At 61.5% G+C, this 113,462-nt stretch carries 111 protein-coding genes and 2 tRNA genes (2 of these 113 cut by a window edge); 48 read left to right on the forward strand and 65 right to left on the reverse strand.

Annotated features, from left to right (window positions below):
* Positions 1 to 384, forward strand: partial view of a ferredoxin reductase family protein gene (locus IEX85_RS08515; RefSeq protein WP_188860163.1) — the 3' portion only. The gene continues 954 nt to the left of window position 1, outside the view; the window shows 384 of its 1,338 coding nt (coding positions 955-1,338); its start codon lies off the left edge, out of view; it ends in the stop codon at positions 382 to 384.
* Between the two features lie 12 nt (positions 385 to 396).
* Here IEX85_RS08515 and IEX85_RS08520 read toward each other — a convergent pair whose 3' ends face one another.
* Complete coding sequence (locus IEX85_RS08520; protein ID WP_188860164.1) at positions 397 to 720, reverse strand: c-type cytochrome; 324 nt, start codon at positions 718 to 720, stop codon at positions 397 to 399.
* 515 nt (positions 721 to 1,235) lie between these two features.
* Here IEX85_RS08520 and IEX85_RS08525 point away from each other — a divergent pair.
* The 10 genes from IEX85_RS08525 (at position 1,236) to IEX85_RS08570 (ending at position 9,809) form a co-directional block, all read left to right on the forward strand.
* A complete protein-coding gene (locus IEX85_RS08525) occupies positions 1,236 to 1,793 on the forward strand; it encodes a potassium channel family protein (RefSeq protein WP_188860165.1) in 558 nt (185 codons plus the stop codon).
* Positions 1,794 to 1,817: 24 nt separating this feature from the next.
* Positions 1,818 to 2,741: a hypothetical protein gene (locus IEX85_RS08530; RefSeq protein ID WP_188860166.1), complete on the forward strand. Its 924-nt coding sequence runs from the start codon at positions 1,818 to 1,820 to the stop codon at positions 2,739 to 2,741.
* A 19-nt stretch (positions 2,742 to 2,760) separates the two neighbouring features.
* The gene (locus IEX85_RS08535; protein WP_188860167.1) at positions 2,761 to 3,138 is read left to right on the forward strand and encodes a hypothetical protein; all 378 of its coding nucleotides are present in this window, start codon (positions 2,761 to 2,763) and stop codon (positions 3,136 to 3,138) included.
* A 100-nt stretch (positions 3,139 to 3,238) separates the two neighbouring features.
* Positions 3,239 to 3,661 (forward strand): cysteine peptidase family C39 domain-containing protein, encoded by a 423-nt coding sequence (locus IEX85_RS08540; RefSeq protein WP_188860168.1) that lies wholly within the window; start codon positions 3,239 to 3,241, stop codon positions 3,659 to 3,661.
* Positions 3,662 to 3,758: 97 nt separating this feature from the next.
* Positions 3,759 to 5,072, forward strand: a complete 1,314-nt coding sequence (locus IEX85_RS08545; protein ID WP_188860169.1) for a transglutaminase-like cysteine peptidase — start codon at positions 3,759 to 3,761, stop codon at positions 5,070 to 5,072.
* A gap of 85 nt (positions 5,073 to 5,157) precedes the next feature.
* Positions 5,158 to 5,454, forward strand: coding sequence for a hypothetical protein (locus IEX85_RS08550; protein WP_188860170.1), 297 nt, complete (start codon positions 5,158 to 5,160; stop codon positions 5,452 to 5,454).
* A gap of 104 nt (positions 5,455 to 5,558) precedes the next feature.
* On the forward strand, positions 5,559 to 6,104 hold the full coding sequence (locus tag IEX85_RS08555; RefSeq protein ID WP_188860171.1) for a PIN domain-containing protein: 546 nt from the start codon (positions 5,559 to 5,561) through the stop codon (positions 6,102 to 6,104).
* A 347-nt stretch (positions 6,105 to 6,451) separates the two neighbouring features.
* Positions 6,452 to 7,297 carry a transposase gene (locus IEX85_RS08560; RefSeq protein WP_188860172.1) on the forward strand — a complete coding sequence of 282 codons (846 nt, stop codon included), beginning with the start codon at positions 6,452 to 6,454 and terminating at the stop codon, positions 7,295 to 7,297.
* A 95-nt stretch (positions 7,298 to 7,392) separates the two neighbouring features.
* Positions 7,393 to 8,376 (forward strand): hypothetical protein, encoded by a 984-nt coding sequence (locus IEX85_RS08565; RefSeq protein ID WP_188860173.1) that lies wholly within the window; start codon positions 7,393 to 7,395, stop codon positions 8,374 to 8,376.
* A 356-nt stretch (positions 8,377 to 8,732) separates the two neighbouring features.
* Positions 8,733 to 9,809, forward strand: coding sequence for a phosphatidylinositol-specific phospholipase C domain-containing protein (locus IEX85_RS08570; RefSeq protein ID WP_188860174.1), 1,077 nt, complete (start codon positions 8,733 to 8,735; stop codon positions 9,807 to 9,809).
* A 339-nt stretch (positions 9,810 to 10,148) separates the two neighbouring features.
* Here the strand turns inward: IEX85_RS08570 and IEX85_RS08575 are convergent, their stop codons facing one another.
* Positions 10,149 to 10,628, reverse strand: coding sequence for an Lrp/AsnC family transcriptional regulator (locus IEX85_RS08575; RefSeq protein WP_188860175.1), 480 nt, complete (start codon positions 10,626 to 10,628; stop codon positions 10,149 to 10,151).
* A 140-nt stretch (positions 10,629 to 10,768) separates the two neighbouring features.
* On the opposite strand from IEX85_RS08575, the gene IEX85_RS08580 reads away from it, so the two are divergent.
* Both IEX85_RS08580 and IEX85_RS08585 read left to right on the forward strand, forming a co-directional pair.
* Positions 10,769 to 11,704, forward strand: a complete 936-nt coding sequence (locus IEX85_RS08580) for a DMT family transporter (RefSeq protein ID WP_188860176.1) — start codon at positions 10,769 to 10,771, stop codon at positions 11,702 to 11,704.
* A gap of 315 nt (positions 11,705 to 12,019) precedes the next feature.
* Entirely contained in the window at positions 12,020 to 14,032 is a 2,013-nt protein-coding gene (locus IEX85_RS08585; RefSeq protein WP_188860177.1) for a multicopper oxidase family protein, read from the forward strand.
* A 184-nt stretch (positions 14,033 to 14,216) separates the two neighbouring features.
* Here IEX85_RS08585 and groL read toward each other — a convergent pair whose 3' ends face one another.
* Complete coding sequence (gene groL, locus IEX85_RS08590) at positions 14,217 to 15,845, reverse strand: chaperonin GroEL (RefSeq protein WP_188860178.1); 1,629 nt, start codon at positions 15,843 to 15,845, stop codon at positions 14,217 to 14,219.
* Positions 15,842 to 16,156: a co-chaperone GroES gene (locus IEX85_RS08595; protein ID WP_188860179.1), complete on the reverse strand. Its 315-nt coding sequence runs from the start codon at positions 16,154 to 16,156 to the stop codon at positions 15,842 to 15,844. The genes groL and IEX85_RS08595 overlap by 4 nt, the downstream gene beginning before the upstream one ends.
* A 218-nt stretch (positions 16,157 to 16,374) precedes the next feature.
* Between IEX85_RS08595 and IEX85_RS08600 the strand changes: the two genes are divergently transcribed.
* The 13 genes from IEX85_RS08600 to IEX85_RS08660 all read left to right on the forward strand — a co-directional run bounded on the left by IEX85_RS08600 (position 16,375) and on the right by IEX85_RS08660 (position 24,904).
* Positions 16,375 to 16,965 carry a hypothetical protein gene (locus IEX85_RS08600; protein ID WP_188860180.1) on the forward strand — a complete coding sequence of 197 codons (591 nt, stop codon included), beginning with the start codon at positions 16,375 to 16,377 and terminating at the stop codon, positions 16,963 to 16,965.
* Between the two features lie 127 nt (positions 16,966 to 17,092).
* A complete protein-coding gene (locus IEX85_RS08605) occupies positions 17,093 to 17,266 on the forward strand; it encodes a periplasmic nitrate reductase, NapE protein (RefSeq protein ID WP_373290901.1) in 174 nt (57 codons plus the stop codon).
* 48 nt (positions 17,267 to 17,314) lie between these two features.
* Complete coding sequence (napF, locus tag IEX85_RS08610; RefSeq protein ID WP_188860182.1) at positions 17,315 to 17,785, forward strand: ferredoxin-type protein NapF; 471 nt, start codon at positions 17,315 to 17,317, stop codon at positions 17,783 to 17,785.
* On the forward strand, positions 17,778 to 18,092 hold the full coding sequence (locus tag IEX85_RS08615; RefSeq protein WP_188860183.1) for a chaperone NapD: 315 nt from the start codon (positions 17,778 to 17,780) through the stop codon (positions 18,090 to 18,092). The genes napF and IEX85_RS08615 overlap by 8 nt, the downstream gene beginning before the upstream one ends.
* 2 nt (positions 18,093 to 18,094) lie before the next feature.
* A complete protein-coding gene (gene napA, locus IEX85_RS08620; protein WP_188860184.1) occupies positions 18,095 to 20,599 on the forward strand; it encodes a nitrate reductase catalytic subunit NapA in 2,505 nt (834 codons plus the stop codon).
* Between the two features lie 10 nt (positions 20,600 to 20,609).
* Positions 20,610 to 21,107 carry a nitrate reductase cytochrome c-type subunit gene (locus IEX85_RS08625; RefSeq protein WP_188860185.1) on the forward strand — a complete coding sequence of 166 codons (498 nt, stop codon included), beginning with the start codon at positions 20,610 to 20,612 and terminating at the stop codon, positions 21,105 to 21,107.
* On the forward strand, positions 21,104 to 21,775 hold the full coding sequence (locus tag IEX85_RS08630) for a cytochrome c3 family protein (RefSeq protein WP_188860186.1): 672 nt from the start codon (positions 21,104 to 21,106) through the stop codon (positions 21,773 to 21,775). Before IEX85_RS08625 ends, IEX85_RS08630 begins: the two co-directional genes overlap by 4 nt.
* A gap of 6 nt (positions 21,776 to 21,781) precedes the next feature.
* The gene (locus IEX85_RS08635) at positions 21,782 to 22,096 is read left to right on the forward strand and encodes a zinc-ribbon domain containing protein (protein ID WP_188860187.1); all 315 of its coding nucleotides are present in this window, start codon (positions 21,782 to 21,784) and stop codon (positions 22,094 to 22,096) included.
* A complete protein-coding gene (locus tag IEX85_RS08640; RefSeq protein WP_188860188.1) occupies positions 22,093 to 22,455 on the forward strand; it encodes a VOC family protein in 363 nt (120 codons plus the stop codon). The genes IEX85_RS08635 and IEX85_RS08640 overlap by 4 nt, the downstream gene beginning before the upstream one ends.
* 177 nt (positions 22,456 to 22,632) lie before the next feature.
* A complete protein-coding gene (locus IEX85_RS08645) occupies positions 22,633 to 22,950 on the forward strand; it encodes an antibiotic biosynthesis monooxygenase family protein (RefSeq protein WP_188860189.1) in 318 nt (105 codons plus the stop codon).
* Between the two features lie 355 nt (positions 22,951 to 23,305).
* The gene (locus IEX85_RS08650; protein ID WP_188860190.1) at positions 23,306 to 23,764 is read left to right on the forward strand and encodes an SRPBCC family protein; all 459 of its coding nucleotides are present in this window, start codon (positions 23,306 to 23,308) and stop codon (positions 23,762 to 23,764) included.
* A 62-nt stretch (positions 23,765 to 23,826) separates the two neighbouring features.
* A complete protein-coding gene (locus IEX85_RS08655; RefSeq protein WP_188860191.1) occupies positions 23,827 to 24,447 on the forward strand; it encodes a class I SAM-dependent methyltransferase in 621 nt (206 codons plus the stop codon).
* A gap of 4 nt (positions 24,448 to 24,451) precedes the next feature.
* Positions 24,452 to 24,904 (forward strand): methyltransferase family protein, encoded by a 453-nt coding sequence (locus tag IEX85_RS08660; RefSeq protein WP_188860192.1) that lies wholly within the window; start codon positions 24,452 to 24,454, stop codon positions 24,902 to 24,904.
* A 209-nt stretch (positions 24,905 to 25,113) separates the two neighbouring features.
* On the opposite strand, the gene sthA is transcribed toward IEX85_RS08660, so the two are convergent.
* The 10 genes from sthA to IEX85_RS08710 form a co-directional block, all read right to left on the reverse strand.
* On the reverse strand, positions 25,114 to 26,514 hold the full coding sequence (sthA, locus tag IEX85_RS08665; protein ID WP_188860193.1) for a Si-specific NAD(P)(+) transhydrogenase: 1,401 nt from the start codon (positions 26,512 to 26,514) through the stop codon (positions 25,114 to 25,116).
* Positions 26,515 to 26,906: 392 nt separating this feature from the next.
* Positions 26,907 to 27,149 (reverse strand): (Na+)-NQR maturation NqrM, encoded by a 243-nt coding sequence (gene nqrM, locus IEX85_RS08670; RefSeq protein WP_188860194.1) that lies wholly within the window; start codon positions 27,147 to 27,149, stop codon positions 26,907 to 26,909.
* 11 nt (positions 27,150 to 27,160) lie between these two features.
* Complete coding sequence (locus tag IEX85_RS08675; protein ID WP_308425644.1) at positions 27,161 to 28,075, reverse strand: FAD:protein FMN transferase; 915 nt, start codon at positions 28,073 to 28,075, stop codon at positions 27,161 to 27,163.
* Between the two features lie 135 nt (positions 28,076 to 28,210).
* Positions 28,211 to 29,437, reverse strand: a complete 1,227-nt coding sequence (gene nqrF / locus IEX85_RS08680) for an NADH:ubiquinone reductase (Na(+)-transporting) subunit F (protein WP_188860195.1) — start codon at positions 29,435 to 29,437, stop codon at positions 28,211 to 28,213.
* A gap of 33 nt (positions 29,438 to 29,470) precedes the next feature.
* On the reverse strand, positions 29,471 to 30,079 hold the full coding sequence (nqrE, locus tag IEX85_RS08685; RefSeq protein WP_188860196.1) for an NADH:ubiquinone reductase (Na(+)-transporting) subunit E: 609 nt from the start codon (positions 30,077 to 30,079) through the stop codon (positions 29,471 to 29,473).
* A complete protein-coding gene (locus IEX85_RS08690; protein ID WP_188860197.1) occupies positions 30,080 to 30,739 on the reverse strand; it encodes an NADH:ubiquinone reductase (Na(+)-transporting) subunit D in 660 nt (219 codons plus the stop codon).
* 3 nt (positions 30,740 to 30,742) lie between these two features.
* Positions 30,743 to 31,522: a Na(+)-translocating NADH-quinone reductase subunit C gene (locus IEX85_RS08695; protein WP_188860198.1), complete on the reverse strand. Its 780-nt coding sequence runs from the start codon at positions 31,520 to 31,522 to the stop codon at positions 30,743 to 30,745.
* Positions 31,512 to 32,720: an NADH:ubiquinone reductase (Na(+)-transporting) subunit B gene (locus tag IEX85_RS08700; protein ID WP_188860199.1), complete on the reverse strand. Its 1,209-nt coding sequence runs from the start codon at positions 32,718 to 32,720 to the stop codon at positions 31,512 to 31,514. Before IEX85_RS08700 ends, IEX85_RS08695 begins: the two co-directional genes overlap by 11 nt.
* A 3-nt stretch (positions 32,721 to 32,723) precedes the next feature.
* Positions 32,724 to 34,070, reverse strand: coding sequence for a Na(+)-translocating NADH-quinone reductase subunit A (locus IEX85_RS08705; RefSeq protein ID WP_188860200.1), 1,347 nt, complete (start codon positions 34,068 to 34,070; stop codon positions 32,724 to 32,726).
* 571 nt (positions 34,071 to 34,641) lie between these two features.
* On the reverse strand, positions 34,642 to 36,081 hold the full coding sequence (locus tag IEX85_RS08710) for a glyceraldehyde-3-phosphate dehydrogenase (RefSeq protein WP_229721850.1): 1,440 nt from the start codon (positions 36,079 to 36,081) through the stop codon (positions 34,642 to 34,644).
* A gap of 267 nt (positions 36,082 to 36,348) precedes the next feature.
* On the opposite strand from IEX85_RS08710, the gene mfd reads away from it, so the two are divergent.
* Together mfd and IEX85_RS08720 are read left to right on the forward strand one after the other, a co-directional pair.
* The gene (gene mfd / locus IEX85_RS08715) at positions 36,349 to 39,786 is read left to right on the forward strand and encodes a transcription-repair coupling factor (protein ID WP_373290902.1); all 3,438 of its coding nucleotides are present in this window, start codon (positions 36,349 to 36,351) and stop codon (positions 39,784 to 39,786) included.
* On the forward strand, positions 39,783 to 40,391 hold the full coding sequence (locus IEX85_RS08720; protein WP_188860202.1) for a CsiV family protein: 609 nt from the start codon (positions 39,783 to 39,785) through the stop codon (positions 40,389 to 40,391). Before mfd ends, IEX85_RS08720 begins: the two co-directional genes overlap by 4 nt.
* Before the next feature lie 249 nt (positions 40,392 to 40,640).
* Here IEX85_RS08720 and IEX85_RS08725 read toward each other — a convergent pair whose 3' ends face one another.
* The 6 genes from IEX85_RS08725 to sohB form a co-directional block, all read right to left on the reverse strand.
* Positions 40,641 to 41,129: a hypothetical protein gene (locus IEX85_RS08725; protein WP_188860203.1), complete on the reverse strand. Its 489-nt coding sequence runs from the start codon at positions 41,127 to 41,129 to the stop codon at positions 40,641 to 40,643.
* Positions 41,130 to 41,402: 273 nt separating this feature from the next.
* Positions 41,403 to 42,536 carry a mechanosensitive ion channel family protein gene (locus IEX85_RS08730; protein WP_188860204.1) on the reverse strand — a complete coding sequence of 378 codons (1,134 nt, stop codon included), beginning with the start codon at positions 42,534 to 42,536 and terminating at the stop codon, positions 41,403 to 41,405.
* Positions 42,537 to 42,539: 3 nt separating this feature from the next.
* Complete coding sequence (nagZ, locus tag IEX85_RS08735; protein ID WP_188860205.1) at positions 42,540 to 43,547, reverse strand: beta-N-acetylhexosaminidase; 1,008 nt, start codon at positions 43,545 to 43,547, stop codon at positions 42,540 to 42,542.
* Positions 43,548 to 43,603: 56 nt separating this feature from the next.
* Positions 43,604 to 44,083, reverse strand: a complete 480-nt coding sequence (locus IEX85_RS08740; protein ID WP_188860206.1) for a L,D-transpeptidase — start codon at positions 44,081 to 44,083, stop codon at positions 43,604 to 43,606.
* Positions 44,080 to 44,736, reverse strand: coding sequence for a TetR/AcrR family transcriptional regulator (locus tag IEX85_RS08745; RefSeq protein WP_188860207.1), 657 nt, complete (start codon positions 44,734 to 44,736; stop codon positions 44,080 to 44,082). The genes IEX85_RS08740 and IEX85_RS08745 overlap by 4 nt, the downstream gene beginning before the upstream one ends.
* 52 nt (positions 44,737 to 44,788) lie before the next feature.
* Complete coding sequence (gene sohB, locus IEX85_RS08750; protein WP_188860208.1) at positions 44,789 to 45,877, reverse strand: protease SohB; 1,089 nt, start codon at positions 45,875 to 45,877, stop codon at positions 44,789 to 44,791.
* Between the two features lie 88 nt (positions 45,878 to 45,965).
* Here sohB and IEX85_RS08755 point away from each other — a divergent pair, with 88 nt between their 5' ends.
* The gene (locus tag IEX85_RS08755; protein WP_188860209.1) at positions 45,966 to 46,292 is read left to right on the forward strand and encodes an SCP2 sterol-binding domain-containing protein; all 327 of its coding nucleotides are present in this window, start codon (positions 45,966 to 45,968) and stop codon (positions 46,290 to 46,292) included.
* Between the two features lie 113 nt (positions 46,293 to 46,405).
* Here IEX85_RS08755 and nudC read toward each other — a convergent pair whose 3' ends face one another.
* The gene (gene nudC, locus IEX85_RS08760; RefSeq protein WP_188860210.1) at positions 46,406 to 47,188 is read right to left on the reverse strand and encodes an NAD(+) diphosphatase; all 783 of its coding nucleotides are present in this window, start codon (positions 47,186 to 47,188) and stop codon (positions 46,406 to 46,408) included.
* A gap of 252 nt (positions 47,189 to 47,440) precedes the next feature.
* Between nudC and nhaB the strand changes: the two genes are divergently transcribed.
* Entirely contained in the window at positions 47,441 to 48,943 is a 1,503-nt protein-coding gene (nhaB, locus tag IEX85_RS08765) for a sodium/proton antiporter NhaB (RefSeq protein WP_188860211.1), read from the forward strand.
* A gap of 172 nt (positions 48,944 to 49,115) precedes the next feature.
* Here the strand turns inward: nhaB and dnaQ are convergent, their stop codons facing one another.
* The 3 genes from dnaQ to IEX85_RS08780 are packed head-to-tail and all read right to left on the reverse strand — an operon-like array spanning position 49,116 to position 51,048.
* Complete coding sequence (gene dnaQ / locus IEX85_RS08770) at positions 49,116 to 49,838, reverse strand: DNA polymerase III subunit epsilon (RefSeq protein WP_188860212.1); 723 nt, start codon at positions 49,836 to 49,838, stop codon at positions 49,116 to 49,118.
* Positions 49,839 to 50,285, reverse strand: a complete 447-nt coding sequence (rnhA, locus tag IEX85_RS08775) for a ribonuclease HI (RefSeq protein ID WP_188860213.1) — start codon at positions 50,283 to 50,285, stop codon at positions 49,839 to 49,841. It lies immediately after the preceding gene.
* A complete protein-coding gene (locus IEX85_RS08780; protein ID WP_188860214.1) occupies positions 50,272 to 51,048 on the reverse strand; it encodes a class I SAM-dependent methyltransferase in 777 nt (258 codons plus the stop codon). The genes rnhA and IEX85_RS08780 overlap by 14 nt, the downstream gene beginning before the upstream one ends.
* A 153-nt stretch (positions 51,049 to 51,201) precedes the next feature.
* Here IEX85_RS08780 and gloB point away from each other — a divergent pair, with 153 nt between their 5' ends.
* The 7 genes from gloB to IEX85_RS08815 all read left to right on the forward strand — a co-directional run bounded on the left by gloB (position 51,202) and on the right by IEX85_RS08815 (position 59,344).
* Positions 51,202 to 51,975: a hydroxyacylglutathione hydrolase gene (gloB, locus tag IEX85_RS08785; RefSeq protein WP_188860215.1), complete on the forward strand. Its 774-nt coding sequence runs from the start codon at positions 51,202 to 51,204 to the stop codon at positions 51,973 to 51,975.
* A gap of 72 nt (positions 51,976 to 52,047) precedes the next feature.
* A complete protein-coding gene (locus tag IEX85_RS08790; RefSeq protein ID WP_188860216.1) occupies positions 52,048 to 53,424 on the forward strand; it encodes a LysM peptidoglycan-binding domain-containing protein in 1,377 nt (458 codons plus the stop codon).
* A gap of 5 nt (positions 53,425 to 53,429) precedes the next feature.
* Positions 53,430 to 53,678: a hypothetical protein gene (locus IEX85_RS08795; protein WP_188860217.1), complete on the forward strand. Its 249-nt coding sequence runs from the start codon at positions 53,430 to 53,432 to the stop codon at positions 53,676 to 53,678.
* Between the two features lie 101 nt (positions 53,679 to 53,779).
* Positions 53,780 to 55,621: an extracellular solute-binding protein gene (locus tag IEX85_RS08800; RefSeq protein ID WP_188860218.1), complete on the forward strand. Its 1,842-nt coding sequence runs from the start codon at positions 53,780 to 53,782 to the stop codon at positions 55,619 to 55,621.
* Positions 55,621 to 56,706, forward strand: a complete 1,086-nt coding sequence (locus IEX85_RS08805) for a microcin C ABC transporter permease YejB (protein ID WP_188860219.1) — start codon at positions 55,621 to 55,623, stop codon at positions 56,704 to 56,706. Before IEX85_RS08800 ends, IEX85_RS08805 begins: the two co-directional genes overlap by 1 nt.
* A complete protein-coding gene (locus IEX85_RS08810) occupies positions 56,706 to 57,737 on the forward strand; it encodes an ABC transporter permease (RefSeq protein ID WP_188860220.1) in 1,032 nt (343 codons plus the stop codon). Before IEX85_RS08805 ends, IEX85_RS08810 begins: the two co-directional genes overlap by 1 nt.
* Positions 57,734 to 59,344 (forward strand): ABC transporter ATP-binding protein, encoded by a 1,611-nt coding sequence (locus IEX85_RS08815; RefSeq protein WP_188860221.1) that lies wholly within the window; start codon positions 57,734 to 57,736, stop codon positions 59,342 to 59,344. Before IEX85_RS08810 ends, IEX85_RS08815 begins: the two co-directional genes overlap by 4 nt.
* A 275-nt stretch (positions 59,345 to 59,619) precedes the next feature.
* On the opposite strand, the gene IEX85_RS08820 is transcribed toward IEX85_RS08815, so the two are convergent.
* The 5 genes from IEX85_RS08820 to nfuA form a co-directional block, all read right to left on the reverse strand.
* Positions 59,620 to 61,512 (reverse strand): SurA N-terminal domain-containing protein, encoded by a 1,893-nt coding sequence (locus IEX85_RS08820; protein ID WP_188860222.1) that lies wholly within the window; start codon positions 61,510 to 61,512, stop codon positions 59,620 to 59,622.
* 373 nt (positions 61,513 to 61,885) lie between these two features.
* Positions 61,886 to 61,962: transfer RNA gene (locus IEX85_RS08825), tRNA-Asp, on the reverse strand.
* Positions 61,963 to 61,985: 23 nt separating this feature from the next.
* The gene (locus IEX85_RS08830) at positions 61,986 to 62,261 is read right to left on the reverse strand and encodes an HU family DNA-binding protein (protein ID WP_188860223.1); all 276 of its coding nucleotides are present in this window, start codon (positions 62,259 to 62,261) and stop codon (positions 61,986 to 61,988) included.
* Positions 62,262 to 62,395: 134 nt separating this feature from the next.
* Complete coding sequence (gene lon, locus IEX85_RS08835) at positions 62,396 to 64,825, reverse strand: endopeptidase La (RefSeq protein WP_188860224.1); 2,430 nt, start codon at positions 64,823 to 64,825, stop codon at positions 62,396 to 62,398.
* A 362-nt stretch (positions 64,826 to 65,187) separates the two neighbouring features.
* On the reverse strand, positions 65,188 to 65,781 hold the full coding sequence (gene nfuA / locus IEX85_RS08840; protein WP_188860225.1) for a Fe-S biogenesis protein NfuA: 594 nt from the start codon (positions 65,779 to 65,781) through the stop codon (positions 65,188 to 65,190).
* Positions 65,782 to 65,981: 200 nt separating this feature from the next.
* Here nfuA and IEX85_RS08845 point away from each other — a divergent pair, with 200 nt between their 5' ends.
* Positions 65,982 to 67,310, forward strand: a complete 1,329-nt coding sequence (locus IEX85_RS08845; RefSeq protein WP_188860226.1) for an MATE family efflux transporter — start codon at positions 65,982 to 65,984, stop codon at positions 67,308 to 67,310.
* A 58-nt stretch (positions 67,311 to 67,368) separates the two neighbouring features.
* Positions 67,369 to 68,538 carry a cation:proton antiporter domain-containing protein gene (locus IEX85_RS08850; RefSeq protein WP_188860227.1) on the forward strand — a complete coding sequence of 390 codons (1,170 nt, stop codon included), beginning with the start codon at positions 67,369 to 67,371 and terminating at the stop codon, positions 68,536 to 68,538.
* Between the two features lie 373 nt (positions 68,539 to 68,911).
* On the opposite strand, the gene mepK is transcribed toward IEX85_RS08850, so the two are convergent.
* Together mepK and IEX85_RS08860 are read right to left on the reverse strand one after the other, a co-directional pair.
* On the reverse strand, positions 68,912 to 69,472 hold the full coding sequence (gene mepK / locus IEX85_RS08855) for a peptidoglycan L,D-endopeptidase MepK (RefSeq protein WP_188860228.1): 561 nt from the start codon (positions 69,470 to 69,472) through the stop codon (positions 68,912 to 68,914).
* Positions 69,473 to 69,570: 98 nt separating this feature from the next.
* Positions 69,571 to 70,563 (reverse strand): glycosyl transferase family protein, encoded by a 993-nt coding sequence (locus IEX85_RS08860; protein WP_188860229.1) that lies wholly within the window; start codon positions 70,561 to 70,563, stop codon positions 69,571 to 69,573.
* A 105-nt stretch (positions 70,564 to 70,668) separates the two neighbouring features.
* Here IEX85_RS08860 and IEX85_RS08865 point away from each other — a divergent pair, with 105 nt between their 5' ends.
* From IEX85_RS08865 to IEX85_RS08875, 3 genes are all read left to right on the forward strand, one after another.
* Entirely contained in the window at positions 70,669 to 71,448 is a 780-nt protein-coding gene (locus IEX85_RS08865; protein WP_188860230.1) for an adenosylcobinamide-GDP ribazoletransferase, read from the forward strand.
* Positions 71,449 to 71,574: 126 nt separating this feature from the next.
* Positions 71,575 to 72,936 carry a 23S rRNA (uracil(1939)-C(5))-methyltransferase RlmD gene (rlmD, locus tag IEX85_RS08870; protein WP_188860231.1) on the forward strand — a complete coding sequence of 454 codons (1,362 nt, stop codon included), beginning with the start codon at positions 71,575 to 71,577 and terminating at the stop codon, positions 72,934 to 72,936.
* Complete coding sequence (locus IEX85_RS08875) at positions 72,933 to 73,556, forward strand: pseudouridine synthase (RefSeq protein ID WP_188860232.1); 624 nt, start codon at positions 72,933 to 72,935, stop codon at positions 73,554 to 73,556. Before rlmD ends, IEX85_RS08875 begins: the two co-directional genes overlap by 4 nt.
* A 1,005-nt stretch (positions 73,557 to 74,561) precedes the next feature.
* Here IEX85_RS08875 and IEX85_RS08880 read toward each other — a convergent pair.
* From IEX85_RS08880 to dapA, 4 genes are all read right to left on the reverse strand, one after another.
* Positions 74,562 to 75,512: a 2-hydroxyacid dehydrogenase gene (locus IEX85_RS08880; protein WP_229721852.1), complete on the reverse strand. Its 951-nt coding sequence runs from the start codon at positions 75,510 to 75,512 to the stop codon at positions 74,562 to 74,564.
* A 63-nt stretch (positions 75,513 to 75,575) separates the two neighbouring features.
* A complete protein-coding gene (purC, locus tag IEX85_RS08885; RefSeq protein WP_188860234.1) occupies positions 75,576 to 76,286 on the reverse strand; it encodes a phosphoribosylaminoimidazolesuccinocarboxamide synthase in 711 nt (236 codons plus the stop codon).
* Positions 76,287 to 76,399: 113 nt separating this feature from the next.
* Entirely contained in the window at positions 76,400 to 77,785 is a 1,386-nt protein-coding gene (gene bamC / locus IEX85_RS08890; RefSeq protein ID WP_188860235.1) for an NlpB/DapX family lipoprotein, read from the reverse strand.
* A 7-nt stretch (positions 77,786 to 77,792) separates the two neighbouring features.
* Positions 77,793 to 78,674 (reverse strand): 4-hydroxy-tetrahydrodipicolinate synthase, encoded by an 882-nt coding sequence (gene dapA / locus IEX85_RS08895; RefSeq protein WP_188860236.1) that lies wholly within the window; start codon positions 78,672 to 78,674, stop codon positions 77,793 to 77,795.
* Positions 78,675 to 78,923: 249 nt separating this feature from the next.
* Here dapA and IEX85_RS08900 point away from each other — a divergent pair, with 249 nt between their 5' ends.
* Positions 78,924 to 79,391: a peroxiredoxin gene (locus IEX85_RS08900; RefSeq protein ID WP_188860237.1), complete on the forward strand. Its 468-nt coding sequence runs from the start codon at positions 78,924 to 78,926 to the stop codon at positions 79,389 to 79,391.
* A 327-nt stretch (positions 79,392 to 79,718) separates the two neighbouring features.
* Here IEX85_RS08900 and IEX85_RS08905 read toward each other — a convergent pair whose 3' ends face one another.
* Entirely contained in the window at positions 79,719 to 80,792 is a 1,074-nt protein-coding gene (locus IEX85_RS08905; RefSeq protein WP_188860238.1) for an AI-2E family transporter, read from the reverse strand.
* Positions 80,793 to 80,830: 38 nt separating this feature from the next.
* Entirely contained in the window at positions 80,831 to 81,067 is a 237-nt protein-coding gene (locus IEX85_RS08910) for a sulfurtransferase TusA family protein (RefSeq protein ID WP_188860239.1), read from the reverse strand.
* 276 nt (positions 81,068 to 81,343) lie between these two features.
* On the opposite strand from IEX85_RS08910, the gene IEX85_RS08915 reads away from it, so the two are divergent.
* Positions 81,344 to 82,789: a M48 family metalloprotease gene (locus IEX85_RS08915; RefSeq protein WP_188860240.1), complete on the forward strand. Its 1,446-nt coding sequence runs from the start codon at positions 81,344 to 81,346 to the stop codon at positions 82,787 to 82,789.
* 246 nt (positions 82,790 to 83,035) lie between these two features.
* Here the strand turns inward: IEX85_RS08915 and nadA are convergent, their stop codons facing one another.
* The 17 genes from nadA to IEX85_RS09000 all read right to left on the reverse strand — a co-directional run bounded on the left by nadA (position 83,036) and on the right by IEX85_RS09000 (position 97,698).
* Positions 83,036 to 84,088, reverse strand: coding sequence for a quinolinate synthase NadA (gene nadA / locus IEX85_RS08920; protein ID WP_188860241.1), 1,053 nt, complete (start codon positions 84,086 to 84,088; stop codon positions 83,036 to 83,038).
* A gap of 245 nt (positions 84,089 to 84,333) precedes the next feature.
* Positions 84,334 to 84,409: transfer RNA gene (locus IEX85_RS08925), tRNA-Lys, on the reverse strand.
* Positions 84,410 to 84,614: 205 nt separating this feature from the next.
* Entirely contained in the window at positions 84,615 to 85,307 is a 693-nt protein-coding gene (gene queC, locus IEX85_RS08930; protein WP_188860242.1) for a 7-cyano-7-deazaguanine synthase QueC, read from the reverse strand.
* 44 nt (positions 85,308 to 85,351) lie between these two features.
* Entirely contained in the window at positions 85,352 to 86,167 is an 816-nt protein-coding gene (gene ybgF, locus IEX85_RS08935) for a tol-pal system protein YbgF (RefSeq protein ID WP_188860243.1), read from the reverse strand.
* A 13-nt stretch (positions 86,168 to 86,180) separates the two neighbouring features.
* Positions 86,181 to 86,708, reverse strand: a complete 528-nt coding sequence (pal, locus tag IEX85_RS08940; RefSeq protein ID WP_188860244.1) for a peptidoglycan-associated lipoprotein Pal — start codon at positions 86,706 to 86,708, stop codon at positions 86,181 to 86,183.
* Positions 86,709 to 86,776: 68 nt separating this feature from the next.
* On the reverse strand, positions 86,777 to 88,084 hold the full coding sequence (tolB, locus tag IEX85_RS08945; RefSeq protein ID WP_188860245.1) for a Tol-Pal system beta propeller repeat protein TolB: 1,308 nt from the start codon (positions 88,082 to 88,084) through the stop codon (positions 86,777 to 86,779).
* Between the two features lie 4 nt (positions 88,085 to 88,088).
* Positions 88,089 to 89,096 carry a cell envelope integrity protein TolA gene (gene tolA, locus IEX85_RS08950; protein WP_188860246.1) on the reverse strand — a complete coding sequence of 336 codons (1,008 nt, stop codon included), beginning with the start codon at positions 89,094 to 89,096 and terminating at the stop codon, positions 88,089 to 88,091.
* Positions 89,097 to 89,112: 16 nt separating this feature from the next.
* On the reverse strand, positions 89,113 to 89,529 hold the full coding sequence (gene tolR / locus IEX85_RS08955) for a protein TolR (protein WP_188860247.1): 417 nt from the start codon (positions 89,527 to 89,529) through the stop codon (positions 89,113 to 89,115).
* 12 nt (positions 89,530 to 89,541) lie between these two features.
* Positions 89,542 to 90,210, reverse strand: coding sequence for a protein TolQ (gene tolQ / locus IEX85_RS08960; protein WP_188860528.1), 669 nt, complete (start codon positions 90,208 to 90,210; stop codon positions 89,542 to 89,544).
* 749 nt (positions 90,211 to 90,959) lie between these two features.
* Positions 90,960 to 91,217, reverse strand: a complete 258-nt coding sequence (locus IEX85_RS08965) for a TraR/DksA family transcriptional regulator (RefSeq protein ID WP_188860248.1) — start codon at positions 91,215 to 91,217, stop codon at positions 90,960 to 90,962.
* A gap of 114 nt (positions 91,218 to 91,331) precedes the next feature.
* The gene (ruvB, locus tag IEX85_RS08970) at positions 91,332 to 92,342 is read right to left on the reverse strand and encodes a Holliday junction branch migration DNA helicase RuvB (RefSeq protein ID WP_188860249.1); all 1,011 of its coding nucleotides are present in this window, start codon (positions 92,340 to 92,342) and stop codon (positions 91,332 to 91,334) included.
* A 162-nt stretch (positions 92,343 to 92,504) separates the two neighbouring features.
* A complete protein-coding gene (gene ruvA, locus IEX85_RS08975; RefSeq protein ID WP_188860250.1) occupies positions 92,505 to 93,134 on the reverse strand; it encodes a Holliday junction branch migration protein RuvA in 630 nt (209 codons plus the stop codon).
* Entirely contained in the window at positions 93,131 to 93,811 is a 681-nt protein-coding gene (locus IEX85_RS08980) for a trimeric intracellular cation channel family protein (RefSeq protein ID WP_188860251.1), read from the reverse strand. The genes ruvA and IEX85_RS08980 overlap by 4 nt, the downstream gene beginning before the upstream one ends.
* Positions 93,808 to 94,326, reverse strand: coding sequence for a crossover junction endodeoxyribonuclease RuvC (ruvC, locus tag IEX85_RS08985; protein WP_188860252.1), 519 nt, complete (start codon positions 94,324 to 94,326; stop codon positions 93,808 to 93,810). The genes IEX85_RS08980 and ruvC overlap by 4 nt, the downstream gene beginning before the upstream one ends.
* 156 nt (positions 94,327 to 94,482) lie before the next feature.
* Positions 94,483 to 95,223 carry a YebC/PmpR family DNA-binding transcriptional regulator gene (locus IEX85_RS08990; protein ID WP_188860253.1) on the reverse strand — a complete coding sequence of 247 codons (741 nt, stop codon included), beginning with the start codon at positions 95,221 to 95,223 and terminating at the stop codon, positions 94,483 to 94,485.
* Positions 95,224 to 95,312: 89 nt separating this feature from the next.
* Positions 95,313 to 97,076 (reverse strand): aspartate--tRNA ligase, encoded by a 1,764-nt coding sequence (gene aspS / locus IEX85_RS08995; protein WP_188860254.1) that lies wholly within the window; start codon positions 97,074 to 97,076, stop codon positions 95,313 to 95,315.
* A gap of 178 nt (positions 97,077 to 97,254) precedes the next feature.
* Complete coding sequence (locus IEX85_RS09000) at positions 97,255 to 97,698, reverse strand: HIT domain-containing protein (protein WP_188860255.1); 444 nt, start codon at positions 97,696 to 97,698, stop codon at positions 97,255 to 97,257.
* Between the two features lie 68 nt (positions 97,699 to 97,766).
* Between IEX85_RS09000 and IEX85_RS09005 the strand changes: the two genes are divergently transcribed.
* Together IEX85_RS09005 and IEX85_RS09010 are read left to right on the forward strand one after the other, a co-directional pair.
* Positions 97,767 to 98,900, forward strand: a complete 1,134-nt coding sequence (locus tag IEX85_RS09005; RefSeq protein ID WP_188860256.1) for a GNAT family N-acetyltransferase — start codon at positions 97,767 to 97,769, stop codon at positions 98,898 to 98,900.
* Between the two features lie 265 nt (positions 98,901 to 99,165).
* Positions 99,166 to 99,441, forward strand: a complete 276-nt coding sequence (locus IEX85_RS09010) for a hypothetical protein (protein ID WP_188860257.1) — start codon at positions 99,166 to 99,168, stop codon at positions 99,439 to 99,441.
* Positions 99,442 to 99,588: 147 nt separating this feature from the next.
* Here the strand turns inward: IEX85_RS09010 and nhaD are convergent, their stop codons facing one another.
* Positions 99,589 to 100,833, reverse strand: coding sequence for a sodium:proton antiporter NhaD (nhaD, locus tag IEX85_RS09015; RefSeq protein ID WP_188860258.1), 1,245 nt, complete (start codon positions 100,831 to 100,833; stop codon positions 99,589 to 99,591).
* A gap of 339 nt (positions 100,834 to 101,172) precedes the next feature.
* A complete protein-coding gene (locus IEX85_RS09020) occupies positions 101,173 to 103,080 on the reverse strand; it encodes an alkaline phosphatase D family protein (RefSeq protein ID WP_188860259.1) in 1,908 nt (635 codons plus the stop codon).
* Between the two features lie 207 nt (positions 103,081 to 103,287).
* On the opposite strand from IEX85_RS09020, the gene IEX85_RS09025 reads away from it, so the two are divergent.
* Positions 103,288 to 104,157, forward strand: a complete 870-nt coding sequence (locus tag IEX85_RS09025) for an EamA family transporter (protein WP_188860260.1) — start codon at positions 103,288 to 103,290, stop codon at positions 104,155 to 104,157.
* Positions 104,158 to 104,954: 797 nt separating this feature from the next.
* On the opposite strand, the gene IEX85_RS09030 is transcribed toward IEX85_RS09025, so the two are convergent.
* Positions 104,955 to 105,140, reverse strand: a complete 186-nt coding sequence (locus IEX85_RS09030; RefSeq protein WP_188860261.1) for a hypothetical protein — start codon at positions 105,138 to 105,140, stop codon at positions 104,955 to 104,957.
* Positions 105,141 to 105,247: 107 nt separating this feature from the next.
* The gene (locus IEX85_RS09035) at positions 105,248 to 105,493 is read right to left on the reverse strand and encodes a TIGR02647 family protein (RefSeq protein ID WP_188860262.1); all 246 of its coding nucleotides are present in this window, start codon (positions 105,491 to 105,493) and stop codon (positions 105,248 to 105,250) included.
* Positions 105,494 to 105,688: 195 nt separating this feature from the next.
* Between IEX85_RS09035 and gcvA the strand changes: the two genes are divergently transcribed.
* Positions 105,689 to 106,591 carry a transcriptional regulator GcvA gene (gene gcvA / locus IEX85_RS09040; protein ID WP_268238071.1) on the forward strand — a complete coding sequence of 301 codons (903 nt, stop codon included), beginning with the start codon at positions 105,689 to 105,691 and terminating at the stop codon, positions 106,589 to 106,591.
* Between the two features lie 9 nt (positions 106,592 to 106,600).
* On the opposite strand, the gene IEX85_RS09045 is transcribed toward gcvA, so the two are convergent.
* From IEX85_RS09045 to IEX85_RS09075, 7 genes are all read right to left on the reverse strand, one after another.
* Positions 106,601 to 107,047 carry an META domain-containing protein gene (locus tag IEX85_RS09045; RefSeq protein WP_188860264.1) on the reverse strand — a complete coding sequence of 149 codons (447 nt, stop codon included), beginning with the start codon at positions 107,045 to 107,047 and terminating at the stop codon, positions 106,601 to 106,603.
* 148 nt (positions 107,048 to 107,195) lie between these two features.
* The gene (gene fabV, locus IEX85_RS09050; protein WP_188860265.1) at positions 107,196 to 108,389 is read right to left on the reverse strand and encodes an enoyl-ACP reductase FabV; all 1,194 of its coding nucleotides are present in this window, start codon (positions 108,387 to 108,389) and stop codon (positions 107,196 to 107,198) included.
* Between the two features lie 122 nt (positions 108,390 to 108,511).
* Positions 108,512 to 109,867, reverse strand: coding sequence for a glutathione-disulfide reductase (gene gorA / locus IEX85_RS09055; RefSeq protein ID WP_188860266.1), 1,356 nt, complete (start codon positions 109,865 to 109,867; stop codon positions 108,512 to 108,514).
* Positions 109,868 to 109,972: 105 nt separating this feature from the next.
* Positions 109,973 to 111,433: an ABC transporter ATP-binding protein gene (locus IEX85_RS09060; RefSeq protein WP_188860267.1), complete on the reverse strand. Its 1,461-nt coding sequence runs from the start codon at positions 111,431 to 111,433 to the stop codon at positions 109,973 to 109,975.
* A complete protein-coding gene (locus IEX85_RS09065) occupies positions 111,430 to 112,248 on the reverse strand; it encodes an ABC transporter permease (protein WP_188860268.1) in 819 nt (272 codons plus the stop codon). The genes IEX85_RS09060 and IEX85_RS09065 overlap by 4 nt, the downstream gene beginning before the upstream one ends.
* Positions 112,245 to 113,177 (reverse strand): ABC transporter permease, encoded by a 933-nt coding sequence (locus IEX85_RS09070; protein WP_188860269.1) that lies wholly within the window; start codon positions 113,175 to 113,177, stop codon positions 112,245 to 112,247. Before IEX85_RS09070 ends, IEX85_RS09065 begins: the two co-directional genes overlap by 4 nt.
* Positions 113,174 to 113,462 carry the end of an ABC transporter substrate-binding protein gene (locus IEX85_RS09075; protein WP_188860270.1) on the reverse strand. The gene runs 1,217 nt beyond the window's last position, so the window shows 289 of its 1,506 coding nt (coding positions 1,218-1,506); its start codon lies beyond the right edge, outside the window — the gene reads right to left on this strand; its stop codon occupies positions 113,174 to 113,176. The genes IEX85_RS09070 and IEX85_RS09075 overlap by 4 nt, the downstream gene beginning before the upstream one ends.

Below are 113,462 nucleotides of genomic sequence, written 5' to 3' on the forward strand. Positions count from 1 at the left end.
GACTTCGAGGATGACCGCCCGCATCAGATCTGGATCGGCGCCGGCATCGGCATCACCCCATTCATCGCCATGCTCAAACACCTCAAACGCCACCCGGACGGACGGCCGATCGACCTTTTCCACAGCACCGCCGATGTCGACCAGTCGGCGCTGGACAAGCTCACCGCCGATATCAGTGCCGCCGGCGTACGGCTGCACCTGACGATCACCCCGGAAGACGGTTACCTGACCGCCGAACAGATTCGCGCCGCCGTGCCCGAGTGGCGGCAGGCGAGCCTGTGGTTCTGCGGTCCGGCCGAGTTCGGTGCCGCACTGCGCAAGGACTTCATCAACGCGGGAATGCCCGCCGAGCACTTTCATCAGGAGCTGTTCGAGATGCGCTAGGGAACCCGCAATTCAGTCGCCAAAATCGAACGGCGACGGATCGCCGGGCTCTATACGGGAGAAGTAATCGGCCGCCGCGTCGATCTGGGCGTCATCCAGGTAAGCCGCGACCTTGTCCATGGTACTGTCCGGTATCAGGCGGTCTCGGTGCCCGCGCAGGATCTCGACAATCGCGGACCGCTCCATACCGGCCAGACGCGGCCACCCTGGCATACCCGGAAGCCCCTGCGCCTGGTGGCACTCGACGCAGCCCGCAACCGCCGCGGGCACCTCGTCCCGCCCCTGCGCCCACACCGGCAGCGCCAGGCACAGCACCGCGACTACAGCTCGCCTCATCCGTTTCGCTCCATACAACCACTCTCCGCCAACCAGGCGTTGCACGCCTGACGCCTCACCACCAGGCCCCAGTATAGCCGCCCGACCTTTCAACAACGTCGCTAGTTCGCGACTTAGCGGCTAGACTCTGGACTCGACAATTAAATCCTTTCTCACCGGCTCAAAGAGACCGGCCCCTGCGGTAGCCGGGACGTTTGGGATATTCGGTAATTTCGGAAATATTTTAAGATAGCAAACCTGCTTGTGGCGGCGGTGACGATAAGAAGGGACAGTTGATAGGTTAGCATCTTGTCCCTGGCTCGGGCCTGGCGCTATATACCATTTGGTAACCGGGAAATGGGGGCAAGATACCTTTTGAGTTTCGATCAAAGCTTGAGCAACAAAAAAGTTATTTAAATACAATGAGTTGTAATACGCGAAAACTTCACATGATCTATAAAAAGGTATACTTTCTAATAATTATTATGAGGCCGGAGGCCTCATTAACAGACTGTTAAATTTTAGAGGCATCCTGCGTGATTTATGAGGCATCAAAGAAAGGCGTAGCTTTATTAGCTGCGATTACTCCAAATACACTTATCCCTAAACTTGGTGAAAAAGTCACTTCTGAGAAGGTTGAGTTCTATATATGGGCTGAGATATACCTAACGTTACGTTTGATTTTTTCAGTTGTTGCGGTTTGCTTCCTGCCAAAATTGTTGGCCGTAGGAATAGTTATCGGAGTAATTCAAGCAGGGTCTTTAATATACCTACTTAAGATAGTCTTTCCTGAAGAAAAGCGAGGGTTAAGAGACCCTGCTAGATCCTTATTTTTTGCTCTTGGCCACTATTTAGAAATAGGCTTTTCTATGGCTTATATATATTGGTCCTGGGGTGAGTTTTCGAGAGATATTATTGGTCGGATAGATAGTGTTTATTATAGCTTTGTTACCATGACGACACTTGGATACGGAGATATTTACCCTAAGTCAGACCTAACCAAAATACTTGCCACGGGACAAACTTTGGTAGGTATGTTTATGTTTGCAATAGTAATCGGGCTATTTTTGTCAAGGTCTAGCCAAGAACATTAAAAATTTAACAAGCAAAGGCAGCGGATGCTACGCACCGCTGCTTTGAGCGCTATGTGTAAAAAGATGATGAGAAATTTTAGCAAATTAGAAAAACAAATTATCTTAAGAATGATTGAGCTTGATGGAATTTCAGGGCCACTCAATGTTCTTAGTAATATTTATCATTCATTTCCACAAGAGTTGAACATTCCTAATTATTGTTACATAGATGTAAAATCTGAATCCGACGTAACATTAAAGTTAAAGTCTGATCTATTTAATAGTGGATCGATAGATCTTAATTCAATTGATGAAAAAATTTCTAAAATGATGCTTTCAGCTGTTATGTTATTTGAGCATCTTGAAAGCGAAGGATTGGCATACTTTGTTGGTGACATTGGAATTAGTAGCATAGGTGAGATCTGTTCGGATGAGCAATATATAACTTTTGATTCCTTAGAAAAAGAAATTAAAATACTAATTTATAAATACACTAGGAAAAGAATATTTGTTACCGAGTCTCTTAAAGTTCTTTCGGAGAGTGGTTCTAAATCTGAAGAAGTAATAAGACATGAGATTGCCCAAGCGTCAACAAAAAAACAGTTAAAATATACGCAATTTGCTTTAGCTTTTACATTTTTAGGTTTACTTGTTTCTATATTTTTACCAATGTATTCAGTTTCAGATATTAATATTAAAAATACTCCGATTAAGATGAGCTTGGATGAATCACGCCTGAATATCATAAAAAACGATTTAGATGAACTGTTAACTCAAATAAAAGAAACTCGGGATCTCATTGATATAGAAAAAAATAAAAATAATACTATGGATGAAAAGATTATGGAAACATCTAAAATGACCGATTTTCTAGTAGAAAAAATTGATGCTTTAAATTATAGATTATCGAAGATTCAAAGTGCACATAACAAGTCAATACAACCGACCGCTAACGCGTCGGCTGATTGAGGCGTTATGGTTTATAAGCATGAACTTAGATAATTTACCAACCGATAATTTATATAAGTTTGTTTCACTTGGCGGCCTCGTGTTGGTGTTGTTCTCACTTGTATATCTTAGGCCGCTAGTATGGGAGCAAAAAATAGAAGTGGCTAAACTAGCTGCTGAGGTAAAATTTTATAGATCACAAGAAGCAAAAGAAGAAATGGATGTTGAAAAGCTAGTTGGGTTCGAGATTAAACTAGCCGAATTAAGAGAGAAGAATTTGCAGATAAAAGATCTTCTGTTAGATGCTAGAGTGCTTTTATATCTCGGTGGTTTCTTAACACTCTTTGGCTTTAATCTGTGGTACATCAGAGTACAAAGACCCAACGATAAGATATTGTCAAATGAAGCTAATAAATAACCATAACAATTTGCTGTTGTCGCCGCTTCGCGGCTGGGACCTCCGTTGCGCTGCGCTTCACTCCGGCCCCAAAGCAAGGCGTTAGCCAGATGAAGCATCGATGAAAAAATTTGATACTGTTGCACAACTAGACGAATGGGGTTGCGGTGTTGCGTGCGTTGCATCTCTTCTTGGAATTTCTTACAGGGAAGCCTATTGGTATCTTAGAGAAGAAAAAGGTGAAGCCATAAATCGCGGAACTCCTGGTTTAGAGCCGCACCACATAGCCTTGGCGCTACAAAAGTGGAAAGTTAAGGTTGTTATGGATTGGGAAGAGTCCAATGACTTTCCTAACGGAACTATAGTGTGCGTTGAAGGTTCTGAGCCGTATGATGGCTGCCATTACATACTCCGTACGCCTTATGGGTGGACGGACCCATGGGTTAACATGGATACCCCAAACGAAGCTAGACGTGCTGAACATATTGAATCATACCCGGAAGGTACTTGGTTTTTATTTGCTCTCATCCCAATAACGGGCTAACAGGAAAAATCAGGCGGACGCGTAAACGCGCCGCTTTTTTAAGCGTTAGCGCTTATACGAAACGCTACTGTTGATATCACGGGAACAACCTATCCGAATGGAAAAACCAGACGACATTCATAGCCTATCGCCTTTTGAGCGGCGCGCTGTTGCGGAAAGCTACAAACTGCTAGCTGAGGCACAAGAAATTGAAGATAGGCGTAACAGATCTTGGTATAAAGATCATGGCGTATTTAGGGCGGTTATCGCTGGCATCATTGCAGCAGGCTTATTGTCTGCATGGGCAGTAGAGTACTTTTCGCCAATTTTAGAAACAAGAACTAGAATCGCAGAGCTAAACGCAATTGACCTAAATAGTAAGTATACTCAATTAAAAAGTGATTTTATAAAAGTAAGTAGTGAGCGAGATAGCGCATTATCGCTACAGAAAAACGAGATAATGCAGCAGCTCACTATAAGGAGCAATGTCGAACTGCTTACAAAGAACTTGAATTCTGCCTTATTGGAAATGGATCAGCTTCGTAGGGAAATACCGCACAACTCGAACTCCGATCCGCTTTTTCTAGAGAAGTTAAATAACTTTTCAGTACGTCTAGAGGAAATTTCGCAATCCGTCCAGTCAAATAGAAAAGAGATTGCGAGGGTTTCCGTGTTTTCGGAAACCACTGAGTTAGCAAATCTAGATTCGAATCAAGAAACTAATGGTACAACATCAACCTATGTGCCGATTGATCAGAACACATATATAGAAGATGAAAAGTTATTTTTTAGTTTTTTCTGCGCTGAGTGTCTACTTAATTTCGAGACAGATTATTTTTCTCAAAACAAGCAGAAAATCTTAGCCTATGCTGAAAAAAGCATGAAGGGTGACACGGGGAAGCTAGTTGCTGAGATTGGAAATTTGCTTTCGAATGAAGAAAAGTACTCCATAGATGAAAAGTTAAATCACGTAAACGAATTGTGGAATACTTTGCGCATTGTGCCAGACGAAGATATTGATAAGTGGTACGATCCGATAGACATGATATACAGAGGTGGCGGGGATTGCGAGGATTTTGCCTTGGCGAAATATGTCACGTTAAGAGCTTTAGGAGTCGAAAATGATTATCTTCTAATAGCATACATGAAAGACACGAAAATAAATGAAGCTGTAATGGTTTTATTGTACTCAAAAAGCAAGTTCACGAATGGTGACTATGAAGTATTAGATGGAAGATCGAACAGCATTGAAGCATTGACGGACAGACAGGATTTAACTCCGGTATATATGTTTAATTCGGAATACTTGTATCTTGCCGCAGGGAAACAATCAATTAGAAAAGTCGGGTCTTCTGGTCAGATATCAAAATGGACTGAATACTTATCCGCTAGAGCGACGTATTATAAAAACGATACGCTAACAAAGCCGTAAACTCGGACGCATTTTTCGTTCGCTACACTCACTACAAATGCGCCGGTTACGGCAAGCGTTATGTATCTGGAAAAGGGAGAAAGGTATGACGGAATATCAAGTCAGAGCAACCGGGATTGCCTGGTACAGGCGAGAAGACTATGCGCGTCTAAAGAAGATGTTTAAAGACGGCAGGAAGCTGCCCGATACATTTGATAAATGGTTGAAAGATGCTCAGGGAATTTATGACAAGCTTCAGTCAGAAGGTGCTATTGTCGAAAAAGCATATATTGACCCGGAGACGTTCCCAGAGTGGTGCAAGAAAAATGGGCACCAATTGGATGCTGCGGCACGAATGGAATATGCCAATCGGTATGTAGCTGAGAAGTATCAAACCCATTGATACATAACAATAAATTAAAGTCGCCCGCAAGCGGGCTGGGACCTCAAAAGCTTCGCTTTTTCGGCCCCTTAATTGAGCGTTAGCATTACCAAGGAGGCCACACAGTGAAGTGGGCATTTATTGATTACGAAAACATCGGATGTCTCAGCAAGGTCGATCTTGGAGCGTATAGAAAAGTTGTTCTTTTTCTCGGAGCGAAGCAACCCAAAATAGATCTTGGCGATAAAAAATATGACTCTCCAGTTGACCTGGTGCTAGTTCAGCTGAAAGCAACTCAATCCAACAATTTAGACTTCCACCTTTCATATTACCTTGGGAAGTTTGATAGCGAAGCTCCAACAGACGTCTCCTTTGAAATTATTAGCAACGATAATGGGTTCTCTCCACTTATTGCTCACATCAAAGTAAACGGCAGACCTTGTAAGCAAGTGAAAGTGCAGCCTGCTACTGATATTAAAAATAAATTAATAACCTTCATAACATCTACGCCGAAAGAAAAGCGTCCGAAGAAAGTGAATGGCCTTCGAAATTGCATTGCTACACACTTAGGTATTAACGGGAATGAAGTGGCAATTCAAAACAATTTCAATCAGTTGGTAAACCAGAAAATCATCAAGATTTCTGGTGATGAGGTTGAATATAAATGCTAACAAGGTGCTGTTGTCGGACCGGTTTTCGCTGCGCTCAAACCAGTCGCAAAGCACGGCGTTATGTTTTACGGAGTACTAGATGTACACTGTCAGATGTAGCATCTTATGCAACGATAGGTGCATTTCTTGTTGCTGTTGGTTCACTTGCATTTTCAGCGAGACGCTACATTGCTATAACCGAAAAAACACAAGAGTCTGAACGTTTTGAGATTTACCATAAGCTAATCAAAGCTGGCAGAAGGTCTCGGGGTCAGGTCTTGCCTTTTGCCCTTGTCTATCAGCTTGGTACTCTTCTCCTTCGTATGAATTCTATAATCATATAATCACCACCCGGTAAGGAGCCAAGGATGGCCAGACCGTTACGATTGGAGTTTGCAGGTGCGCTGTATCATGTGACCTCGCGAGGCAACAGACGCGAGTCAATTTACGAAACGGATGATGACAGGCGCCTGTTCCTTGATGTGCTAGACGACGTCTGTGAGACGTTCAACTGGGTATGCCATGCGTACTGCTTGATGGAGAATCATTACCATCCGCTGATCGAAACGCCGGAAGGCAATCTGTGCCACGGTATGCGGCAGCTCAACGGTGTCTACACACAAAGGTTCAACCGGCAGCATGACCGGGTGGGTCATCTTTTGCAGGGGCGCTACAAGGCTATTTTGGTTGAGAAAGAAGCGTACCTGCTGGAGCTGGCCCGTTATATCGTGCTCAATCCCGTGCGAGCCGAGATGGTGCGCTCCGCCGTCGAATGGCCCTGGAGCAGTTATCGGGCAACGGTTGGCTACGAGCCTGACTCGAATGCGCTTTTCACAGATAGCATTCTTCTGGCGTTTGACAATCAGCGTGGCCGGGCCACCGAGTGCTATGAGCGATTTGTAGCCGAGGGCAAGCATCAACCCTCGCCATGGAACCGGCTACGCAATCAGATCTACCTTGGCAGCGAACAGTTTGTCGATGAGATGCAAAAGCGAATTGAAAATGCAGACCGATCGCTCGAAGTTCCACTGGCTCAGCGGCGGCCACTTGCCAAACCTCTGGACTACTACGTCAAGACGACTTCATCGCGCAACGAAGCGATTGTCAAAGCCTATGCCAGTGGCGGCTATAGTATGAAGGCATTAGGCGAGTTCTTCGGTCTACACTATTCGCGGGTAAGTCGTATTATCAGTGAAGCAAAAGGCAAGACCTGACCCCGTACAGTGCTTTCTCCCTACTTTCTCCCTATTACGAATTTCCAAAAAATTTAAGAGAACCCGCCGGTTAAAACTTACCTAGGGAGCACGAAATGGCGAAAGTGAACTCTGAAGAAAAGAACTGCAACGCGGCGGCTGATTTTCTGCGCCGCTTAACCAATGGCCAAATTCTCGCAATAGGCCTTATTTTCATGTTTTTAGGAATTGCATTTGCGGTAGGCGTAGAAAAGCCTTCCTTAACCGTCAAGCTATTAATTGCGGTCGTGACAGAGGTTGGATTTGCCTTCTTCATCGCTTGGGTAATTATAAGTACGGTCGACGAAAGAGAGAAGAGGAATCTTTCAGAAAAGATCGCCCGCAGTGAAGAGCGACTCAATTCAAAACTATATATATCGGCGATTCTAGATCTCGACCTCCCTTCCAAAGTATCCGACGAGCTTTTCAACTATGTTGTAAAGTCTCGGTTTCTTAAGGAGTATCAGAAATGTCGATTCAAGCTAGAACCTATCGGAAGCTACGTGAAGATGACTCAAGTTTTCGAAGCAGTATTTAGGAATGTAGATCATGTTTCAAACGTATTTTCGCCACCATTCGAGAGCTACGACAATCGTATTTCTGAAGTCGAAAGTGAGTATAAAGACAATTGGGGATTGAGAAAGATGACGGTTAGGTTTCAAGGTCCGGAGCAAGAAGAGTGGCACGATGAGTATGAAGTTTCAAGAGTTAACATTAATAATGAAACACTTGCAGACAGAAGATCTAAAGAGATACTGCCAGGTGGACGGGTTAAAGTTACCATCGAGAACCTTTGCTCGAAATATGCTTCTGATAATGAGATATTCACAAACAATTCGCTCACTGAAGTTTTATCTTTTGAGGTGCAATATGATAGCGATATTTTTGAAGTGTCATATAGGTCTATTCATCCAAGCGAAAGGATAGACGGTATTCTTGAGCATACAACTGATGGTGACTCGGTGCAGTTCACGCACCCATTTTTACCTAGTCATGGATTCATCATCTGGTGGCGCCGAAAAGACCTTTCAACACCCCAGGACGAGCCGGTAGATACCTAATGGAATTCCGGTGACAGTATACCTAATCCAATAAACCCGCTAACGCAATATTGGAGCATTATCGAGTTAGCCAAGCTTAAATCGATAATGCAATAGTATAATTAAGTATACTGTCCCCAGAACTCCCAGAACTCTTCCAGCGGATCAGTTAACCGGACTGAAAAAACTCCGTTTCACATCAGGTCTTGCCTTTTGTCTATTTAATAGGAGAAAAATACAATACCTAATCCCGTACTCGTAAAGATCAGGTATCACGAAACTCAAGGGCAAGAGACTTAATCAACTTGTATTTAAATAGATATACAAGGAAAATGTTTCCCTATCCAATCATAATCAATAAAATATCAGGAGACAGCATGACTAGAACTTATTTCAGTAAACTGGTCTTAGTTTTCTCTCTAACAATACTAGGTTTAGCGGGTACCTCAACGGTGCAGGCCGGTGAGTGCAAAACTGACCAGTACAAACACCCCAACAATATTTGTTATCGACCAGCAACCTGGATGAGAGACTTATCGCCTATAATCGGCGATCGTAGACTCACTGACATTCGTATCCCTGGTAGTCATGACGCAGGCACTTTTGATATGCCATGGGGTTCGATACCGAAGACACAGAGTCATAATTTCTTTGACCAACTGTCGGTTGGAGCGCGTTTTTTTGATATTCGACCATATTACAAAAATATTGATGAAGGATTTGTTATCCATCATGGTATCGCTGTTGCTTGGGCTACGCCCCTTAATTCGATCCTGGCAGATATCAAACGCTTCGTTTCAATGCCCGAACACCAGAGAGAGCTCGTCATACTTCAGGTCGATACTCCCCCCGATGCAAATGATCCCATGATCATTCGACTGCATCAGGACTTGGCGAAAGCCTTCGGAGAAAGGTTGTTAATAACTAACAAAGACATGGCTGAAGCGCTTATGCCCGATGGCTCCAGAAAGTTTTACGGATGCAACAAGTCCTATCCTGTCGAAACCCCTAGTGCCTGTTCCTATAATCAACTAATCGCTAAAGGCAATATCCTGATCTTCATTCCCGATTGGAAACAAAAGAACACCGCAATTAAGGGTGCATTAGTCCATACACCAGGAATTTGGAGTAAGGACAGAGCGTTTTCCCGACGTATATACACTGAGACCTCTAATCATAACGAACATTTCAAGAAGCTAGACGAGGCTGTTTCCGGACTGGTGCGTCAAGCTACGGATAAGTTGAGGGTCGTATACACACAGCGTATGCCGGCATTCGGCACGAAGAATCCTGAAGGCATGGCCAAAGATGACAACCAAATTATTGCCGATCGTATATACAGCGCCAAATGGAGATCTAGAGCAATCAATATTGTGGCTTCAGATTTTGTTAATGGCTTGCCTAATTACTCTTATAACGTAATGCAGCCCGTTATCGAAATGAACAGAAAATAAGTCGTGATGAGAAATGCGAAAAAATCAGGACTTACCTTTTTACTCTACCTCCGACCTGAAAAAATTCCCTTTTATTTCTATCAGCGCCCCGATTAGGGAACCTGCGAACAAGCCCCATTTAGTCTCTGCGGGTCCTGAAGCCTGCAGATGCAAGTGGTGCGGCATTCCGGCGCAGTGCTCAGGGAATACCAAACTCACGGGCACTTTGGCCGTAGTCCTTTTCAAGCGCTGCAACACAGCAGATGCATACTTCAGAGCCCGCCCTTCCGGGCTTATTCGCAGGCTCCTTAGCCACCATCCACTCACCACTTCCAACCAGTCTCAACGGGCCCTCGCCAATCAGCGCTCCCCCGCCAACGGCAGCGGCGCTCCGGTCTTGACCGCGCGCAGCGCGAAGTTGCTCTCGATTTCCCGCACCATCGCCAGGGCCTGCATGCCCCGGACCCAGTCGTCGTAGTCGGCGAGGTCCGCCACCACCACTTCCAGCAGGTAATCCGCCGAGCCCGACACGGTGCTGGCGTTGATCACCGCCGGCATCTGCAGCAGCGCCTGCTCGAAGCCGTCCACCGAGCGCGCGCTGTGATCCTGCAGCTTCACCTGCACGAACACCGTCATACCGAGCCCGATCGCGCAGCGGTCCAGCTGCGGCCGATAGCCCCTGATCACACCCTCGGCTTCCAGCCGGCGCAGACGCCGCAGGCAGGGCGACGGAGACAGCGCCACCGCCTCGGCGATATCGGCGTTGCTCAGGCGGCCATCGCGCTGCAGGGCACCAAGAATCTTGCGGTCGGTGGAATCGATACTGGGGACTTTTACCATCTTGATACATTCTGCCAATCGAAAATAACTTTGAGCAATTATCGACCCCAAGTAACGCCATTCACAAGCCACAAAGCAAGAATCGCCCTGCTGCCCTGGCGGATAATAGCGTCATCAAGCGGCTGACGAGGCACGGCGACATGGAAACCTACCGGGGCGAACCGGCTTTCAACCTCAAGGGACTGGCGGCGATGGCCGCGACCCTGCTGATCTGGACCGGCTTTCTGCTGTCGCTGCGCAGCGGCAGCCAGTCGGTACTGACCACAACCGACCTGGCACTGATGCGCTTCGGCCTGCCGGCGCTGCTGTTTATGCCGCTGTTGCTGCTGCGCTGGCCACGGATCAGGCGTATCCGGCTGCGCCACGCTCTGCTGCTGATGCTCGGCGGCCTGCCGTTTTTCTACCTCATCGCCCTCGGCAGCCACTATGCGCCGGCCGCCCATGCCGGCGCCCTGGTACCGGGAACCGCGCCGCTGTTCGTCACCGGCCTCGCCGTAGTGGTGTTCGGCGAGCCGCTGCCGCGGCAACGCTTGGTCGGGCTTGGGGTGATCGTCGCCGGTGTCGGGGTGCTGCTCGGCAGCGGTCTTGTGGATCTCGCCAGCGGTTACTGGCGTGGCCACCTGGCGTTTCTCGGCGCGAGCCTGCTTTGGGCCTGCTACACGGTCGCGCTGAGGATACTGGGCATCGGCGCGCTTGAGGCCACCGCCCTGCTCTGCGCCGGCTCGCTGGCCGGACTGCTGCTGTTGCTCGCCGGTGGCCAGGTCGATTCGAATCTCGCCACGGCGGGATGGCCGCTACTCTGGCCCTACCTGCTGACACAGGGGCTCGGCGCCGGCATCGTCGGCGGCTTCACCTACGGCGTCGCCATCGGCGCGCTCGGTGCCGAGAAGACCGCCGCCCTCGGCTCCATCACCCCGGCACTGGCGGCGGTCGCCGCGCTTTTCCTGCTCGGGGAGCCGCTGAGCGCCGGAGGCCTGGCGGGCGTGCTGACCATTACCCTGGGCGTGCTGCTGGCCAGCGGCCTGCGCTGGCCACGCCGCGAGGTACAACCTGCGCCGGCCCGGGAGCCCGACTGAAAAAGACCGTCGCAGCGTATGCCATCGCGTGCGCATCAGGCGCTACGGCTATAGGGAATAACGAAAATGCAGGCTGCGGGTGTTCAGACTGCATAACAATTTAGCCGCCAAATGTCGGAATCGTTTCGGGGACTTAACAAACTCAAACCTGGATGGTCGTGAAACCAGACCATAATGGTTTGTTTTAATTAACAAAAGTCATTCTGGAATCAATCATGCATTACATAAGACGATCATAATAAACCCACACAGGCGAAACCCGGCTGCAGGGAGAGTCGCCACGCTTTTCGCCCCGAAACCCGGAGGGCAAGCGCCATGAAACGTCGCGACTTTCTGACGCTAAGTATCCGGTCGGCCATGGCTGCCGGCCTGACCGCCAGCATCCCCGCCGCACTGTTGCGCGCGCATAGCAGTCACGCAGCCATCCTGGCTGCCGGCCTCTCGGACCCGGCGATGCAACCTCTGTTCAAGCAACAGGCACCCAATGCGCTCGCTCCCGGCTTCAAGTACATGCCGGAAGCCGGCCGGCTGCGCATCCGGGCGGCCCGGGCCGTACAAATGACAGGCTTGATCGGAGCTGATGGAAAAAAGCGAGAGACGCCAATCTGGGGCTACGGTGCCCACAACGGCCCCGTAACCTGGCCAGGACGCACCCTCGAGTTGACCGTTGGCCCCTTTAGTGAGTCGCTGGAGATCAGTTGGGAGAATGACCTCATCGAGGGCTCGACCCTCCTCAATCATCTGCTGCCGGTTGATACCAGCCTGCACTGGGCGTACTCACTGCCAGGCTACGAATCTTACAACATCGCAATCGACGGTGTACCGATCGTCACCCATGTCCATGGCGGGCTGAATGACAGCGCTTTCGATGGCAACCCCGAATACTTTTTCACGCCCCGCTTCAGGATCAAGGGCCCCCGCTGGGAGGCACGCTACTATCGCTACGGCGGTCCGGAGTGGAATGACGTCGCCGGCACCTGCTGGTACCACGACCATGCGCTGGGGATCACCCGGCTCAACGTCTATGCCGGACTGGCGGGATTCTTTATCCTGCGGGACGAGCACGATACCGGTACAGCGGATAACCCGCTGGGCCTTCCGGCTGCGCCCTACGAGTTGGGCTTTGCCGTACAGGACCGGATGTTCCGCGATACCGGCGAGCTGTTCTATCCTGCCTTCCCGGGCGACCCCTTCTACAGCGATTTTATCGACGACGAAGGAGCCGACCTGCCGGCGGAGATCTTCCCGAACGGTGGTCCGACCGCACTGGCGGAGTTCTTTGGTGACCATATGCTGGTCAACGGCGTGATCTGGCCGAACTACAGGGTCGAGCGACGCCAGTACCGGGTGCGGCTGCTGAACGGCTGCGACAGCCGCTTTATGCGCCTGCGCCTGAAAGCAGTGCCCGGCGGGGCTCCAGAAGACGACTACTGGGCCGACGGTGCGACCGACCCGGCACTCGGCGATCCGATCCCCTTCTATGTCATCGGCTCAGACCAGAGCCTGCGCGCAACGGCCGCAGAAGTCCATGAGGTCAACTTTGCGCCGGGTGAGCGCCTGGATCTGGTGATCGACTTTAAAGCCGTTGAAAACGGTGATCGCGTCATTATCGAAAACCTGCTGGGCGATGCGCCCTTTGGCGGCAACCTGCCGAAAAGAGGCGATCTCTTTCCGGACCGGCGCACCGATCGGATCATGGCGTTCGACGTTGTCCTCGAAACATCGTCCGTTCCGGATACCGCAATCAGCGAGTCGACTTACCTGAGTGACGGCGTCGCGATTCCGGGCCCCGTAGCGAAGACACGCAAACTGGCACTATTCGAAGGCACGGACCGGTTCGGCCGCCTGAAGCCCCTGCTGGGGACCGCGGAGCCGGTGTTAGATGTCGCCGGAAATTGGGTCAATGGCACCCTGGACTGGGACAGCCCCATTACCGAAAACCCGGCTCTCGGCGATATCGAAATCTGGGAAATCTACAACGCCACCGGCGACGCACATCCAATCCATGTGCATCTGGTGCATTTCGAAATTCTCGATCGCCAGCCCTTCAGCGCCCGGCTGATCGAGAAGTCGACAGAGCTTGGCGAGGGGGGCGAGGATGACCAGGGCGGTGAGGGCTACCGTCTGGAAAACCTCAGGGTTGTCGGTCAGGCACGCGGACCTGAGCCGCAGGAGCAGACGCGCCGCGATATGGTAATGGCGCTGCCCGGCGAGGTGACCCGGATCAAGATGCGCTTCGACAAGCCCGGGCGCTTCGTCTGGCACTGCCATATCCTTTCCCACGAGGATCACGAGATGATGCGCCCCTACCATGTCGGAGAGCCTTAAAAGCTCTTCACGGATCAGAGGGAATTAACGGTTACGTCGAAGATGGGTTACACGACGCCCTGGTTACTTGAGGGGCGAATACCCCCTGGCCATGCGTCCTTTCACCCATCCTGCGAATCTCGAAAGCTTGAATAGTCGAAAGACAGGGGCGCGGCGGATGCCGCGCCCTTTGGGGGGATGAGAATCAGCCCCAGTCGCCCATATCGGCCGCAGCGGACGCCTTGGCGTCTTCGGGCAGGTCGGCGACCATGGCTTCGGTGGTCAGCAACAGTCCCGCAATGGAGCCGGCGTTCTGCAGCGCAGAGCGGGTGACCTTGGCCGGGTCGATGATGCCCATTTCCAGCATGTCGCCGTAGGCGTCGGTCTGGGCATTGTAGCCGAAACTGCCTTCGCCCTGGCGCACCGCATCGGCCACCACACTGGGCTCGCCGCCGGCGTTGGCGACGATCTGGCGCAGCGGTTCTTCCATCGCGCGCAGAGCAATGCGCACGCCGACCTCCTGATCGCGGTTGGCAGCGGCGAGCGCAGAGCCGGCCAGCTTGGCGGCGGTGCGTACCAGCGCCACGCCACCGCCGGCGACGATCCCTTCTTCCACCGCCGCACGGGTGGCGTGCAGGGCGTCGTCGACCAGGTCCTTCTTCTCCTTCATCTCCACTTCGGTGGCGGCGCCAACCCTGATCACCGCAACACCGCCGGCCAGCTTGGCCACGCGCTCCTGCAGCTTCTCGCGATCGTAGTCGGACGAGGTGGTCTCGATCTGCGAACGGATCTGCTCGATGCGTCCCCGGATCGCTTCCTGGCTGCCGGCACCATTGACGATAATGGTGTTGTCCTTGGTGATGACCACGCGCTGGGCGGTACCGAGCTGATCCAGGTTCACCTTGTCCAGCGACAGACCGACCTCTTCCGAGATCAGGCTGGCGCCGGTCAGGATGGCGATATCTTCCAGCATCGCCTTGCGGCGGTCGCCGAAGCCCGGCGCCTTGACCGCCGCGGCCTTGAGAATGCCGCGCAGGTTGTTGACGACCAGCGTCGCCAGCGCCTCGCCCTCGATGTCCTCGGCCACGATCAGCAGCGGCTTGCCGGCCTTGGCCACCGCCTCGAGCGCCGGCAGCAGGTCGCGGATGCTGCCGATCTTCTTGTCGAACAGCAGGATGTAGGGGCTTTCCAGCTCGGCCTGCATCTTTTCCTGGTTGGTGACGAAGTACGGCGACAGGTAACCGCGGTCGAACTGCATACCCTCGACGATCTCGAGTTCGTTCTGCAGCGACTTGCCCTCCTCGACGGTAATGACGCCGTCACGCCCGACACGGTCCATGGCGCGGGCCAGGATTTCGCCGATATCCTCGTTCCAGTTCGCCGACACCGTGCCGACCTGCCCGATCGACTTGCTGTCTGCGCAGGGCGTCGCCAGCGCGCCCAGCTCTTCGATGGCCGCTTTCACCGCCAGGTCGATGCCGCGCTTGAGGTCCATCGGGTTCATGCCGGCGGCAATCGCCTTGTGACCTTCGCGGATCATGGCGTGCGCCAGCACGGTCGCGGTGGTGGTGCCGTCACCGGCAACGTCTGCGGTCTTGGAAGCCACTTCCTTGACCATCTGCGCGCCCATGTTCTCGAACTTGTCCTTGAGCGTGATCTCCTTGGCCACAGACACGCCGTCCTTGGTCACGCGGGGGGCGCCGAAGCTCTTGTCGAGCACCACGTTGCGTCCCTTGGGACCCAGGGTCACCTTGACGGCATCGGCCAGTACGGTCACGCCGCGCAGCATGCGAGCGCGGGCGCTATTCGAAAAAACCACTGATTTGGCGCTCATGCCACTTTCTCCTCGCTACCTGCATTCTCGATAACCGCCAGCACGTCGGACTCACGCATGATCAGCAGGGTCTCGCCGTCCAGCTTCACTTCGCTGCCCGAAAATTTGCCGAACAGCACCCGGTCGCCGGTCCTCAGGAGCAGCGGACGCAACTCGCCGTTGTCGAGCGTAACGCCGTCGCCGACGGCGATGACTTCGCCCTGACTCGGCTTTTCCTGGGCATTCCCGGGCAGCAGAATTCCGCCCTTGCTGGTGGTTTCGGCCTCGAGTCGGCGTACCACGAGACGGTCGTGGAGAGGTCGAATGCTCATACCAAAAAATTCTCCATAAGTTATTGATAGTCATGACATAAACAGACGACATAGAGCACTGCGAGCAGCACTCTCAAAACCGATATAGGAGCGGGCAGAAGGCTTTTCAAGTGGGCGTATGAATATTTTCTCAACCCCATATGCTGCAGCGCACAACTGGCGCAACTTATCCCCTCGGGCTAGATTGAAAAAAGCGTGTTTCAACGAAGGAGGCAGTCATGCAGACGGAATGCACCCGACCCCTGTCCCACGCCAGCCTGGCCGATTACTTCCGCGACCAGATCCGCCAGATCGATAACAGGTCGCTGCAGGAAGACACCTGCTGGTACCTCGGCAACCTGCTGGATCGCTTCAGCCGGGACGATGCCCTGTTCAGCTACCAGGACGGCCAGCGCAGCATCCGGCCACTGGCGTTGCTGTACGGCGACGCCCTGGAGGCTGCCGACGGCCGCGAGCGCTGTCTGATCCTGCGCCACCTCGGCGACATGGCGCTGTTTCTCGGCGCCCTGTTTCCGGAACACTACGCGCGTCGCGGCATACAGCGCGACTACTTCATCGGCATGGGCAGTGGCGCCTACGACTTTCTTGCCGACAACGCCGCACACCACCGCCACGTGTTCGCCGAACTGGCCGGCGGTTTCGGCCGCATGCTGGAACTGGTGGCCCGCACCTGCCGCCGCTATCGCCGTTACAGCGACAGCGAAATCATGGCGATCTATCAACGCTGGCAACAGAGCGGCAACCCGGCGGAAGCGGATGTGCTGAGGCGCCTCGGCTTCTCCCTCGACCCGTATCGAAGCCGCCATTGAGGAAGGGGGAAAGCCGGAAGCTTTGCCCAATCCGACCTGACATTCGCCGCTGATCATCTACACTGCCCGGTGACCGGCGTCATTAACGTCGCACGCGCCCACTACAAACCCGTCCGCCTGAATGAGGATGGAGATGCAATCTTCCACCCCGCCCGAAGCACAAAAAAGTCGGGAGACGCGGCTGCTGGTATTCCTGCTCGTGTTTCTGTTTCCGATGCTCGCGGTCGCCATCGTCGGCGGCTACGGTTTTATCGTCTGGATACTGCAAATGTTACTGGGGCCGCCCGGCCCGCCGGCCTGAGCCCGGTTGCCGCGCGCACCGCATTTACCCGTCAAAGGAGATCGAAGGGTGCTGTCCAGAAGAGCCTTTCTGCGGGGCCAGACGCAGAACCACAATCCCATGGCGCCGCCCTGGAGCGGTGACGACTTCACCGACCTCTGTACCCGCTGCGACGCCTGTATCGAGGCCTGCCCCGAGGGTGTGCTGCTGCGCGGCGATGGCGGCTTTCCCTGGCTCGACTTCTCGCATGCCGGCTGCAGCCTGTGCGGCGACTGCGCCCGCGTCTGCCCGCAACCGGTGTTCGATCTGAGCCGTCCGGCACTGGACCGGGTGGCGCGCATCGGTGATCAGTGTCTGGCGCAGGCCGAGATTCACTGCCGCAGCTGCGAGGATGGCTGCGAGGCCCGGGCCATTCGTTTTTCACTGCAACGCGGGGCACCGCCGCTGCCGGACATCGACGAAGACGCCTGTACCGGCTGCGGCGGTTGCCTGCCCGCCTGCGCCAACGGCGCCCTGACACTGGAGCCCAGGCATGGATGAACGCCTTCACATCGCCAGTCTTATCGTCTATCTGCGTACCCGCCACCTTGCCGGATTCCGCCGCTGGGTCACCGGCTTCGGTAACCTGGAAATAGCCATGGAAAGCCCCGAGGGCAAGCTGGTTCTGGTTGCCGAACTGCCCAGCCACGGCGCGATCAATGCGCTGCTCGAGCAGCTGCAGGAACGCCCCGGCGTGTTGAATGCCGTGCTGGTCTATCACGAGGAGCTGGACGCGTCCCGCTGCGAAGAGCCGCTGCCGCAGCCCGCCACGGCCACTGATGTCGTCAGAATCGCTGGAGAGAGCTGAACATGTCGATCACACGCCGAGATTTTGCCAAGGCCAGCGCCGTCGCCGCTGCGGCCTCCGCGGCCGGTCTGCCCATTCCGGCCAGCGCCCAGCGGCTGATTGCCGGGGGCGACGCCAACGAGCTGCAGTGGAGCAAGGCGCCCTGCCGCTTCTGTGGTACCGGCTGCAGCGTCATGGTGGCGACGCGAGACAACCGCGTGGTCGCCACCCACGGCGACATCAAGGCGGAGGTCAACCGCGGCATCAACTGCGTCAAGGGCTACTTCCTGTCCAAGATCATGTACGGCGCCGACCGCCTGACCCGACCGCTGCTGCGCATGAAGGACGGCCAGTACCACAAGGACGGCGAGTTCGCGCCGGTCTCCTGGGAGCAGGCTTTCGACATCATGGCGCAAAAGTACCGCGACGCCATCGCCAGCCACGGCCCCGAGTCGGTGGGCATGTTCGGCTCCGGCCAGTGGACCGTCTGGGAGGGTTACGCCGCCAGCAAGCTGATGAAGGCGGGTCTTCGCAGCAACAACATCGATCCCAATGCGCGCCACTGCATGGCATCGGCGGTGGCCGGCTTCATGCGCACCTTCGGCATCGACGAGCCGATGGGCTGCTACGACGATTTCGAGGCCGCCGACGCCTTCGTGCTCTGGGGCTCCAACATGGCGGAAATGCACCCGGTGCTCTGGTCCCGGGTGACCGACCGGCGGCTGTCCCATCCCGGCTGCCAGGTGGCGGTGCTGTCGACCTACCGGCACCGCAGCTTCGAGCTCGCCGACATCCCGATCGTATTCACGCCGCACAGCGACCTGGTGATCCTCAATTTCATCGCCAACTACATCATCGAGCAGGGCCGGGTAAACCGCGACTTCGTCGACAGCCATACCCGCTTCGCCCTGGGCCAGACCGATATCGGCTACGGCCTGCGGGACGAGGACCCGCGGGAAGCGTCCGCCGCCGGCCGCGACAAGGCCAACGACAGTACGCCGATCACCCTCGAGGAGTACGCCGAGTTCGTGAAGCCCTATACCCTTGAGCGAGCGGTGGAAGCCTCCGGCGCGTCCGAGGAACAGCTGCTGGCGCTGGCGGAACTCTACGCCGACCCCGAGCGCAGGGTGATGTCGCTCTGGACCATGGGTTTCAACCAGCATACCCGCGGCGTCTGGTGCAACAACCTGGTCTACAACTTGCACCTTCTCACCGGCAAGATATCGAGTCCCGGCAACAGTCCCTTTTCGCTGACCGGCCAGCCCTCGGCCTGCGGCACGGCGCGGGAAGTCGGCACCTTTTCGCATCGCCTTCCGGCGGACATGGTGGTCGCCAACCCGGAGCACCGTGCCACGGCCGAGAAGATCTGGAAGTTGCCGGCGGGCACCATTCCGGCGAAGCCCGGCTACCATGCGGTGGCGCAGAGCCGCGCGCTCAAGGACGGCAAGCTGCGGGTTTACTGGACCCAGGTCAGCAACAACGCCCAGGCCGGCCCCAACCTGATGCAGGAACTGCTGCCCGGGTGGCGCAACCCGGATGTCTTCGTCATCGTGTCGGATGCCTACCCGACCACCTCGGCCCAGGCGGCTGACCTGATCCTGCCGGCCGCGATGTGGGTCGAAAAGGAAGGCGCCTACGGCAACGCCGAGCGGCGAACCCAGTTCTGGCACCAGCTGGTGCAGGCGCCCGGCGAGGCGAAATCCGACCTGTGGCAATTGGTGGAGTTCTCCAAGCGCCTGACCACCGACGAGGTGTGGCCCGCTGAGCTGCTCGACGAAAACCCGGATTACCGCGACAGGACCCTGTACGAGGTGCTCTTTGCCAACGGCAACGTCGACGCTTTCGACAACAGCGAGCGCGACCCCGCCTATGCAAACCAGGAAGCCGACGCCTTCGGCTTCTATATCCAGAAAGGACTGTTCGAGGAATACGCCCGCTTCGGCCGCGGCCACGGCCACGACCTGGCGCCCTTCGAACGCTATCACCAGGAGCGTGGCCTGCGCTGGCCGGTGGTCGATGGCCGGGAAACCCGCTGGCGCTTCCGCGAAGGGGAAGACCCCTACGTCGAGGCCGGCAGCGGCGTACAGTTTTACGGTCACAAGGACAAACGCGCGGTGATCTACGCGCTGCCGTACGAGCCCCCTGCCGAGTCACCCGACGAGGAATACCCGTTCTGGCTCTGCACCGGCCGCGTTCTGGAACACTGGCATACCGGCTCGATGACGCAGCGGGTACCCGAGCTGCATCGGGCGGTTCCCTATGGCCTGCTGTACATGCACCCGGATGATGCCCGCGATCAGGGCATGCGACGCGGCAGCGAGGTCAAGGTGGTGAGCCGTCGCGGCGAGCTGCTGGTGCGGGTCGAAACCCGCGGCCGGGTGGAGGTACCCCGCGGGCTGGTGTACATCCCCTTCTTCGATGCCCAGCGACTGGTCAACAAGCTGACACTGGACGCCACCGACCCCATCTCCAAGCAGACCGATTTCAAGAAGTGCGCGGTCCGCCTTGAACTCCAGTCCCTGGCGTAAGGAGACGACCATGAACCGCAAGCCCTTCATCCCGGTCGTCAGCGCTGTGCTGGCGACGCTGATTCTGAGCCTGTCCGTGCATGCCGAGCCTTATCCCCCGACGCCGGGACCTGACGGCGTCCGCCCGGGCGGCACCCTGTTCGAATCGCTGCCCGCGCCCGAGATCAAGGACCCGGTCGACTCCGACACCCGGCGCGTTCGTGCCTACCCTGAGCAGCCGCCCACCATTCCGCACACCGTGCGCGACTATCAGGTCGATACCAACAGCAACCGCTGCCTCGACTGCCACACCCGTATCCAGACCGGCGTCAGCGGCGCCCCCATGATCAGCATCACGCACTTCATGGACCGCGACTTTCAGGTACTGGCCACCGTGGCGCCGCGCCGCTATTTCTGCATGCAATGCCATGTACCCCAGTCGGATGCGCCCCTCAGCGTTCAGAACACCTTCAAGGACGTGGATATCCTGCTGCGCGGTACGGACGATGCTGAGGGTGAGGCGCAATGAAAGACTGGTTGAAAGGCTACTGGGCGCTCCTGAGAAAGCCATCGGCCTGCTACAGCCTTGGCTTTCTGGTGCTGAGCGGTTTTGTCGGCGGCATCATTTTCTGGGGCGGCTTCAACACCGCGCTGGAAGCGACCAACACCGAAACCTTCTGCGTGGGCTGCCATGAAATGCGCGACAACGTCTTCGAGGAAATGAAGACCACCATCCACTACAGCAACCGCTCCGGCGTGCGCGCGACCTGTCCGGACTGCCACGTACCGCATGACTGGACCGACAAGATCGCCCGCAAGATGCAGGCCTCGAAGGAAGTCTGGGGCAAGATCTTCGGCACCATCAGCACCCGGGAGAAGTTCCTCGAGAAGCGCCTGGAGCTGGCCAAACACGAATGGGCCAGGCTGAAGTCCAACGACTCGCTGGAGTGCCGCAACTGCCACGATTTCGACTACATGGATTTTACCGAACAGGCGCCGCGGGCGCGGGAGATGCACTCCACTGCCCTGGCCAGGGGCGAAGCCACCTGTATCGACTGCCACCGCGGCATCGCGCACCAGCTGCCGGACATGAGCGACGAAGATCCCTGGGGGCCGGCCAACCCGCTGTTCGACCAGGCCGCGTTCAAGCCGTCCACAGGTCCCGGCCAGGGGAGTTCCCCGGAAAGGGCATATTAAGCAGCCATGGCGGACGAACCGACACTGTTGCCGCCGCATATGCCAGGCTCCCCGCCACCGCCCGGAGCCGTGCTCGCCGATCGCGACAAGCTGTCCCATATCAACACCTACGGCGACCTTCCGCGCTGGTATCGCGACTACGCTTTCAATTGCATCGACTGCGGCATTGCACAGCTTTGGACCGCCGAACAACAGAAGTGGTATTACGAGGAGGCGAAAGGTCATATCTGGGCGGTCGCGGTTCGTTGCCGGGCTTGTCGAAAGCGACGCAAGGCGGGTGGCACTTCAAGCTCAGCCGACCCTAAAGAGGCGTCACCATGAACGAACATGAAAAGCTCAATTACGTCGAGTACCCGGCTACTGACTTGCCCTCGACCAAGGCGTTCTTCGAAACGGCCTTCGGCTGGTCCTTCACGGACTACGGCCCCGACTACACGGCATTTGCCGGACAGGGCCTCGACGGCGGCTTCTTCAGCGCCGATATGCACTCCAGCACGGCCAATGGCGCCGCACTGCTGGTGTTCTACAGCAGCAATCTCGAGGCGACGCTCACGAAGGTCCGTGACGCAGGCGGCCTTATCGTCAAACCCATCTTCAGCTTCCCCGGGGGCCGGCGTTTTCATTTCACCGAACCGAGCGGCAACGAGTTTGCGGTCTGGTCCGACAGGGCGGGAGACTGAGTTTGAACTTCCGGCATAAAACGGATGTCGGCGCACGGGTCCGCTGCCATGGGAAAGCTGGCCGAGGCGTTCGCCCGTTCCCTGCGTCACGGCTCGATTCAACCTCCAAATAGATTTTCGATATCACCCTGGCGGATGCAATTGACGCACGGTCGAAGTGATCAGACAGGAGTGAAGATGTCATCGATTGCCAAAACACCCAAACCACCCTACTACGCCGTGATCTTCACCTCGCTTCGGACCGAGGTCGACGAGGGTTACGCGGAAATGGCGGAGCGGATGGAGGCGCTCGCCTCGGAGCAGCCCGGGTTCCTCGGGGTCGAATCGGCCAGGGAAGCGGTCGGCATCACCGTTTCGTACTGGTCGGATCTCGAGTCGATAAAAAGATGGAAGGCCGATCTCGACCACCGGGAAGCCCAAAGGCTCGGGCGCGAACAGTGGTACTCGTCCTTCAAGACACGGATTTCCAGGGTCGAGCGCGATTACGGATTTTGATCACCGATAATTTTTAAACAGTATCGATTAGCATCAGGCCTTACCTTGGCGGGAAGAAGGCATCATTCGTAGGATGGGTGGAGCCGCAATGGCACTCCGCTGTCGGTACGCAGCGCAGTGGCGGCGGCGCAACCCATCAATGGCTTCAGCGGTGCTGACTCCCGCCGCAAGATGGGTTACACGACGCCCTGGCTACATTGGGACGCGGATATCCAGATCCCCCGCGTCGTTTCACCCATCCTACGATAGTGTCGTCTGGTTTCCCTTCAAACGTCGAAGATTTTTTCCTGCCGTTGTCGATTGCCCCTCGCCACGTTCGACTACCCTTTGAAGCCACAAGATAAAGGAGAATGTCATGACAGATGCAACGGGTACCGTTCGGCTGCACCGGGTGCTGCGGGCGCCGGCCGAACGCGTCTACAAGGCGTTTATCGATAAAAGCGCGCTGGAGCGCTGGCTTCCGCCGTACGGCTATACCGGCACGGTGCACGAAATCGATGTCCGGGTCGGCGGCGGCTACCGGATGTCGTTCACCAATTTCGGAACCGGCCACAGCCATTCGTTCCGGGTGGAATATCTCGAGCTGGTGCCCAATCAGCGTATCCGGCATAGCGACCGCTTCGACGACGCGAACCTTCCGGGCGAAATGCTCGTGACGATCGAGCTGAAAGCGGTGCTCTGCGGAACCGAGATCAGTATCGTCCAGGCAGGCATTCCCGCGGTGATTCCGGTCGAGATGTGCTACCTGGGCTGGCAGGAGTCTCTCGCGCAGCTGACCCGGCTGGTCGAGCCGGAGATTCCCGACCAGGGATAGACAAGAGCCTTGCGAACGGCCACACCTTGCCCCCTTTAATTAAAGCTCAAGGAGCCAGAGGATTGAAAAGCCAGCAGGAGTTTTGGGACAAATCGGCGTCCCGTTACGCCAGGAGTCCAATCAGGGACGAGCAACGCTACCAACAGAAACTGGCAGTTACCCAGGGCTACTTCCGGCCGGACTGGTCCGTGCTGGAGTTCGGCTGCGGCACCGGCGGCACTGCGCTGATCCACGCCCCCTTCGTCCGACATATCCTCGCAACCGATATCTCGCCCCGGATGCTGGAGATCGCCGAATCCAAGGCACGGGAGGCCGGGGTCGACAACGTCAGCTTCCGCCAGGGCACCCTGGACAGCCTGCCGCTGGAACCGGAGAGCTTCGATGCCGTGCTGGGGCTCAATATCCTGCACCTGCTGGACGACGTGGAAGCGACGATCGCCAGGATCTACCGCCTGCTGAAGCCCGGCGGGATCTTCGTATCCAGCACCGCCCTGGTCGGCAGCCTGCCGATCTACTGGCGCGTGCTGATCCCGGTGATGCAGGTGCTGGGCCTGGCACCCCACGTGAGTCGTTTAGACAAAGAAATGCTGGTGTCGATGCTGACCGCCGCCGGCTTCGGCATCGACTACCAGTGGCAACCGGCGAAGGAATCGGTATTCATCGTGGCGAAGAAAGGTAACTGAAGGAATGAAACTGAAAATACCGCCGCTCGCGCTGGTCGTGCTGGTCGGGCTCGCCATGGTCCTGGCGTCCCGCCTGGTCCCGGGAATCGATATCGGCGCCATGCCGGGCGCCCTGCTGGCGCTGCTGCTGGCCGGCGCCGGATGCTACTTCTGCGTCTTCGGCGTGCTCGAGTTCCGCCGTCACCAGACGACGGTCGACCCGCGCTACCCCGACAAGTCGAGCGCCCTGGTCAGCAGCGGCGTCTACGCCCTGTCCCGCAACCCCATGTACGTCGGGTTCGCGCTCTGGCTCTGTGCCCTGGTCGCCTTCCTGCAGTCACCCTGGCTGCTGATCGGCGTCCTGTTCTTCGTCTGGTATATCGACAGGTTCCAGATCCGTCCCGAAGAAGCCGCGCTGTCGCAGCACTTTGGCGAGCAGTTCAGCGAATACAGGGCCCGGGTACGGCGGTGGATCTGACAGGAGCTCGGTGGAACCGCCCGGCTCTGGCACTACGGTGCCGCGGCAACCGTCATTCGCCCGGAGACCGGGCTCCTACGAAAAAGCCGCTTCCCGGGGGATGCGGCTTTTGGTTTTAGGCGGCGACGCTTCACTCTCTAAGGCCCTTACGCCTTAGACAGCTGCCGGTGCGCTTCACTTCGTTCAGCAGTACCCTACCCACTCACCACTTACAGATTTTCGATCCGGTTAAGGCCCGAGATCGCCGCGACACGGTAGGCTTCCGCCATGGTCGGGTAATTGAAGGTGGTGTTGATGAAGTATTTCAGGGTATTCGCCTCGCCCGGCTGGGTCATGATCGCCTGGCCGATGTGCACGATCTCGGAGGCCTGGTCGCCGAAGCAGTGAATACCCAGAATCTCCAGGGTTTCACGGTGGAACAGCAGCTTGAGCATGCCGACCGGCTGACCGGAAATCTGCGCGCGGGCCGTATCCTTGAAGAAGGCCTGCCCGACTTCATAGGGTATGCACTCGGCGGTGAGTTCCTCCTCGGTCTTGCCCAGCGAGCTGATCTCCGGAATGGTGTAGATGCCGGTCGGAACCTCGTTGATATAGCGGAAGTCGTCGCCGCTGAGCAGATCGGCCGCGGCCGCGCGGCCCTGGTCCAGCGCCGCCGACGCCAGGCTCGGCCAGCCGATGACATCGCCTGCCGCGTAAATGCCCTCACAGGCCGTGCGGTAATGCTCGTCGACTTCGAGCTGACCGCGGCCGTTGGCCGTCAGCCCGATGTTCTCTAGCCCTAAGTGATCGGTGTTGCCGGTACGGCCGTTGCACCAGAGGAAGGCATCGGCACGGATGCGTTTGCCGGATTTCAGCGTCAGCGTCACGCCGCCCTGATCGCCGGTCACCGACTCGTACTCCTCGTTGTGGCGAATCTTCACCGCGTGGTTGCGCAGGTGGTAGCTGAGCGCGTCGGAGATCTCCTTGTCGAGGAAAGACAGCAGACGGTCACGGTTGTCGATCAGGTCGACCTTGACCCCGAGGCCCGCAAAGATCGACGCGTATTCGCTGCCGATGACGCCGGCGCCGTAGATGATCAGCGTGCGCGGCGTATGCCCGAGCTTGAGGATGGTGTCGGAGTTGTAGATACGCGGGTGATTGAAGTCCACGTCTGCCGGGGTATAGGGGCGCGAGCCGGTAGCGATGACGATGTTCTTCGCACGCAGGGTCTCGTCGCCCTTGGCGGTACCGCGCACCAAGATGGTGTTCCTGTCGGTGAATTCGGCACGGCCGAAGAAGACATCGACGCGGTTACGGGCGTAGAAATTGGTACGCAGCATCACCTGGCTGGCGATGACCTTCTCGGCGCGATTCAGTACATGGGGAAAGGAGAACCAGCGTGGCTCACCGATATCGCGGAACATCGGGTTGGTGTTGAACTCGATGATCTGCTTGACCGAGTGACGCAGCGCCTTGGACGGGATGGTGCCCTTGTGGGTACAGTTGCCCCCGACCAGGTCCTGCTCCTCGATCACGGCGACACGGCGCCCCTTTTTGACCGAATTCATCGCCGCGCCTTCCCCGGCCGGACCCGAGCCGATCACGATGACATCGTAGTCATATACTGCCATTCATTTCCCCTTCACTCTGTCCAGTTCGCCCTGTTTCCGGGCGTTATAATCTTCCATTACCGCGGTTGCGCAAATATGTACGGGTACCCGTAGGATGGGTGAAGCCGCCATCAGCACGAAATTGTCGGCTGGCGCCAAGTCACAACGGCGGCGCAACCCATCATAGGCGCGAAGGCGCCTTCGTTTCGGCTGGCACAGAGCTGCAGATACCGGCGTCAAAACAGCCTGTAACAGTAAGTTCGCTGTGGCCGGAGAAAGCCTCCGTGGCTGCCGATGCCAATCGATCTGTACAGCGATCGATATGATGGGTTACACGATGCCCACACCGCCGGGTAAATATTGAAGCAAAGGTAATCGCATCGCTCCACCCATCCTACGGATCGGCCATTGCCTCAGGCGCCGCTCTTGACCTCGTAGGCGAGATCCTGCGACTCACCTTCACGACTGGTCGCTTTCTTGGTTTCTTCTTCGCACTTGTTGGGGTTGCCGCCGCAGATATCGCAGACGGTGTCCATGCCGAGGGCACTCATGCCGCCGCAGGACCCCTTGATCGGTTTGCCGCCGAGCAGCACGCCGATGGACATCGCCAGGATGACGACGCCGAGGACCACAAAGGTCAGAATCATTACGTCCACTTGGGTTCACCTCATTCGGTCAGGTAGGGCTCGAATGCCGGCGTCATGCGCTCGACGAAGCCCTCGTCCGATTTGACGATAAAAAATGCCGCCACTCCGTTGTCGACCGCATACTGAAAACCGCGTTCCGCTCCCATCACCGTGAACATCGTCGCCAGACCGTCGGCTTCGGCGCAGGTCGGGCTCAGCACAGTGACCGACGCCAGCTTGTGGCTGATCGGGCGCCCGGTCGCCGGGTCGATGGTATGGGAGAAACGGATGCCATTTTCCTCGAAATAGTTGCGATAGTCACCCGAGGTGGCCACGCCTATCTCGTGTACCTCGATAATGCGCTGCACGTCGCGCTCACCCGCCACCGGGCTTTCGATGGCGATACGCCAGGGACTGCCGTCGGGCTTGGTGCCGCGGGCACGCAGTTCGCCCCCGACCTCGACCAGATAGCTGTCGACGCCCTCACCCTCCAGTACCCGGGCCAGCTCGTCGACCCCATAACCCTTGGCGATTCCGGAAAGATCGACGTAAAGCGCGGCATCGCGGGTCACCTTGCGCCCGTTCGGGTCCAGGTGCAGCTTGCGATAGCCGGTATGCGCCCGAATGCGATCGATCTCTGCCTGCTCCGGCGCATGGGTAATGCGGCCGTCGGGTCCGAAGCCCCAGAGGTTGACCAGCGGGCCGACCGTCACGTCAAAGGCGCCGTCGCTGCTTTCGCTGATCCGCTGCGACAGGCTGAGCACCTGAAACAGCCCTTCGGATACCTCGGTGACGGAGCCGGCCGGCTCGCGGTTGAGAACGGAGAGCTCCGAGTCCTCCATATAGGTGGACATCGACTGGTTCACAGCCGCCAGGGACTGCTCCAGCTTCGGCGCGATCCGCTCGACACTGCCGGGATCGTTCGACACCCACTTGACGCTGAACGTCGTGCCCATGGTCGGGCCGCTAACGCTTACGACCTGGGGACTCGAGTCACAGCCGCTGAGTAGTGCAAGCGCTACAAACAAAGTGGCCAGCAGCGAAGCTGCTGGCCACCCGGATGTCAGCTTCGGCGAGGAAGCCTGCATCATTTAGCCACCGAAGTCGTCGAGGAAGATGTTTTCCCGCTCGACGCCAAGGTCAAGCAGCATCTGGATGACGGCGGCGTTCATCATGGGCGGTCCGCACATGTAGTACTCGCAGTCTTCCGGCGCCTCGTGGTCCTTCAGATAATGCTCGTACAGCACGTTGTGGATGAAGCCGGTGTAACCGGTCCAGTTGTCTTCCGGCAGCGGATCGGAGAGCGCCAGGTGCCACTGGAAGTTGTCGTTCTCCGCGGCCAGCTGATCGTACTCTTCGCCGTAGAAGGCCTCGCGCATCGAGCGCGCGCCGTACCAGAAGCTGATCTTGCGCTTGGAGTTCAGGCGCTTGAGCTGGTCGAAGATGTGCGAACGCATCGGTGCCATACCGGCGCCACCGCCGATGAAGACCATTTCGTTGTCGGTATCCTTGGCGAAGAACTCGCCGAAGGGTCCGTAAACGGTGATCTTGTCACCCGGCTTGAGGCTGAAGACGTACGAGGACATCTGGCCCGGCGGGTGGTTGGTGCCCGGAGGCGGCGACGCGATACGGATGTTGAACTTGACGATGCCCTTCTCTTCCGGGTAGTTCGCCATCGAGTAGGCACGGATCACGGTCTCGTCGACCTTGGACACGTACTGCCAGATGTTGAACTTGTCCCAGTCCGGATGGTATTCCTCTTCGATGTCGAAGTCCTTGTAATGCACTTCGTGCGGCGGCGCTTCGAGCTGGACGTAACCGCCGGCGCGGAAGTCGACGTTCTCGCCCTCCGGCAACCGCAGCGTCAGTTCCTTGATGAAGGTCGCGACGTTGGGGTTGGACTCGACGGTGCACTCCCACTTCTTGACGCCGAAGACGTCATCTTCGAGTTCGATCTTCATGTCCTGCTTGACCGCGACCTGGCAGGACAGACGCCAGCCATCTTTCGCTTCACGCAGGTTGAAGTGCGACTCCTCGGTCGGCAGCATGGAGCCGCCGCCTTCTTCGACGATGCACTTGCACTGGGCGCAGGTACCGCCGCCGCCGCAGGCGGAGGGCACGAAGATACCGGCGTTGGCCAGGGTGCTCAGCAGCTTGCCGCCGGCCGGCACGGTGATGCTCTTGTCAGGATCGCCGTTGATTTCGATATGAACGTTGCCGGAGCTAACCAGCCTGGAACGGGCTGCCAGGATAACCGCGACCAGTGCAAGCACCACCGCGGTAAACATGACAACGCCGAGAATGATTTCAGCATTCATGAGCTTGAACCTTCCTTCTGTTGATCATGTTCCTTACAGCTGTACGCCGGAGAAGGACATAAACCCTAAGGACATCAGACCTACGGTAATGAAGGTGATGCCCAGGCCACGCAGTCCAGCCGGCACGTCGCTGTACTTGAGCTTTTCGCGAATACCCGCCAGTGCGGTAATCGCCAGCGCCCAGCCGGTACCGGCTCCGACGCCATAGACCACACTTTCACCGAAGGTGTAGTCACGCTCGACCATGAACAGTGCGGCACCCATGATGGCGCAGTTCACGGTGATCAGCGGCAGGAACACGCCCAGCGCGTTGTAGAGCGCCGGAACGAACTTGTCGAGGAACATCTCGAGGATCTGCACGATCGCCGCGATAACGCCGATGTACGAGATATACCCGAGGAAGCTCAGGTCGACGTCGGGGTAACCGGCCCAGGCTAGCGCCCCTTCGCGCAACAGATGGTTGAAGATGAGGTTGTTGACCGGCGTGGTGATCGCCAGAACGACGATAACGGCAATACCGAGGCCAATCGCGGTCTGCACCTTCTTCGAGATGGCGAGGAAGGTACACATCCCCAGGAAGAAGGCCAGCGCCATGTTTTCGACGAAGACGGCCTTAACGAAAAGGCTGATCAGCTGTTCCATTTACACAGCCTCCTTCTTGCTGTTCGGGGCCAGCACGTACTCCGGTTCTTCGATCTGCTCCTTCTTCCAGGAACGGACGATCCAGATGAACATGCCGATGATGAAGAACGCGCTCGGCGGCAGCAGCAACAGGCCGTTGCCCTGATACCAGCCACCGTCGTTGATCAGCGGCAGGATCTCGATACCGAACAGGGAACCGGCGCCGAACAGTTCGCGCACGAAGCCGACGAACATCAGTACCGCGCCGTAGCCCAGGCCATTGCCGATACCGTCCAGGAAGGAGATTCCCGGCGGATTCTTCATGGCGAAGGCTTCGGCACGACCCATCACGATACAGTTGGTGATGATCAGGCCGACGAAGACCGACAGCTGCTTGGAGATCTCGTAGGCGTAGGCCTTGAGAATCTGGTCAACCACGATTACCAGCGACGCGATAATGGTCATCTGGCAGATAATGCGGATGTTGCCCGGAATATGGTTGCGGATCAGCGAGACGAACAGGTTCGAAAACGCCGTTACCGCGATAACCGCCAGGGTCATCACCAGCGCGGTGTTGAGGTTCGTCGTAACCGCCAGCGCCGAGCAGATGCCGAGGATCTGCAGCGCGATCGGGTTGTTCGCGAAGATCGGTTTTACCAGGACGTCCTTGGATGCAGACATGCTTTATACCTCCCCTGCTTTCAGGTTGGCCAGGAACGGCGCGTAACCGTTCTCGCCGAGCCAGAACTGGACCAGGTTGGTCACGCCATTGCTGGTCAGGGTCGCGCCGGACAGGCCGTCGACCTGGTGCTGCGCGGTCGGCGAAGCGGGATCGACGTTGCCCTTGATCAGGTGCAGCTTCGGATCCATGGAGCCTTCGTCATAGACCTTCTTGCCAGGCCACAGCGCTTTCCACGCGGGGTTGTCGACTTCGCCGCCAAGACCCGGAGTCTCGGCGTGGGAGTAGAAGCCCAGACCGATCACGGTGTTCAGGTCGCCCTCCAGCGCCAGAAAACCATAAAGGGTAGACCAGAGGCCGTAACCGTGCACCGGCAGGATGACCTTCTCGATCTGGTCGCCGTCCTGCACCAGGTAAACCGGCATGTACTTGGCCTGACGCTTGATCGAGGCGATGTCCTCGCCACGGTCCAGCTTGACCGACAGCGCCGGGTCCTTGGCCGCCTTGGTGGCATCGTAGGTCGCCGGGTCCACCTCGTCGGTGAACTTGCCGGTCTCGAGGTCGACCATCCTGGTGGTGATCTGGGCGAACAGCTCGTCGACCGACTTGGACGGGTCGCTGATGCCGGCAGCCGCCAGAATGTTGGACTTGCGGTCCAGCTCCTTGTTGGAGACCTGCTGCGGTTTCAGCAGGACGGCTGCAGCGGACACCACGACGGAGCAGATGACACACAGCAGAATGGTGACGGTAAGCGTCTTACCGATGGTATCGTTGTTAGCCGCCATTGCGCTTCATCCTCCGCTTGATGTTCGCCTGCACCACGAAGTTGTCGATCAGCGGTGCAAAGAGGTTGCCGAACAGAATCGCCAGCATCATGCCTTCCGGGAACGCCGGGTTGACGACACGGATCAGCACGACCATGACGCCGATCAGCGCGCCAAACCACCACTTGCCGATGTTGGTCATCGACGCCGATACCGGGTCCGTGGCCATGAAGAACAGACCGAAGGCGTAACCGCCGAGTACCAGGTGCCAGTAGAACGGCATGCTGAACATCGGATTGGTCTCGGAGCCGATCAGGTTCAGCAGCACGGTGGTGGCGATGGTGCCCACCAGGACGCCGGCGACGATGCGCCAGGCCGCGACCTTGGCGAACAGCAGCACCAGGCCGCCGACCATGATGGCGAAGGCGGAGGTTTCACCGACCGAGCCCTGGATGTTGCCGATGAAGGCATCGAACCAGGTGATGTTCTGCGCCAGGATGGCGTCGACACCGCCGAGAGCCGCCAGGCCCAGCGGGGTAGCGCCGGAGAAGCCGTCGACCGCGGTCCAGATGGCGTCACCGGACATCTGCGCCGGATAGGCGAAGAACAGGAAGGCACGGCCGGTCAGCGCCGGGTTGAGGAAGTTCTTGCCGGTACCGCCGAACACTTCCTTGCCGATCACCACGCCGAAGCTGATACCCAGCGCGACCTGCCACAGCGGGACGGTCGGCGGCAGAATCAGCGAGAACAGGATGGAGGTGACGAAGAAGCCTTCGTTGACTTCGTGGCCACGCTTCATCGCGAACAGCACTTCCCAGAAACCACCGACCACGAAGGTCACGGCGTAGATCGGGAGCCAGTAGGCGGCACCGTGAATGATGTTGTCCCAGAGGCTGTCCGGGTTGAACGAGGTCAGCGCACCGGCGATCGAACCCTGCCAGGTGTTGGACTCGGTCAGTCCGAGCGACGCCATGGCGGTGTTGGCCTGAAAGCCGACGTTGTACAGGCCGAACAGCACGGCCGGGAAGGTGCACATCCACACCAGGATCATCATGCGCTTGAGGTCGACGCCGTCACGAACGTGCGCCGCACTCTTGGTCACCTGACCCGGGGTATAGAAGATGGTATCGACCGCTTCGTAAAGCGCGTACCAGTTTTCATACTTGCCGCCCTTGTGGAAGTGCGGCTCCATTTTGTCCAGAACGTTTCTCAGGCTCATGGATCAGGCCTCCTTCTCGATACGCAGCAGGTTGTCGCGCAGGATGGGACCGTACTCGTACTTGCCGGTACAGGCGAAAGTACAGAGCGCGAGGTCTTCCTCATCCAGCTCGAGGCAGCCCAGCTGCATCGCGGTCACGATATCGCCGGTGACCAGCGCGCGCAGCAGCTGGGTCGGCAGGATATCCAGGGGCATCAGCTCTTCGAACTGCCCCACCGGCACCATGGCACGCTCGGAACCGTTGGTGGTGGTGGTGAAGTTGAACTTTTTGCCCGCCGACAGTACCGAGGTGAACATGTTCAGCACCGAGAATTTATTGGAACCGGGGGTGACCCAGCCCATGAATTCCCGCTTGCTGCCCTCTTCCAGCACGCTCACCTGGGTGGCGTAGCGGCCCAGGTAGGCCAGCGGACCGGAGGCGGTGCGGCCGTTCCAGACCGAGCCGCTGATCATGCGGTTTTCACCGGCCTTCAGACGTCCCTTGCACAGATCCTCGAGGCTGGCGCCGACACGCGTGCGCAGCAGCGTCGGCTTCTCCACCTGGGGACCGGCCAGCGCCACGACGCGCTCGGTCGGCAGGCGCCCTTCGGTGAACAGCTTGCCGAAGGCGATGACGTCCTGGTAGCCGATGGTCCAGACGAACTTGTTGCGGCTGACCGGATCCAGGAAGTGGATATGGGTACCGGCGTTGCCGGCCGGGTGTCGGCCGTCGAACTCGGCGATCTGCACGCCGTCGACGGCGGGCAGCTTGGAACCAGCACCGGCAGCCTGGCACAGATAGACCTTGGTCTTGGAAAGACGGGTCAGCAACTTGAGGCCATTGACGAAGGCTTCAGGCTGTTCGGCAATGATGACCTGGGGGTCGGCCGCCAGCGGGTTGGTGTCGATAGCGGTGACGAAAATTGAATTCGGTTCGGTGCCCGGCTGGGGTACACGGCTGAAGGGCCGGGTACGGAACGCGGTCCAGAGACCGGAGTCGACCAGGTTCTGCTCGACCTGTTCGCGACTCAGACCGGCGAGCTGGCCGGCATTGTACTTGGCGAACTCGACCGCTTCCTCGTTGTCATCCAGTTCGATGACGACGGTTTGCAGCACTCGGCGCTCACCACGGTTGATGTCCTTGACGACGCCTGCACCCGGGGCCGTAAAGACTACACCTTCTGTTTTCTTGTCTGAAAAGATCACTTGACCGAGTTTCACCCGGTCACCCACCTTGACGGCCATCGTGGGCTTCATGCCCACATAGTCAGGACCCGTCACGGCGACGGTACGCACCTTGGGAGCATCGCTGATAGCCTGCTCCGGCGCGCCCGCAATCGGTAGATCCAGACCCTTATTGATCTTGATCATACGCCTCACCCATCACGTTGAAATTTGTTTCGGGTCTTTGCCTCGAAACCACCATCGCCGCTGTCACCTGTCCACGGCGACGGCAGGAATGTCGTTATTGTCGCTCCAAGGAAAAGAGAAACCCCACCCAAAAAACCGCGACATTATAACTGAGCGCCGCTGTCTTTATCTACAAAGCCGGGCGCTAATGGCCCTCATTCCCGTATACAAATTTTGTGAATTTTCAACGACCTTTGCATATCTGTACGAAAAACAGACAGAAAAGGATCGGTGAGTGGACAGGGATGAGACGCAGGGTGCCCTGAGTGTAACGAAGCGCACCACCGGGCGGCATGACGGGTGTCGGGTGTCGGGTGTCGGGTGTCGGGTGTCGGGTGTCGGGTGTCGGGTGTCGGGTGTCGGGGAATTGTAGGAGCCCACTCCGTGGGCGAACAACCTCCCTGCCGGAATAATTTGCCCGCGGAGCGGGCTCCTACGGACGAATAGCCCCCGCGGCGAAAAGCTTCGCCGCGGGGCGCGGCTCCCACGATGGGTGCAGGTCACGCGTAATGCGCAACCCGCCACCCAACTATCAGATATCTTTCGGCGGGAAGGCCGGCAGGGTGCAGTGCGCCATGGCCTGCATCATGCGGAACACCTGGCAGCTGTAACCGAACTCGTTATCGTACCAGACGTACAGCACGCAACGGTTGCCGTCGACGATGGTCGCCAGACCATCGACAACGCCGGCCGCACGCGAGCCAACGAAGTCGGTCGAAACCGCTTCCGGCGAGCTGCTGTAGTCGATCTGCTTCTGCAGTTCGGAGAACAGCGCCGCATTGCGCAGGAAGTCGTTCAGCTCATCCTTGGTGGTGGCCTTCTCCAGGTTCAGGTTCAGGATCGCCATGGAGACGTTCGGGGTCGGTACGCGGATGGCGTTGCCGGTCAGCTTGCCTTCCAGTTCCGGCAGCGCCTTGGCGACGGCCTTGGCGGCACCGGTTTCGGTGATGACCATGTTCAGACCGGCGGCACGACCGCGACGGTCGCCCTTGTGGTAGTTATCGATCAGGTTCTGGTCATTGGTGTAGGAGTGAACGGTCTCGACGTGGCCGTTGATCACGCCGTACTCGTCGTTGACCATTTTCAGCACCGGAACGATGGCGTTGGTGGTGCAGGATGCCGCGGACAGAATGCGGTCTTCGTCGACGATATCGCCGTCGTTGACGCCCATGACGATGTTCTTGACGCCCTTGCCCGGCGCGGTCAGCAGCACGCGGGCTACGCCGTTGGCGCGCAGGTGCAGGCTGAGGCCGTCGGCATCGCGCCATTTGCCGGTGTTATCGATCACCAGCGCATTGCTGATGCCGTAGTCGGTGTAGTCGATGGTGTCCGGCGCGTCGGCGAAGATAACCTTGATGACGTTGCCGTTGGCGATGATCGCCTGGTTTTCCTCGTCGACCTTGATGGTGCCCTTGAAGGAACCGTGTACCGAGTCGCGGCGCAGCAGGCTGGCGCGCTTCTCCAGGTCGTTGTCGGCACTGCCCTTGCGCACAACGATGGCGCGCAGACGCAGAGACTGGCCGCCGCCGGTGCGCTCGATGAGCAGACGGGCGAGCAGACGGCCGATGCGACCGAAGCCGTACAGGACGACGTCGGTCGCTTCACGCTCAGGCGCACCGATAACGGACTCGAGCTCTTTCTTCACGAACGCTTCGAGATCGCCGTTGCCTTCGTGGCGGAATTTGATGTATAGCTTGCCAACGTCCACGTGGGCATTGGCGACACCGAGTTTGTCGACAGCTTCGAGAACCGGATAGGTATCGTGAACGCTGAGTTCTTCCTGATCCTTCATCATCTGCCGGGCAAAACGATGCGCCTTCAGAATGTCGGTTACGGAACGCTTGTGGATCAGGCGTCCGAATACAGACGTCTCGACGTTGCGGTCGCGGTACAGACGGCCGATCAGCGGCACCATGTCTTCTGCACACGCCTCACGCGCTTTCCAGTCTGCGAAAACTTGTTCTTGGCTCACGGGGTCACTCCAAAAAACTTCTGGGCTTAAAATTGGCTGCGCGCGCATTATCCTAGATTACCCTCACCGGGGCAAATAACAGCTTTTGCTGCTTTGGTACTAATGCCGGATCATCCCCGAAAGTCCCCGATCCTCTGCCCTTTTGCAGTGACAAAAGGTACCATAAGCGCCTTTTTACAGGCCGGTTTTCACCCCCCGGACAAGGGATCGGCTCAACGGCTCAGTGCCAGCCATTCGTACCAACATCTCAGTGCCAAGGAGTCAGCAGTGTTCGAACTGGACCACCCGATGCCGGCGGGCGCGGGCGACATCAAGCGCATCGGCCGCCTGAAAGGCTGCGCGCCGGGAGTGCTCATCGCCACGGCCGCGCGGCGTCACGACGGCATCACCCTGGTGGTCGCCGCATCCAGCGACGAGGCCGCCCGACTGGCCACCGAAACCGCCTTTTTCGACCCCGAAGCCGAACTGCTGACCTTTCCGGACTGGGAAACCCTGCCATACGACAATTTTTCCCCGCATCAGGATATCGTTTCCGAACGTATCCACAGCCTCTATCGCCTGCCGCAGCTGCGACAGGGCATCCTGATCGTTCCGGCGGCGACGCTGATGCAACGCCTGGCTCCGCGCAGTTTTATCGGCGGCAGCAGCCTGCTGCTGGACGTCGGCCAGAAGCTCGACCCGGAAGCGATGCGGCGCACCCTCAGCGACGCCGGCTACCGCTCGGTCGAAACCGTTTACGAGCATGGCGAATTCGCCCAGCGTGGCTCCATCCTCGATATTTACCCGATGGGCAGCCGTCTGCCGTACCGCATCGATCTGTTCGACGACGAGATCGAGACGCTGCGCAGCTTCGATCCCGAAACCCAGCGTTCGATCGACCAGGTGGAGCAGATCCGGCTGCTGCCGGCACAGGAATTCCCCTTTCACGCCAACGCCATCGCCGGCTTTCGCCAGCGCTGGCGCGAGCGTTTCGACGTCGACCCGCGCCGCTGCCCGCTGTATCAGGACGTCAGCGAGGGCCTGGTGCCCGCCGGCATCGAATACTACATGCCGCTGTTCTTCGACGAATGCGCCACCCTGTTCGACTACCTGCCCGACTCCAGCCTGGTGATCTGCACGCCGGAGCTCGAGAATTCGGCGGCACAATTCTGGCATGAGGTCGAGGCCCGCTACGAGGACCGGCGCCACGACGTCGAGCGGCCGCTGCTCCCCCCCGCCGAGGTATTCACCCGTGTCGACGAGCTCTTCGCCGCGCTCAAGCGCCTGCCGCGCCTGATACTGCAGCAGGATGACACCGGCAACGCGGCCGGCAGCCAGGACAGCCCCTTCGCAGAGCCCCCAGAGCTGCCGGTCAATGCCCAGGCAAGCCAGCCGCTGGCCGCCCTGCTCGAATTCCTCGACACGCGCAATGAGCCGGTACTGTTCTGCGCCGAGTCGGCGGGCCGCCGCGAATCGCTGCTGGAGCTGTTCGCCCGCGCCGGCCTGCAGCCGGAAACGGTCGACAACTGGGCCGACTTCATCGAGCACCGGCCACGGCATGCGATCTGCGTCTACCCGCTGGAGCGGGGCCTCGACCTGCCGGGCCAGTATCAGCTGATCACCGAAACCCAGCTGTTCGGGCAGCAGGTGTTCCAGCGCCGGCGGCGCAGCCGCGACCAGGAACAGGCCGACCAGGTCATCAAGAACCTGTCGGAGCTGCGAGTCGGCGCACCGGTGGTGCACCTCGATCACGGCGTCGGACGCTATCTCGGCCTGCAGTGCATCGAGCTGGACGGACAGCAGAACGAGTTCCTGACGCTGGAATACGCCGAGGGCGCCAAGCTATATGTCCCGGTCAGCGCACTGCACCTGATCAGCCGCTACAGCGGCAGCAGCGACGAGACCGCCCCGCTGCACCGTCTCGGCACCGAGCAGTGGAGCCGCGCCAGACGCAAGGCCGCGGAAAAGGTGCGCGATACCGCCGCCGAGCTGCTCGATATCTACGCCCGGCGCGGCGCGCGCAAGGGCTTCAGCTTCACCTCGCCGGACGAGGACTACCGCCGCTTCGCCGCCAGTTTCCCGTTCGAGGAGACCCCGGACCAGGCGCTGGCGATCGAGGCGGTGGTGCGCGACATGACCGCTCCCCAGCCGATGGACCGCCTGGTCTGCGGCGATGTCGGCTTCGGCAAGACAGAAGTGGCGATGCGCGCCGCCTTCCTTGCCGTACAGAACAGCAAGCAGGTCGTGATTCTGGTGCCGACCACACTGCTGGCGCAGCAGCACTACGACAACTTCCGCGACCGCTTCGCCGACTGGCCGGTCAATGTCGAGCTGATCTCGCGCTTTCGCAGCGCCAAACAGCAGCAGCAGGCGCAGGCGAAACTCGCCTGCGGTGAAATCGACATCATTGTCGGCACCCACAAGCTGCTGCAGGGCAACATGGAATTCAAAGACCTCGGTCTCGTCATCATCGACGAGGAGCACCGTTTCGGCGTGCAACAGAAGGAGCGCCTGAAGTCGCTGCGCGCCCAGGTCGATATCCTGACGCTGACCGCGACCCCGATTCCGCGAACCCTGAACATGGCGATGTCCGGCATGCGCGACCTGTCGATCATCGCCACGCCCCCGGCGCGGCGCCTGTCGGTCAAGACCTTCGTACGCCAGAGCGACAAGCCGATGATCAAGGAGGCGATCCTGCGCGAGCTGCTGCGCGGCGGCCAGGTCTACTACCTGCACAACGAGGTCAAGAGCATCGAGCGCACCGCCGAGGAGCTCAAGGCGCTGGTACCGGAGGCCCGCATCGGTATCGGCCACGGCCAGATGCGCGAGCGCGAGCTCGAGCGGGTGATGTCCGACTTCTACCACAAGCGGCACAATCTGCTGGTCTGCACCACCATTATCGAAACCGGCATCGACATCCCCAACGCCAATACCATCATCATCGACCGTGCCGACAAGTTCGGTCTGGCCCAGCTGCACCAGCTGCGCGGACGCGTCGGCCGATCGCACCACCAGGCCTACGCCTACCTGCTGACGCCGCCGCCCCAGGGCATGACGACCGATGCCGGCAAGCGCCTGGAGGCCATCGCCCAGGCCGACGCCCTCGGCGCCGGCTTCACCCTGGCCACCCACGACCTCGAGATTCGCGGCGCCGGCGAACTGCTCGGCGAGGAGCAGAGCGGGCAGATCCAGAGCATCGGCTTCTCGCTGTACATGGAAATGCTGGAACAGGCGATCGAAGCGATTCGCGAAGGCCGCACGCCGAATCCCGACGCACCGCTGCAGCACGGTCCGGAGATCAACCTGCGCATGCCGACGCTGATCCCCGAGGACTATCTTCCGGACGTTCACAACCGCCTGATCCTGTACAAGCGCATCGCCAACGGCAAAACCGACGCTGAGCTGCATGAACTGCAGGTCGAGATGATCGACCGCTTCGGGCTGCTGCCGGAGCCGGTCAAGAGCCTGTTCCGTATCACTGCGCTGAAGCTGCGCGCCGACAGGCTCGGCATCACCAAGATCGACGCCGCCGACAAGGGCGGCCGGCTGGAATTCGGGGCCGACACCCGCGTCGACCCGATGAAGCTGGTCACCCTGGTGCAGACCCGGCCGCGACAGTACCGGCTTGAAGGCGCCAGCCAGCTGCGTTTCATTTTCGATATGCCGACCACCGACGATCGCTTCCGGACGGTGGAAGGCCTGCTTGACGAGCTTTCCGACCGATGAGACTCAACCCCGTGCAATGGTTCGCCCGCAACGCGGGCTTCTCCAGGCCCCTCTTTGCTCTGCTGACGATGCTCTTCCTGAGCCTGCCGGCCGACGCCGAAGAGCCCTGGTACAAGATCGAGATACTGGTGTTCGCCCACAGCTCGCCCGCCATCGACGAGCAGACCTGGGGAAACGCACAAATCCCCCGCCGCGCCGATGCCCTGGAGCTTGGCAACAACGGCAACGGCGCCTATCAGCGCCTGCCGGCGAACAATCTGGTGCTGACCGCAGAGAAAAACCGGCTCAGCGAACAGGCCGACTACCGTACCCTGTTTCACGGCGCCTGGTACCAGCCGGTCAGCACCTCCGACGGCGCCAAGCCGGTGCGGATACGCGGCGGCAAGCTGATGCCCAATAACGCCTATGAACTCGACGGCTACGTCACCCTGGATCTGGACGAATTCCTCAGCATCCGCCCGGACCTCTACTACAGCTTCGACGCCCCCAACGACGCCGGCCGGACGCTTACCGCCAACCTCAAAGCCAGCCGTCAGGTCGAGATCGACGAGATTCACTATATCGACCACCCGCTGTTCGGCATGCTGGTGGTGATTCAGAGGTAAGTGGTGAGCCGTAGGGTGCCCTGAGTGTAACGAAGCGCACCTGACAGGTGACGGGTGACGGGTGACGGGTGACGGGTGACGGGTGTAGGGTACTGCTGAGCGAAGCGAAGCGCACCGTCCCGTGCCGGCAAAGGTTACGCCTGACGGGTCAGGCGTAAAGGCCCGGGCGCCGGATCTTCTTTTGGCAGGAGCCCGTTCCGCGAGCGAATGGCCGCCGGTGCCGGGCCGGTTCGCCCACAGAGTGGGCTCCTACTGATCATCGTCGTCTTCATACTGCCACTCTCGGCTCTCATCCCGAAGTTCGCGCGAATATTCGCCGAGACTGCGTCCCTCCCTGTCGAGCAGGAAAGCAAAATCCGCCGCTCGGTAACAGATCTGCGTCACCAGCTCCTCGATATCCCGGTCTGAATTCAGGCCACCGTCAGCGAGCGCATCTTGGATCGACCGACGAACCCCGCAACGGAACGACTCGGCGGCATTCTCGGCATCGACGATCTCGGCGGCATCCTTGAATGCCGACAGAAGATCCGCGGCCTGATCCTCGTTCCTCTCCAGCCGCTTGGCCAATTTGGCGATATCCCAGTGTTCTGCAACCGCCTTCTCGAGAGTTGCAATAACCTGGGGCATATAACGATCGAAGCGGGGGTTGATGCCCAGGCGATCGGCATAGTGCTCGTAGCTGTATCCAAAAACTTCGGACGCCAGCAGATGCTTGCGCTTCATTTCAAACCGGGACATGAAAATGACCTCCATACGGCAATTGCCTCATAGAACGAAGCCGGCATGGCGCCAGACCCAATTAGCGGCGAGGAAGTGCCCGCAAGTTTGGGTGCGCCGCTCCCACGAATAACCAGGCGGCGTGACGGGGCACGGGTGACAGGTGACCGAACCGTCGCGCCGCTTCGTAGGAGTCGCGCCCCGCGACGAAGCTTTTATACCTCGGCCGAGCATTCGCGGCGAGGAAGTACCCGCAAGTTTGGGAGCGCCGCTCCCACGAATAACCAGACGCCGTCAGGATTTCGCCGCCGCCGGCTCCGGCTGCACCGCCGGCGCCGCGCCCTCGGGCATCGAGGCCAGGTGCAACGTCCGGGTCGGGTAGGCGATCTCGGCGCCATGGGCGTCGATAATATCGGCAACTTTCAGCAGCACGTCCTGCTTGACCTTGTGGAAGTGCTCCCAGTTGACCGTCCTGGTAAAGGTATAGAGGAAAAAGTCCAGCGAAGAGGGCCCAAAGGCGTTGAAGTTCACCATCAGCGTCTGCGTCTGATCGATCTCCGGATGCCCGGCCAGCATCTGCCGGACGTCATCGATAATCCGCTCGACCTTCTGGATGTCGTCGTAACGCACACCAACGGTCTCGTAGATTCGCCGGTGGGTCATGCGGGACGGGTTCTCCACCGAGATACTGGCGAAGGTCGCATTGGGCACGTACAGCGGGCGCTTGTCGAAGGTGCGGATACGGGTCTGGCGCCAGCCGATATCCTCGACGGTACCTTCGATATTCTGGTCCGGCGAACGGATCCAGTCGCCGACCTTGAAAGGACGGTCGAGGTAGATCATCAGACCGCCAAAGAAGTTCGACAGCAAGTCCTTGGCGGCGAAGCCCACCGCAATGCCGCCGATACCGCCGAACGCCAGCACGCCGGAGATGCTGTAGCCGAAGCTCTGCAGCACCACCAGCACCGCGGTGATGATCACCGACAGCCGCAACAGCTTGCCGATCGCCGATGCCGTGGTCAGATCCATCGGCGCCTTGACCTTCTCCGGCGACACCAGCGCCTGCTCGGCGCCCTTGATCAGGCGTACCAGGAACCAGGTAATCAGCAGGATCACAGCCATCCGCCGCAACGGTTCGGCCACGTCCATCAGATGGGTACCGGTGCGTCGGTCAATCACCTCGAGCGCCCAGCCGGCACCGAACACCCAGACCAGGGCCGCCACCGGGCGCCGCGCCGAGTCGAGCAACAGATCGTCCCAGATATTGCGGGTACGGGCGAGCTTGTCGTGCAGCTTGCCGAACATCCGGTTCGAGAGGTAGTTCGTCAGCATGGTCAGAAAGACGATCAGAAAAACCGGTATGACCCAGCGGGTCTCGGGTCCGAACGGCCAGTACAGCAGCAGCTGATCAATGAATTCCTGCCACATGGATCAGCCCTCCCGCAGCCGCGCCGCCAGCGCGCGGGCCCGCTCCAGCCGCCCCGGATCGGGCTGCGCCACCGCGCGGTGACGCAGCCGCCGCGCGTCGCGCCCCGCCGCCACCGGGTGGGCGTCGAGCCAGTCCAGCACCTCGCAGGCGCCCCTGGGGTCGTTGCAGACCAGCAGCATGTCGCAGCCCGCCTCGAGTGCGCTTGCGGCACGGGCGCTGTAGCCGCCGGCAAAACCCGCCCCCTCCATGCTCAGGTCGTCGCTGAAGATGATGCCGTCGAAGCCAAGGTCGCCACGCAGCACCTGCTGCAGCCAGTGGCGCGAAAAGCCCGCCGGCCGGTCATCGATCCGGCTGTAGATCACATGGGCCGGCATGATGCCGTCGAGCCCCGCACGAATCAGCGCGGCGAACGGCTGCATGTCGGCCGCCTCGATGGCCGCGTAGGGCCGCTCGTCGACGGGGATCTCGAGATGGGAGTCAGCCTCGGCCCAGCCATGACCCGGGAAGTGCTTGCCGGTCGCCGCCATGCCCGCCTCGCGCATGCCCTCGACGAAAGCCCCCGCCAGCGCAGTCACCGCCGCGGCCTCCGCCCCGAAGGCGCGATCACCGATCACCCGGCTGCGGCCGTAGTCCAGATCCAGCACCGGCGCGAAGCTCAGGTCGATGTCCAGGCTCACCAGCTCGCTCGCCATCAGCCAGCCAAGCTCCCGTGCCTCCGCCCGCGCAGCGGCAGGGTCGGCCGTATGGCGCGACGCCAGCGCGCCCATCGCCGGCAGGTGCGTGAAGCCGTCGCGAAAGCGCTGCACGCGGCCGCCCTCGTGATCCACCGCGATCAGCACATCGGGGGCCTGCGCACGCACGTCGGCCACCAGCTGTCGCAACTGTTCGGGATTCTGGTAATTACGGCTGAACAGGATCACCCCGCCCACACCGGGCCGGGTCAGGCGCTCGGCCTCCATGGCGGAAAGCCGGGTACCTTCGAGGTCCAGCATCAGTACCGGAGCTGTCATCGAAATTCCTTTGTGTTTGGCGTCTGAATTTGGTTTGGACACTGAACTGCCGGGTGTCAGTCGTCGATCTGAAGCTCGGTGCCGACCGGCGTAAGCCCGAACAGGTCCAGCAGGTCGGTATTGCGCATGCGCACGCAACCGTGTGAAAGCGGAATGCCCATAGGCTCGGTATCGGGCGTACCGTGAATGTAGATATAGCGCCGCATGGTATCCACCTGTCCCAGCCGGTTGCGTCCCGGCTCGAGCCCGCAGAGCCAGAGAATGCGAGTCAGGATCCAGTCGCGGCCGGGATGGGCCGCGGCCAGCGCCGCATTATAGATTTCACCGGTAAAACGGCGACCGACGAAAACCGCATTCGGCGGCAGCCCCTCGCCGATCCGCGCGCGGATGTAGTGACGCCCCCGGGGGGTGCAGCCACTGCCTTCGCGCTCCCCGGGCCCGTTGAGCGCGGTCGAAACCGGATAGCTGCGCAGCGGCCGGTCGTCTTCGAACAACACCAGCCGCTGCTGCGACAGCGAAAGCTTCAGGCTGATCATAACCAGCAAAACTGCGTCGTTTCGGCCCGCGCCTGCAGGCCCGCCGCCAGTACCGGAACCATCCGATGCAGGGTCCGCTCCAGCTGCGCCCCGGCGTCGTTGGCCTGCTGATCGATCACCGCCAGCGTCTGGAAGTTGGACAGCGTGAACACCACCGAGCCCAGCAGAAAATGCAGGCGCCAGAAGAATTCATCGTCGGCCATCGGCGCCGAGTCGGCCCGCAGCTGCATCAGATAGGGCTGCAGCCGCCGGCTGTAGCGCTCGGAAAGGAAGTCCCGCAGCTCCCGCTGCGACGGCATGTAGGCGAGTTCCAGCAGGCGCGTGAACACCGCCAGCGCGTCCGGCGTCACGCCATCCACGCTGAGCAGGGCCCGCATCAGCATCTCCACCAGTTCCTCGAGGGCGATGGTCTGATCACCCAGCGACTGGCGCTCCTCCAGGCGCTGCTCGAGGTCGTCGAGCAGCGGCACGATATAGGCCTCGGCCACCGCCAGAATCAGCCGCTCCTTGGAACCGAAGTGGTAGTTGACCGCGGCCAGGTTGACGCCGGCCTTGGCCGTAATCTGGCGCATGGTGGTTTCGGCAAATCCCTGCTCGGCGAACAGCCCCGCGGCCACCTGCAGTATCTTGCCCGCGGTATCGGATTGCTGCATCTAAAACCCTCCCTGTCAGCGCCCCCTCGGGACCGGGCTGTGAACAACAGGCTCAGCGGGACAGCAAGCGACTCTTGTAGAGCCGGTCCCACCAGCGCAACATCAGGCGGTCGCCGGTGCTGACCGCAAAATCGCTGAGCCGCTCCTGCAGACTCTTTTTCTCTTCGTAGCGCACGCTGAATACATCGGCATCCTTCGAGGCCTTCATCAGATAGTCGTCACTGGTACAGATCTCGTCGACCAGCTTCTCTTCGAGAGCGCGTTTGCCGAACCAGATTTCGCCGGTCGCGACCTTGCGGATATCCAGTTGCGGACGGTAGCTGGAGACGAACTCCTTGAACAGCTCGTGGGTATCCTCGAGCTCCTCGATGAACTTTTCCCGCCCCTTGTCGGTATTCTCGCCGAACATCGTCAGGGTGCGCTTGAACTCGCCGGCCGTCAGCACCTCGTAGTCGATATCGTGCTTCTTCAGCAGCTTGTGGAAATTCGGCATCTGCGCCACCACGCCGATGGAGCCGAGCACCGCGAACGGCGCGGCCAGCAGCCGGTCGGCCAGGCAGGCCATCATATAGCCACCGCTCGCAGCGACCCGGTCGACGCACACCGTCAGCGGTATGTTCTGGGCGCGGAAACGCTCCAGCTGAGAGGCCGCCAGGCCGTAGGTATGGACCAGGCCACCCGCACTTTCCAGGCGCATCACGACCTCGTCTTCCGGCGTCGCCAGGGTGAGCACGGCACTGATCTCCTCGCGCAACGGCTCGACTTCGCTGGCGCGAATATCGCCGTCGAAATCGAGCACGAAAACACGCCGGCGCTTCTCGTTCTCGCCTTCGCCCTCTTCTTCGGAGCCGCCCTTCTTCTTCAGCGCCTTGCGGCGCGCCTTGGCCTCGGCCTTTTCCTTCTTGTGTTCTTCCTTGAGCAGCGCCTTGTAGCTTTCCTTGTCCATGATCGCCGACTCGAGGCTATGCTGCATATCCTCGAGGCGCTCGTTGAGGCTGGTCACGCTGATCTCGCCGGGCGCACTGCTGCGCCGGTTGCGCGACGCAATCAGGGCGATGCCGCCCACCAGCAGCAGCAGCGCCAGCACGATGGTAAGGGTCTTGGCCACAAAGAGGCCGTAGTCCGACAGAAACGAGAGCACTGAGTTCTCCAGAAAAAGTTATAACCCCAAGGCTCGCTAATGTACCATAAAAGCCTGATTTCCATAGCCGTTGTTATAGACAGGTACCATGACCAGCGAACAGCCCAGCGTCGAACGCGTAATCGAGAAACTGCCGTCGCGCTTTCGCGCCGACCAGGCAAAGAACGTCACCTGCGTGTACCAGTTCATCCTGGATGAGCGGGATGTCTTTTATATCGATATACGCAACCAGGAGTGCCGCGTGATCCGCGAGCGCCACTCGGACCCCGACATCACCCTGATTCTGAACTCGGTAACCTTTATTCGCGTGGTCACCGGCGAGCAGGACGGCATGGGCGCCTTCCTCAAGGGCCACCTGCGCGCCGAGGGCAACGTCATGCTTGCGACCCGTCTCACCAAGCTGTTCAGAAAATAGGTTCAGGTGTTACGGGTTACGGGTTACGGGTTACGGGTTACGGGTTACGGGTTACGGGTTACGGGTTACGGGTTACGGGTGGCAGGTTACGCGCCACAGCTCGAGTGAGATCACTAACCGGCTTCGCCGCGGCGCCAGGCGTCGATCAGCATCGCGGAAATGGCGAAGGACGGCGGCAGGTCCGGCAATTCGTCGCGACTGAACCAGCGTGCATCGAGAATCTCGATGCCGTCCGGCGTAAGCTCTCCGGCCTCGTACTCGGCGAAGAAGCCGAGCATCAGGGCATGGGGAAATGGCCAGGACTGGCTCCGGAAATAGCGCACCCTGCCGACCTCGATGCCGACTTCCTCGCGGATTTCCCGCGCCACCGCCGCCTCGGCGGTTTCGCCGGCCTCGATAAATCCGGCCAGAGTACTGTAACGCCCGGCCGGGTAATGCGGAGCGTGGGCCAGCAGGCAGCGGTCGCCGCGGGTCACCAGCACGATAATGCACGGCGAGATCCGCGGATACTGGCTCAGGCCGCAGGGGGCGCACTGCTTGGCAAGATCGCGGTCATGCTGCGCCAGCGGGCCGCCGCAACGTCCGCAAAAGCGGTGCTGCTCGTGCCATACCGCCAGCTGCGCGGCGCGGGACAGGCGCACGTACTCGAGCTCGCTCGTCGCCGAAGCCAGCAGCGTGCGCAACGGCGCGCCTTCCAGCGAGGCGACCAGGGCACTGTCGGCGGCTAGCACCAGCAGAGTACCGTCGGCAATCGAGCCCAGCGGATAGCGCGCCTCGACGTCGTCTCTCCCCGATTGCCCCAGGACCGCCGCACCGAACACGAAGCTCCCGTCTTCCCCCTGCAGCAGCCGACCGCCGGCCGCCAGCAAATACCCCTCGTTTCCTGCCTGCGTCATCCGCAGCCTCCCTGTCCTGCTTGATTCGGGTCACAGCAGCCGAACCCGGCGGCTTTTTACCCCGCAATGCCGGGTTCCGGGGCCGGATATAAGCCTCTCCCCCGACTTGTGACCTATTTTTATCCGTGCCGGCTGCTGTTAGTCTAGGCGCCGTTTTGCCGACAGCCGACGGGGTTCCAGACCGCTCAGGCCCGGCACCTGGCGCAAAAGACCATAACCATAACAGACTCAGCCGCTATAGGAACAACAGCGATGACGCACACTCTTCCCCAGGCGCTGGCGCGCAATTTTCTGGGAAATTCTCCGGTCTGGTACAAGCAGGCGATTATCGGCTTTCTGCTTCTGAACCCGGTCGTTCTTTACGTCGCAGGCCCCGTTGTGACCGGCTGGCTGCTGATTTTCGAGTTCATCTTCACGCTGGCGCTGGCGCTCAAGTGCTATCCGCTGCAGCCGGGCGGCCTGCTGGCGATCGAGGCCATCGTTATCGGACTGGCGAGTCCCGACGCCGTTTACCAGGAGGTCGAATCGAACCTCGAGGTGATCCTGCTGCTGATGTTCATGGTGGCCGGCATCTACTTCATGAAAGGGATGCTGTTGTGGCTGTTTACCAAGATTCTGCTGCGGGTCCGCTCGAAATCCACCCTGGCGCTGCTGTTTTCGCTGTCTGCCGCGACGCTGTCGGCCTTTCTCGACGCCCTCACCGTGACCGCGGTACTGATCAGCGTCGGCGTCGGCTTCTACGCTGTCTACCACAGGGTCGCGTCCGGCAAGCCTTTCCAGTCCGAACACGATCATTCCGATGACCAGGGGCTCGACGAGCAATACCGCACCCAGCTCGAACAGTTCCGCGCCTTTCTGCGCAGCCTGCTGATGCACGGTGCCGTCGGCACCGCCCTCGGCGGCGTCTGCACCCTGGTCGGCGAGCCGCAGAACCTGCTCATTGCGCAGAAGGCGAACTGGGACTTCGTACAGTTTTTCCTGCTGATGGCGCCGATCACCATGCCGGTGCTGGCGGCAGGCCTGGTCACCTGCGTACTGCTCGAGAAGTCGCGCCTGTTCGGCTACGGCGCCCGTCTGCCGCGCAATGTGCGCCGGATACTGGAGGATTTCGCCGCCGAAGAGGAGCGCAAACGCACTCCGCGGGACCGCGTCATGCTCTCGGTACAGATGCTGGTGGCGGTGTTTCTGGTCGTCGCCCTGGCCTTCCATCTCGCCGAAGTGGGTTTGATCGGTCTGTGCGTGATCATTCTGCTGACCGCCTTCAACGGCGTCGTCGAAGAACATCAGATCGGCAAGGCTTTCGAGGAGGCGCTTCCCTTCACCGCACTGCTGGTGGTGTTTTTCTCCATCGTCTCGATCATCCACGAGCAGCACCTGTTCCAGCCCATCATCCACGCGGTACTGTCGCTCGAACCCGATGCCCAGCCGGCGGTTTTCTTCCTCGCCAACGGCGCCCTTTCGGCTATCAGCGACAACGTTTTCGTCGCCACGGTTTATATCAACGAAGTGCTGGACGCGCTGCACAACGGCGAAATCAGTCGCGAGCAATTCGACAAGCTGGCGGTGGCGATCAACACCGGCACCAATATCCCGAGCGTCGCCACGCCCAACGGACAGGCCGCCTTCCTGTTCCTGCTGACCTCTGCCCTGGCTCCCCTGATCCGGCTGTCGTACGGACGCATGGTGCTGATGGCCCTGCCCTACACCATCGTGATGAGCGGTGTGGGCTTTATCATGGTATCCACGTCGCTGTGACGGGTTACGGGTTACGGGGTTACGGGTGACGGGTGACGGGTGACGGGTGACGGGTGACGGGTGACGGGAAAATGTAGGAGCCCACGCTGTGGGCGAATAGCCTTCGCACCCAAGCTGGTTCGCTCGCGGAGCGAGCTCCTACGCCTCGGTGAAACCCTTTCCGGCGTCCGCCTTACGCCTTGCCCTCATCCTCGACCTGCTCCCAGACCGAGGGGCCGCCGCTTTTCTTCGCCAGCAGCGACAGGAAGGCCTGATGCGCCTTCAGTTCTTCGTCATTGGCGGCAACCACGCGGAGGCTGTAACGGCCGGGCTCGATGCGGCGGATCCGGCTTTCGCCCGTGTCGTCGCTATCCGCGTCCTCGCCGGTATCCAGCTTGAGCTGGCCGCCGGTCAGCGCCAGGTAGACATCGGCCAGTATTTCCGAGTCCAGCAGCGCGCCGTGCAGCTCGCGGTGCGAGTTGTCGATGCCGTAACGCTTGCACAGCGCATCGAGGTTGTTCTTCTGCCCGGGGTGCTTGCGACGGGCCAGCATCAGGGAGTCGGTGACCCGGCATATCTGCCGGGTCCGCTCGGGGCGGCCGTTGCGCTCGAACTCGGTATCCATGAAGCCGACGTCGAACGCCGCGTTGTGGATGATCAGCTCGGCTCCGTCGATGAAGTCGATGAACTCCTGCGCAATCTCGGCGAACCTGGGCTTGTCAGCGAGGAATTCGTTGGTGATACCGTGCACCTCGATGGCTTCCTGATCCACCTCGCGGTCCGGCTTGATATAGCGGTGATAGGTGCGGCCGGTCAGCTTGCGCCCGACCATCTCGACACAGCCGATCTCGATGATATTGTGCCCCTCGGCCGGTTCCAGGCCGGTGGTCTCGGTATCCATGATGATCTGACGCATCTAGTTGACCTGCTTCGACAGTGCCTCGACGCCCTTGTTGGCCAGCGCGTCGGCGAGTTCGTTTTCCGGATGACCGCTGTGCCCCTTGACCCAGTGCCACTGCACCTCGTGCCGGGCCACCTGTTCATCCAGCCGCTGCCAGAGATCGGCATTCTTGACCGGCTGCTTGGAGGCCGTCTTCCAGCCATTGCGCTTCCAGTTGCGCAGCCACTCGGTAATCCCCTTGCGCACGTACTGGGAATCGGTGGTCAGGTGCACCTTGCAGGGGCGCGTCAGCGCCGCCAGCGCCTCGATGGCGGCCATCAGCTCCATGCGGTTATTGGTGGTGGCGGGCTCGCCACCGAACAGCTGCTTTTCCTGTTCGCCGTAGCGCAGCACTGCGCCCCAGCCACCGGGGCCGGGATTCCCCTTGCAGGCGCCATCGGTGTAGATTTCAACGGTTTTCACGACAGGTTTTTCCTCGTGCCGTCGCCTCCGGCAGAGGCAGACTGATAAGCTTGCGGCGGCGCCACTCGGGCTGGATCGGCGTCATGCCGGCCACATCCTTGCGCGCCACCAGAAGAATGAAGGCGCCATGATTACTGCGCCCATGCCGCCCGAAGCGCTCCAGGCCGCGGAAGCGATGGCGCCACTTCTGCCCTTCGAAGGGTGGCCTGAAGTATCCGGTCATCTGCTTCACCTCCGCCAGCTCGACCAGGCTAAGCCAGTCGCTGAGACGCCCCTGGCTGATGAAATGCCCGCACCAGGGCACGTCACTGCGGTGACGGCCGATACGGTGGCACAGCCCCCAGAGACTCAGCGGATTGAAGCCCAGCACCAGCAGATGACCGCCCGGGCGCAGCACCCGTGCCGCTTCGCGCAGCACCTGGTGCGGACTCTGGGCAAAATCCAGCGCATGATGCAGCAGCACCACGTCCAGACTGTTCCGCTCGATCGGCAGCTCCTCGTTGGCGGCGATGATGCTGTTTTGCCCAAGACCGAGCTCGAGCGCCGGAGCGACAATGAACTTGTGCGAGACCGGACTGCTGTCGAACATGCAGATCTGGCTGTCGATGCCCAGCTGCAGCAGATGGTAGCCGAACAGCGTCGGCAGCAACCTCGCCACCATTTCCTGCTCGGCAGCCAGCAGCTCCTGCCCCAGCTCGGTGTTGAACCAGGCTCGCAGCGCAGGTATCAGCTTGTGCAGCGGAGGTTGAGGACGGAATTTCATCGGGCAAGGGAGCTCAGCGGGCTTCGGGCCTTAAAGTGTAATATCGATCAACTGCCGGCAACACCGCCCGTACCGACATCGGACGCGGCGCCATGTTAACAGCCACTGCCGGTTAAGGTAACCTGTAGCGCAATCAATAAAGCGAGGTCAGGCATGTTTCAGGTAACCCCCATCCCGGCATTCAACGACAACTACATCTGGACCCTTGCCGACCCGGCGGGGCCGCGCGTCGCCGTCGTCGACCCCGGCGACGCCGCTCCGGTGCGCCGCTACCTGGAACAGCGCGGCCTCACCCTTGCCGCGATCCTGGTCACGCATCACCATCCCGACCACACCGGCGGCGTCACCGAGCTGGCCCGGGAGTTCGCGGCACCGGTTTACGGTCCGGCGCAGTCGCCTTTTAAAGGCGTCGACCGTCCCCTGAACGATGGCGACAGCTTCGAGCTTTTCGGGCAGACCCTCGCGGTGCGGGAAGTGCCGGCCCACACCCTGGACCACATCAGTTACTTCAACGCCGGCGAGCCCTCTCAGCTGTTCTGCGGCGACACTCTGTTTCTCGCCGGCTGCGGACGCCTGTTCGAGGGCACGGCGGCACAGATGCAGCGGGCCATGGACTACTTCCGCACCCTTCCGGACGATACAGAAATTTACTGCACTCACGAATATTCCCTATCAAATCTTGCCTTTGCCGCCGCGGTGGAGCCGGAAAATGACGCCATCCGCGACGCATTAGAACGCTGCCGTAACCTGCGCGACCAGCACCTGCCGACGCTGCCAAGCCACATCGGCAGCGAAAAACAGATCAATCCGTTCATGCGTACCCACCTCGATAGCGTGCGCGAAAGCGCCAGCCGCCATGCGTCTAAAGCACTTTCCGGGCCAGTCGAAACCCTGGCCGCGATTCGCGAATGGAAGAACCAATATTGATCAAAGCTTGACCAATTCAGCCGTGATACATAGAATGTTGAAAAATTTTTAAGCGAATCAGAACCTTGAACAATGAACCCAACGCGCAACTGGATTGCGGTCGCAGCGGCAGGCTTGCTGCTGTCCGGCTGTAATACTCTGACCCCGAAACCGGGCGCAGGCGGCGAAGTCGTCGGCACCCCGTCACCCCATGCAAGTGCAGTGCAGGACTGGCACGAACGCAACCGTGTCGACACGGTTCTGTCCCGCACAGCCGAAGCCCCGGAGGATCTCTGGGAGCTCAGCCGTGAGCACTTCATGCTCGATCTGACACAATCCAACGGACGGATCGAAAAACAGGTCAAATATTACAGCAAGCACCAGGATTATCTGGACCGCGTAACAGACCGGGCCGAGCGCTACTATCAGTACGTTCTCGAACAGATTATCGAGCGCGACATGCCGGCGGAACTCGCGCTGCTGCCCATCGTTGAAAGCGCGTACGATCCCTTTGCCTACTCCCACGCCCACGCTTCGGGCCCGTGGCAGTTCATCCCCGGCACCGCCCGTCATTTCGGCCTGCGCACCAGCTGGTGGTATGACGGCCGTCGCGATATCGTCGCCTCGACCGACGCCGCCCTGACCTACCTCGAGCAGCTCAACAAGCGCTTCGACGGCGACTGGCTGCTGGCGCTGGCGGCGTACAATGCCGGCGGTGGCACCGTGTCCAAGGCCATCAAGCGCAACCGCAAGAAAGGCAAGCCCACCGACTACTGGTCGCTGGACCTGCCGCGGGAAACCGAGGCCTACGTACCCAAGCTGCTGGCGCTGGCCAAGCTGGTCGAAAAGCCGGAGCAGCATGGCATCAGCCTCAAGCCGCTGTCGCTGGAACCCTACTTCGCCATCATCGACATCGACGGCCAGATCGACCTCAAGCAGGCGGCGAAGCTTGCCGGTACCGATATCGACGAGATCAAGATGCTCAACCCCGGCTTCAGCCGCTGGGCGACCGACCCCGAAGGCCCGCACCGGCTGCTGATCCCGGTCGAGAGCGCAGAGTCCTTCCGCACCCAGCTGGCGGCACTGCCGGCCTCGGAACGGGTTCGCTGGAACCATTACCGCATCAAGCGCGGCGACACGCTCTCGGTGATCGCGGCACGCTTCAATACCACCTCCGACGCCCTGCGCCGCGCCAACAAGCTCAAGGGCAATACCATCGTCGCCGGCAGAACGCTGCTGATACCCCAGGGTGAAGGCGCGGTGCTGGCAGACGCCGGCAACGCGACCGGCAACCAGCGCAAGCTGGCCTACCGCGTGCGCTCCGGCGACAGCTTCTGGAAAATCGCCCGCCTCCACGGCGTCGATGTCAAGGAACTGGCGCGCTGGAACAAGATGGCGCCGCGCGATCCGCTCAAGATCGGCCAGCAGCTGACCCTCTATGTTGGCGGCGTCGAGTCCAGCGACTCCTGAGCGCAATGGACCCGACCGCCTACCTGATAATCGCCGTGGCAACCGCCACGGCGATTGCATTCAAGTGGTATCTCTACCGGCGGATTCGCGCCTGGGTCGAACGCGACCTGATTCGCGGACTCGCCAACGGAGATTCCGGCCTCCAGATGCAGCTCGAGCGGGAATATGCCAGCCTGCGTCAACAGGGACTGTCACGGCGCGACGCCCAGGCCCGCCTGCAGCAACGGGCCGGGGCCCACGACCCCGGGCAATAACAATCGCGGGAATGATTTCCCCACAGCGTGGTCATAGACGGTTCCATAAGCGGCAAGTGACTGATATAACAGTTATATTCTGCTGGAGGTGACGGAGCACTATGATCGCTACACGCAAGCCCTTCCGACTGCTCGCGGCGGCAGTCCTGAATGCCTGCCTGTTCCTGCACAGCTACGCAGCGGCAGCCGGCAGCGACACACCGACGCCGAGCCACGGCATCGCCATGCACGGCGATCTGAAATACCCCCCTGATTTCAGTCACTTCGACTACACCAATCCCAATGCCCCCAAGGGCGGAACCCTGAAGCGCTGGAGCCTCGGCACCTTCGACAGCTTCAACCCCTTCATCATCAAGGGTACGCCGGAAGACAGCATTGGCCTGATCTACGACAGCCTGATGGCCAAGTCCGACGATGAGCCTTTTTCCGAGTACGGATTGCTGGCGGAGTCCGTCACGGTACCGGACGACCGGCGCTGGGTAACCTTTAGCCTGCGCCCCGAAGCCCGCTTCAGCGACGGCGAACCGGTGACTCCCGAAGATGTGGTCTTTACCTTCGAAACGCTGCGCACCCAGGGCAGCCCCTTCTACGCTGCCTACTACGCCGGCATCGAAAAAATCGAGGCCATCGACGAGCATACCGTCAAATTCAGTTTCGGCGACAGCGACAATCGCGAGCTGCCGCTGATCGTCGGCCAGGTCGGCATTCTGCCGAAACACTACTGGGAGGGGCGCGACTTCCAGAGCCCGTCGCTCGATATTCCGGTAGGCTCCGGGCCCTACCGCCTCGCGACTTTCGAGGCTGGCCGCTCGGCCACCTATGAGCTGCGCGATGATTACTGGGGCAAGGATCTGCCGGTCAATCGCGGCCGCCACAACTTCGCCCGCATCCGCTTCGACTATTACCGCGACTCAACGGTGGCGCTCGAGGCCTTCAAGGCCGGCGAGTACGACTTCCGCCTCGAGACGTCGTCCAAGGAGTGGGCCACCGGCTACACCGGCCCCGCCTTCGACGACGGCCGCATCAGCAAGCAGGAAGTGCACAACGGCAACCCGACCGGCATGCAGGCGTTCATCTTCAACACCCGGCATGCCAAATTCGCCGACCCCAGGGTGCGCCAGGCGCTGGCCTACGCCTTCGACTTCGAGTGGACCAATCACAACATCTTCTACGACGCCTATACCCGCACCCACAGCTATTTCTCCAACTCGGAAATGGCCGCCGACAAGCTGCCGGATGCCGACGAGCTGAAGTTGCTGGAGCCGCTGCGCGACCAGGTTCCGCCCGAAGTCTTCAGCGAGGTCTATCGCGCGCCCACCACCGACGGCAGCGGCAACATCCGCGGCCAGCTGCGCAAGGGCATGCGCCTGCTGCAGCAGGCCGGCTGGACCTTTCGCGACAACAAGCTGGTCAACGGCGAGACCGGCGAACCCTTCCGCTTCGAAATCCTGCTGGTGCAGAAGGAATTCGAACGCGTGGTGGCGCCCTTCATTCGCAACCTCGAGCGCATGGGCGTCGGCGTCGACATTCGTATCGTCGACGTCTCCCAGTACATCAACCGGCTGCGCAGCTTCGACTTCGACATGGTGGTCGGGTCCTTCCCCCAGTCCAGCTCGCCGGGCAACGAGCAGCGCGACTTCTGGGGCTCGGCCCTGGCGGACCTGCCGGGTACCCGCAATCTTGCCGGCATCAAGAATCCCGCAGTCGACGCCCTGGTCGAAAAGCTGATTGCGGCACCGGACCGGCACAGCCTGGTGGTGGCGGCACGGGCACTGGACCGGGTGCTGCAGTGGAACCACTACGTGATTCCCCAGTACCACATTGCCACCTGGCGCATCGCCTACTGGAACAAGTTCGGCATGCCAGAAACCCGCGCTCCCTATGACCTCGGGCTGGATACCTGGTGGACCCTCGACGCTGCCGAGCAGGAGCGCGCGCGCTGATGGGCGCCTACATACTGCGCCGACTGCTGCTGATCATTCCAACCCTGCTGGGCATCCTGACGATCAACTTCATCATCATCCAGGCCGCCCCCGGCGGCCCGGTGGAACAGACCATCGCCCAGCTGGAGGGTATTGGCGTCGGCGCCACCAGCCGGATCGGCAGCGGTATCCAGAGCGACGTGGTACAAAGCAACGGCGACAGCCGTTATCGCGGCGCCCAGGGACTGGACCCGGCCAAGGTCGCCGAAATCGAGAAACTCTACGGTTTCGACAAGCCGGCACACGAGCGCTTCTGGCAGATGCTCAAGAGCTACCTGGTGTTCGACTTCGGCCGCAGCTTCTACAGCGACAAGCCGGTGACCGAACTTATCGTCGAAAAAATGCCGGTGTCGATATCGCTGGGACTCTGGACCACGCTGCTCACCTACCTGATTTCGGTTCCGCTGGGCATCAAGAAGGCCGTGCGCGACGGTACGCCTTTCGATGTCTGGACCAGCAGCGCCATCATCGTCGGTTACGCTATTCCGAACTTTCTGTTCGCCATCCTGCTGATCGTACTGTTCGCCGGCGGCACCTACTTCAACTGGTTTCCGCTGCGCGGCCTGACGTCGCCGAATTTCGACGAACTGTCGCTGCTCGGCAAGGTCGCCGACTACTTCTGGCATATCAGTCTGCCGGTACTGGCCTCGGTGATCGGCAGCTTCGCCACCCTGACGATGCTGACCAAGAACTCCTTTCTCGACGAGATCAACAAGCAGTACGTACTCACGGCCCGCGCCAAGGGACTCAACGAGAACCAGGTGCTCTATGGCCACGTGTTCCGCAACGCCATGCTGCTGATCATTGCCGGCATGCCGGCGGCACTGGTCGGCATCTTCTTTACCGGCTCCATGCTGATCGAGGTGATTTTTTCCCTCGACGGCCTGGGACTGCTCGGTTATGAAGCCGTCATCAACCGTGACTATCCGGTGATCTTCGGCACCCTCTACATCTTCACGCTGATCGGCCTGCTGCTGAAACTGGTCAGCGATATCACCTATGTCATCGTCGACCCCCGTATTGATTTCGAGAGCAGGGAGAGCTGATGCGACTCGATCCGATCAACCGCCGCCGGCTCGACAACTTCCGCGCCAACCGCCGCGGTTACTGGGCGCTATGGCTGTTCCTGGCGCTGTTTCTGGTCAGCCTGTTCGCCGAGCTGATCGCCAATGACCGGCCCCTGCTGGTGCAGTACCAGGGCGATTACTACTGGCCCGTTCTCGAGGACTACAGCGAAACCCGTTTCGGCGGCGAGTTCGAAACCCTGGCCGACTTCAAGGACCCCTATATCCAGGAGCTGATCGAAAATGAGGGCCAGGGCTGGATTCTCTGGCCCCCGATCCGCTACAGCTACGACACCATCAACTATGATCTTGCGGTGCCGGCGCCCTCCCCGCCCTCCGGCGAGAACTGGCTGGGCACGGATGATCAGGGTCGAGACGTTCTGGCCCGGGTCATCTACGGCTTTCGCATTTCGGTGCTCTTCGCCATCGTGCTGACGCTGGCAAGTTCGGTGATCGGCGTCGCCGCCGGTGCGGTACAGGGATACTACGGCGGCAAGACCGACCTGCTGTTCCAGCGCTTTATCGAAATCTGGTCGGGCCTGCCGGTGCTGTTTCTGCTGATCATCCTGTCGAGCCTGGTGCAGCCCAACTTCTGGTGGCTGTTCGGCATCATGCTGCTGTTCTCCTGGATGCAGCTGGTGGATGTGGTGCGCGCGGAGTTCCTGCGCGGCCGCAACCTCGAATATGTCCGGGCCGCACGCGCCCTGGGGCTCTCGAGCCGGCTGATCATGTTCCGCCACATTCTGCCCAACGCCATGGTCGCGACGCTGACCTTCATGCCCTTTATCTTCAACGGCTCGCTGGTCACGCTGACCGCCCTCGACTTTCTCGGCTTCGGTCTGCCGCCGGGATCCCCGTCGCTCGGCGAACTGGTCGCACAGGGCAAGGCCAACCTGCACGCCCCCTGGCTCGGCATCACCGCCTTCTGCGCGCTGGCGCTGATGCTGACACTGCTGATTTTCATCGGCGAAGCCGTGCGCGATGCCTTCGATCCGCGGAAGATCCAATCATGAGCAAGACAACCACCGGCACCGCCCTGGTCAGCTTCGAGAATCTCTCGGTACGTTTCGAGCAGGAGGGCAACGCGGTCGACGCGGTACGCAATATCAGTTTCGACATCCCCGAAGGGCAGACCCTGGCGCTGGTCGGCGAATCCGGCTCCGGCAAGTCGGTCACGGCGCTGTCGCTGCTGCGGTTGCTGCCCTATCCCCGCGCCAGCCACCCGAGCGGCCGTATCCTCTATCGCAACGAGGACCTGCTGCAGGCCGAGGAGCCGCGACTGCGCGCCATTCGCGGCGACCGCATCGGCGTTATCTTTCAGGAGCCGATGACTTCCCTGAACCCGCTGCATACCATCGAAAAGCAGATCGGCGAAACCCTGCTGCTGCACAAGGGTCTCAAGGGTCCGGAGGCACGGCGCCGCATCCTGGAGCTGCTGACCCTGGTGGGAATTCCGCAACCGGCGTCGCGACTGGGCAGCTATCCGCACGAGCTCTCGGGTGGCCAGCGACAGCGTGTGATGATCGCCATGGCGCTGGCCAACGAACCCGAACTGCTGGTCGCCGATGAGCCCACCACCGCGCTGGACGTCACCATCCAGGAACAGATTCTCGAGCTGCTGGCACGCCTGCAGAAACAGCTCGGCATGGCAATCCTGCTGATCACCCACGACCTCAACATCGTGCGCCGCCACGCCCACCGGGTCTGCGTCATGTATCGCGGCGAAATCGTCGAGCAGGCGGATACCGCGCAGCTGTTCGCCTCACCGCAGCACGACTACACTCAAAGGCTGCTTGACGCCGAGCCCTCGGGCGAGCCGGTCCAGGCTACGGAGCGGGCACCGGCGATCGTCGAAACCGACGACCTCAGAGTATGGTTTCCGATTCGCCGCGGCCTGCTCAAACGCGTGCACGGCTATATCAAGGCGGTCGACGGCGTCAGCCTGCAGCTGCCCCGCGGCCAGACCCTCGGGGTGGTCGGGGAATCCGGCAGCGGCAAGACCACTCTCGGCATGGCGCTGCTGCGCCTGATCCAGAGCCGTGGCCGGATAGAGTTCGACGGCCAGCCCATCGACGGTCTAAACCAGAAGGCGGTGAAGCCGCTGCGGCGCCAGATGCAGGTCGTGTTCCAGGATCCGTACGGCAGCCTGAGTCCCCGCATGCCGGTGGCCGCCATTATCGCCGAAGGACTGCAGGTACATGGCATAGGCCGCGACGCCGCCGAGCGCGACAGCCTGATCGTCACAGCCCTGAAGGAAGTGGGCCTGGACCCCGACAGCCGCCACCGCTATCCACACGAGTTTTCCGGCGGGCAGCGTCAGCGTATCGCCATCGCCCGCGCACTGGTGTTAAAGCCCCGACTGATCATTCTCGACGAGCCGACCTCGGCTCTCGACCGCACCGTGCAGAAACAGATCGTTGAACTGCTGCGCGACCTGCAGCGCCGCCACGACCTGAGCTACATTTTCATCAGCCACGATCTCGCCGTGGTCCGGGCACTGAGCCATCAACTGCTGGTGATGAAACAGGGCGAGATCGTCGAGCAGGGCCATGCCCGGGAGATCTTCGCAAACCCCAAGAACCGCTATACCCAGGAGCTGCTGGCGGCAGCCTTCGGGTGAGGCGTTAAGCGGTGCCGTTCGCTGCGCTCAGGGCCCCCTACAGGATCGAATAGAACGTAGGGCACCTTGACCATAACAAAGGCCGGTGCGCTTCGCTGCGCTCAGGGCCCCCTACAGGACCGAATAGAACGTAGGACACTTGAGCGCAGCAACCGCTATGGATGGCGGGAAGCTCGGTATTGCAGGAGCCAATACCGACGAAACGTGCCATAACAAAAAAGGCGACCCCGAAGGATCGCCTTTTTTTGTTTTGGCCCGAAGGCCGCCGGCCAGCGTCAGTTTATCTCGATCTCGGCGGCGTTCTTGAGTGCACGCACCAGGTCCTGGTAATCCTGCTGCCCCTGACGGCTGGCCAGGAAGCCTCGCATGGCGCGCTTTTCGTCGTCCCCAAGAGCTTCGGCTTCAGGCTCGCTAACGGCTGTCAGCGCCATGATGGCCCGACCGCCACTCGCCAGCTCCACGGCACCGAAGCTCGCTGCGGCGTCCTGCGGACGCGGCAGGCGGAACAATTCCGACCGGATTGCCGGCGCAAGATCCTGGCTGTTGCGGTTGACACCCGCCTGCTCGACCAGCGCCTGTCCCTGCTCCTGTGCCAAAGTGTCGATCGATTCACCCTGGCGCAGACGACCAAGCAGTTCGGTTGCCTGCTCGTCGAGTCGTTGCGCGGTCTTTTCCTCGATCAGCTCCTGACGGATTTCCTCGGCCACCTCGTCGAGTTCAAGCTGACGCGGCTCAAGGTGCTCCTTCACCCGGATCACCACACTGCGCCCGGCATCGAGCTCGATCGGCAGACTGTTGACCCCATCGCGGATCAGTTCGTCGGAAAAGGCCGCATCGATAACACGGCTATTGGCGGTCACCACATCGCTGCCGCCTGCACGGGAGAATGGCTCGCTGGTCTGGATGCTCAGCTGCAGCGCCTCCGCGGGCTCGTCCAGATTGCCGGACGAGAACGACAGATCGGCCAGCTGCTCCAGAAGTTCGACATAACGGCCCTCAGCCTGCTGATCGACCACCTGCTGACGCAACTCCGGTTTCGACTCCTCGAAGGACGGCGGCTCGGTGGTCTCGACGCGCTCCAGCTTGATCAGGTGGTAACCGAACTCGGTTTTCACCGGCACCGAGACCTCGCCCTCGTTGAGCGAGAACAGAGCGTCCTCGAACGGCGCCACGAATACGCCGCGACCGTTGAGACCCAGTTCGCCGCCGGCCGGCGCGGAACCCGGATCTTCGGAGTGCTCACGGGCAAGCTCGGCAAAGTCGGCACCCTCGTCCAGCTGCTGCTTGAGCGCACGGGCCTCGTTCAAAGCCGCCTCGGCATCGCGGTCATCGTTGATTTCGATGAGGATATGGGCGGCCTGACGCTGCTCCTGCGCTTCGAACCCGGCCAGCGTCTGCTGATACTGCCCCTGCAATTCGTCATCCGTCACTTCGATATCGCGGGCAAGTTCCGACCTGTCCAGCATGACGTACTCGATCTTGACCTGCTCTTCGGTACGGTAGATCGACTTCTCGCTCTCGTAGCGCTGCGAGACTTCATCACGGCTGACCTCTACCCCTGCGCGAACCGCCGCCGCCGGCAGCTCGAAATAGCTCAGGTCGCGGGTCTGGCGGTCGAGTTTCATCAGAGCCTCGAGCTGACTGTCGGTGACGAAGGCGGACAGGCTGTAACCCGTGCGTTCCTGCTGGATCAGCGTCTCCTTGCGCAGGTAGTCACGATAGGTCAGCGGCGTGAGCCCGACGGTACGCAGCACCGCCTCGAACTGGCTGCGATCGAAGCTGCCGTCGATCTGGAACTCCGGCGTCGTCACGATCGAACGGTCGATCATCTGCGGCGACACGGCCATGCCCTGCTCGCGCGCGGATTGAACCAGCACCGACTGCTCGACCAGATTGTCGAGCACCATCGAGCGGATCATGTTGTCGTCCAGCGAGGCGGGGTCCGCATTCTCGCCCATCTGGGACAGAATCTGACGCCGCTGCAACTCGACCGCACGGAACAGCTCCTGTTCACCGATATCCTCGCCGTTCACACTGGCAGGCGCCTTGCTTCCGCTGGCCAGGCCAATCAGCGACTCGACACCAAAGAGCGCGAAGGTGACGATTATCAGACCCACGATTATTTTTGCGACAATACTTTGGGAATTATCCCGGATGGACTGCAACATGCTGAATCCAAATTTCTAATAGACCGTTTTTAAAAAAAAAGCGCATTCTGCCGAATGCGCTTTTTGTATATGTTCGACTCGAATCAACCTTGCGACTTTTGAGTCGATCTACAGAACACTACTGGTTAATAATCAACCGCCATATCCTGTAATAACCTTCAACCGAAGCACTCCCATGGAGTTTCCGGTTTAGCACAAAGATCGAACAGTCGGCATTTTACCGTTCGACCTTCTGCTTAAAATATATCCACTTCAATTGAAGCGGCGGAACGCACGAACCAGTCGCACCGTACTCCGGTGAGGAGATGACAGCCGGGTGATCCGACCTTTCACTCCTCAGACTTCTCACCTTCAAAAAGCCACCTGAAAAAGGTGGCGGAACGGACGGGACTCGAACCCGCGACCCCCTGCGTGACAGGCAGGTATTCTAACCAACTGAACTACCGCTCCCCGTGCTCTCTACCCGCGGTAACTTACTTGTTGACCGCGTCTTTCAGCGCCTTGCCCGGCTTGAACGTCGGCAGAGTGGCGGCTGCAATGTCGATCGGCTTGCCGGTCTGCGGGTTGCGACCGGTACGCGCTGCACGCTCTTTGACACCGAAGGTGCCGAAGCCCACCAGAGCGACCGACTCGCCCTTCTGCAGAGCAGAGGTGATGCTTTCCAGCGCAGAGTCCAGTGCACGGCCAGCAGCTGCCTTCGGAATATCAGCGGAAGCTGCAATAGCATCAATCAGTTCAGACTTATTCACGATGTTCCCCTTGAATCCAATCGTTAGTTCTTATCTACCGAAACCCATGCCCAGCAAGATGATCAGGCACTTTATACCAACTGGCCGAAACCGCTGTCAAGCAGACACCACGCGGTTTCGGCGGGTATAGACCCTTAGTGGGTTTTAATTTGACCAGGCTCCTCCTTGGCCGATTTTTTCTCCGTAGAAACGCTTTCTTTCAGGTCATTTTCACGAGGCTTCGGCTGATATTTGAGCGCGACTTCAAGCACTTCGTCGATCCATTTAACCGGCTTGATCGCCAGATCCGCCTTGATATTGTCCGGAATTTCCTTCAGGTCACGCTCGTTTTCCTGCGGAATGATGACCGTACGGATGCCGCCACGGTGCGCCGCCAGCAGCTTTTCCTTGAGTCCGCCGATCGGCAACACCTGCCCGCGCAGCGTAATCTCGCCGGTCATGGCGACGTCGGCGCGCACCGGGATCCCGGTCAACACTGACACCAGCGCAGTGCACATGCCGATACCGGCGCTGGGCCCGTCCTTCGGCGTGGCGCCTTCCGGCACATGGATATGAATATCCTGTTTTTCGTGGAAATCCGGCGCAATTCCGAGACTTTCAGCACGGTTTCTCACTACGGTCAGCGCCGCCTGGATGGACTCCTTCATCACGTCGCCAAGGCTGCCGGTCGTCACCTGACGCCCCTTGCCGGCCACCACCGCGGCTTCGATATTGAGGATGTCCCCACCCACCGATGTCCAGGCCAGGCCGGTGACATGACCGATCTGATCCTGCTCCTCGGCGACGCCGAAGTTGTACTTGCGCACGCCGCTGAAGTGCTCGAGTTCGGCACCGGTGATGATCAGTTTCTCGTCCTTGTGCTCACCCAGCGACAATTCCTTGACCACCTTGCGGCAGATTTTGGCGATTTCGCGCTCGAGGCCACGCACGCCCGCCTCGCGAGTATAGTAGCGAATCAGGTGCACGATCGCCTCGTCGGCGATTTCGACCTCGGTTTTCTTCAGCCCGTTCTGCTTCATCTGCTTGGTGATCAGATACTTGCGGGCGATATTGAGTTTTTCGTCTTCGGTGTAACCCGGCAGCCGGATGATCTCCATGCGATCCAGCAGCGGCCCCGGAATGTTCATCGAGTTCGAAGTGCAGACGAACATCACATCGGACAGGTCGTAGTCGACTTCGAGGTAATGGTCGTTGAACGTGCTGTTCTGCTCCGGATCCAGGACCTCGAGCAGCGCCGACGCGGGGTCGCCGCGCTGATCCATGCCCATCTTGTCGACCTCGTCGAGCAGGAACAGCGGATTTCTGACACCGACCTTGCACATCTTCTGCAACAGTTTGCCCGGCATGGAGCCGATGTAGGTACGACGATGTCCGCGGATTTCGGCCTCGTCACGAACGCCGCCAAGCGCCATACGCACGTATTCGCGGTTGGTGGCACGGGCGATGGAGCGGCCGAGGGAGGTCTTGCCCACCCCGGGCGGCCCGACCAGACAGAGGATCGGCCCCTTGAGCTTGCGCACACGCTTCTGCACCGCGAGATATTCGAGAATACGGTCCTTGACCTCCTCGAGACCGTAGTGGTCCTCGTTGAGGATCTTTTCCGCGCGCTTCATGTCATGGCGGACCTTGGAACGCTTCGCCCAGGGAATCTGCAGCATCCAGTCGATATAGCCGCGCACCACCGTCGCCTCGGCGGACATCGGCGACATCATCTTCAGCTTGTTGTATTCGCCAAGGGTCTTGTCATACGCTTCCTTGGGCATACCGGCGGCATCGATACGGCGCTTGAGCTCCTCCATATCGTTGGTGCCGGATTCGTCCAGATCCCCGAGCTCCTTCTGAATGGCTTTCATCTGCTCGTTCAGATAGTACTCGCGCTGGCTCTTTTCCATCTGCTTTTTGACGCGGCCGCGGATGCGCTTCTCGACCTCGACCAGGTCGATCTCCGACTCCATCAGCGCCATCAGGTGCTCGAGGCGCTGGTGATTGTCGAGCATCTCCAGAATGCGCTGTTTCTCTTCGAGCTTCAGCGACATATGAGCGGCGATGGTATCGGCCAGACGGCCGATATCGTCGATATTCTGCAACGAGGTCAGCACCTCGGACGGAATCTTCTTGTTGACCTGAATGAAGCGTTCGAACTGATCCAGCGCGGTGCGCTTGTAGATCTCGGCCTCCGGCGCCTTCATTTCCTCGACCTGCAGCACCCGGACCTGGGCCGTGAAGCGGTCTTCATACTGCTCGAGCTGCTCGATACGGGCACGATAGTCCCCTTCGACCAGCACCTTGATGGTGCCATCGGGAAGTTTCAGCATCTGCAGCACGGACGCAACGGTACCGATCTGGAACAGATCCTCGGCGGTGGGCTCGTCATCGGATGCATTTTTCTGCGCCACCAGCAGAATTTCCTTGTTGTTCTCCATGGCCGCTTCGAGCGCCTGGATCGACTTTTCGCGACCAACGAACAACGGAATAACCATATGCGGATATACAACGACGTCTCGCAGTGGCAAAACCGGAAGCTCAATGGTTACAGCATCCTCTTTTGCTTCAAACTGATCCATGATGGATGTTGCCTCTCTGCAGAGCATTCCCCCATGCAACCGGGGAGTGCAATAAAACCTTTTGAATAGCGGTAATACAAATCAATGGGGCCCCTGCCGGAAAAAACAAGCGAGGCACTGAAAAAAACCGCATACCGAGCCGGTGGCCAGTACTGGCTGGCCAATGCGGCCATAAGAATTCCGCCGAAGGCTGGACACTGATTTCGTTATATCAGCATCCCGGTGGCAGAACAATGAGGGATTCGGGGGCCTGGCAAGGCGCCATGGGCCTCTGGCCAGCAGAGATCGGACGCTACTCGCGCGCAGGCATCGGCGGGCGGGACAGTAGCCTGCCCCGCCCGTGTAGCTGATTGCCCGTAGACTTACTTGTAGTAAGCCTGGTCGGTGACGCTGTGGTCGGTAACGTCGCGAACACCGGCGAGTCCCTGGACCCGCTCGACCAGCGTACGCTCCACACCGTCCTTGAGCGTCATGTCGACCGCGCTGCAGCCCTGGCAGCCGCCGCCGAATCGCAGAATCGCGATATGGCCGTTTTCCTCTTCCACCAGCTCCACCAGCTTGACCTCGCCGCCGTGGGACGCCAGTCCCGGGTTGATGTCGGAATAGAGGATGTAGTTGATCTGCTCCTCCATCGGGCTGTCGGGTGACACCTTGGGCACCTTGGCGTTGGGTGCCTTGATAGTCAGCTGACCGCCCATACGGTCTTCGGCGAAATCCACCATCGCCTCATCCAGGTACGGCAGGCTGTTGCGCTCCAGGTAAAAGCGCACCAGTTCCTTGTCCAGCACCTCGTCATCGGCGATCACTTCATCCGGCCGGCAGTAGGCCAGGCAGGTTTCGGCGTATGGCGTGCCCGGCTGGGTCACGAACATACGAACCGCTATGCCCTCGACGTTCTGTTTCGCCAGCAGGTCGGCCAGGTACTTCTCTGCACTTTCGGTTACCGTCATATTCATGGAAATACAGAACTCCTACTTCACAAACTTTAGCCGCAAGAATACACCCATTACAATTCCGAGTAAATTGATAGGTTATTAGCAAACCCGCTAAATTTAGTCGATCCGGAATCGGTCCGCAGACTCCCCGGCCACCCCGCTGCCGGTTTTTCTGGTAGACTTGCCGCTTTCGTTCGCCACCCCTGCTTCTGCCCACCTCGATGCACCGACAGGAACGCTTCCGAACCATACTGACCCTGGGACTGCCGATCATTGGCGGCATGCTCTCGCAAAGCCTGCTGAACCTGGTCGACGCGGCCATGGTCGGCCGTCTCGGGGAAAAGGCACTGGCCGGTGTCGGTATCGCAGGCTACGCCAACTTCATCGCCATCAGCTTCGTGATCGGGCTCTCCTCGGCGGTGCAGTCGATGGTCGCACGGCGCTGCGGCGAAGGCCGGCACGAAGAATCCGCCCGTCCGGTCAACTGGGGCCTGATTCTGGCGTTTGTCATCGCCCTGCCGCTGAGCTGGCTGTTCGGCAGCCATTCCGAGTTTCTGCTCGGCCTGCTCAGCCGGGATCCCGAGGTGCTGGCAATCGCCAATGGCTATTTCGACTACCGCATCGCCGGGATGCTGGCGGTCGGGATCAACTTCTCGCTGCGAGGCTGGTGGAACGGTACCCGGCGCCCGCTGATGCATGTCCGCCTGCTGCTGATGATGCACCTGCTGAACGTGATCCTGAGCTTCGGCCTGATCTTCGGCCACTTCGGTCTGCCGGCCCTGGGCGCGGCGGGCGCGGGCCTCGGCACCAGCCTGGCGCTGTTCGCCGGCTGCGCTCTCAATGCCGTACTGGTATGGCGCGACGCCCGCGAACACGGCTTCCTGCGCTGGCGCCGGGGTATCAGCTCGCTCGGCACCATGCTGCGCCTGGCGGTACCGCACTCGCTGCAACAGCTTTTCTTTTCGCTGGCGGTCTTCGTGCTGTTCTGGATCATCGGCCAGATCGGCACCCAGGAACAGGCCATCGCCCACGTGCTGATCAATCTGGCGCTGTTCCTGATACTGCCGGGCGTTGGTCTGGGAATGGCGTCGACCTCGCTGGTCAGCCACGCGCTCGGCCGCAACCGTCCGGGTGAGGCGCAGCAATGGGGCTGGGACGTGATCAAGGCGGCCCTGGCGATCATCTGCCTGCTGAGCCTGCCGATCTGGCTGATACCCGACCTGATTCTGGGGCTCTTCCTGCAGGACCCGCAGCTGGTGGCGCAGGCGCGTCTGCCGCTGCAGATCACGGGGCTTGCCATCTGCCTCGATGCCGCAACGCTGGTCCTGACCCAGGCGCTGCTGGGCGCCGGCGCCAACCGCCAGGTCATGCTGGTGTCGGTCGGCGGCCAGTGGTTCTTTTACCTGCCACTGGCCTGGCTCGTCGGCCCGACGCTCGGTTTCGGCCTCACCGGCATCTGGCTGGTGCAGCTGATACACCGCAGTCTGTCGTCTCTGGTGTTCATCGGTATCTGGCGCCGGCGCCAGTGGGCCGATATACGACTGGGATAGCGCAGCAGTCCCCGCCGACTTTGTTACACTGAAACCAGTACAGGGTCCGGACGGTGTTATGGTGGAGCACAGCGTTGTTTTCTCGTTTTTTCTGATCTTCACCGGTGCCGCCGTGCTCGCATCGGTGGCGCTCTACACACGCCAGCCCCTGCTGGTCGCCTATATCGTGCTGGGTGCGGCGCTCGGCCCCTATGGCTGGGCGCTGGTGTCCGATACCAGCCTGCTCGCCGATATCTCGCACATCGGCATCATCTTTCTGCTGTTCCTGCTGGGGCTGGACATGCAGCCCAGCCACCTGCTGCACATGCTGAAAAAGGCGACGCTGGTCGCCATCGTCAGCTCCTTGCTGTTCATGGCCACCGGCTACGGTGTCGGACGGTTGTTCGGGTTCACCCAGACAGAAGCCCTGATCATCGGCGCCGCGCTGATGTTTTCCAGCACCATCATCGGCATCAAGCTGCTGCCGACCACGGTTCTGCACCACCGCCATACCGGCGAACTGGTGGTCGGTCTGCTGCTGCTGCAGGACGTCGTTGCGATTCTGGTGCTGCTGCTGCTCTACAGCGGCCCCGGCGGCGATACCGGCGTCATGGACTTCGTCAAGGCGGTGGCGGCGCTGCCGCTGCTGACGCTGGGCGCCGTGATCTTTGTCCGCTACGTGCTGCTGCGGCTGCTGCAAACCTTCGATCGTTTTCACGAGTACATTTTTCTGGTGGCGATCGGCTGGTGTCTGGGCATGGCGGAGCTGGCGCTGGCGGTAGGGCTGTCGGCCGAGATGGGCGCCTTCGTCGCCGGCGTTACCCTGGCGACCAGTCCGATATCGCTCTATATCGCTTCAAGCCTGAAGCCGCTGCGGGACTTTTTTCTGGTGCTGTTCTTTTTCTCGATCGGCGCCAGTTTCAACCTGTCGCTTATCGAGTTGATTCTGCTGCCATCATTGCTGCTGACGGCACTGGTGCTGGTGATCAAGCCGGTGGCATTTCGCTTTCTGCTGCAGCGGATCAGCGAGAGCAACAAGCTGGCCTGGGAAATCGGCTTCAGGCTCGGCCAGACCAGCGAGTTCTCGCTGCTGATCGCCTACCTCGCGACCAGCATGTCACTGATCGGGCAGGAAGCCTCGCACGTGATCCAGGCGACGACCATCCTGACCTTCCTGCTGTCGTCCTATCTGGTGATCTTCAACTTTCCGTCGCCGATCGCGGTCTCGGACCGCCTGCGGCGGGATTGAACGGGCAGGTGACGTGAAAGAAGCGCCACCAAGCCCCCCGAATCTCCGGACCGGAGGGTGGGTGGAGCGATGCAATGCAGCGGCTTTCCCGTTTATGACGGACATCGGGCATCGTGCAACCCGCCATATCGATTGCATTACAAATCGATGGGTATCGGTTGACACTCGTCTATCCCGAAACCTCCCCTGTTGGGTTACGGGGCTTCGCCCCTCCACCCAACGTAACTGGATGGTGAGTGGTATGCGTAGGAGCTCGCTCCGCGAGCGAAGAGGGCCGTAAAGCGCAGAAGCGAAGGCAGGGAACGAAGAAGGGTACGCGGCAGGGAATATATCCGCCATCCCTGGCGGTTGGAGCGATCAAGCCGATCGAGGCTTAACCCCAGCGGCGAACCGGGCCGACATCGACGTGGATGAAGTTGCTTTTGGCGTAGTAACCGACACCGCCGGACTTCAGCGACAGCGCCTTGTGCTGCAGGTCACGCAACGGCACGCCCGGCACACGGATATCGAGCGCCTTGCCGAGCATATGATAGCTCTTCTTGGCAACGCCGCTGCTCTGCTGGCGCAGCTTGGCATTGGTTTCCGGGGAGCGGTAGCCGGATATGATCTGGAACTCCTTATGCAGACCGATATCCCGCTGCAGCATGTACAGCAGATCGAACAGCTGGCGATCCATTTCGATGGAAGTGCCTGAGCGGTGGTCACGCAGAACGTGGTCGATCTCCTTGAGCGCCTCGAGCTGATAGTCGCCCCCCGCCCAGTAAACGGCGGTGAGCTTTTCACCGGTATGCAGGTTGTTCAACGTCAGCTTGCGCTCGAGTGCCGGGTTCTTGACCAGGGGCGCACCGATCGCACTGGTGCCCGCAAGGCCCATGGCTGTGCCGGCCAGGGTCTTTAGGAATGTACGACGATTCTGAATGATCCGCTGTGGCATGATCGATATTACCTGTCTATAACGTTACAACTGATTGAATTTTGACAGCTATTATCCATATATCGGCACCAGCTGTATATTTTTTAGACGAATATTATTCATCGGTACCGGTTCCGGTCCCGTGCCTGCCACAGTTCGCGGGCCAGCACGACCGCCTCCGCCGGCGCCGCGGCGCGCCCCATCAGCTTCATCAGCGCCGCCAGCGTATTGACCACCGCGCCCTCGCCGTAGGCGTGCTCGATGTCTCCCCGCCAGAGTTTCAACAGGTCCTGCGGGTCCAGATCATCATCCCGCACCACACGTTGCGGCAGCAGCCGCGGCCAGCTCTCGCTGTGGGTCTCGCCGCCGAGGATCCACTGCAGTTCGCTTTCGGAGTCGGGCTTGAGTTCCGCCTCGCCGCCGTCGCCCTTGACCGTAAGACCGTGACGGACCCCGAGCAGCACGCCGGTCTGCTGATGCATGGGCCCGTAGGGCGGATGGAAAACGCCGTCGATTCCGTACTCCGCACCCAGCGGATTGAGCAGGCGGCACAGGGTGTGCACCGGCGAGCGCAGCCCCAGTATCGAGCGCAGCTGGATGATATCACCCAGTACCGGCGACAAACGGTCGATCGACATGAAGGCGAAGTTGTCCCTCGCCAGATCCGACTCCACCTGCTGCCAGTCTTCACAGGCGCGCAGACCGAACTGCTGCAGCATGTCCTCGGTATAAATCCGGCCGGGCATATGACCCCGGGCACCGTGCATAAAGATCCGCACCCCGGACTGCGCCAGCGCCAGTGCCGCCAGCAGGAACCAGGGCAGCCGCCGTTTCTTGCCGGCATAGCTGGACCAGTCCAGGTCGGCGTGCAGCTGCTGCGGCACCTGCATCCGTTCACGGGCCGCCAGCACAAAGCCCGACAGCTCCTCCGGCGCTTCCTCCTTGACCCGAAGCAGCATCAGGAAAGCCCCCAGCTGCTCGGGACGAACCTCGCCGTCGAGAATCATGCCCATTGCCGTGCGGGCCTCCTCGGCCGTCAGTGATCGCGAGCCCTTCTTGCCCTTGCCCAGAATGCGAACGAAGGGTGCAAAGGGATGTTCCGGCCTGCTCATGGACCTGCTGCCTCCATTACTCTAAAGTGACCGACCATTATACAGATCTTGTGCCCCGGCACCTGCCGGACCCTAGCCACTTACGACAATACCGAACCTGATCCGATGGAAGCTTTGACACGCGAACTCCACCTTTTCTTCAATGCCCTCACCTTCTTCACCCGGATCCCGCCGCCCGCCTGGGTGCGCTTCAGCGACGAACGGCTGAACCAGTCGAGCCGGTACTTTCCGCTGGTCGGGCTGCTGGTCGGCGCCGCAACCGCACTGCTCTTCTGGCTGCTGCAGTCGCTGCTGCCGCTGCCGGTGGCGGTCCTGCTGTCCATCGCCGCCGGCGTGCTGCTGACCGGCGGCTTTCACGAGGACGGTCTGGCAGATGTCTGCGACGGTTTCGGCGGCGGCTCGACCGCCGCCAAGACGCTGCGCATCATGAAGGACTCCCGCCTTGGCAGCTATGGCGCCCTGGGGCTGCTGCTGGTCATGGCGCTGAAGCTGACCTCGCTGCTGTACGTCGCCAACGTCCTGGTCGCCCTGCTGGTCGGCCACAGCCTGAGCCGCTTCGTCGCCCTGAGCCTGATTCGCACCGAGGCGTACGTGCGCGAGGACCTGCTCAGCAAGTCGCGCCCTCTGGCCCGGCGCATCAGCGACAGCGAGCTGCTGATCGCGGCACTGCCTGTGCTGGTCTGCCTGCTACTGCTGCCGCCCGCCGCCTGGATAGTTCTGCTGCTGACGCAGCTGGCACTGCGCGCCGGCCTGGTCTGGCTGTTCCGTCGCAAGATCGGCGGTTACACTGGCGACTGCCTCGGCGCCACCCAGCAGCTCAGTGAAGTGCTGGTGTATATCGTGCTGTGCCTGCCGCTGGGTGGACTGCCGGCGCTCATCCACTGACCCGGCACCGGCCGCCGGCCCGGCATCGGGGTTATTCCCGTCCTGCCCCGGCGGGCCCTGGCGCTGCGGATCTGCAAACGCCGCGCGCTCTGGTAGAATGCCCGCCATTCAACAGCGAGTATGTCCATGAGCCGCAGACCGATACGTTTCGGAGGCCCCGCCCGGGCCTCTTCCCGCCGCCAGAACGCCACCCCCGACCTCGAGGAGCTGCAGATCGAACGTCTGAGCCACGAAGGACGGGGGGTCGCGCGAGCCGCCGGCAAGACGGTTTTCGTCGCCGGAGCCCTGCCGGGCGAGCGGGTTCGGGCACGGCTGCTGGCCGACCGCAGCCGTTACTGCGAGGCCGAGATGCTGGAAGTGCTCGAGGCCAGTCCCGACCGCACCGAGCCCGGCTGCAGCCACTACCGACAGTGCGGCGGCTGCGACCTCCAGCATCTGCGGCCGCAGCGTCAGATCGCCTTCAAGCAAGAACAGGCGCTCGACCAGCTGAGCCGGTTGGGCAAGCTGGCACCCGAACACGTCGAAGCACCGCTGGTTTCGCTGCCCTGGCATTACCGCCGCAGCGCCCGTATCGGCATCAACCAGCTGCAGCGCAACGCGGAACCGCTGGTGGGTTTTCGCCGTCGCGCCAGCAACAAGCTGCTGGCGATCGAACAGTGCGAGGTGCTCGACCCGCGGGCGCAGACGCTTTTCGTACAGCTGCGCCAGGCGCTTGCCGAGTGTGGAGACATCAAGCAGATCACCCACGCCCAGGTGCAGTACGGTGATCAGGCCGGGGCCCTGACGCTGCGCGTGAAGAAAGCACTCGACGACAGCACGCGCACACGGCTGCAGGCCTGCGCCGAGGCGCTGGAGCTTGAGCTCTATATCGAGAGCGACGCCGGCATCCGCTATGCCGGTAAGGGCACGCCGGCCCCGCTGCAGTATTCGCTGCCGGCCTATGATGTCGTACTGGACTTCGCACCCGGCGATTTCCTGCAGGTCAATGCCGACCTCAACCGCCAGATGGTGTCGCGGGCGCTCGACTGGCTTGCGCCGACCGCGCAGGACCGGGTGCTGGACCTGTTTTGCGGACTCGGCAACTTCACGCTGCCGCTGGCGCGCCACAGCGCCGAAGTGGTCGGTATCGAAGGCAGCGCCGAGATGGTCGAGCGCGCCACCGCCAATGCCCGTCGCAACGGCCTTGGCAATGTGCGCATCTATCGCCAGGATCTGAGCCAGGATTTCCGCCATCAGGGCTGGTACCGTGGCGGCTTCGATCTGATCCTGCTGGATCCGCCCCGCACCGGCGCGCGCGAAGCGGTGCAACAGCTGACACAGTACCGCGCCCGGCGGGTGCTTTACGTTGCCTGCAACCCGGCGGCACTGGCGCGTGACGGCGCCGAACTCGCGGCAGCCGGCTACCGCCTGAGCCGCTTCTGCGTCATGGACATGTTCCCTCACACCGCCCATGTCGAGGCGCTGGCGCTGTTCGAGCTGGCGCCATGAGCGTCGCGATCGAATACCGGGACGATGAGCTGGTCGTGGCCGTGAAGCCGGCCGGTCTGCTGTCGGTCCCGGGTCGCGGCCCGGACAAGCAGGACTGCCTCTGGCGCCGCGTGCAGCAGGAGTTCCCCACCGCGCGCATCGTCCACCGGCTCGACTGCGCCACCTCGGGGCTGATGGTGCTGGCGCTGAGCGCCGATGTTCACCGCGAGCTGAGCCGCCAGTTTCACGACCGGCAAACCCGCAAGGCCTATACCGCGATCGTCGCGGGCCGCCCCGCGCAGGACAGCGGCACCGTCGAGCTGCCGCTGCGCTGCGACTGGGAGCGCCGGCCGCTGCAGATCGTCGACCCCGTCGATGGCAAGACCGCACGCACCGACTGGCAACTGCTCGACAGCGACGGCGACACCAGCCGGATCCGGCTCTACCCGATCACCGGGCGATCGCATCAGCTGCGTGTTCACATGCAGGCGCTGGGGCATCCAATCCTGGGCGATGCCTTCTATGCCCCGCCGGCGATCCGGGCTCTCAGCCCCCGGCTGATGCTGCATGCCCAAGAGCTGGGTTTCCGGCATCCGGTGAGCGGCGAGGCCATGGATTTCGTCTCGCCGGCACCGTTCTGAATACCCGCAGCCGCGGCGAAGCTTTTATCCACTGCAGCGGATTCGCGGCGGGGCGCCGCTCCTGCGAATCGCGGCACCTGGCTCCCGCCGTGGGAGCCGCGCCCCGCGGCGAAGCTTTTATCCACTGCAGCTGATTCGCGGCGGGGCACCGCTCCTGCGAATCGCGGCAGCTGGCTCCCGCCGTGGGAGCTGCGCCCCGCGGCGAAGCTTGTATCTACTGCAACTGATTCGCGACAGGGCGCCGCTCCTGCGAATCGCGGCACCTGGCTCCCGCCGTGGGAGCCGCGCCCCGCGGCGAAGCTTTTATCCACTGCAGCGGATTCGCGGCGGGGCGCCGCTCCTGCGAATCGCGGCACGTGACTCCCGCCGTGGCAACCGCGCCCCGCGGCGAAGCTTTTATCCACCGCAGCGGATTCGCGGCGGGGCGCCGCTCCTGCGAATCGCGGCACCTGGCTCCCACCGTGGGAGCCGCGCCCTGCGGCGAAGCTTTTATCCACTGCAGCTGATTCGCGGCGGGGCGCCGCTCCTGCGAATCGCGGCACCTGGCTCCCGCCGTGGCAACCGCGCCCCGCGGCGAAGCTTTTATCTACTGCAGTTGATCCGCGGCGGGGCGCCGCTCCTGCGAATCGCGGCACCTGGCTCCCGCCGTGGGAGCCGCGCCCCGCGGCGAAGCTTTTATCCACTGCAGTCGATCCGCGGCGGGGCGCCACTCCTGCGAATCGCGGCACCTGGCTCCCACCGCGGGAGCCGCGCCCCGCGGCGAAGCTTTTATCCACTGCAGTGGATCCGCGGCGGGGCGCCGCTCCTGCGAATCGCGGCACCTGGCTCCCACCGTGGCAACCGCGCCCGCGGCGAAGCTTTTATCCACTGCAGTGGATCCGCGGCGAGGCGCCGCTCCTGCGAATCGCGGCACCTGGCTCCCGCCGTGGGAGCCGCGCCCACAGGTCCTGAGGACACAGCCGGCTGGCGTGCGCTGGCAATCCCATCCATCCTGCCCATCGTTCGTCAAACCACCCTTCGCAGTGACTCACCGCACAGGAAGGCGTCGATGTTCTCAGCGGTCTGGTCGATGATGCGCTGGCGCGCTTCCAGGCTGCCCCAGGCGCAGTGCGGGGTCACGATCAGATTGGGAATGTCGTCCGCCAGCAGCGGATTGCCGTCCTTCGGCGGCTCGACGCTGAGCACGTCGGTCGCGGCGCCGGCAAGCCGGCCGGCGCGCAGCGCCTCGGCCAGTGCGGTTTCATCGACAATACCGCCACGCGCCGCATTGATCAGGAAGGCCCCGGGCTTCATGCGCGCCAGCGCATCGGCATCGATGATGTTGTGCGTCTGCTCGCTCAGCGGGCAGTGCAGCGTCAGCACGTCCAGCTGCGGCAGCAGTTCGTCGAGCGGCACCCGTCCGGGCTGGGGGTCTGCACCGGGCCGCTGCGCCACCAGCACCCGCATGCCGAACGCCTCGGCGATCCGCGCCACGCCCTGTCCCAAGTTGCCGTAACCCAGGATCCCCAGCGTCTTGCCCGCCATCTCGCGAATCGGAAAATCAAGGAAACAGAACTGGGTCGCCTGCTGCCAGCGGCCGGCCCGCACCGCCCGGTTATAGTCGATCAGCCGGGTGTGAAGCGCCAGCATCAGCGAAAAGACATGCTGTATCACGGCATCGTTGCCGTAGGCCCTGCAGTTGCACACCGCGATGCCGGCACGACGGGCCGCGTCGAGATCGACATTGTTGGTACCGGTCGCCACCACCGCGATCAGCTTCAGCCCCGAGGCCCGGGCCAGCACTCCGGCGTCGAGCCGGACCTTGTTGACCAAAACGACTTCGGCTCCGGCAATGCGCTCCTCGACCTGCCCTGGCTCTGTCGACATATAGGTCTCGAAATCCTCGAACAGCTTGGTCAGCCCACCCAGCTCCAGGTCGTCGAGACTTTCGAGATCAAGAAATACCGCCTTTTTCATCGTCATTCCCTCCAGACGCGACGAAGGGGCCCAGGGCCCCTTCGTCGTTCACGCGTGGTCAGCTCAGAACTCGATGCCCAGACGGCGGCCGACCTCTTCGTAGGCCTCGACCACACCACCGAGCCCCTGGCGGAAACGGTCCTTGTCCAGCTTGTCGCGGGTTGCCTTGTCCCAGAGACGGCAGCCATCCGGCGAAAACTCGTCGCCCAGCACCACTTCGCCCTTGAACAGGCCGAACTCCAGCTTGTAGTCGACCAGCAGGATACCGGCGTCGTCGAACAGCTTCTTGAGCACCTCATTGACCTTGAAGGTCAGCTCGCGGGCACGCTCGAGCTGCTCCTTCGTGGCCCAGCCGAAGGTTTCGACCAGCGACTCGTTGACCATGGGGTCGTGCAGCGCATCGTTCTTCAGGAACAGCTCGAAGGTCGGCGGATTCAGCTCCTGGCCTTCGGTCACGCCCAGGCGACGGACCAGTGACCCGGCGGCGATGTTGCGCACCACGCACTCGACCGGCAGCATTTCCATGCGCTTGACCAGGCTTTCCTGGTCGGACAGCAGGCGCTCGAAGTGGGTCGGAACACCCGCTTCCTTCAGCTTGGTCATGATGAAGGCATTGAACTTGTTGTTGACCATGCCCTTGCGTTCCAGCTGGTCGACCTTCTCGCCGTCGAACGCAGAGGTGTCGTTGCGAAACTCGAGAATCAGCAGGTCCCGATCGTCGGTCTCGTAAACGGATTTGGCTTTGCCGGAATAGAGCTCTGCGCGCTTTTCCATCGAAATCTCCAGTCAGAAGCGGTTGCCAGGACTTAAGCCCTGGCAGGTGGTAAATAACGGCGGCCCGGACAGGGCCGGGCCGAAGCTGTTGTATTGGCTGCGCGCACGAGGCGTCAGCCCGAGGGCAACTGGTCCTTGACGCTCCAGAGTATCTCCTCGGCGACCAGCGCCGGCGCATTCAGCCCCTCTTCGGTCATTACCGTGAGATAGCTGCCACCGCGGGTCCGGTTCATGCGCAGCTGGTAGCGGCCAACGTACTCGTAGTTGCCGGTGTCCTGGTTCAGCTGCGCCGAGTTTTCGTCGGAGCCGAAGACATAGATCACCTTGCCGGCGAACCAGATCTTGTAACCCTCGCGGTTGGCCGGGTTGTTGGGGTCGGCCAGATCGCTGGCATCGAGTTCGTCCGGGTTGAGCGGTTCGACATCCGTGGAGCTGTAGCGGATCGTCTCGACCGGCGCGTCGCTGCCGGCATCGAAGCCGAACAGATCGGCGTTGAGCTTGATGTCCCCGCGATCACCGTGCAGCCACTCGAAGAAGCCAACCTCGTCGACCTCGTCGGCCGGCGTGGTGGTCGTATAGGTAATGTAGAAGATGCCGTGCGCCTGATCACGGGTACCGACGTCGATTCCCCCCTGATCGAGAGCATCGCTGACCTGGTCCCAGGCGGTATCGATCGGCGCGTCGATCTTCAGCGTCGGGTTACCGCGCGAATCCCTGCCCAGCAGAGGTCGGGACCTGCGCTGCTGCTGCATCGCCGACAGGGTCTGCTCGGAGTTCTCCGGCGCCGCCTTGCTCAGGTAGCGCAGCATCTCGTACATCATGTCGCTCTTGTAGCCAACATCCTGCGAGTCGTTGCTCCAGTCGACGTTGGCGACATCCTGATCCCAGGGATAGGCGGCATGGTCCACGCGAATCGAGGTGCGCTGATAGTCTTCCGGGTCCGGTCGTACGCTGATGCGCAGCTTGTTACGGGTCGGGCCGTCGATGTCCTGGAAGGTCAGTTTCTTGATCCACAGATCGGCGAAGTTGTAGTCCTTGCCGTCGACGCGGATCCAGTCGGTCTCCATCACGCCCTGGCGCGGGTCGCTTTTGGCCATCTCGACGCCGTTGAAATGCCAGAACCCCTGCAGCTTGCCCCAGACGCTGTCGATCGGCTCGTCGACCACGATCACCTTTTCGTCCCCGAGCCGGGACAGGTTCACGCTGTCGGAGCCGGTGTCGGCGTAGAAGAATTCGGGACGCGGCGCGACGAAATCGTCGGCACGCTCGGTTGCCGTCGTGCCGATCTCCGGCACCACCAGCTGCTCGGCCATCTGACGGGTTCGCAGGTGCGGCGGAATCTCCAGCCGCGCGCGCGACTGCGCCTTTTCGTAGTCCTGGCTGCGATCGCGCACCAGCCCGTCCTCGCCTCCGTAGAGGGAGTTCTCCGGCAGCATGCCGCAGCCGGAGAGTCCGGCGCAGGCGGCCAGCGCCGCTGTAATCAGAAGTTTGCGGTTCATGATCGAATCAGCCCTGCAGCACACCGGTATCCAGCAGCGCCTGACGCACCACCGGCTGAGCCTTTTCCGACAGCAGCGTCAACGGCAGGCGTATACCCGGACCGATGCGTCCCATCTCGAACAGCGCCCACTTGACCGGGATCGGGTTCGCCTCGACGAACAGCTTGGTATGCAGCGGCATCAGCTTCTGCTGCAGGGCGCGTGCGCCCTCGGCGTCTCCGGCCAGGCCAAGGCGGCACAGCTCGGCCATTTCGACCGGCGCGACATTGGCGGTAACGGAAATGTTGCCGTGGCCGCCGGCCAGAATCAGCTCGATGGCGGTGGCGTCATCGCCGGAGTAGATGGCGAAACCTTCCGGCGCCCGCTCCGCCAGCTCGCGCCCGCGCTCGACATCGCCGGTGGCATCCTTGATGCCGATGATGTTGTCGAGCTCGGCCAGGCGCAGCGTGGTTTCGTTCTGCATATCGCAGGCGGTCCGGCCCGGCACGTTGTACAGAATCTGCGGTACGTCGACCGACTCGGCCACTGCACGGAAATGCTGGTAGAGGCCTTCCTGGGTCGGCTTGTTGTAGTAAGGCGTCACCAGCAGACAGGCGTCGGCGCCAAGGTCTGCCGCCTTGCGGGTGAGCATGACCGCCTCGCGGGTCGAGTTGGCGCCGGTACCGGCGATGATCGGCATGCGGCCCTGGACGCGATCGATGATGCGTTTGATCACCAGGCAGTGCTCATCGTAGTCGAGGGTCGCAGACTCCCCGGAGGTGCCGACCGCCACGATCGAGCTGGTGCCGCTCTCGAGATGCCAGTCGACCAGCTTGTCGAGGGAGTCCCAGTCGACATTGCCATCGGCGTGCATCGGGGTAACGAGCGCAACAATACTGCCAGTAATCATTACTATCTCCATCTGACAATTTTGCGACCATGGTACCGATTCGGTTCAGGGTCGCACAACTTCGCCTTCCCCGGCCTGCCGTTGTCTTTAAGGCCCGGGACTCTGTTCGATTTCGCCGGTCAGGCCGACGCCGAGATATCATCGCGCCGCTGCTGCTCCAGGCGGGCTTTGATCTCGTAGAAAGGCCCAGTATTCTATACGAATTGCGCGACGGAAGCGTACCCGTTTTTGCCACAGAAAGGATCCCCGATGAGCCAAGTAAGCCTCGACCAGCCCGTTCCCGACTTCACCGCCCAGGCCACCAGCGACACCACCGTCGACTCCGCAGCCCTGCGCGGGCGCAACCTGGTGATCTATTTCTATCCCAAGGACAGTACCCCCGGCTGCACCACCGAGGGACAGAACTTCCGCGACCTTTATGAACAGTTCCAGGCGCTGGATACCGAAATCTTCGGCGTTTCCCGCGACGGACTGCGCGCCCACACCAACTTCAAGACCAAGCAGTCGTTCCCGTTCGAGCTGATCAGCGACCCGGACGAAACCCTGTGCAAGCTGTTCGATGTCATCAAGCTGAAGAAGATGTACGGCAAGGAACACTTGGGGGTAGAGCGCAGCACCTTCCTGATCGACAAGGAAGGCGTGCTGCGCCGCGAATGGCGCAAGGTCAAGGTGGCCGGTCACGCCGAAGAAGTGCTGGAGGCGGTCAAGGCTCTCTGATCGCCCGTTCGAGCCCCTGCCGGGCGTAGGAGCCTGCCGGACTTAACACTGATCTACTGCGGAAAAGCCGATTCTGGCCATTTTTTGAGCTCTTCGTTGTTAAATAGAACCACTATTCGTCGCAAAAGAGCTCAAAAACTGACTCAGAACGGTCTTCCCCTCGCGACGACCGGCTAAGCCCGACAGGCTCCCAGGGTGCCGGTAAGCGACGCGACCGCCATGGACGGCGGGAAGACTGGTCTTGCAGGTGCAAATACCAGTGCACCGCACCGCGGTCTAAAACGCGCGGTTCACAGACGCATCGGCACCCAGCCCCCCCGCTCAGGCTCAGGCCTTGTCGGGCAACGCCGCCTGCTCGTGCCTGGGCCAGGCATTGGCGATAGCCTTGACCAGGGTCGCCAGCGGTATCGCGAAGAACAGGCCCCAGAACCCCCACAGACTGCCGAACACCAGCACCGCCACGATGATCGACACCGGGTGCAGATTCACCGCTTCCGAAAACAGCAGCGGCACCAGCACGTTGCCGTCCAGCGCCTGGATGATGCCATAGGCGATCATCAGCCACATGAACTCCCCGCCCCAGCCCCACTGGAAGAAGGCGATCAGCGCCACCGGCAGCGTAACCAGCGCCGCGCCGATATAGGGAATCAGCACCGACAGGCCAACCATGATTCCCAGCAGCGCCGCGTAGTTGATGCCCAGCAGCGCGAAGGCCACGAACGTGACACTGCCGACAATCACGATTTCCAGCGCCTTGCCGCGAATATAGTTGGCGATCTGCACATCCATCTCGTGCCAGACCCGGGTCATCATCTCGCGCCGTTCCGGCAGAAAAGAGGCCCACCAGCGTGCCAGTACGCGTCCGTCCTTGAGAAACAGGAACACCAGGATCGGCACCAGCACCAGATACACCAGCAGCGCCATCAGGTTGCCGATGGAGTTCAGCGAGAAGGTCAGCACCCACTGCCCCGCCCGGCTCAGCTCGGCGGTGGCCAGCTGGATCAGTTCACGCACCTGGGATTCGGAAAAGACGTCGGGGTATTTCTGCGGCAGCAGCAACAGCAGCGCCTGCACCTGGCTCACCATGCGCGGCAGTTCGTTGAACAGATTGACCAGCTGGGTCCAGGCCTTGGGCATCACGAACAGCAGCATCCCGAGAAACAGGCCGATGAAGGCGACGAAGACCAGCGACACCGCCAGCAGGTGCGGCACCCCCCTGCTCTCGAGCCAGTCGACCGGCCCCTGCATCAGGAAAGCCAGGATGATGCCGGCGAACACCGGCCCCAGCGGCTGTCCCAGCATCAGAATGACGGCAAGCCCCAGCGCCAGCAGCAGCGCCAGCAGAATGGCCTCTTCGTCGGAAAAATACTGATCGATCCACTTACCGAAAATCTTGCGCATGTACCTGTCCCTGAAATCGAACTCGGGGCGGGCCGGGTTCAGCCGCGCCGAATAACATAGATGTAGCGTCCGTCTTCGCTGAACGATTGCAGCAACTCATGGTCAGACTGGTCGGTATAGGCCTTGAAGTCCCGTACCGACCCCGCATCGGTCGCGATCACCTGCAAGCGCTCGCCTCGCGTCATCCGGCTCAGGGCCTGCTTGGCTTTGAGCAGGGGCAAGGGGCAACTCAGCCCGCTGGCATCTAGCAGTTGATCGTACTCAATCTGGGACATCGCACTCTCCGGACGGGGTCAAAACTGGTAGCAGGAATATACAGGTCTTTGGTGTCGAAACACCACATTACGCAATTCCGGCGCCAACGCAAATGGCGGGCCGGTGTTTGCCGTCACCGGCCGCGGCCGGCAGCATTGCGAGCCGGTCCCAGGCGGGGTTTTTCGCGCCTCTCTTGAAATGCGCGATGAATTCTGCGAAATGTCATGGCTTTCACCGCCTGGCGACCGGTCCAGACGACCCGAGCCGCGAAACCCAATTCGACAACAGGGAACTCCATGTCCGCCATCCTTCCATTGCGCCCCCTGCTGCTGAGCCTGGCACTGGCGCTCCCGAGCGCCGCCGCAGCGACCCAGAATCTGCCGAGCCTTGGCGACAGTACTTCGGGGATCATTTCGCTGCAGCAGGAAGCGCGTCTGGGCGACACCTGGGCGCGGGTGCTTCGCGGCCAGGCCAAATTGCTGGAAGATCCGGTGGTCTACGACTATCTGCAGGACCTGCTCTGGTCCCTGGCCGCCAACAGCCAGCTGAGCCGCGCAGACCTCGAACTGATCACGCTCGACAACCCGACACTCAACGCCTTTGCGGTGCCCGGCGGCGTCATCGGCGTGCATGGCGGCCTGCTGCTGGCCGCGGAGGCGGAAGACGAGCTGGCCTCGGTGCTGGCGCACGAGATCGCCCACCTCAGCCAGCGCCATTTCGCCATGCAGCTGGCCGAAGAGCGCCGCAACCGCCCCTTCATGCTCGCCGCCCTGCTGGGCAGCTTCCTGGTGGCCGCAACGACCGACGGCCAGGCCGGTGCCGCAGCCATCACCTCGACCATTGGCGCCAGTGAAATGGCGCGGCTTTCGTTCAGTCGCCAGAACGAGCAGGAGGCGGACCGCATCGGCATGAGCACCCTGGCCGCCACCGATTTCGACCCGGGAGCGATGCCGCGGATGTTCGAGCGTCTGCAGCGCTCCAAGCGCTTCTACGGCGACCGGCCACCGGAGTTTTTGCTCACCCACCCGGTCACCCAGTCCCGCATCGCCGATTCCCTCAACCGCGCCGCGCAACTGCCCAAAGGCAGCCGCCAACACAGCAGTCGCGCCTTTGGTATCGCCCGCACCCGCCTGCAGGTGCGCTACAGCGACCACCCGGAAGACCTGATCATTGCCTTCGAAAGCGCCATCAAAAACCATCAGGACCCCACCGCCCGTTACGGCCTGGCGCTTGCCGCCGCCGCCGCCGGGCAGTATGACCGGGCGCTGAAGAACCTCGACGCGCTCGATCGGGACTGGCGTGACAATATTTACATCCGCCTCAGCCGCGCCGAAATTCTGCAGCAGGCCGGCCGCAGCGACGAAGCCCTGGCGCTGGCGGGCACTTTGGAACGGCTCTACCCGGGCACCTATGCGGTGCGCAGAACCTATGCAAAACTGGCTCAGAGTGCCGGCCAGAACGGCCGCGCGATCGATCTCTACGAGAAGCTGCGTCAGGACTACCCGCACGATACCGGCATACTGTTCAATCTGGCCGAGTGCTACGGACTGGAGCACCGCATCCTGAAAGTGCACGAGACCCGCATCGAATACTTCCTGCGCACCGCCCAGCCGGACCGGGCCATGCAGCAGATCGACTTCGCGCTGCGGGAAAACAGTCTCAGCGAATCGGATCGCCTGCGCGTCGAAGCCTATCGCGAGGACGCCAGGCAGCTGCGCAAGAATCTGGAAATGGATTTTTGAGTAGAGAAAGGTGATTGTAACGCCCGTAGGAGCCGCGCCTCGCGGCGAACCAGGCCAGGATCGTACCACCCCATTTGCGGCGGGTAAGTGCCCGTAAGTTTGGGTACGCCGCTCCCACAGGATCGCCCGCGGAGCGGGCTCCTAACAGGTCGAATCGACACTTCGTGTCTTGTAGGGTGCTGGTGAGCCCGCGAACCGCACCACGACGGCGTAGCGGGCGCCTTGGACGGAACCGGCTAGCCGGATTCAGCGATTCAGCTCTGCGGAGAAGTCCAGCATACGCTGCAGCGGCTTGCGTGCGCGCACGCGCAGCGCCTCGTCGACGAATACCTCGTCTCGCCCCTCTTCCAGCGCCTGAACGATGTTGTCGAGGCCGTTCATGGCCATCCAGGGACAATGGGCGCAGCTGCGGCAGGTGGCGCCGCTGCCACCGGTGGGCGCTTCGATGAACATCTTATCCGGCGCCGCCTGCTGCATCTTGTAGAAGATGCCGCGGTCGGTGGCCACGATCAGCTCGCGGTTCGGCAGATCCCGGGCCGCCTTGATCAGCTGCGAGGTCGATCCCACCGCATCGGCGATCTCCACCACCGAATCCGGAGACTCCGGGTGCACCAGCACCGCGGCGTCGGGATAGACACGCTTGAGATCCTGAATCCCCTTGGCCTTGAACTCTTCGTGGACGATGCAGGCGCCGTCCCACATCAGCATATCGATGCCGGTCTGCTTCTGGACGTAGGCGCCCAGATGCTTGTCGGGCGCCCAGATGATCTTCTTGCCCTCGTCCGCCAGGTGCTCCACCACCTGCAGCGCGATGCTCGACGTCACCACCCAGTCGGCACGGGCTTTGACCGCCGCCGACGTATTGGCGTAGACCACCACCTCGTAATCCGGATGGGCGTCGCAGAACGCCGAAAAGTCGTCAATCGGGCAGCCGATATCGAGCGAACAGGTCGCCTCCAGCGTCGGCATGAGGATGCGTTTCTCGGGACTGAGAATCTTGGCGGTCTCGCCCATGAAGCGCACGCCCGCCACCACCAGCGTGGTTTCCGGACGCTCGCTGCCAAAACGGGCCATTTCCAGGGAGTCGGCGACGCAGCCACCGGTTTCCTCCGCCAGCTCCTGAATCAGCGGATCGGTGTAGTAATGCGCCACCAGGCAGGCGTTCTTTTCCTTCAGCAGCGTCTTGATGCGCGCCTTGTAGCGCTCGATATCCTCGCGGCTGAGGTCACCGGGCAGGTGTTCCTTGGCGAAGTGCTCCTGCACCAGAATGCGATCGGAAATGTCCTGTTTGCTCAACATAGTTGTCATGTCTGTCTGTCAGAATGTGGGCAACTTGCCCGAATGGCTTCGGGGGCGCCCGATGATAGCACAGTTCTGCTGGCCGGGCGCTCAAAGTACCTTGAGCGCGGGAACCTGCGAAGGGTCCCTCGGTGTCTGATATTGTGCCGTCAAGCGCGATTTTCAATGGCCGGACACAGCGCTCGCCGAGGCGTCGTACTGCAGATGCGAAAAAGGGAGCCGAGAGGGCTCCCTTTTTCTGAATTTGGTGGGTCGTATAGGACTCGAACCTATGACCAATTGGTTAAAAGCCAACTGCTCTACCAACTGAGCTAACGACCCGATGGGCTGCGCATTTTAAGGACTTTCAGGATCATTGCAAGCCCTTGACGAAAAAAATTCGATATTTACCCGAAGGATCGGCGCTGCGAACGTGCATGTCCCTGCCGCGAATGCTCTCCCGAACCTCAAAGTTTCGCCGCGAGGAAGTGCCCGTAAGTTTGGCTACGCAGCGCCTACGCGGTAGCCGACCCTGGCAACGAAGCGCCTACGGGCGGCCCGGTCGATAGCGGGTCGGATCCGCCACACCAGCATCCTCGAAGCCCCTGGCGCGCAGGCGGCAGCTGTCGCAGACCCCGCAGGCCCGCCCCTCGTCATCCGCCTGGTAGCAGGACACCGTCAGCGCGTAATCCAAACCAAGGCGGCGACCTTCCCTGATGATTTCCGCCTTGCTTAGGTTCATCAGCGGCGTTTCGATGCGAATGGGCTGACCGCTGACGCCGGCACGGGTGGCGAGGTTGGCCATGGTCTCGAATGCCGCGATAAATTCGGGCCGGCAGTCCGGATACCCTGAATAGTCCACCGCATTGACGCCGATAAAAATGGCCGACGCCTCGATCACCTCAGCAAGACCCAGCGCGATCGACAGGAACACGGTATTGCGCGCCGGTACATAGGTCACCGGAATGCCCTCGACCTCGCCCTCCGGCACATCGATCGAGGCATCGGTCAGCGCCGAGCCGCCGATATCCTCCAGGCTCAGACGCACCACTCGGTGGTCGCGGGCACCCAATGCATCGGCGACGGCCCGGGCCGCGTTGAGTTCGGTAAGGGAGCGCTGACCGTAGTCGAAGCTGAGTACGTGGCACTCGTATCCCTGATCGATGGCCATTGCCAGCACCGTGGCCGAATCAAGGCCGCCCGAAAGCAGGACAACGGCCTTCCTGGTGGTTTCAGTCATGCAAAGCTGTTCCGATTAGATCCTGTTGGCCAAGGCACAGAGCCTCAGCGCTTGTAGTTTTGAGCCAGCCGGGCGGCCGAAGTATTGGGATACTCCCGAATCACCTGCTCCATGTAATGCGCCGACTGCTCACCGTTGCCGAGCTGATCCTGCAACACCCCGAGCTTGTAAAGCGCATCGGGCACCTTGGGGTTGCCGGCGTAATGCTCGACCACCTGCAGGAAGGCCTTCTGCGAGGCTTCGAGTTTCTGCTGGGCCAGGTAGATTTCGCCGAGCCAGTAATGGGCGTTGGGCACCCGTGAACTGGCCGGGTAATCCAGCACGAAGCGCTCGAACGCGGCCGCGGCCTGATCGAACTGGCGCTCGCGCACCAGACCGAATGCCGCCTGGTAGGCAGCGTCGGCCCCTTCCGCTGACGCATTATCCGTCGTCACACCGGTATTGGGGGCCGACGGCACTGACGGCGCCGGCAAGGCGGCCTGAGTGCTGTCCGGCAGGCCCGGGGCACCCAACTCGGTGTCGCCACCCGGAGCCGCAGACGCCACACCACCGCCGGTGATCAGCAGACTCATGCGACGGTCGAGATCGCGGTAACGCTCATCCTGCGCGTTTTTCATGCGGTCGAGCTCATAGCGCTGCGATTCCACCTGACCGCGCAGCATCCGCACCTCGTCCTGCAGCTGTTGCACCATCAGCAGCAGCTGCGCCTCCTGGGATCCGGCCGCGGCGCCGTAAGTCGCGGAAGACGGGTTCTGGCCCGGTCCCGGCGCGATTTCGATAATCGGTACTTCGTCCGCCGGAGCGACTGCCGGCAAGGCTGCCAGCAGTCCCCCGAGCATCAGCTTTCTGAGCTTAGGCATCGGTCATCAGTTATCAGTTGACGTATTTCAGCTCGACGCGGCGATTCTCGGACCAGGAGCTGTTGTCGTGACCCATGATCGCCGGCTTCTCCTCGCCGTAGCTCACCACCTCGACCTGACCGCTGGAGACACCGTTGACCATCAGGAAGCGGGAGACGGCATTGCCGCGGCGCTCGCCCAGAGCCATGTTGTACTCGCGGGTACCGCGCTCGTCGGCATGTCCTTCAAGACGGACCTGGGCCTGGGGATTGCTGGCCAGGTAGCGGGCATGAGCTTCCAGATCGGCGATGGAATCGGAGCGCACGGTGGACTGGTCGAAGTCGAAGTAGAAAACGGTCTGCAGGTTGGCGACGGCGCCCGGCAGCGAAGAGCCACTCAGGCTGCCGCTGTCGCCCATGCCGGACGTCATTGCACCGTCGGTACCGCCCATGCCACCGGACAGGTCGCTGGAATCCGTCTGGGTGCTGGTCGAGCTACAGCCCGCCATCCAGGCAAACGTCAGCGCCAGTGCCGCAACCTTGGTAACTTTCAACGCACGCATTTGGTATTGCTCCTTCAAAGCGACCACTGTGGTCGCAAACCTTTGGATAAGTTAGTGTTCGCCCGATTCTATTGCAAGTAAGGGGACCAGGCCGGCTCCCTGACGTCGCCCGACGCCGCCGGCATGCGAAAACGCACCCGGCCGTCGAGCGAGACCGCCGCCAGGACTCCGCGATTACCCTCCTGGGTGGCGTAGAGCACTACGCTGCCATTGGGCGCGATAGTCGGCGACTCGTCCAGGCGGGTCTGGGTCAGAACATCCAGACGCCCGGTTTTGAGGTCCTGCACCGCAATATTGAAAGCGGCGCCGGCACCTGCGCTGCGGTGTACCATGGCCAGGAAGCGTCCGTCCTGGGTCAGCTTGCCGCTGCTGTTGTAGTTACCCTCGAAGGTGACCCGCTCGATGCGCCGGTCCGCCAGATACACGCGATAGATCTGCGGCTGCCCGCCACGGTCCGAGGTGAACAGGATCGAGCGCCCGTCAGGGGCCCAGGTCGGCTCGGTGTCGATGCCATAGTGGTGGGTCAGCCGGGTCAGCTGGCGCTGCCCGAGATCCAGCACATAGACTTCCGGGTTGCCGTCCTTGGACAGCGTCAATGCCAGACGCTGGCCATCCGGCGCCCAGGCCGGCGCGCCGTTGAGCCCCGGAAAGGACTGCACCTTTTCCCGCTTGCCGGTCGCCAGGTGCTGGACGTAGATACCGGGCCGCGAGCTCTCGAAAGAGACATAGGCCAGCTTGCTGCCGTCACGGGACCAGGCCGGTGACAGGATAGGCTCGCGCGACTCGAGGATGGTGCGCGCCCGGGCGCCGTCCGAGTCCGCCAGCTGCAGGGTGTAGCGATGCTGACCGTTGCCGCCCGATTCGGCCGTGACATAGGCGATGCGGGTCGAAAACGCGCCCTTGAGGCCGGTCAGCTTTTCGAACACCTGATCGGCGATATAGTGCGCGATATCACGCATATTGCCGGTACTGCCCGAGACCTGCTCGCCGAATACCCGCTGCTCCTTGAGTACGTCGTAGAGCTCGTAGGCCACCTCGAGCTGCCCGCCACCGCTGGAGGCGATGCGACCGATCAACAGATAGTTCTGCCCGGACACCCGCCAGTCGCGGAAAAACACCTGGTCCTGACGCGTCGGGAAGCTGAGCATGTCGGCTCGCTTCATGGTGGCGAAAAAGCCGCTGCGCGCAAGATCCGTCGACACGATGGCGGCAATATCCTCGGGCAGTCCCGTGGCGCCGCCGGCACCGAAGGGCACCACCGCGACCGGGGTCGGTGCGTCCACGCCCTGGGTCACTTCCACCACCAGCTCGGCGCGCGCGCCGAACGACAGCATCGCCATCAGCACCAGACAGCAGGCCAGCAATTTATCCTTCATCGTTTCACCACCTCAATCCTTCCGGCCGGAAATTCACTCGAAATCGGCGCAGGCTGCGCTCAAACGTCAGCGGGTCGACCTCAGCCACCCGCGGGAAGCGATCCGCCCGCAGCACCGCCTTGACGGCGGAATCGTCGAACCCTGGGTCGCCACTGCTCTTCACCAGGCTGGCGCTGTCCACCTCGCCGGAGGGAAACAGCCTCACCTCGACGACGGCGACCATGCCGTTACGGGCCGTCGTGGGGATATTCCAGCTCCGTTGCAGCAGCACGTTGATGTAGTCGCCGATCTGCGCCACCTGCTGCTGCGCCGCCCGCTCCGCCGCAACCCGCTCTTCCGCGGCAATCGCCCGGGCCAGCTCCTCGGCCTCGCGACGCTTGCGCTCCGCCTCGGCCTGCTGCCGTTTCTGCTCCTCGAGACGCTTTTGCTCCTCGCGCTTTTTCGCCTCGGCGACACGACGGGCCTCTTCCTCCGCCTTGCGCTTGGCCTCGGCGACGCGTTTCGCTTCTGCTTCGGCCTTGCGTTTGGCTTCGAGTTCCGCTTGTTTTTTCTTCTCGGCAGCGATGCGCGCCTGCTCCTGACGCTTGGCCTCTTCCTGGCGCGCGACCTCCTGCTGGCGCTTGCGCTCGGCGGCTTCCCGGGCAGCCTTTTCCTGCGCGGCCTTTTTCTCGGCAGCTTCACGCGCGGCGACGTCCTGCTGGCGTTTCTGCTCCTGCTGGCGCTGCTGCTCCTGCTGACGCTTCTCTTCCGTCAGACGCTGCTCTTGCGCCCGGCGCTGCTCGGCCTCGAGCCGCTCCTGTTCGCGCCGGCGGGCGTCATCGGCCTTGCGCTGATCGTCCTTCTGCTTTTCCTGTGCCTGGCTTATGGCCCCAAGGTCCACCATCTGCGCGGTGATATGGCGCGGCCGCAGCTCACGCGGGTCGGCATGGTCGAACCAGTGACCGGCCAGTAACAGCAGTACCAGCACATGCACCAGCAATGCCAGCAGCGCCGGCACCAGATAACTGCGCATATCCACGATTCGCGCCCTACTCCGTTACCAGACCGACGCTGGGTGCGCCGGCCTGCTGCAGCAGCACCATCAGCCGCACGACCTTGTCGTAGTCGACGTGTCTGTCGCCCTTGACCAGCAGCAGCTTCTGCGGATTCGCGGCCAGCACCTTGCGTACCCGGTCGCCGACTTCCTCGGCCTCGACCGGCGCCTGCTCGTCGCCACCGATATTGATGTAATACAGCCCCTGCGCATCGACGGTCACGATCATCGGCTCCGCATCCTCGGTATCGACCGGGTCGGCCGAAGCCTTCGGCAGTTCGACGTCCACCCCCTGGGTGAGCATCGGCGCCGTAACCATGAAAATCACCAGCAGCACCATCATCACGTCGATATAGGGAACGACGTTGATCTCGGAGTTGAGCTTGCGCTTGTGTCTTTGTCGCCTGATCATCAGCGCCTCCGATCAGTCCGAAGAGTGGATGCGACGGTGCAGTATGCTGGAGAACTCGTCGGCAAAGGTTTCATAGCGGCTCAGCAGGCCTTCGGACTTGGCCGAGAAGCGGTTGAAGGCGATAACCGCTGGAATGGCCGCGAACAGGCCGATGGCGGTCGCCACCAGCGCCTCGGAGATCCCCGGCGCCACCGATGCCAGCGTTGCCTGGTGCATGTTGGCCAGACCCCGGAACGAATTCATGATGCCCCAGACGGTGCCGAACAGGCCGATGTAAGGGCTGGTCGAACCGACGGTCGCCAGGAACGGCAGATGACGCTCGAGCTTTTCCTCCTCGCGTGCCAGCGCCACGCGCATGCTGCGCTGAATGCCGTCCATCACCGCGTCGCGATCGTAGTTGCGCTGCTGCGTCAGCCGGGTGAACTCCTTGATGCCGGAGCGAAAGATGTTCTCGGCGCCGTTGGTCGGATCCGGCGACTGGTTGACCTCGCGAAACAGCTGCCCGAGATCGACGCCGGACCAGAAGCGCTCTTCGAACGCGCTCAGAGCATGGCGCGCCCTTTTGAGCACGAAATGACGCTGGAAGATCATGATCCAGGACAGGAAGGAGGCCAGCAGCAACACCAGCATTACCAGCTGTACAACGAGACTTGCATTGAGTACCAGACTCCAGATCGACATTTCCTCGACCACAGCGAATTCCTCTCAGGTGCCGGTGCGCGAGCCGGCAGATTCAGTTATAGGGGTGATGAATAGGAGCCCTGATCCGCTCCCGCTGCTCGATACGAACGATGCTTCTACCGTCCCCGGGCCGGGCAACGGTTTGTTTGATGGCGACCCGCGGACAGAGTTCACCTGCAATGCCCTCTCACCGGCCCCCGGCAATGGCATGCAATGATAAGAACTCCGAGCTTGCTCTATGATGAACGGCTTTCACGGGCGCTGCGATTGCCGCGCCGAGAGGGCGCCCGCAGACCGCTAAGCGGCCTTCACGCAACCGCGCTCCGGATGGGATTGCGCCGCGACCGGACAACGGGCCCACAATAACAGGCGGCCAAATTTATACAAGCAGCCAACCCCCGGAGCGGAAAAAATAGTTTGAGCACACGTATCCGACGGGTATGAAAACACCACTTGTTATTCCCGATTGTGCGGATACCGGCGTGACTGCGCCGTTATTCGGTTCATCGCGCCTTAAGCGGGAAAAACGTAGGATGGGTGGAGCGGCGCCTAGGTAAGGCTTATCCATCTCTACTGCAGTCAGGTCGCCGTGCAACCCATCTTGGGCGCCGGTTCGGCACTATGCATGTATCCGACCATTGATGGGTTGCGCCACGCCACCGTCGCTGAAAGCGTTATATCGTGTGCCTATGCGGCTCCACCCATCCTACTTTTGCCTCCTGGATCGACACTAAACTGCGAAGAACCCTTTATTCGCGCTCATGCCGGCGCTGCGGCGCCGTACGGCACGACAGGCAGAGGGTTTCGGTGGGTGACGCCACGAGGCGGTTGAGCTCGATGAACTCGCCGCATACCGAACAGACGCCGAAGACACCGGCATCGAGGCGCGCCAGCGCATTGCGGCACGCCTCGCCGCCGGGAGCGCCGGGCGCCGGCGCCTCGGCCAGCAACTCTTCGAGCTCGACTCTGAACGAGCGCAGTTGGCGGGGTGATAGACTTTGGCTCATGTTCGGCGCTTCCGGATAGTCATACGGCTATCCTAACCGCCCGCGCCACGCAGCGAATTGACGCGAATCAGCCTTTTGGCGAAGGCCGCGCCGGTTGACGTGCGCCGTCGTACCTCAGTCCCGCCCGGGCACCACAAGCCCGAAGTGCAGGTAGGCCTGATCGGTGACGACCCGTCCCCTTGGCGTACGCATCATGTAGCCTTGCTGAATCAGGTAGGGTTCCAGCACATCCTCGATGGTATCGCGCTCTTCCGAAATCGCCGCCGCCAGACTGTCGACGCCGACCGGACCGCCGCCGAACTTTTCGATCATCGCCAGCAGCAGGCGCCGGTCCATATGGTCGAAGCCGCGCTCGTCGACACTGAGCATGTTCAGTGCCCGGTCGGCGATCAGCCGGTCGATCTCGCCATTGCCCTTGACCTCGGCGTAGTCGCGGGCGCGCCGCAGCAACCGGTTGGCGATACGCGGCGTCCCCCTGGAGCGCTTGGCGACCTCCACAGCCCCTTCCGGAGCGATACGACTGCCCGAGAGCTCGGCGGACCGCTGCACGATATGCGAAAGATCCTCGACACTGTAGAACTCCAGGCGCTGCACGATACCGAAGCGGTCCCGCAGCGGCGACGTCAGCAGCCCTGCCCGGGTGGTGGCGCCGACCAGCGTAAAGGGCGGCAGCTCGATCTTGATCGACCGCGCCGCCGGCCCCTCGCCGATCATGATATCGAGCTGGTAATCCTCCATCGCGGGGTAGAGAATTTCCTCGACGCTGGCGCTGAGGCGGTGGATCTCATCGATGAACAGCACATCGCCCGGCTCGAGACTGGTCAGCAGCGCGGCGACATCGCCGGCCTTTTCCAGCACCGGCCCCGATGTGGTCTTGATCTGCCCCCCCATCTCGTTGGCGATGATATTGGCCAGCGTCGTCTTGCCAAGTCCGGGCGGTCCGAAAATGAGGGTGTGGTCGAGCGCCTCGCCGCGTTTGCGCGCCGCCTCGATGAAAATCTCCATCTGCTCGCGCACCTGCGGCTGACCCTGATAATCCGCCAGGGTCTTGGGCCGGATGGCACGATCAAGCGCCTCCTCGGCGGGGCTGGCCGCCGGTGAGATAAAACGGTCCGCTTCTATCATCGTTCAGATACTCCAGCGCGCTCTGCTGATACACCGGTATGCAATACCGCTCACTATTCCATGTCGCCTGGGCGCATCAGCACACCAGGGATGTCGCAAAATCATACCCTTTTGCCGACTGCGACCCAGGCGACGGGCAGGGATGCCCGTTGCATTAACGGGTCAGAGACCGCCAACCATGGATTTCAGGGCCTGACGAATCAGCGCCTCGCTGCTGGCCGATGCGCCGAGCTCACGGGCCGCCTTGCTGACCGAGCGACTCGCCTCCGCCGGCTTGTAGCCCAGTGCCACCAGCGCGCTCTCGGCCTCCGCCACCAGATCGGATGCGGAAGGACCCTCTGCCGCGGCCGGGCTCGCCAGCTGAAAGCCGCCGCTGTCGGTCACCTGCAGTTCCTTGAGGCGGTCCTTCATTTCCACGATCAGGCGCTCGGCGGTCTTCTTGCCGACGCCGGGCAGCCGCACCAGCGAGGCGGTGTCGCCCTGATTCACCACGGCGATGAAGGTTTCGGTATCGATGCCGGAGAGGATCGTCAGTGCCAGCTTGGGACCGACGCCATTGACCTTGATCAGCGCCCGAAACAGGCTGCGCTCGTCGCGGTCGGCGAAACCGTACAGCAACTGCGCGTCTTCGCGCACGACGAAATGGGTGTAGAGCACGACCTGCTTGCCGCGCTCCGGCAGCCGGTAGAAGGTATTCATCGAGGCTTCCAGCTCGTAGCCAACGCCGTTGACGTCAACCAGCAGCTGCGGCGGCTGCTTTTCCAGCAACTCGCCTCTAAGGCGTCCTATCACGGGTCCTTTTTCTCCAGATTGCGCGCCTCTTCGGGCGATTCCAGTTTGTGGCCGGCAACGATGAACTCCGGCAGCCTCAGCTTGGCGACCAGCGCCGCCATGCGAAATACGAGGACGATGGTCATGGCGCTCAGATCCAGCCAGTAGGCCGGCTCCGCCATAACCTGGCTGAAAAACACGAACACTCCGGCGCCGACCAGGGCGCAGGTGGCGTACATCTCGCCGTTCCATTGCAGGATCAGGGGCACCTGCCCGGTGAGCAGATCACGTATCATGCCGCCCGCCACGCCGGTCACCACCCCCATCATCACCGCGATGGTATCGGGCATGCCGAACGCCATTGCCTTCTGGGCACCGAGAACGGCGAACAGCGACAGCCCCAGCGCATCGAGCAACAGCAGCATGCGGCGCGGGTACTGAATGTAGCGGCAGAGGATGAAGGCCAGAACCGAGCTCAGGATCGCCACCCAGAGGTACAGCGGATCGGCGATCCAGACCAGCGGGTGGGCATCGAGCGCAATGTCCCGCAGGGAACCGCCGCCAAGCGCAGTGACGATGCCCAGAATCACCACGCCGAAGATATCCAGCCGCTTGCCCTGCGCGGCCAGGGCGCCGGTCGTGGCGAATACCGCGACACCGGCCAGGTCGGCAAGGTAGATGAACTCGCCGTACGTCATCGACGCCAGCTGCCGTTGCGGGAGCCGACGGCGCCGAGCCCGCGCACCAGGCTGCTACGGGTATGGGCGTGACAGAGCGCGATCGCCAGCGCGTCGGCGGCGTCGGCCTGCGGCAGGCCCGGCAGCTTGAGCAGGTGCGCGACCATGTGCTGCACCTGCACCTTGTCGGCGCCGCCGTTGCCGACCACCGACTGCTTGACCTTGCGCGCGGCGTACTCGTAGACCGGCAGCTCGCGGTTGCTGCCGGCGACGATCGCCACGCCGCGGGCCTGGCCGAGCTTGAGCGCCGAATCGGCATTGCGGGCCATGAACACCTGCTCGATGGCCATTTCCTGCGGGCAGTAGGTTTCGATGATCTCGCTGACGCCGGCGTAAACCTGCTGCAGCCGCGCCGCGAGCTCGTCTCCGCGTATGCGGATGCAGCCACTGGCGACGTAGTCATTGCGACCGCCGACCTGGTTGATCACCCCGTAACCGGTGACCCGCGAGCCGGGGTCGATACCGAGAATCAGCATGGCGGCGGTGACATCCTTTCGCTAATGAACTTTGGGAGCTGTGGAGCGGCACAGTCTCAGTTCGCGGCGGGGCGCCGCTCCTGCACACCCGAGCCCTAAAGGCGCCTTCGCTTTTACGCGTAACGCGTCACCGGTCACGCGTAACCGTTGCGCGCCTCAGTCTTCCATCGCCTCTTCGGGGATATCGGCGTTGTGGTAGACGTTCTGGGAGTCGTCCAGGTCTTCGAGCGCGTCGATCAGCTTGAGCGCCTTGCGGCCGGTTTCGACATCGAGCTCGACGGTGGTGGACGGAATCATCGCCACTTCCGAGAACTCCGGCTGGAAACCGGCGTCGAGCAGCGCCTGCTTCACGGTCATGAAATCGCCGGGCTCGGTGAACACATCGACGGAGCCGTCGTCGTTGCCGACCACGTCCTCGGCGCCCACTTCCAGCGCCACCTCCATGATGGCGTCCTCGTCAGCGCCCTCACCGAAAGTGATCTGCCCCTTCTTGTCGAACAGGTAGGAGACCGAACCGTTGGTGCCGAGGTTGCCGCCGTACTTGTTGAATGCGGCGCGAACCTGGGACACGGTGCGATTGACGTTGTCGGTCATGCACTCGACCAGAATCGCCACGCCGTTGACGCCGTAGCCCTCGTAGGTCAGCTCGTCGTAGTTTTCGCCCTCACCGCCACCGGCACCGCGCGCGATCGCCTTGTCGACGGTGTCGCGCTTCATGTTGGCGCCGAGCGCCTTGTCGACCGCAGCACGCAGACGCGGATTGTCTTCCGGGTTACCGCCGCCCTCTTTGGCCGCAACCGTGAGCTCGCGGATCAGCTTGGTGAATATCTTGCCTCGTTTGGCATCCTGGGCCGCCTTGCGGTGCTTGATATTGGCCCATTTGGAATGACCTGCCATCGGAATACCTCAATCGTTCGGGCCGCCCGCTGGCGGCCCGTCATTGCATTTTTCTAACAGCTTGCAGCCTGTCGCCTGCAGCTTTCTCTTCAGGGCGTCTTGCGCAGACGGATGTTCAGCTCGTGCAGCTGGGTCGTGCTCACCTCCCCCGGCGCGTCGGTCAGCATGCAGGACGCGCTCTGGGTTTTCGGGAAAGCGATGACTTCGCGAATCGAGTCGGATCCGGTCATCAGCATGATCAGACGGTCGAGGCCGAAGGCCAGGCCACCGTGGGGCGGCGCACCGTATTTCAGCGCGTTGAGCAGGAAGCCGAACTTCTCTTCCGCCTCGGCAGAGCCGATGCCAAGAATGTGGAATACTGCTTTCTGCATCGCCTGGTCGTGGATACGGACGGAACCGCCGCCAAGCTCGGTACCGTTGAGCACCATGTCGTAGGCGCGCGACAGTGCCGCTTCCGGGTTTGCCTTGAGCTCCTCCGGCGAGCACTTGGGTGCCGTGAACGGGTGGTGCAAGGCGGTCAGTTTGCCATTGTCGGCTTCCTCGAACATCGGGAAGTCGACCACCCACAGCGGCGCCCATTCGCGCTCGACCATCCCCAGGTCTTCGCCGGCCCTGATACGCAGCGCACCGATGGCCTCGCTGACGATCTTCGCCTTGTCGGCGCCGAAGAAGACGATATCGCCGTCCTTCGCCTCGAGACGCTGCATGATCTTCAACGCGACTTCTTCGCCCAGGAACTTGACGATCGGTGACTGCAGGCCTTCAGCGCCCTGCTCCAGCGAGTTGACCTTGATCCAGGCCAGCCCCTTGGCGCCGTAGATACCAACGAATTTGGTGTAGTCGTCGATCTGCTTGCGGGTCAGCTCGGCGCCACCGGGCACCTTCAGCGCTGCGACACGGCCTTTCGGATCCTTGGCGGGACCGGCGAAAACCTTGAAGTCGACTTCGGCCACGAGGTCGGCGACGTCGACCAGTTCCATCGGGATGCGCAGGTCCGGCTTGTCGGAACCGAAACGACGCATTGCCTCTTCGTACGGCATGCGCGGAAACTCGCCCAGATCCACGCCCAGCAGCTTCTGGAAGGTTTCGCGGATCATGCCCTCGGCCATGCCCATGATCTCCTCCTCGTCCATGAAGGAGGTCTCGATGTCCACCTGGGTGAACTCGGGCTGACGGTCTGCGCGCAGGTCCTCGTCACGGAAGCACTTGGCGATCTGGTAGTAGCGGTCGAAGCCGGACACCATCAGCAGCTGCTTGAACAGCTGCGGCGACTGCGGCAGTGCGAAGAAGCACCCCTCGTGGGTACGGCTCGGCACCAGGTAGTCGCGGGCGCCTTCCGGCGTCGCCCGGGTCAGAATCGGCGTCTCGATATCGAGAAAATCGTGCTCGTCGAGATAGTTGCGCAGTGCGCTGGTCACCTTGGAGCGGAAACGCAGCTTTTTCTGCATATCGGGACGACGAAGGTCGATATAGCGATGACGCAGGCGCACGTCCTCACCGACCTGCTGGTGCTCGTCCAGCTGGAACGGAGGCGTCTCGGCCTTGTTGAGGATGGTCAGCTCCTTGCCCAGCACCTCGATGGCACCGGTCGCCATGTCCGGATTGTCGGTGCCTTCGGGACGGCCGCGGACAGTGCCGCGCAGCTCGATCACGAATTCGCTGCGTACGCTGTCGGCAAGCTTGAAGCTCTCTTCGCGATCCGGATCGAAGACCACCTGAGCGATGCCCTCGCGATCGCGAACGTCGAGAAAAATCACGCCACCGTGGTCACGACGACGGTGAACCCAACCCATCAGGGTCACATCTTCGCCAATATGCTCTTTTCTAAGATCGCCGCAATAATGGCTGCGCATAGTCTGTATCCAGTTCCTGTCGATTAACCTGTAAGGACGCCTGCGAGCGTCGGAAAGCGGCGAATTATACTCTAATTGAGTGAACAGTTCACAGTGACCAGTTGCCAGCGGCGTGTTGGATGCGGCTTACTGTCAACGGTACGCTGTTCCACTGTTAACGGTTCGCTGCCCTTGACTGTCAGCTGCTCTTCGAAGTCATCTCGCTTGCCATCAGCACTTCGAGCTTTTGCCGGATCTCCTCGATCTCGCTTTCGCTGTAGGCCCGCGCCGGATGCTTGCCCCAGACCGGGCCCGGCCAGGCCAGATCGGACTCGTAGCGAACAATGTGATGCAGGTGCAACTGTGGCACCATATTGCCCAGGGAGGCGACGTTCATCTTGCGCGCAGCGAAGGTGTCTGCCAGATTCTCCGCCAGGATGCTGGATTCGCGCATCAGCGCCACCTGCTCCTCAGCCGAGAGGTGGTAAATTTCGCTGACGCCGGCACGTCGCGGCACCAGTATGAACCAGGGATAGTTGGCGTCGTTCATCAACAGCAGCCGGCAGAGCGGGAAGTCGCCCAGCACTATGCAGTCCTGCGCCAGTTGCGGGTGCAGTTCGAATTCGAGCTCCAGCTCATCCATCGGAAGGACTCCTTTTCTTGTGGGTTGATCCATTCTGCACTCAGCGACCGACGGAAGTACAGGCAGGCATGACCGAACTGAAAATCTACCACCGCATCGCCGATATCGGGCGCGACGACTGGGACCGCCTTTGCGGCACCGACTACCCCTTCCTGCGTCACGACTTCCTCGATGCGCTGGAGCGAAGCGGCAGCGTGGCGCCCGAAACCGGCTGGCAGCCGCTGCACCTGATCGGACGGGATGAGCACGGCGCCGGCGCGGCCATGCCGCTCTACCTGAAGTCGCACTCCTGGGGCGAGTACGTATTCGACTGGTCCTGGGCCGATGCCTATCGCCGACACGGGCTGGACTACTATCCCAAGCTGCTCACCGCCATTCCTTTCACGCCCGCCTGGGGGCCACGCATCGGCTGCAAGTATGACGACAGCGCGCGCTGGCTGCCGGCGATGCTGGAGGCCGTGCGCCAGCTGGCGCAGCGTTTCGACGCCTCGTCCTGGCACGGGCTTTTCGTCGACCCGGCGCTGCGCCGGGCGATGGCACAGACGGACATGACACTGCGCCTGGGCTGCCAGTATCACTGGTTCAACGAGAACTATCGCGACTTCGACGATTTTCTCTCACGTTTTGCCTCGCGCAAGCGCAAGAATATCCGCCGCGAACGTCAGAAGGTCATCGACCAGGGCATCCAGCTGCGCCGCATCGAGGGGCCCGAGATCCGCGAGGACCAGCTGGCCGCCTTTTACGACTTTTACCAGGCCACCTACCTCAAACGCGGCCGCCAGGGCTATCTCAACTCCGATTTCTTCCGCCTGCTGCGCGAGCGCATGCCCGAGCAGCTACTGCTGGTCCTGGCCGAGCGCGAAGGCGAGCCGGTTGCCGCCGCCCTGTCGCTGAAAAGCTCGACGACTCTGTACGGACGCTACTGGGGCTGCCTGGAAGAGTACGACATGCTGCACTTCGAAACCTGTTACTACCAGGGCATCGAGTACTGCATCGAGCAGCGACTCGAACGCTTCGATCCCGGCGCCCAGGGCGAGCACAAGATTCAGCGAGGATTCCGGCCGGTCGAAACCTGGTCCGGGCACTGGATTCGGCACCCGGATTTCGCCGCAGCCATCGGGCGCGCACTCAGGGAAGAGCATGACCTGATGCGCGAACAGATCAGCGAGCTGACCGGCTGGCTGCCGTTTCGTCGCGACTAACCAAGGGACCTTCGAACAAGCCCCTTTGGGTCTCTGCGGGGCTTGCAGCCAAAGCCTCATTGGGACTTATTCGCTGGCTCCCAAGGCGGCCACAACCGCAACATGAATGCCCCTGCTACCCGAAGGGACAAATCTGAAAAAAAATACCACGCGATAAGTTAGAAGAAGCCATCAGGCTCCACTAAACTCAGAAGCGTCCCACGAGGACCCGTACCCTGCCACCCAAATGCTATATATAGTTAGAACCCAAAGGAGTTATCACTATATGTTGACCTATGAAGAGTGCCTGGCAATGTGCGACCTGACAGAAGGTGAAATCGAAGCCATTGCCGAACATGAGCACATGGACCCCATGATCGCGCTCGCACTTGGTCAGTACCTGATCTCCCACGAGGGCGATCAGCGGATCAAAAGCATCATTCTCGACGACATCCGCCATGCAGAGCGCAGCCGCAACCTGCGACATGCCGAGGTTCTGCGCAAAGTCCTGCAACACTTTCTCGCCACCCATCCGGCTCGAGACGAGTTTGCGGCAGCCTGAAAGCCATCGACAGACGCCCAGAGCAGCCGGGCGCAACCCTGTTACCACCGGGTGGGGATACTCCCCTTCTCTCCCCGCCCTATTCGGGCGGGTGACGGCTTCGACGAACCCGTCACTCCGCCCGCGCTTTTTTACCGCGCCTGCCTGTCAGGCAAGGTTGTGGCCAATCACCCAAACCGCCCCGTAACCGACGCTGTACGCCAGAAACAGGCGCGGCAGGTAGCGCATGTAGCTGATGAAGCTCAGCGCATCGATCTTGCTCATGGCGATGACACCCGCGGCTGAGCCGATGATCAGCAGCGAGCCGCCGACACCGGTCGCATAGGTCAGGCACATCCAGTCGGCGGTCGACATTTCCACGCCCGATTTCAGGATGGCGGCGGTCAGCGGCACGTTGTCGACCAGCGCCGAGAGCATGCCGACCACGAAATTGGCAGCCGCCACCGGCATCATTTCGTACAGCCGCGGCAACTGGTCGAGCACCGACAGCTCCTTGAGCATGCCGACCAGCAACAGCACGCCGAGGAAAAACAGCAGCGTATCGAACTCGATCTCGCGCATGTATTCGAGCACGCTCTGACGCTTGGGCTTGTCGCGATTGAGGTATTGATAGGCCAGGAACATGACCGACAGTCCGAACAGGAAGGTCAGCACCGGCGGGATGGTGAAGAACACGCTCAGCAGCAGCGTCGCCAGGATGGTCGACACGAACAATAACGCGATCACCTTGTCACGCCCGGCGATCGGGCGGCGGAATTGTGGAACTTCCACCTCCGAATTCCCTCCGGTCATCAGAGTCGCGAGCAGCACCAGCACCCCGGCGAAAGCCGCCGGTATCAGCATGAACAGATCGCCGATCGAAACCTTACCGGCCAGGAAGATCATCAGAGTGGTGACGTCACCGGTGATCAGCGACACCCCTCCGGAGTTCACCGCAAACACCACCAGCGCGGAGTACTTGACCATCGAGCGCGGCTTGAGCTTGAGCGATGACAGCAACGACAGCATGATCAGCGACGCGGTGATGTTGTCCGCCAGCGACGAGAATACCAGCGCCAGTACCGCCATCATCAGCATCAGCTGGCGCTGGCCGAGCTTCGCCGGCAGAGCCCGGTAGACCAGCTGGGTGATCAGCCCCTGCTGGTTGAGATAGGCGACGAAGGTCATCGCCGCCATCAGGAACAGCCAGAGGGTGGCGATCTCAAGCAGGTTTTCGTTGAGCTGCCCCTGTATCAGGGTGGCGTCGGCGCCATGCTGCGGGAACATGAAAGCCAGCAGCCAGACCAGGGTTCCGAGGAACAGGGTCGTCTTGGCCTTGTTGATATGGACAACGTCCTCGATCACGATGAGGACGAACGCGAGCACTATCAGGCTGAGCAATATCCAGTGCATGGATGCTGCGCTCCTATGAAGGTCATTTCCACGCGGGAAAGAGATGGGCGATTCGCCTGCCCTGCAATACAGGCCGGCTCGCCACGGGCATGGGGGCGCAGGGAGGGACGGGGCCGCACCGGCAATTCGCGGCGCAGACCCCGAATCGCAGTGCGGCACACAGCACAACACTTTCGAATAGTTCAGGAGCCCGACAGGCTCATGGCCACTATCCGAAAACGCTGTCAATGGCAAATTCGGGCATGAAGTGAAGGACAGGCACCTCAAAGCGCGCTAAATATGCCTCTTTGCGACGCCGAGGTCGAGACCTTCCGGACAAAAAACCGAGTGAATGCGGATTCACTTCGAATGCTGGCTGTCGGGGGCGTCGAACTCCACCGTACCGCCCGCCGCATCCAGCAATCGAATACGCCCCGGCACACCCTCTTCGTCGAGTTCGACCAGCCCGATAGCGGACTGATTGACCAGCCGGTGCCAGCGACCCTGCCCTGTCGGACGTCGCGGCGTGACTCGCATCGCACGCCGGCGGGTGAACCAGTTGAGCGGTGAACGCGGTGCATAGAGCCAGCGATTGAGGCCGTCGAGCGCATCGAGCAGGCGGTGTGGGAACTCGTTCTTGATACCGCTGCAGGTAATCTGCCAGATCTGCGGACTGTTCTTGCGAAAGCGGATCAGCACATCGTAGACGAAGGAGTAATGCACGTCGCCCGACAGGATCACGAAGTGGCGTGGCGTTTTCGGGTGGCGGAAGATATTGAGAATGACATTGGCCGCCCCGGGGTGCGCCATCCAGTTCTCGGCATCGACCGCCAGCGCCTTGCCGAAGAAGGTGAAAACCTGCTGGATCGCCTCGATCAGCTTGACCCCGAAAATCGGCGCCGCCGATACCAGTACCACCGCCTCGCGCCCGAGCAGGCGCTGCTGCAGCTCGGTCAGCGCTTCCCAGTCCATCAGCCCCGAGGGCCTGCCGGGGCTTCGCTCCGACCACCAGCGCTGGGTGCGGGTATCGAGCACCACCAGCGGCGGCTCGGTCGGCAGCGCATACGACCAGCTCTCCCGCTCCAGCAGCCGATCGATCAGCTGATCCTGCCGCTCGCCCCCCGGCGCATCGCTCCAGGCCTCGAGCTGCGCCAGCAGGTCCGGCCCGAAACTGTCGGGATCATTGCCCCAGCCCTGGCACAGCCAGTAGCCCAGCACCGCATTGCCGATAATGCGGCGTGAGAACGGGTGCCCATACGCCGCCTGCTCCCAGCCCGCCGTCAGGTTCCAGTCGTCGGTAACGTCGTGGTCGTCGAAAATCATGCTGACCGGCACCTGCGCCATCAGACGCTGCACCGCCGGCAAACCCGCCGCAAAGGCCTCGATCGCCGCGCGCTCGCGTTCGAAAGTCGCGTTCTGCGCGCCGCCGGCAAGCTCAGAGTCGAGCCTGACCCGCTGCCACAGTTGCGGTGACCAGACCAGCAGGTACTGGGCCAGCACCTCCGCCAGAGAGATCAGATGGTTGCCGATCGCGTGACCGGTGAAAATCGGCCGCTGCATACCAACGCGAAAAAGGTCGCCCAAACCCCGTTGCGGGCGGGTCTTGGGCAGCAGCCGTTCGCGCCGATAATAGCCGTCGGGATGGGAATAGAGTTCGGCGCTGGTGCCGACCGGCGCCGCGTCGAAGCCTTCGTCGAACAGCCCGAGCAGCTCGATCACCTGATGAATCGCCTGCAGCATGGGCCCTGCGACATCGTCGACGTAGATCTGGTCTCCCGACAGCATCAGCAGCGCCGGACGCTCCTGCGTATCGCAAAGATGCTCCCCGAGCCAGCCATCGGCCCGCACCAGCGCATCCGGGCCCGAAAAGTGGGGCTTGCGGCAGGAACCGTGCAGCAGCCTGTCGAGACGGGACTTGAGCATCAACGACGGCCGCTCGCGCCCCGGATAGCAGAGCCCGGGAATCTGCCGGGTGACGGGCTCGCCGTCGAGATCCAGCTCGTACTCGAGTTCCCGGTCGGGCGGCAGCGGGCGGGGCGGGCGCAGATCCAGCAGATGGATCCAGGCCCGCTCGCCGATACGCACACGCTGCAGCGATTCGCCCGGAACCGGCACCGCCTGCCACAGACAGTCACCGCTTTGGCGATCGAACAGGCTCAGTTTCGGCGTCAGCCTGGCGGTTCCCACCAGCCAGAACACCAGACGCTCCGACTCCAGGCGACGCAGCAGCGGACCGGCAACAACCTTTGGCAATTCCTCCGGGGGCAATCGACTTTCTCCATTGTCAGATTGAACGTTCAGCTTATCCTAAAGACGGCAGTCTTTGCAGAAGCTGAATGCAACTACCCTGCCAGAGCGGTCGAATCCGCCGCAAGGTGTCACCAGACCCGCCAAAGGGCACCAAAGGACAGTGGCACGCTCATCCCGCCAGCCACTAAGCTCTGATCGTGCAATGCAGACAAACCGGACAGGAACATGGACAGCTTGAAACCCGGCACCCGGGCGGGCCTGACCGCCCTCGCCCTGCTCGCCTTTGCCGCCAATTCGATCTTTTGCCGCCTCGGCCTGCACGCCGGCGCCATAGACGCCGCCAGCTTCACCGCCATCCGGCTGCTGAGCGGCGCACTGATGCTGCTGTTGCTGCTGTCGCTGCGCCAGCGCAGGCGCAGCGCCCGCCTGTCGCTTGCCTGGCACCCCGTTGCGGCCTTTTGCCTGTTCGCCTATGCAATCCTGTTCTCTCTCGCCTATCTGCAACTGGCGACCGGGACCGGCGCACTGATCCTGTTCGGCGCGGTTCAGTTGACGATGATCGGCTGGGGAATGCTCCGCGGCAGCCGACCCTCGCGGCCGGAGTGGCTCGGCATCGCGCTGGCCGCAGCGGGGCTGCTTTACCTGCTGCTGCCCGGCGCCACCGCTCCGCCGCTGCTGCCGGCCGGCGCCATGGCGCTGGCCGGGGTCGCCTGGGGCGCCTACACCCTGCTCGGTCGCGGCACCCGGGATGCCCTGGCCGGCACCACCGCCAACTTCGTGCTGGCCCTGCCGCCGGGGCTGCTGGCACTGTGGCTGATGGTCGACGACGCGCACCTCGCGCCCGCCGGCGTCGCCTATGCCGTGGCATCCGGCGCTTTCGCCTCCGGCTGCGGCTACGCCATCTGGTATCGGGTGTTGCCTGCGCTCGCGCCCACCGCCGCCGCGACCCTGCAACTGTCGGTCCCGGTGCTGGCGGCGCTGGGCGGCGTGGCGCTGCTGGCCGAACCGCTGCACCTGAGACTGGTGCTGGCCGGCACCCTGGTCCTCGGCGGCATCGCGCTGGTGATACGCGCCGGCGCCCGCCGCGCGGCGTAGAAACGGTTGCGGGTTACGGGTTACGGGTTACGGGTTACGGGTTACGGGTGACAGGTTAAGCGTCACCGCCCGGGCGATCCGCCCGCCGCCTGTAGGAGCTCGCTCTGCGAGCGAAACTGTTGCAGCCGGCTCAGGTATTGGTTCGCCCGCGGAGGTTCCGCCCGCCCTAGCCAGAAAGCTGACCAGGATCCCGCTCGCCGCCTGTAGGAGCCCGGCCCCCGGGCGAGCCTGCACGACAGCATGCCATCTCTTCGCGGCGGGGCGCCGCTCCTACGTGCGGTGCCATCGCATCCACCTGTAGGAGCTCGCTCTGCGAGCGAAACTGTTGCAGCCGGCTCAGGTATTGGTTCGCCCGCGGAGGTTCCGCCCGCCCTAGCCAGAAAGCTGACCAGGATCCCGCCCGCCGTCTGCAGGAGCCCGCCCCCCGGGCGAGCCTGCACGACAGCATGCCATCTCTTCGCGGCGGGGCGCCGCTCCTACGTGCGGTGCCATCGCATCCGCCTGTAGGAGCTCGCTCTGCGAGCGAAACTGTTGCAGCCGGCTCAGGTATTGGTTCGCCCGCGGAGCGGGCTCCTACAACGTACCCGTCGCGGCCGGCTTAGGCATCTATTCGCCCGCGGAGCGGGCTCCTACAACGACCCCGTCGCGGCCGGCTTAGGCATTGGTTCGCCCGCCGAGCGGGGTCCTGCGTTCATAACGCGTCACCCGTCAGCCAGTCACGCATCAGGCCAAAAAACAAACAGGGCCACCCGAAGGTGGCCCTGTTCGCGATCGGAGGTCCGCAGTAGGACCGATGCTCAGTGCAGCGCGTCGTACTTTCTCTGAATCGCCGCCAGTTTGGGTTGAATATCCAACGGTGCATACCGCATTGCCTGCTCGAACAACTCCTTGTTGTCGTCGGACAGGCGCTCTTCCTCGGTCATGGCCGAGAGCTTGCGCATCGCCTCGATAAACTTCGGATGGGCTTTGACTTTCGATTGCATGTGTTTCCCCCCGTACTGGATGGCTTGCATTGTGCAGCTGGTGCACAAAAGATCAAGAAGTAATGACCCTCCTCCTGTGCGTTGCTTCGAAATCCGCTGTCCGCGCCTTAGAGAAAGCGCGGCGACTCCAGTATCGTCAGCGCCGCCTGCGCGTGCTCCGCCGCCTCGCGACCGAGGTCGGTCAGGTAACCGCCGTCGACCTGCGTGATCAACCCCTTGTCGAACAGCCTTCGGGTTGCCGCCACGACCGCGGGATCGGCATCGTGGTGCACCTTAAGCCCCTGCTGCGTCGTCATCAGATTGAAACGGTTCAGCATGCTCAGTTCGTCGATCATCTCGGGGGTATAGGGCATGGCGCAGCTCACTCCTGGCTCGATATGTGCTTCAGAATAGAACGGATTCGGGGGCGTCGTACAGCAGTTTTGACATCATTTTACCCTCATCCGCACCGCAATCGCGCAGGGTACGGATTAACGCCGTCGAGCCGCAAGGCTATACTGTGCATCCCAAGCAATCGACAGCAGTCAGGGAGAGAGACCATTCGTCGCCTGCCCCCCCTCAACGCCTTGCGCAGCTTCGAAGCGGCCGCCCGACACGGCAGCTTCAACAAGGCTGCCGACGAACTCTTCGTGACCCCGTCGGCGGTCAGTCACCAGGTCAAGACACTGGAAGACTTTCTCGACGTGCGCCTCTTCCTGCGGGAAAAGCGCCGCGTCAGCCTGACCACCGCCGGCGAGCGTTACCTGGCCTCCATCCAGCTGGCGCTCGACGAGATCGACAGCGCCACACGCCGGCTGATGGCCTCGCCCAGTTCGGTCGCGGTGACCATCAGCGTGGCGCCGGCGTTCATGACGCGCTGGCTGGTACCGCGTATCGGCCAGTTTCAGGCCGAGCATCCGGATGTCGAGCTGCGACTGAGCACGCTGTCGGGCGAAATCGACTTCGATCACAGCGACACCGACATGGCGGTCTATTTCGGTCGCGGACACTGGCGCAACCTGGAGATGGATCACCTGCTGAACATCCGTCTGGTGCCGGTGTGCAGCCCCCGGCTACTGGAAGGCGACAAGCCGCTGAACAGCCCGGCGGACCTCAAGCACCACACCCTGATCCGCGTCGCCGACCGCCCCGACGAGTGGCCCCGCATTCTGCGTCAGGCAGGCGTCAGCGTCTCCGACATTGGCCGGGTCATGTCCTTTTCCAGTACCTCGCTGGCCATGTCGGCGGCAATGGAAGGCGTCGGCATCGCGCTCGGCGACGAGAAACTGGTGGAGCGGGAAGTTCGTTACGGCCAGCTGGTGCAGCTGTTCGATATGGTGCTGGACAGCGGCAATGCCTTCTACCTGGTCTATCCCAAGGGGCGCCAGCTGAGCTACGGCATGAAGGCATTTCGCGATTGGGTGCTGGACGCGCTGCAGCACGATGCCCCGGTGTCGGGCATCAGCGTCTGAGAGGCCGGCTCAGCCGGGGCCTGCGCCGTCGAGCGCGGCCAGCCGGCTGACCTCTCTCTCGTTGCGGGACTCCAGCAGCAGCTGCTGTGCGTCGCGCTCCAGACTCAGCGCCCCTTTCAAGACGCGCAGCAATGACTGCTCGTGGGCCATAATGGCGGGAAAGCAGATCTTTTGCGTGGTCACCAGCTCTTCTACGCTGAACTGCCGACCGTCAAGGCGGTAGCGGCCACTGTAGCGGTTACACCCGGCCATGCCCGAGATGTGGCCGTCGTCGCCGAACACCAGGGTCGATTCGATGGTCTCGGGCAGCGGCTTGCCGGCAATGGTTTCGATACGCCAGCGCGAGCCCTCAAGATGTAACGGATCGTTCGAGGCACCGCCCCCGGTCGAAGGCGGCACCACAGCGTAGCAACCGCCCAGCCACAGGCACGTGGCCAGCATTGACATCCTTTTCATGCGTTTACAATCCCTGTTTATGGACGCTGTCAGTCAGCGTAGCAGGCGTACCCCGGATCTGGCCAGCTGAAGCTCTCTCCCTGCTCCAGCCCCGGCACCGGGTTCATATGCAAAAACGGCGACCCGAGGGTCGCCGTTTTCATACCGATCAGATGTCGATGACGTCGAACTCGACCAGCGGATCGACGTCTGCGTCGTAGTCGACCCCGTCGACACCGAAGCCGAACAGCTTGAGGAATTCGGCCTTGTAGCCGGCGTAGTCGGTCAGCTCGAACAGATTCTCGCTGGTGACCTGCGGCCAGAGTTCGCGACACTGGGTCTGGATATCGTCGCGCAGTTCCCAGTCATCGAGACGGAAACGGTTGCCGTTGTCGATTTCGGCGCCACTGCCGTAAAGGCCGGTGGCAAACAGGCGGTGCACCTGCTCCATGCAACCTTCATGCAGCCCATGCTCCTTCATGATCCGGAATACCATGGACAGGTAAAGCGGCATCACCGGAATGGCCGAGCTGGCCTGGGTAACGACGGACTTGAGCACCGCAACGTTGGCCTGACCGCCCTTGCTCTGCAGGCGGCTGTTGAGTTCACCCGCGGTACGGTCGAGGTCCTGCTTCGCCTTGCCCAGGGCGCCTTCCCAGTATATCGGCCAGGTGATATCGGTACCGATGTAGCTGTAGGCCACCGACTTGCAGCCTTCCGCCAACACACCGGCATCGTCCAGCGCGTTCAGCCACAGTTCCCAGTCCTCGCCGCCCATGACCTTGACGGTGTCGGCCACTTCCTGCTCGGTCGCGGGTTCCACCTCGGCTTCGATGATGACATCGCGGTTGGTATCGATGGCGGTGGAGCGGTAGGGTTCGCCGATCGGCTTGAGCGCCGAGCGCACCACTTCGCCGGTATCCGGCATCTTGCGGACCGGAGAGGCCAGCGAGTAGACGACCAGATCGATCTGGCCGAGGTCTTCCCGGATCAGGTCGATGACCTTCTGCTTGGCCTCGTGGGAAAAGGCGTCACCGTTCAGGCTCTTGGCGTAAAGCCCGGCTTCGCGCGCTTCGCGCTGGAAGGCCGCGGCATTGTACCAGCCGGCCGTTCCGGGCTTGCGCTCGGTGGCGGGCTTTTCGAAGAACACGCCGATGGTGGCCGCGCCGCAACCGAAGGCGGCGGCGATCCGCGAAGACAGTCCGTAACCGCTGGAGGCCCCGATCACCAGCACGCGCTTGGGCCCGTTCTCGATCGCCCCCTGCTGGCGGGTGTATTCGATCTGCTCACGCACGTTCCGGGCGCAGCCGGTCGGATGAGTGGTCGTGCAGATGAAGCCGCGGATTTTCGGTTGAATGATCATGCGTTATTCAGTCTCGGTCCATTCAGTTCGATGCACAAAGTGTGCGGCAACGATACCGGAATTTCCAGCCTGATAACAGCATGCCGCGGGGCGGCCGGCGCCCCGCCCCGTCACCCGGACACTCAGCGGGTTTTCTGACGCATGGTGACGAACTCCTCGGCCGCGCTCGGATGAATGCCGATGGTGGCGTCGAAGACTGCCTTGGTCGCGCCGGCCTTGAGCGCCACCGCAATGCCCTGGATGATCTCGCCGGCCTCGGCGCCGACCATGTGCACCCCGAGCACGCGATCCGTGACCGGGTCGACGATCATCTTCATCAGCGTGCGTTCGTCACTGCCGCTGAGGGTATGCTTGAGCGCCCTGAAATTGGAGACGTAGACATCGACCTCGCCATGGCGCTCCCGGGCCTGCTCCTCGGTCAGTCCGACGGTACCGATATTGGGCTGACAGAACACCGCGGTGGGAATCAGTTCGTAGTCCACCTTCGCCGAGCCCTCGCCGTAGAGACTGCGCACCAGCGCCATGCCCTCCGCCAGCGCCACCGGCGTCAGCTGAACCCGGTCGATGACGTCGCCGATGGCGTAGACCGAGGGCTCGTCCGTCTGCAGCTGATCGTTGACGATCAGCGCGCCGTTGTCGCGCTGACGCACCGCGAGATTCTCGAGCCCCAGGCCCTCGACATTCGGTACCCGCCCGGTGGCGTAGAGCACGCAGTCGGCCTCCAGCACCCCGCCGTCCTCGAGGTGCACCGCCAGGCTGCCGTCGCCACGCTTTTCGATGCGCTCGACGTCGCTGTTGAAACGCAGGTCGACCTCCTTCTTGCGCATTTCCTCGGCGACGAACTCGCGCACCTCCCGGTCGAAGCCACGCAGGAACAGATCCCGCCGGTAGAGCTGGTGGGTGGTGGCGCCGAGGCCTGCGAAAATACCGGCGAACTCGACCGCGATATAACCACCGCCAACCACCACGACCCGCTGCGGGAAGGTTTCGAGATCGAAAACCTCGTTGGAGGTGATGACGTGCTCGCGACCCGGGAAGTCCGGCACGAAAGGCCAGCCGCCGGTGGCGACAAGAATGCGTTCGCTGCGGTAGCGCTTGCCGGCGACCTCGACGGTGTGAGCATCGACAATCCGCGCCCGGCCGTCGATCAGGGTACAGCCCGCGTTCACCAGCAGATTGCGATAAATACCGTTGAGGCGCGAAATCTCGGTGGTCTTGTTGTCGCGCAGCGTCGCCCAGTCGAACTCAGGACGCCCGCTCTGCCAGCCAAAGCCCCGCGCATCGTTGAAATCGTCAGCGTAATGGGAGGCGTAGACGTACAGTTTCTTCGGCACACAGCCGACGTTGACGCAGGTACCGCCGAGATAACGGTCTTCGGCTACCGCCACCCGCACCCCCATTGCCGCAGCCATCCGGCCGGCGCGCACGCCGCCGGAGCCGGCGCCGATCACAAAAAGATCAAAATCAAACTCAGCCACCACGACCTCCCGTCGAATTCGTCAGCCAAAGATATGCCGCCGTACTCTAAAGCCTTAACGCCTGCTTGACCAATAGCGCGCGGCTAACGAACACATTGCAACGGGCTATCGTAACAGGGCCGCCCCGGCTGAATCCGGCCGGGGCTGGGGCGCGGGCACGGTCGCCGCCCCGGCGCCATCGAGCACGATGCAGCGGTGTGCGGTACGCGCGATCAGCTCAGGGTCGTGGCTTACGATCATTACCGCGCAACCCTCGCCCGCCAGCTCCCGCAGCAGCCCGATCACCTCCTGCTGGGTAAGGGGGTCCAGGCGCGACGTCGGCTCGTCGGCGAACAGGAATACCGGATCCAGCAGCATCGCCCGGAGCAGCGCCAACCGCTGCAGCTCGCCACCGGAAACCTCCCCGGGCCTGCGCGCGAGCAGTTCAGGGCGCAACCGCAGACGCTGCATCAGCGGCTCTACCCTCGACCCGTCGAGGCGCTGGCGCCGCACCAGGTCGGCGATCGCCTGCCCCAGCGCCAGGGTACGCGCAAAGGCGCTGGGCGGATCCTGGAACACCTTCTGGTAGGCCTGCGGACGCGCCACCGAGCGCACCACCGTACCGGCATGCGGTGGATGCAACCCGAGGAGCGCATCGCCCAGTGACGACTTGCCGCAGCCGCTCGGCCCGCTGATGCCGAGTATCTCGCCGGCGCCCAGGCGCAGCGACAACCCCTCGACGAGCACCCGTCCGCCCCGCGAAACCCCGAGATCCCGCGCCTGCAGTACCGTGGGGCCCCCCGCAGGTACCGGCGGCGTCCGCTGCCAGCAGCGTGGATCGGCCGCCAGCAGCCGGCGGGTATAAGCGTTCCGCGGCGCCTCGAATATGGCACGGCTATCACCGCGCTCGACCAGCGCACCGCGCCGGACCACGAGCACCTCGCCGCCGAGCAGACGCGCCAGCGCCAGATCGTGGGTCACCACCATCAGCGATCCGCCAGCCGCGACCTCGCGCATCAGCAAGGCCGCCACCTCGTCCCGCCGCGCCGCATCCAGCCCCTTGGTCGGCTCGTCGGCGATCAGTATTCGGGCGCCGCCGGCCCTTGCCGCGGCGAAGGCGACCCGCTGCGCCATGCCACCGGACAGCTGGTGCGGGTAGCGCCGCAGCGCTCCGGCCAGCCCCAGGGCTTCGAGTTCTTCGCCCGCGACGGAGATAGCGGCCCGGGGCGCCAGTCCCCGCACCAACCGGTGCGATTCCGCCACCTGCTGCTGCGCCCGCATCAGCGGGTCGAGCGACAGCCAGGGCTCCTGCGGCAGTACGGCGACCTCGCGCCCCCAAAGCCTGCGATAATCCGCCGGCTGCGCGGCATCAAGATGGCTGCCGCCGAGACAGACGCGTCCGGAAGCCGCAAGGCCGGCAGGCAGGGTGCCGATCAGCGCCTGACTGAGCAGGCTCTTGCCCGAACCGGTCTCGCCAAGCACCACCAGCGGCCGGCCCGGTTCGAGCTGCAGGCTGACCGGCTCGAGCAGCCGCTCTCCCCGCTGGTCGTAAACGCCTATATCGGTCGCGATGAGCGTAGCGGTCATATCGTGCGGCCTCCGGCCATGAGGTTGAGCCCCAGCAGGACCAGAAAGATCGCGAACACCGGCTGCAGCAACGCCAGCGGTGCCTCGCGCCAGTATGGCATGAGCTCGACCATCATCAGGCCCAACTCCGGCGTCGGAGCCTGCATGCCGACGCTGACGAAACCCAGCGACGCGACCGTCATGATCGCGGTGGCGGCACCGAAGGCGGCCGTCGTCAGCAGCAGCGGCGCGACTTCCGGCCAGAGATGACGACGAAACACATAGATAGAGCCGAAGCCGAGCAGCCGCGACGCCTGCACGCCGGGGCTCGTCAGCAGGCCCCGGCAGGTGGCGCGCGTCAGCCGGAAGAACTCGATCCAGAGCACCAGCGCGAGGCCTGCGGCGAACGCCAGGGCTTTGTCCGGTACCACCGCGGCAAGGATCAACACCAGCAACAGCCCCGGCAGCGCCAGCAGGCTGTCCGACAGCAGCACCAGAACGCGGTCGAGCCGGCCGCCGCGAGCGGCCGCCAGCAGGCCGAGTGTCACCCCGAAGATCGCCGCAGCCGCGACCGCGAAAAAGGCGATCAGCAATGACAGGCGCAGCGCCGCACCGAGCCGCTGTATCATCGAACGCCCGAGGTGGTCGTAACCAAAGGGTGCCGCCGCGTCCGGCGGGCCGAGCGCCTTGAGCAGCGCCTGTCCGAAGGGATCTCCCGGCGCCAGCCAGGGCGCCAGCCAGGCGAACAGCACCACCGTCAGCACCAGCACCGCTCCGAAGCGCCGCGACCGACGCCGTCCCCGCTCCGATAATAAACCCTCAGTCACTAACTTCATCCCGCTGCTCCGCGCGGATCGAGCCGGCGCACGGCGGCGTCGATCAGGGCGTTCACCAATACGAATGCCAGCCCCATGACCAGCGCGGTGCCCTGCACCATCGGCACGTCCCGGCCGAAGATGGCATGCACCAGCCCGTGACCGATTCCGGGCCAGCCGAACACGCTTTCGACCACCACGACACCTTCGACCAGGGTCACGAACTGAAGCCCGAGGCAGGTCAGCAACGGCACCGAGACATTGCGAAGACCGTGACGCCAGAACACCTGGGAGTCGCCGAGCCCCTTCTGGCGCGCGAATGCGTAGTACGGCGAGGCGGCGACGGCGGCTGTCGCATCCCGCGCGATCCGAGCCGACAATGCCGCGAGGCCGAGAGCGAGGGTCAGCGCCGGCAGCACGAAATGCGCGCCCGTACCGTAGCCCGCGGCGGGCAGCCAGCCCAGCTCCACCGAGACCAGCAGAATCAGCACCAGACCGAGCAGAAACTGCGGCAGCGCCCGCAGCCCCGTCGACAGCAGCAGCAAGCCGCGATCGAGCGAGCCGCCGGGCCTCAGGCCCGCCGTGATACCGAGCGGCGGCCCCAGCAGCAGCGACAGCAACAGCGCCACTGCTGCCAGCTGCAGGCTCGCGCCGAGCTGATGGCTGATCTCGTCCACAACCGGCGCGCCGCTGACGAGGGAGGTGCCGAACTCGAGCCGCACCATATCCCCGAGCCATTGCAGCAACGCCGGCAATGCCGGCCCCCCGAGGGCGAGTTCTTCGCGCACCAGCCGCACGGCATCGGCGTCGACCAGGTCGTAACCGTAGCGATGCGCCGCGATCCGCCAGGCCATGTCCCCGGGCAGCGAGCGCATCATCACGAAGGTCGTCACCCCAACAAAGAGCGCGACCAGCAGTGCCTGCAGCAGGCGGAATACGGCTGCCGTCATCTTTCGTCCTTCCAGCGGAGGGAATCGAGGCCGAAATCCCGCTCGAACGGGTCGAGCCGGGCGCCGCTCAGCCGATTCGAGACCGCGGCGGTCTGCCGATACCAGGCCACCGGAATGACCGGCAGCTCCCGCTGCAGGATCCTCAGCGACTCGAGCCGCGCCTCGGCACCACCGTCACCGCGAGCCAGCCCACGGATCAGGGATTCGAATCGGTCGTGACGCCAGCCCATGGCGCCCCAGTCGCCGGTCGGTGCGTAGTCCTGCAGCAAAGTGCCGACCGGGTCC

The sequence above is a fragment of the Marinobacterium nitratireducens genome (genome assembly GCF_014645375.1).
Classification (GTDB): domain Bacteria; phylum Pseudomonadota; class Gammaproteobacteria; order Pseudomonadales; family Balneatricaceae; genus Marinobacterium_A; species Marinobacterium_A nitratireducens.

Coding starts and splice junctions, on each gene's coding strand:
- nudC (WP_188860210.1), bottom strand. CDS start 47,188: ATGACGCAGGCAGGAAACGAGGGGTATTTGCTGGCGGCCGGCGGTCGG.
- IEX85_RS08875 (WP_188860232.1), top strand. CDS start 72,933: ATGAGCGTCGCGATCGAATACCGGGACGATGAGCTGGTCGTGGCCGTG.
- nhaB (WP_188860211.1), top strand. CDS start 47,441: ATGACGCACACTCTTCCCCAGGCGCTGGCGCGCAATTTTCTGGGAAAT.
- napA (WP_188860184.1), top strand. CDS start 18,095: ATGTCGATCACACGCCGAGATTTTGCCAAGGCCAGCGCCGTCGCCGCT.
- IEX85_RS09010 (WP_188860257.1), top strand. CDS start 99,166: ATGTTGACCTATGAAGAGTGCCTGGCAATGTGCGACCTGACAGAAGGT.
- sthA (WP_188860193.1), bottom strand. CDS start 26,514: ATGGCAGTATATGACTACGATGTCATCGTGATCGGCTCGGGTCCGGCC.
- IEX85_RS08520 (WP_188860164.1), bottom strand. CDS start 720: ATGAGGCGAGCTGTAGTCGCGGTGCTGTGCCTGGCGCTGCCGGTGTGG.
- IEX85_RS08790 (WP_188860216.1), top strand. CDS start 52,048: ATGAACCCAACGCGCAACTGGATTGCGGTCGCAGCGGCAGGCTTGCTG.
- IEX85_RS08545 (WP_188860169.1), top strand. CDS start 3,759: ATGGAAAAACCAGACGACATTCATAGCCTATCGCCTTTTGAGCGGCGC.
- IEX85_RS08965 (WP_188860248.1), bottom strand. CDS start 91,217: ATGAGCCAAAGTCTATCACCCCGCCAACTGCGCTCGTTCAGAGTCGAG.
- nfuA (WP_188860225.1), bottom strand. CDS start 65,781: ATGAATATGACGGTAACCGAAAGTGCAGAGAAGTACCTGGCCGACCTG.
- IEX85_RS08800 (WP_188860218.1), top strand. CDS start 53,780: ATGATCGCTACACGCAAGCCCTTCCGACTGCTCGCGGCGGCAGTCCTG.
- IEX85_RS08560 (WP_188860172.1), top strand. CDS start 6,452: ATGGCCAGACCGTTACGATTGGAGTTTGCAGGTGCGCTGTATCATGTG.
- IEX85_RS09025 (WP_188860260.1), top strand. CDS start 103,288: ATGGACAGCTTGAAACCCGGCACCCGGGCGGGCCTGACCGCCCTCGCC.
- purC (WP_188860234.1), bottom strand. CDS start 76,286: ATGGAAAAGCGCGCAGAGCTCTATTCCGGCAAAGCCAAATCCGTTTAC.
- IEX85_RS08700 (WP_188860199.1), bottom strand. CDS start 32,720: ATGAGCCTGAGAAACGTTCTGGACAAAATGGAGCCGCACTTCCACAAG.
- tolA (WP_188860246.1), bottom strand. CDS start 89,096: ATGCGCAGTTATCTGGTGCCGGCGCTGCTGGCATTGCTGGTGCATGTG.
- IEX85_RS08630 (WP_188860186.1), top strand. CDS start 21,104: ATGAAAGACTGGTTGAAAGGCTACTGGGCGCTCCTGAGAAAGCCATCG.
- aspS (WP_188860254.1), bottom strand. CDS start 97,076: ATGCGCAGCCATTATTGCGGCGATCTTAGAAAAGAGCATATTGGCGAA.
- IEX85_RS08615 (WP_188860183.1), top strand. CDS start 17,778: ATGGATGAACGCCTTCACATCGCCAGTCTTATCGTCTATCTGCGTACC.
- IEX85_RS08695 (WP_188860198.1), bottom strand. CDS start 31,522: ATGGCGGCTAACAACGATACCATCGGTAAGACGCTTACCGTCACCATT.
- IEX85_RS08730 (WP_188860204.1), bottom strand. CDS start 42,536: ATGTGGCAGGAATTCATTGATCAGCTGCTGCTGTACTGGCCGTTCGGA.
- IEX85_RS09005 (WP_188860256.1), top strand. CDS start 97,767: ATGACCGAACTGAAAATCTACCACCGCATCGCCGATATCGGGCGCGAC.
- groL (WP_188860178.1), bottom strand. CDS start 15,845: ATGAGCGCCAAATCAGTGGTTTTTTCGAATAGCGCCCGCGCTCGCATG.
- IEX85_RS08625 (WP_188860185.1), top strand. CDS start 20,610: ATGAACCGCAAGCCCTTCATCCCGGTCGTCAGCGCTGTGCTGGCGACG.
- lon (WP_188860224.1), bottom strand. CDS start 64,825: ATGGATCAGTTTGAAGCAAAAGAGGATGCTGTAACCATTGAGCTTCCG.
- IEX85_RS08535 (WP_188860167.1), top strand. CDS start 2,761: ATGAACTTAGATAATTTACCAACCGATAATTTATATAAGTTTGTTTCA.
- IEX85_RS08600 (WP_188860180.1), top strand. CDS start 16,375: ATGCAGACGGAATGCACCCGACCCCTGTCCCACGCCAGCCTGGCCGAT.
- IEX85_RS08900 (WP_188860237.1), top strand. CDS start 78,924: ATGAGCCAAGTAAGCCTCGACCAGCCCGTTCCCGACTTCACCGCCCAG.
- IEX85_RS08915 (WP_188860240.1), top strand. CDS start 81,344: ATGTCCGCCATCCTTCCATTGCGCCCCCTGCTGCTGAGCCTGGCACTG.
- IEX85_RS09045 (WP_188860264.1), bottom strand. CDS start 107,047: ATGAAAAGGATGTCAATGCTGGCCACGTGCCTGTGGCTGGGCGGTTGC.
- IEX85_RS08585 (WP_188860177.1), top strand. CDS start 12,020: ATGAAACGTCGCGACTTTCTGACGCTAAGTATCCGGTCGGCCATGGCT.
- tolR (WP_188860247.1), bottom strand. CDS start 89,529: ATGATCAGGCGACAAAGACACAAGCGCAAGCTCAACTCCGAGATCAAC.
- dapA (WP_188860236.1), bottom strand. CDS start 78,674: ATGATTACTGGCAGTATTGTTGCGCTCGTTACCCCGATGCACGCCGAT.
- IEX85_RS08540 (WP_188860168.1), top strand. CDS start 3,239: ATGAAAAAATTTGATACTGTTGCACAACTAGACGAATGGGGTTGCGGT.
- IEX85_RS08580 (WP_188860176.1), top strand. CDS start 10,769: ATGGAAACCTACCGGGGCGAACCGGCTTTCAACCTCAAGGGACTGGCG.
- IEX85_RS09035 (WP_188860262.1), bottom strand. CDS start 105,493: ATGCCCTATACCCCCGAGATGATCGACGAACTGAGCATGCTGAACCGT.
- tolB (WP_188860245.1), bottom strand. CDS start 88,084: ATGAAGGATAAATTGCTGGCCTGCTGTCTGGTGCTGATGGCGATGCTG.
- IEX85_RS09060 (WP_188860267.1), bottom strand. CDS start 111,433: ATGACCGCTACGCTCATCGCGACCGATATAGGCGTTTACGACCAGCGG.
- IEX85_RS08645 (WP_188860189.1), top strand. CDS start 22,633: ATGTCATCGATTGCCAAAACACCCAAACCACCCTACTACGCCGTGATC.
- rlmD (WP_188860231.1), top strand. CDS start 71,575: ATGAGCCGCAGACCGATACGTTTCGGAGGCCCCGCCCGGGCCTCTTCC.
- IEX85_RS08780 (WP_188860214.1), bottom strand. CDS start 51,048: ATGAAATTCCGTCCTCAACCTCCGCTGCACAAGCTGATACCTGCGCTG.
- IEX85_RS08990 (WP_188860253.1), bottom strand. CDS start 95,223: ATGGCAGGTCATTCCAAATGGGCCAATATCAAGCACCGCAAGGCGGCC.
- IEX85_RS08860 (WP_188860229.1), bottom strand. CDS start 70,563: ATGAGCAGGCCGGAACATCCCTTTGCACCCTTCGTTCGCATTCTGGGC.
- IEX85_RS08980 (WP_188860251.1), bottom strand. CDS start 93,811: ATGACGTACGGCGAGTTCATCTACCTTGCCGACCTGGCCGGTGTCGCG.
- IEX85_RS08690 (WP_188860197.1), bottom strand. CDS start 30,739: ATGTCTGCATCCAAGGACGTCCTGGTAAAACCGATCTTCGCGAACAAC.
- mepK (WP_188860228.1), bottom strand. CDS start 69,472: ATGCCACAGCGGATCATTCAGAATCGTCGTACATTCCTAAAGACCCTG.
- IEX85_RS08810 (WP_188860220.1), top strand. CDS start 56,706: ATGCGACTCGATCCGATCAACCGCCGCCGGCTCGACAACTTCCGCGCC.
- gloB (WP_188860215.1), top strand. CDS start 51,202: ATGTTTCAGGTAACCCCCATCCCGGCATTCAACGACAACTACATCTGG.
- IEX85_RS08605 (WP_373290901.1), top strand. CDS start 17,093: ATGGAGATGCAATCTTCCACCCCGCCCGAAGCACAAAAAAGTCGGGAG.
- nhaD (WP_188860258.1), bottom strand. CDS start 100,833: ATGCACTGGATATTGCTCAGCCTGATAGTGCTCGCGTTCGTCCTCATC.
- IEX85_RS09065 (WP_188860268.1), bottom strand. CDS start 112,248: ATGAAGTTAGTGACTGAGGGTTTATTATCGGAGCGGGGACGGCGTCGG.
- bamC (WP_188860235.1), bottom strand. CDS start 77,785: ATGAACCGCAAACTTCTGATTACAGCGGCGCTGGCCGCCTGCGCCGGA.
- IEX85_RS08650 (WP_188860190.1), top strand. CDS start 23,306: ATGACAGATGCAACGGGTACCGTTCGGCTGCACCGGGTGCTGCGGGCG.
- IEX85_RS08815 (WP_188860221.1), top strand. CDS start 57,734: ATGAGCAAGACAACCACCGGCACCGCCCTGGTCAGCTTCGAGAATCTC.
- IEX85_RS08640 (WP_188860188.1), top strand. CDS start 22,093: ATGAACGAACATGAAAAGCTCAATTACGTCGAGTACCCGGCTACTGAC.
- tolQ (WP_188860528.1), bottom strand. CDS start 90,210: ATGTCGATCTGGAGTCTGGTACTCAATGCAAGTCTCGTTGTACAGCTG.
- IEX85_RS08795 (WP_188860217.1), top strand. CDS start 53,430: ATGGACCCGACCGCCTACCTGATAATCGCCGTGGCAACCGCCACGGCG.
- IEX85_RS08845 (WP_188860226.1), top strand. CDS start 65,982: ATGCACCGACAGGAACGCTTCCGAACCATACTGACCCTGGGACTGCCG.
- nqrE (WP_188860196.1), bottom strand. CDS start 30,079: ATGGAACAGCTGATCAGCCTTTTCGTTAAGGCCGTCTTCGTCGAAAAC.
- IEX85_RS08720 (WP_188860202.1), top strand. CDS start 39,783: ATGAGACTCAACCCCGTGCAATGGTTCGCCCGCAACGCGGGCTTCTCC.
- ruvC (WP_188860252.1), bottom strand. CDS start 94,326: ATGCTGATTCTCGGTATCGACCCCGGCTCGCGGGTCACCGGTTACGGG.
- IEX85_RS09030 (WP_188860261.1), bottom strand. CDS start 105,140: ATGCAATCGAAAGTCAAAGCCCATCCGAAGTTTATCGAGGCGATGCGC.
- IEX85_RS09070 (WP_188860269.1), bottom strand. CDS start 113,177: ATGACGGCAGCCGTATTCCGCCTGCTGCAGGCACTGCTGGTCGCGCTC.
- queC (WP_188860242.1), bottom strand. CDS start 85,307: ATGACTGAAACCACCAGGAAGGCCGTTGTCCTGCTTTCGGGCGGCCTT.
- nadA (WP_188860241.1), bottom strand. CDS start 84,088: ATGTTGAGCAAACAGGACATTTCCGATCGCATTCTGGTGCAGGAGCAC.
- ruvB (WP_188860249.1), bottom strand. CDS start 92,342: ATGATAGAAGCGGACCGTTTTATCTCACCGGCGGCCAGCCCCGCCGAG.
- nagZ (WP_188860205.1), bottom strand. CDS start 43,547: ATGACAGCTCCGGTACTGATGCTGGACCTCGAAGGTACCCGGCTTTCC.
- IEX85_RS08675 (WP_308425644.1), bottom strand. CDS start 28,075: ATGGGCACGACGTTCAGCGTCAAGTGGGTGTCGAACGATCCCGGCAGT.
- IEX85_RS08595 (WP_188860179.1), bottom strand. CDS start 16,156: ATGAGCATTCGACCTCTCCACGACCGTCTCGTGGTACGCCGACTCGAG.
- IEX85_RS08865 (WP_188860230.1), top strand. CDS start 70,669: ATGGAAGCTTTGACACGCGAACTCCACCTTTTCTTCAATGCCCTCACC.
- IEX85_RS08880 (WP_229721852.1), bottom strand. CDS start 75,512: ATGAAAAAGGCGGTATTTCTTGATCTCGAAAGTCTCGACGACCTGGAG.
- IEX85_RS08575 (WP_188860175.1), bottom strand. CDS start 10,628: ATGGTAAAAGTCCCCAGTATCGATTCCACCGACCGCAAGATTCTTGGT.
- IEX85_RS08635 (WP_188860187.1), top strand. CDS start 21,782: ATGGCGGACGAACCGACACTGTTGCCGCCGCATATGCCAGGCTCCCCG.
- IEX85_RS08530 (WP_188860166.1), top strand. CDS start 1,818: ATGCTACGCACCGCTGCTTTGAGCGCTATGTGTAAAAAGATGATGAGA.
- IEX85_RS08910 (WP_188860239.1), bottom strand. CDS start 81,067: ATGTCCCAGATTGAGTACGATCAACTGCTAGATGCCAGCGGGCTGAGT.
- IEX85_RS09000 (WP_188860255.1), bottom strand. CDS start 97,698: ATGGATGAGCTGGAGCTCGAATTCGAACTGCACCCGCAACTGGCGCAG.
- IEX85_RS08565 (WP_188860173.1), top strand. CDS start 7,393: ATGGCGAAAGTGAACTCTGAAGAAAAGAACTGCAACGCGGCGGCTGAT.
- IEX85_RS08660 (WP_188860192.1), top strand. CDS start 24,452: ATGAAACTGAAAATACCGCCGCTCGCGCTGGTCGTGCTGGTCGGGCTC.
- IEX85_RS08570 (WP_188860174.1), top strand. CDS start 8,733: ATGACTAGAACTTATTTCAGTAAACTGGTCTTAGTTTTCTCTCTAACA.
- IEX85_RS08905 (WP_188860238.1), bottom strand. CDS start 80,792: ATGCGCAAGATTTTCGGTAAGTGGATCGATCAGTATTTTTCCGACGAA.
- ybgF (WP_188860243.1), bottom strand. CDS start 86,167: ATGCCTAAGCTCAGAAAGCTGATGCTCGGGGGACTGCTGGCAGCCTTG.
- fabV (WP_188860265.1), bottom strand. CDS start 108,389: ATGATCATTCAACCGAAAATCCGCGGCTTCATCTGCACGACCACTCAT.
- pal (WP_188860244.1), bottom strand. CDS start 86,708: ATGCGTGCGTTGAAAGTTACCAAGGTTGCGGCACTGGCGCTGACGTTT.
- IEX85_RS08705 (WP_188860200.1), bottom strand. CDS start 34,070: ATGATCAAGATCAATAAGGGTCTGGATCTACCGATTGCGGGCGCGCCG.
- IEX85_RS08805 (WP_188860219.1), top strand. CDS start 55,621: ATGGGCGCCTACATACTGCGCCGACTGCTGCTGATCATTCCAACCCTG.
- IEX85_RS08745 (WP_188860207.1), bottom strand. CDS start 44,736: ATGCAGCAATCCGATACCGCGGGCAAGATACTGCAGGTGGCCGCGGGG.
- IEX85_RS08820 (WP_188860222.1), bottom strand. CDS start 61,512: ATGTTGCAGTCCATCCGGGATAATTCCCAAAGTATTGTCGCAAAAATA.
- IEX85_RS08740 (WP_188860206.1), bottom strand. CDS start 44,083: ATGATCAGCCTGAAGCTTTCGCTGTCGCAGCAGCGGCTGGTGTTGTTC.
- IEX85_RS08725 (WP_188860203.1), bottom strand. CDS start 41,129: ATGTCCCGGTTTGAAATGAAGCGCAAGCATCTGCTGGCGTCCGAAGTT.
- IEX85_RS08850 (WP_188860227.1), top strand. CDS start 67,369: ATGGTGGAGCACAGCGTTGTTTTCTCGTTTTTTCTGATCTTCACCGGT.
- nqrF (WP_188860195.1), bottom strand. CDS start 29,437: ATGAATGCTGAAATCATTCTCGGCGTTGTCATGTTTACCGCGGTGGTG.
- dnaQ (WP_188860212.1), bottom strand. CDS start 49,838: ATGCGTCAGATCATCATGGATACCGAGACCACCGGCCTGGAACCGGCC.
- IEX85_RS08755 (WP_188860209.1), top strand. CDS start 45,966: ATGACCAGCGAACAGCCCAGCGTCGAACGCGTAATCGAGAAACTGCCG.
- IEX85_RS08550 (WP_188860170.1), top strand. CDS start 5,158: ATGACGGAATATCAAGTCAGAGCAACCGGGATTGCCTGGTACAGGCGA.